Raw genomic sequence first — 112225 nt, forward strand, 5'->3', positions numbered from 1 at the left:
TGTTCGGCGTGTTCCTGGAGTGAGCGGACGCCGACGTCGCCGCGGTTGAGGGCGTCGATGCCCTGGACGGCCGCGGCGAGTGCCTGGACGGTGGTCAGGCAGGGGACGGAGCGGGCGACGGCGGCGGTACGGATCTCGTACCCGTCGAGCCGGCCGCCGGTGCCGTAGGGGGTGTTGACGATGAGGTCGACCTGCCCGTCATGGATGAGCTGGACGATCGTCCTCTCCCCGTTCGGCCCCTCCCCCTCGGACTGCTTCCGCACGATCGTGGCGTTGATCCCGTTCCGCTTCAGCACCTCCGCGGTACCCGAGGTGGCCATCAGCTCGAAACCGTGCGCGACCAGCTCACGGGCCGGGAAGATCATCGAGCGCTTGTCCCGGTTCGCGACCGAGATGAACGCCCGCCCCGAGGTGGGCAGCGGCCCGTACGCCCCGGCCTGCGACTTCGCGTACGCCGTCCCGAAGACGGAGTCGATGCCCATCACCTCACCCGTGGAGCGCATCTCCGGCCCCAGGACGGTGTCGACACCCCGGCCGTGGATGTCCCGGAACCGCGACCACGGCATGACCGCCTCCTTCACGGAGATCGGCGCGTCCAGCGGCAGAGTGCCACCGTCACCGGTCCTCGGCAGCAGCCCCTCGGCCCGGAGTCCGGCGACGGTCGCGCCGAGGGAGATCCGGGCGGCGGCCTTGGCCAGGGGCACGGCGGTCGCCTTCGAGGTGAAGGGGACCGTGCGGGAGGCACGGGGGTTGGCCTCCAGGACATAGAGGATGTCCCCGGACAGCGCGAACTGGATGTTGATCAGACCGCGCACCCCGACACCCTTGGCGATGGCCTCGGTCGAGGCCCGCAGCCGCTTGATGTCGAACCCGCCCAAGGTGATCGGGGGCAGCGCGCAGGCGGAGTCACCGGAGTGGATCCCCGCCTCCTCGATGTGCTCCATCACACCACCGAGGTAGAGCTCGGTGCCGTCGTACAACGCGTCGACGTCGATCTCGATCGCGTCGTCGAGAAACCGGTCGACCAGGACCGGGCGGGTGGGGCTGATCTCCGTCGACTCGGAGATGTAGGACTCCAGACGCGCCTCGTCGTAGACGATCTCCATGCCACGGCCGCCGAGGACGTAGCTCGGACGGACGAGGACGGGGTAGCCGATCTCGTCCGCGATCGCCTTCGCACCGTGGAAGGTGGTCGCCGTGCCGTGCTTCGGCGCCGGGAGTCCGGCCTCGGCCAGGACCTGACCGAACGCGCCACGGTCCTCAGCGGCGTGGATCGCCTCCGGCGGCGTCCCGACCACGGGCACGCCGTTGTCCTTCAACGCCTGGGCCAGGCCGAGGGGGGTCTGGCCGCCGAGCTGCACGATGACCCCGGCGATCGGCCCGGCCAGGGACTCGGCGTGGACGATCTCCAGGACGTCCTCCAGGGTGAGCGGCTCGAAGTACAGCCGGTCGGAGGTGTCGTAGTCGGTGGAGACCGTCTCGGGGTTGCAGTTGACCATCACGGTCTCGTAACCCGCCTCGGACAGGGCGAAGGAGGCGTGGACACAGGAGTAGTCGAACTCGATGCCCTGCCCGATCCGGTTCGGACCCGACCCCAGAATGATCACCGCCGGCTTCGTGCGCGACGCGACTTCGGACTCCTCGTCGTAGGAGGAGTAGAAGTACGGGGTCTTCGCCGCGAACTCCGCCGCACACGTGTCAACCGTCTTGTAGACCGGGCGGATACCGAGCGCGTGCCGGACCTCGCGGACGACGTCCTCGCGCAGTCCGCGGATCTCACCGATCTGCACATCGGAGAACCCGTGCCGCTTCGCCTCGGCCAGCAGCCCAGGATCGAGCTTGTCCGCAGCCGCCAGCTCGTCCGCGTACTCCTTGATCAGGAACAGCTGGTCCACGAACCACGGATCGATCTTCGTCGCGTCGAAGACCTCCTCCTGCGTGGCACCAGCACGGATCGCCTGCATGACCGTGTTGATCCGCCCGTCCGTGGGCCTCACCGCTTCGGCCAGGAGTTCGGCCTTGTCGCCGATCGGGCCGGTGAAGGCGAACTGCGAGCCCTTCTTCTCCAAAGAGCGCAACGCTTTCTGGAGGGCCTCGGTGAAGTTCCGGCCGATCGCCATCGCCTCCCCCACCGACTTCATCGTCGTCGTCAGCGTCGAATCCGCGGACGGGAACTTCTCGAACGCGAACCTCGGAGCCTTCACCACCACATAGTCGAGGGTCGGCTCGAAGGAGGCCGGGGTCTTCTCCGTGATGTCGTTCGGAATCTCGTCCAGGGTGTAGCCGACAGCCAGCTTCGCGGCGATCTTGGCGATCGGGAAACCCGTCGCCTTCGACGCCAGCGCCGAGGAGCGGGAAACACGCGGGTTCATCTCGATCACGATCACCCGCCCGTCGACCGGATCGATGGCGAACTGGATGTTGCACCCACCGGTGTCGACACCCACCTCACGGATGATCGCGATACCCACATCCCGCAGCCGCTGGTACTCGCGGTCCGTCAGAGTCATCGCGGGAGCAACGGTGATCGAGTCACCGGTGTGGACACCCATCGGGTCGAAGTTCTCGATCGAACAGACGACCACCACGTTGTCGTTCTTGTCCCGCATCAACTCCAGCTCGTACTCCTTCCACCCCAGAATCGACTCCTCCAAAAGCACCTCCGTGGTCGGAGAAAGAGTCAGACCCTGGCCGGCGATACGGCGCAGCTCCTCCTCGTCGTGGGCGAAACCGGAGCCGGCGCCGCCCATGGTGAAGGAGGGGCGGACCACGACGGGGTAGCCGCCGAGGGTGTCGACCCCGGCGACGACGTCGTCCATGGAGTGGCAGATCACCGAGCGGGCCGACTCCCCGTAGCCGATCTTCTCCTTGACAGCCGCGACGACCCCCTTGAACAGGTCGCGGTCCTCACCCTTGTTGATCGCCTCCACATTCGCGCCGATCAGCTCGACCCCGTACTTCTCCAGCACCCCCTGCTCGTGCATCGAGATCGCCGTGTTCAACGCCGTCTGACCACCCAGAGTCGGCAGAAGCGCGTCAGGGCGTTCCTTCGCGATGATCTTCTCGACGAACTCCGGGGTGATCGGCTCCACATACGTGGCATCCGCGATCTCGGGGTCGGTCATGATCGTGGCCGGGTTGGAGTTCACCAGGATCACCCGCAACCCCTCCGCCTTCAGGACCCGGCAGGCCTGGGTGCCGGAGTAGTCGAACTCGGCGGCCTGACCGATAACGATCGGACCCGAGCCGATGACCAGGACGGACTGGATATCGGAGCGCTTAGGCACGCTGGCCCTCCATCAGAGAAACGAAACGATCGAACAGATACGCGGCGTCATGCGGACCGGCCGCCGCCTCCGGGTGGTACTGCACACTGAACGCCGGCCGGTCCAGCAGCTGAAGACCCTCCACCACCTGGTCGTTCAGACACACATGGGACACCTCCGCCCGCCCGAACCTGGTATCGGACACCTCGTCCAGCGGAGCATCCACGGCGAACCCGTGGTTATGGGCCGTGACCTCGACCTTGCCCGTCGTGCGGTCCTGCACCGGCTGGTTGATCCCCCGGTGCCCGTACTTCAACTTGTACGTCCCGAACCCCAGCGCCCGGCCGAGAATCTGGTTCCCGAAACAGATACCGAACAGCGGCGTCGAACGCTCCAGCACACCCCGCATCAGAGCGACCGGGTGATCAGCCGTCGACGGGTCGCCCGGACCGTTGGAGAAGAACACCCCGTCCGGCCCGACCGCGTACACCTCCTCCAGCGTCGCCGTGGCGGGCAGCACGTGCACCTCGATACCCCGCTCCGCCATCCGGTGCGGCGTCATCCCCTTGATCCCCAGATCGACCGCCGCGACCGTGAACCTCCTCGCCCCGATCGCCGGGACGACGTACGCCTCCTCGGTGGCGACCTCGGCCGACAGGTCCGCACCCCTCATCTCAGGCGCCTGGCGGACCTTCGCCAGCAGCGCCCCCTCATCCGCGACCGCGTCACCGGAGAAGATCCCCACCCGCATCGCACCCCGCTCCCGCAGATGCCGGGTCAGCGCACGCGTGTCCACACCACTGATCCCGACCACACCCTGCGCAACCAACTCCTCATCGAGCGACCGCCGCGAGCGCCAGTTCGACGGCTTACGCGCAGGATCACGGACCACATAACCCGACACCCAAATACGCGCCGACTCCGGATCCTCGTCGTTCACACCCGTGTTACCCACGTGCGGGGCCGTCATGACCACGACCTGACGGTGGTACGACGGATCGGTAAGGGTCTCCTGGTAACCGGTCATCCCGGTCGAGAACACCGCCTCACCGAAGGTCTCCCCCACGGCCCCGTAAGCACGACCGTGGAACGCACGGCCGTCCTCCAGAACGAGAACGGCGAGCAGCGGAGGTCCTCCCCTGTCCCTGCCCCTCATCGATCCAGCCCGCAGGCCACGCGCGCTCCCCGCTCCGGGACGCACTCCAACCGGAACTGGGCTGCCGTCCGGANACCCCGCTCCCGCAGATGCCGGGTCAGCGCACGCGTGTCCACACCACTGATCCCGACCACACCCTGCGCAACCAACTCCTCATCGAGCGACCGCCGCGAGCGCCAGTTCGACGGCTTACGCGCAGGATCACGGACCACATAACCCGACACCCAAATACGAGCCGACTCCGGATCCTCGTCGTTCACACCCGTGTTACCCACGTGCGGGGCCGTCATGACCACGACCTGACGGTGGTACGACGGATCGGTAAGGGTCTCCTGGTAACCGGTCATCCCGGTCGAGAACACCGCCTCGCCGAAGGTCTCCCCCACGGCCCCGTAAGCACGACCGTGGAACGCACGGCCGTCCTCCAGAACGAGAACGGCGGGAGCCTGTGCCCCCCGGGTGGAGATCGTCATCGTGCGGTGCCTTCCGTAGTGGTGCTGGTGAGGTGGTTGACGGCGTCGACCCAGGCCTGGTGCTCGGCCGCGCGGTCGGAGCGGAAGCCGGAGTCGATCTGGGTCTCGCCGTGCGCCCAGGTGATGATCAGCAGGCCGCCCTCGGGGAGGACCTTGCCTGCGAGCGCCTTGTCGAGACGGGCCTCGCGCAGGGCCTCGGCCGGGATGAAGAAGTCGCTGGCGCCGGGGCGTACGACGTCCAGGCCGCGTGCGGTGAGCGTGAGCTCGGTGCGGCTGCGGGTGCCGAGGCCGTGGGCGACGATCCGGTCGAGCCACTGCCCGGCGGTGGTGGAGGCGTGGTAGCGCCCGATGAGCGTCAGCAGCACCTCGTCGTCGGCGAAGCCCTCGGGGGTCGTCGCGAGCTCGGGCAGGTCGGACTGGAGGCTTCCGCGCCATTTCCAGCCCTGGCGCATCAGCCAGTAGACGAGGGCGATGAAGACCAGCAGGCCGATCACCCAGGCGATGCGGGCGGACCAGTCCGTCACTTCCGCCGACTTCTGCTCGGCGGCCAGGAGGTACAGGGGGGTCAGTGTTGTCACGCGAGCTTCCCGTCGACGACCGTGGCACGGCCCCGCAGGAAGGTATGGGTGACGCGGCCCGGCAGCTCACGCCCCTCGTAGGGGGTGTTTCGGCTGCGGGACGCGAAGCCCGCGGGGTCCACGGCTCCACGGTATGCCGGATCGACCAGCGTGAGGTTGGCGGGCTCACCCGCCGAGACGGGACGGCCGTGTCCTTCGAGACGGCCGATGGCCGCGGGGCGGAACGACATGCGGTCGGCGACGCCCGCCCAGTCGATCAGGCCGGTGTCCACCATCGTCTGCTGGACGACGGAGAGCGCGGTCTCCAGCCCCACCATGCCCATGGCGGCCGCCGCCCACTCGCAGTCCTTGTCCTCGTGCGGGTGCGGGGCGTGGTCGGTGGCCACGCAGTCGATCGTGCCGTCGGCGAGCGCCTCGCGCAGGGCCATGACGTCGGCCTCGGTGCGCAGCGGCGGGTTCACCTTGTAGACCGGGTTGTAGGAGCGGACCAGCTCGTCGGTGAGGAGGAGGTGGTGCGGGGTGACCTCCGCCGTGACGTTCCAGCCCTTGGACTTGGCCCAGCGGACGATCTCCACGGATCCGGCGGTGGAGAGGTGGCAGATGTGGACGCGGGAGCCGACGTGCGCGGCGAGGAGGACATCGCGGGCGATGATCGACTCCTCGGCGACGGCGGGCCAGCCGCCGAGTCCGAGTTCGGCGGAGACGATGCCCTCGTTCATCTGGGCGCCCTCGGTGAGGCGGGGCTCCTGGGCGTGCTGGGCGACGACGCCGTCGAAGGCCTTCACGTACTCCAGGGCTCGGCGCATGATCACCGCGTCGTCGACACACTTGCCGTCGTCGGAGAAGACCTTCACCCCGGCGGCCGAGTCGTGCATCGCGCCGAGCTCGGCGAGCTGCTTGCCCTCCAGGCCGACGGTGACGGCGCCGACGGGCTGGACGTCGCAGTAGCCGGACTCCTTGCCCAGCCGCCAGACCTGCTCGACGACGCCGGCGGTGTCGGCGACGGGGAAGGTGTTGGCCATGGCGTGCACGGCGGTGAAGCCGCCCGCCGCCGCCGCCCGGGTGCCGGTGAGGACGGTCTCGGAGTCCTCGCGGCCGGGCTCGCGCAGGTGGGTGTGGAGGTCGACGAGGCCGGGCAGCAGGATCTGGCCCGCCGCCTCGACGACGGTGGCGCCGTCGGGGGCTTCGATGCCGGTGCCCACCTCGGCGACGGTCTCGCCGTCGATCAGCACGTCCTGCGGCTCGCCGCCGAGGATGCGCGCACCGCGGATAAGGATCTTGCTCATGGTTACTTGGTCTCCTCGGTACGGGCGGGGGTTGACAGGGCGGTGTCGGAGCCGCCGAGCAGCAGGTAGAGGACGGCCATCCGGATGGAGACGCCGTTGGCGACCTGCTCGACGACCGTGCAGCGGTCGGAGTCGGCGACCTCGGCGGTGATCTCCATGCCGCGGACCATCGGGCCGGGGTGCATGACGATGGCGTGCTCGGGCATCTTCGCCATGCGCTGGCCGTCCAGGCCGTAGCGGCGGGAGTACTCGCGCTCGGTCGGGAAGTAGGCGGCGTTCATCCGTTCGCGCTGCACACGCAGCATCATCACCGCATCGGACTTCGCCAGCACGTCGTCGAGGCTGTAGCTGACGTCGCAGGGCCACTGTTCGACGCCCACGGGGACCAGGGTGGGCGGGGCCACCAGGGTGACGTGTGCACCCAGGGTGGTGAGCAGGTGGACGTTGGAGCGGGCGACACGGCTGTGCAGGATGTCGCCGACGATGGTGATCCGGCGGCCGTCCAGGTCCCGGCCGAGGCCGACGTCGGCTCCGACGAGCCGGCGCCGCATGGTGAAGGCGTCCAGCAATGCCTGGGTGGGGTGCTCGTGGGTGCCGTCGCCGGCGTTGACCACGGCTCCGTCGATCCAGCCGGAGGTGGCGAGCCGGTAGGGGGCACCGGAGGCTCCGTGCCGGATGACGACGGCGTCGGCGCCCATCGCCTCCAGGGTGAGCGCGGTGTCCTTCAGGGACTCGCCCTTGGAGACGGAGGAGCCCTTGGCTGAGAAGTTGATGACGTCGGCGGAGAGCCGCTTGGCGGCGGCCTCGAAGGAGATACGGGTCCGGGTCGAGTCCTCGAAGAAGAGGTTGACGACGGTACGACCGCGCAAGGTGGGGAGCTTCTTGATCGGCCGGTCCGCGACCCGGGCCATCTCCTCGGCGGTGTCGAGGATCAGGACGGCGTCGTCGCGGGTGAGGTCGGCGGCCGAGATGAGGTGGCGCTTCATCTGGGGTTCTCCGGTGGCTGGAGGAGGGTTGAAGGCATGCGGGCGCGCAGGAGCAAGCCGTACGTCCCCCGAAAGGCCGTACGGGAGGGCTCGGGCTACTGCGCGTCCGCGGGAACGGCCTGCTGGACACCGAGCAGCACGGCGTCGCGGCCGTCCTCCTCGGCGAGCTGGACCTTGACCGTCTCCCGCAGCGACGTGGGGAGGTTCTTGCCGACGTAGTCGGCACGGATCGGGAGTTCGCGGTGACCGCGGTCGACGAGGACCGCGAGCTGTACGGCGCGCGGGCGGCCGATGTCGCCGAGGGCGTCGAGTGCGGCGCGGATCGTGCGACCGGAGAAGAGCACGTCGTCGACCAGGACGACCAGCTTTCCCTCGATCCCCTCGCCGGGGATGTCCGTACGGGCCAGGGCGCGCGCGGGGCGCAGCCGCAGGTCGTCGCGGTACATGGTGATGTCGAGGGAGCCGACCGGCATCTTCCGGCCGGTGATCTCTTCGAGTTTGTCGGCGAGCCGGCGGGCGAGGAAGACGCCCCGCGTCGGAATGCCGAGCAGCACCACGTCGTCGGCGCCCTTGGCGCGTTCGACGATCTCGTGGGCGATACGGGTCAGAACACGGGCGATGTCGGGGGCCTCGAGAACGGGGCGTGCCGCGTTGCCGGTGTCGTCGTGCTGTGCGTCCATAAGAAACGGACCTCCTTCTCCGCCTCACGGGACGGACCTTAAAGGACGTCGAAATTACGTCATCCACGTTACCAGGGCTTGCGTAAGGCCTTGGCCCCGCCCCCTGGAGGTGCCGGTCCGGACCATCCGGCTTGACGCATCCAAGTAACGCTGCGTAACCTCACAGTGAGTTACCAGCCACGCGGCGGAGCCGCACACTGTTCCAGCGTCCGGGGAGCCATATGTCCAGCGAATACGCAAAACAGCTCGGGGCCAAACTCCGTGCCATCCGCACCCAGCAGGGCCTCTCCCTCCATGGCGTGGAGGAGAAGTCACAGGGTCGCTGGAAGGCCGTCGTGGTCGGTTCGTACGAGCGCGGCGACCGTGCCGTGACCGTACAGCGCCTCGCCGAGCTGGCGGATTTCTACGGGGTCCCGGTGCAGGAGCTGCTGCCCGGTACGACTCCGGGAGGGGCCGCCGAGCCGCCGCCGAAGCTCGTCCTGGACCTGGAGCGCCTCGCCCACGTCCCGCCGGAGAAGGCCGGTCCGCTGCAGCGCTACGCGGCGACCATCCAGAGCCAGCGCGGTGACTACAACGGCAAGGTGCTCTCGATCCGCCAGGACGACCTGCGCACCCTCGCCGTGATCTACGACCAGTCGCCTTCCGTGCTCACGGAGCAGCTGATCAGCTGGGGCGTGCTGGACGCGGACGCGCGCCGCGCGGTCTCCCACGACGAGAGCTGAGACCGAGAGGTCCGGGTCCGCCATCCACAGCGGGCCCCACAGCAGAAACGTGCCGCCGGGCCGGCGGGAGCCTTCGGGTTGCCGCCGGCCCGGTGTTTTTGTCCGTACCGGTGGCACGTATGCCGAAGGGCCCACGGTCGGCTGACCGTGGGCCCTTCGTGGCGTGCGTGGCCGGGCGGCCCCGAGGGGCCACCGCGCCGGGGGTCACTGCTCCCGGCGGAGGTTCGGCTTGAGATCCTTGAAACGGGCCAGCATGCCGTTCACGAAGGACGGCGACTCGTCGGTGGAGAACTCCTTGGCGAGCTGGACCGCCTCGTCGATCACCACGGCGTCCGGGGTCTCGTCCATCCAGATCAGCTCGTACGCGCCGAGCCGGATGATGCTGCGGTCGACGACCGGCATGCGGTCGATCTCCCAGTCCACGGCGTAGGTGACGATGAGGTCGTCGATCCGGTCCGCGTACTGCGCGTACCCCTCGACCAGCTCCATCGTGAATTCGCCGACCGGCGGCTGACGGTCGTCGGTCCGCGAGTGCCGGACCCAGTCCGCGAGGACGCTCTGCACGGACTCACCGCGCTGGTCGGCCTCGAAGAGGATCTGGAAGGCGCGCTTGCGGGCCTTGTTCCGGGCAGCCACGGTTAGCTGTTCACCCGGCCGAGGTAGTCGCCCGAGCGGGTGTCGACCTTGATCTTCTCGCCGGTGGAGATGAAGAGCGGCACGCCGATCTCGTAGCCGGTCTCCAGGGTGGCGGGCTTGGTGCCACCCGTGGAGCGGTCACCCTGGACGCCCGGGTCGGTGTGCTGGATGGTCAGCTCGACCGCCGCGGGCAGCTCGACGTAGAGCACCTCGCCCTCGTGCTGGGCGACGGAGGCGGTGAAGCCCTCGATCAGGAAGTTGGCGGCGTCGCCGACGGCCTTGCGGTCGACCATGAGCTGGTCGTACGTGTCCATGTCCATGAAGACGAAGTACTCGCCGTCCATGTACGAGAACTGCATGTCGCGGCGGTCGATGGTGGCCGTCTCGACCTTCACGCCGGCGTTGAACGTCTTGTCGACGACCTTGCCGGAGAGCACGTTCTTGAGCTTGGTGCGCACGAAGGCGGGGCCCTTGCCGGGCTTGACGTGCTGGAACTCGACGACGGACCAGAGCTGGCCTCCGTCGAGCTTGAGCACCAGGCCGTTCTTGAGGTCGTTCGTGGAAGCCACGGTTGCGGAATCTCCTGGACTGAAGCTGGTGGAACGACCGGGGATGCGCGCTAGAGCGCGAGCAGTTCCTTGGTCGTCATGGTGAGTAGCTCGGGTCCGCCGTCCGCCTCGGGGCGCACGACGAGCGTGTCATCGATCCGGACACCGCCCCGGCCCGGGAGGTGGACCCCCGGTCCGACGGTGACCGGCACACAAGCGTCCAGTTTACCCATGGCTGTCGGTGCCAATTGCGGGTCCTCCTCGATTTCGAGCCCCACACCGTGCCCGGTCCTCGGCTGGAGGCCCTCTCCGTACCCCGCCGACTCCAGCGGATGCCGGGCCGCGCGGTCCACGTCCCGGTAGGCGGCGCCCGGCGCCAGCGCCTCCCTGCCTGCCCGCTGAGCGGCGAAAACGAGGTCGTAGAGCTCGATCTGCCACTGGGCGGGGGCGGTGCCGATGACGAAGGTCCGGCCGATCTCGCAGCGGTAGCCGTGGTAGTTCGCGCCCAGCCGGACGGAGAGGAAATCCCCCTCCTCGACCCGGCGGTCGGAGGGCCGGTGGCGTCCCTGGCCGGAGTTGGGGCCGGTGGCGACGGAGGTGGCGAAGGCGGGGCCGTCCGCCCCGTGGTCGACCAGGCGGCGCTCCAGCTCCAGCGCGAGATGGCGCTCGGTGCGGCCGACCAGGATCGATTCGAGGAGCTCTCCGAGGGCCTGGTCGGTGATCTCCGCGGCGATGCGCAGACAGCCGATCTCCTCCTCGTCCTTGACGATCCGCTGCTGCTCCACGGTGAAGCCCAGATCGGCCAGCCTGAGGCGCGGTGCGGCCTTCCCCATGGCGCGGTGCCGGGCCACGGTCAGGTCGTGCTCCTCCACGGCGAGCGAGTCCGCGCCCGAGGCGGCGGCGAGGCCCGCGGCCTCCACGACCGGGTCCCCGTCGGGGACGGGCAGGACATCGACCCGCAGCGCCTCGTCGGGCCGCCCGTGGCCGGGTTCACCGGCCGGGGGGCGAGGGCAGAGCAGAACGTCCTCGCCGGGGCCGAGCAGCAGCACCGCACCGGGCGGCGCTCCGCCCGCGAGATAGCGGACGTTGGCGGGGCGGGAGACCAGGGCGGCCGCGGACCCCGCGGCGGCGCACCGGTCGCGGAGCAGCCCGCGTCGGACGGCGTGCACCTCAGACATGCTCCGAGCGTACGAGTGGGGGCGGCTCCCCGCCCGGCCAGCGCATCCGACCGGGGGGACGGCCGCCGGGGCGCCGCCAGGGAGGCGCTACCAGGCGGGCGGGGAGGCGATGGAGCGGGCGAGCACGTCGTCCAGGACCCGGGCGGTGGTCTCCACGTCGTAGGTGGAGTTGTCGATGATCGGGAGCCCGGAGCCGTACCAGCCGGCCATCCGGCCGTGGATACGGGCGACCTCCTCGTCGGAGAGCCTGCGGTTGCCGCTGCGGGCGGCGTTGCGCTCCAGGACGATCTCCAGGCCGGGCAGCAGCACGACGGGGAGCAGTCCGGGGCCCACATGGCGCTTCCAGCCGCCGAGGCCGACGACCGGGCGGTCGGGGAAGACGGCGTCGTCGAGGATGCAGGAGATGCCGTTGGCGAGGAAGTTGCGGGCGGCGAAGCCGCAGGTGCGGCGGGCCAGGCGGTACTGGGCCTCGGAGTGGTCGTTCCAGCCGGCCTGGGGGTCGGCGAAGCCGGAGCAGACCCATTCGCGGACGTCGTCCAGGGAGACGTGGGCGGTGGGGACCCGGCGGCGGGCCGCCCAGAGCCGGGCCACGGTGGTCTTGCCCGCGCCGGCGGGGCCGATCAGCAGCACGGCGAGCGTGGCGCCGCCGGTGCCGGGCTCGGCGGGGGGTGCGGGCAGCGCCACGGGCCCGCCGGGGGGCAGCTGGACGTGTCCGGTGGCCTGGCCGCCGGAGGGCGGCGGGATGGGTCCGGTGCCGCTCCAGCCGTGCTGGGGGGCCTGGCCGGGGGCGGGAGGCTGCGGCGCGTGACCCGGGGCCGGAGGCGGGGGTGCCTGTCCGTGCGCGGGAGGCTGGGGTGCCTGTCCGTGCGCGAGGGGCGGCGGGGGTATCGGGGGCGGGCCCGGCGGTCCGGGGTGACCGGGGTGCTGGGCCTGGTGCGACCAGCCGGCAGGCCCGTTACCGGGTCCTTGGGGCGGCGGCAGCGGGGCCCCCACTGCGTGCTGCATCCGGTGCCACTCCGTCTCGTAACTGCAACTGACGCTGATGGGACGGCTACCGTACCTTCCCGGGCCGTCTCAGGGTGAACGGCCCGGGGGGCGCGGAGTGCCCGTCGGCCACGCGGGCCGGTGCGGGTGTCAGTCCGTCAGTTCGTCGGCGAGGGCCCGCAGGGCGAGCCGGTAGGAGCCGATGCCGAACCCTGCGACGGTGCCGGTGGCCACCGGGGCGACCACGGAGGTGTGCCGGAACTCCTCGCGGGCGTACGGGTTGGAGATGTGCACCTCGATCAGCGGGGCGGTGCGCTGGGCGGCCGCGTCGCGCATCCCGTACGAGTAGTGCGTGAAGGCGCCCGGGTTGAGGACGACCGGAATCGAACCGTCCGCCGCCTCGTGGAGCCAGCGGATCAGTTCGCCCTCGTCGTTCGTCTCGCGCACGTCGACGTCGAAGCCGAGCTCCTCGCCGAGCGCGGTGCAGGTCTCGACGAGTCCGGCGTAGGAGGTGGCCCCGTAGACGTCGGGTTCGCGGGAGCCGAGCCGGCCGAGGTTGGGGCCGTTGAGCACGAAGACCCTCCGGGTCACGCGGAGACCTCCCCGTAGGCGGCGAGCAGCACGGCCGGGTCGGGGCCCTCCAGGACGGTGGGCTTGCCGAGGGCGTCCAGGACGATGAAGCGCAGCAGGTCGCCGCGCGACTTCTTGTCGACCTTCATGTTCTCCAGGAGCTTGGGCCACTGGTCGCCGCGGTAGGTGAGCGGCAGGCCCACGGATTCCAGGATGGTGCGGTGCCGATCGGCGGTGGCGTCGTCGAGGCGTCCGGCGAGCCGGCCCAGCTCGGCGGCGAAGACCATGCCGATGGAGACGGCGGCTCCGTGGCGCCACTTGTAGCGCTCGTTCTTCTCGATGGCGTGGCCGAGCGTGTGGCCGTAGTTGAGGATCTCGCGGAGCCCGGACTCCTTGAGGTCGCTGGAGACGACCTCGGCCTTGACCCGGATCGACCGCTCGATCAGCTCGGCGGTGTGCGGCCCGGCGGGCGTACGGGCGCCCTCGGGGTCGGCCTCGATCAGGTTGAGGATGACCGGGTCGGCGATGAAGCCGGCCTTGATGATCTCGGCCATGCCGGAGACGTAGTCGTGGACCGGCAGCGAGTCCAGCGCGGCGAGGTCGCAGAGGACCCCGGCGGGCGGGTGGAAGGCGCCGACGAGGTTCTTGCCCTCGGCGGTGTTGATGCCGGTCTTGCCGCCGACGGCCGCGTCGACCATGCCGAGCACGGTGGTGGGGATGGCGACCCAGCGCACCCCGCGCAGCCAGGTGGCCGCGACGAACCCGGCGACGTCCGTGGTGGCGCCGCCGCCGATGCCGACGATGACGTCGGTGCGGGTGAAGCCGGTCTGGCCGAGCGCCTTCCAGCAGTAGGCGGCGACCTCGACGGTCTTGGCCTCCTCCGCGTTCGGCAGCTGGATCGCGACGGCCTCGTACCCCTGGTCGGCGAGGTCCTGACGGACCGCATCACCGGTCTCGGCGAGCGCCTCGGGGTGCAGGACGGCGACCCGCTTCGCGCGGTCGCCGATGAGCTGGGGCAGCTCGCCGAGGAGCTGGTGGCCGACGAGGACCTCGTACGGGTCGGAGCCCGCCGAGCCTGCGACCTGGATACGGGTGGGGCTCTGCTGCGTCATGCCGGTGCTCTCCACGCCGGGGGCGGCTTGGCCCTCCGGCAGTTCCAGTGCGTCGATGATCGCCTGGGCGACCTCTTCGGGGGTGCGCTCGTCGGTGGCGACGACCGCGGTGGCGACCTCTTCGTAGAGCGGGCGGCGGGCGTCCATCAGCTCGCGCCACTGCCGGCGCGGGTTGACCGCGAGCAGCGGGCGGGCGGCGCCCAGGCCGACGCGGCGGACGGCCTCGTCCACGTCCATGGAGAGGTAGACGACCGGGCGGTCCGCCAGCAGCTCCCTGGTCGCCTCGTCCAGGACGGCTCCGCCGCCGAGGGAGAGGACACCCGCGTGTCCGGCGAGGGCCGCGGCGACGGCCCGGCGCTCCAGGGCGCGGAAGTGCTCCTCGCCCTCGTCGTAGAAGATCTCCGCGATCGGTTTGCCCGCCTCGGCGACGACGTCCGCGTCGGTGTCCCGGTAGGTGGTGCCGAGCCGGGCGGCGAGCAGTTCGCCGACGGTGGACTTGCCGACGCCCATGGGGCCGACGAGGACGACCAGGGGGCCGCTCATCGGATCTGGAGGTGGTCGAGGTAGGACCGGACGTTGCGGGAGGTCTCGGGAACGCTGTCGCCGCCGAACTTCTCCGCGACCGCGTCGGCCAGGACCAGGGCGACCATCGCCTCCGCCACGATGCCCGCGGCCGGGACGGCGCAGACGTCGGAGCGCTGGTGGTGGGCCTTGGTGGCCTCGCCTGTGGTGACGTCCACGGTGGCCAGGGCGCGCGGCACGGTGGCGATGGGCTTCATCGCGGCGCGGACCCGCAGCAGCTCGCCGGTGGTGAGCCCGCCCTCGGTGCCGCCGGAGCGGCCGGAGGTGCGCTTGATGCCGGCCTCGGTGGCGACGATCTCGTCGTGCGCCTTCGAGCCGGGGACCCGGGCCAGCTCGAAGCCGTCGCCGACCTCGACGCCCTTGATGGCCTGGATGCCCATGAGCGCGGCGGCGAGCCGGGCGTCCAGGCGGCGGTCCCAGTGCACGTGCGAGCCGAGCCCGACGGGCACGCCGTACGCCAGCACCTCGACGACCCCGCCGAGGGTGTCGCCGTCCTTGTGGGCCTGGTCGATCTCGGCCACCATCGCCTTGGAGGCGTCGGCGTCCAGGCAGCGGACCGGGTCGGCGTCCAGCCTGTCCACGTCGGCGGGGACCGGGTAGACGCCGTACGGCGCCTTCGCGGCGGCCAGCTCCACGACGTGGCTGACGATCTCGATGCCCGCGGTCTCCTTGAGGTAGGAGCGGGCGACGGCCCCGAGGGCGACGCGCGCGGCGGTCTCCCGGGCGCTGGCGCGCTCCAGGACCGGCCGGGCCTCGTCGAAGCCGTACTTCTGCATCCCCGCCAGGTCGGCGTGGCCGGGGCGGGGCCGGGTCAGCGGCGCGTTACGGGCCAGCTGGGCCAGCTCGTCCGGGTCGACCGGGTCCGCCGACATGACCTGCTCCCACTTGGGCCACTCGGTGTTGCCGACCATGACGGCGACCGGGGAGCCCATGGTGAGGCCGTGCCGTACGCCGCCGAGGAAGGTGACCTCGTCCTGCTCGAACTTCATCCGGGCACCGCGGCCGTAGCCGAGCCGTCGCCGGGCGAGCGCCTCCGCCACCATCTCCGTCGTGACCGGGACACCGGCGGGAAGTCCCTCCAGCGTCGCCACCAGTGCGGGCCCGTGCGACTCGCCCGCGGTCAGCCAGCGCAACCTGCTCAAAGGTGCTCCCTCATGCTCGCGCCTGAAAAAATCCGACGGCACGACCGGGTGCGCGGCCCCGGCCCGCCGCCTTTGATCCTCCCACGACTGTGCTCGGTGTCCGGCCGCCGGTCCAGGAACCGGACGCCTCTTCATCAGGTCGAACGTGTCAGCGCGCCGCGATCGCGGCTTCCCCGGCCTGCCGCATGGCTGCCAGCGGGGCGGGGCGTCCAGTCATCTGCTCGACCTGGAGCAGCGCCTGGTGCACGAGGAGGTCGAGTCCGCCGACGACAACGCCGCCGCGTGCCGACCAGACTGCGGCCAGCGCCGTCGGCCACGGCTCGTACAGCACGTCGAAGAGGATGCCCGGGTTCTGCGGTACGTCGGCGGCCACGGAGTCCGTGGTGCCCGCCGGGGTCGTGGCGATGACGAGCGGCGCGCTGAGCGCCTGAGCCCCCTCGGCCCAGTCCGCGACCCGGACGTCCACGCCGAGGCGCTGTCCCCAGCCCCGCATCTCGTCGCCGCGTTCCCGGCTGCGGACGTAGGCCGTGACCGGTCCGGCGCAGATCACCGCGAGCGCGGCGAGGGCGGAGGAGGCGGTGGCGCCGGCGCCGAGGATCGCGGCGGACTCGACCTTCTCCACCCCGCGTTCCCGCAGGGCGGCGATCATGCCGGGGACGTCCGTGTTGTCGCCGACCCGTCGGCCGTCCTCGGTGAACACGACCGTGTTGACGGCCTCCACCGAGGCGGCCGTCGGGCTGATCTCATCCAGCAGCGGGATGACCGCCCGCTTGAGCGGCATGGTCAGGGAGAGCCCTGCCCAGGAGGAGTCCAGCCCCTCGACGAACCCGGGCAGCGCCGCCTCGTCGACCTCGAACCGGTCGTAGGACCAGTCGTCGAGGCCGAGCTCGGCGTAGGCGGCGCGGTGCAGTACCGGGGAGAGCGAGTGGGCGATGGGCGAGCCGAGGACGGCGGCTCTGCGAGTAGGGGTCACTGGCCCGACTTCTTCCGTTCCGCTTCGTACTTCGCCCGGTTGCGGTTGTGCTCATCGTTGGTGACCGAGAAGATCGTCTTGTCCTCGTTGATCGAGACGAAGTAGTACCAAGGGCCAGGGGTGGGATTCAGCGCCGAGTGCAGGGCATCGGCACCCGGGTTGCTGATCGGGCCGGCAGGCAGGCCGACGATCCTGTACGTGTTGTAGGGGTCGTCGATTTGCCGCAGAGTGTCGACAGCCCCGACGTCCAGGGTGCTCTGACCCTTTATGTAGTTGATCGTGGAGTCGAACTCCAGTCGGCCGACCGTCTCCATATTGCCCGGCTTGAGCCGGTTGTAGACGACCCGTGACACCTTGTCGAAGTCGTGCTTGTACTTGCCCTCGACCTGCACGAGGCTCGCCACGGTGACGAGCTGCCACGGGTTCTCGAGACCGAGCTTCTTCGCGCTGCCTTCCAGGCCGAGTTTCCCGTACTCCTTGTTCGCCCGCGTGACCATCCGCTTGAGCGCGTCCTCCGGCTTCGACCCCTTGGCGACCGGGTAGGCCGCCGGGTACAGGAAGCCTTCCAGAGGGTCCTTCACGTCCGGATTGTCATCGGCCCAGTCGGGCAGGCCCAGCGATTCCGCCTTGGTCTTGGCGATCTTCGCCGTGGTGCCCTTCTCGAGTTCGAGGCGCTTGTCGATGTTCGCGTAGATCGTGCTGTTCCTGGTGCCCTCAGGGATCACCAGGAGGTTCTGGCTCTTCGTGTCGAGCATCAGCTCGATCGCGCTGGCCGCCGACATCTCCTTGTTCAGGAGGTAGACGCCCGCCTGGAGCGACTTGCCCTTGGGGTTGTCGTTCTGCGCTGCCACGAAGGCGTCGGAGGACTTGATGACGCCCTTCTTGCGCAGGATGTTGGCGATGTCGTAGCCGTACGAGCCTTCGGGGATCTCGACCTCGACCTGCTCGTCGGTGCCCGACCCCGCGAAGTCGGCCGGGGCGCCGAACTGCTTCTTCCAGTACGTGTAGCCGACGTACGACACTCCCCCGAGGCCGCCGACCAGGACGAGCGAGACGACCAGGCAGGCACAGCCGTTGCGGCTTTTCTTCTTCTTGCCCTTGCCGCCCCTGCGCTCACTGCCGCCTCGGTCCCGGCGCGAGGAGCGTGAGGAGTCGTCGTCCGGGTCATCGTCGTCGTCGCGGGGCTCGCGGGCGGCCGGTTCGTCGGCGCCGGTGAAGAAAGGATGCGTCTCTTCCTGCGGCTGGTCCGGGTCCCAGTCCGTCGACGGCTTCTGCTGCTGCTCGGGCGCCTCGCGGCGGCCCGGCGGCTGCGGCGGCGGGTAGGCCTCGGGCGTGCCGTAGTAGTCGTGCGATTCGCCGTAGCCGGGCTGCTGCTGGGCGTACGGGTCCTGGGGCTCGGCCCCGTACGGTACGGCGGCCCGCTGCCCGGAGTCCCAACCGCCGTCGTACTGCGGCTGGGCCGGGGGCTGCTGACCGTACGGGTCCTGCTGCTGCGCGCCGTACTGCTGCTGGTGCTGGTGCGGCTGCTCGTACTGCTGCTGCGCGTCGTACTGCTGGTGCTGGTCGTACGACTGCTGCTGCGGGTACTGCTGGTGATGGTGCTGCTGGGCGTACGGGTCCTGCGGATAGGACTGCTGCTGGTCGCCGTACTGGCCCTGGCCGTGGTCGGCCTGGCGGCCTCCCCATCCCTGGTCCCCGTACAAGGGGTCCTCGGGATGCCACGGTTCGGAGCCGGGGCCCCGGCCATACTCAGTCATCGATCCCCTAGAGCCGCGAGACGACGTTCCGCCTCTTCGCTTCGCTGTGCGGTGTTTGTTCGAACCACCGACGCATCGCGCGGAACGTTACCGTATCGCGATCAGACAACCACTTCGACGCCCTCGCCCGGGGGATTGCCAGACGCCCGTTCGGACTCCAGAGCGTTCTGAAGGATCACCACAGCGGCAGCCTGGTCGATGACAGACCGGCCCTTCTTGGACTTCACGCCCGAGGCGCGCATGCCCTGAGCGGCCGTCACTGTGGTCATCCTCTCGTCCACCAGGCGCACCGGAACGGGTGCGATCGAACGGGCGAACGCCTGGGCGAAGTCGCGGACCTTGGCTGCCGCCGGGCCCTCGCCGCCGCCGAGGGAGCGCGGCAACCCGCAGATGACCTCGATCGGCTCGTACTCCTCGACGAGTCGGCGGAGCCGCCGGTGGGCGGCCGGGACATCGCGTCCCGGCACGGTCTCCACCGGCGTGGCCAGGATCCCGTCGGGGTCGCACGAGGCGACCCCGATCCGGGCGTCCCCGACGTCGACCGCGAGCCGTCGGCCCCGGCGCATCCGCGTCATGCCGCTCGTCACGCCGTCTCGGTGACGAGGCGTTCGACAGCGGCGACGGCGTCGCCGATGGCGGCCGGGTTGGTGCCGCCGCCCTGGGCGACGTCCGGCTTGCCGCCGCCACCGCCGCCGAGCGTCTTGGCGGCCGTACGCACCAGGTCACCGGCCTTGAGACCGCGCTCGCGGGCGGCCTCGTTGGTGGCGATGACCGTGAGCGGGCGGCCGTTGGCCGTGGTGAACAGGGCCACGACGGCCGGGCGGCCGCCCTGGATCCGGCCGCGCACGTCCAGGACCAGCTTGCGCAGGTCGTCGGCGGAGGTGCCGTCGGGGACCTGGCCGGTGACCAGGGCGACGCCCCGGACGTCCTTGGCGGACTCGACGAGTCCGGCGGCGGCCGCCAGGACCTTCTCCGCGCGGAACTTCTCGATCTCCTTCTCGGCGTCCTTCAACTTGCCGAGCATGCCCGCGATCTTCTCCGGGAGCTCCTCGGGACGGCCCTTGACCAGCTCCTGGAGCTGGGCGACGACCGTGTGCTCCCGGGCGAGGAAGTTGTACGCGTCCACGCCGACGAGGGCCTCGATACGGCGCACGCCGGAGCCGATGGAGGACTCGCCGAGCAGCTTGACCAGGCCGAGCTGGGCGGTGTTGTGGACGTGGGTACCGCCGCACAGCTCCTTGGAGAAGTCGCCGATGGTGACGACCCGGACCCGCTCGCCGTACTTCTCGCCGAACTCGGCGATGGCGCCCTGCTTCTTGGCCTCGTCGATCGACATGACCTCGGCCTGGACGTCGAGTTCGCGCGAGAGGACCTCGTTGATCTTCTGCTCGACGTCGGTGAGGACCGCGCCGGGAACGGCGGCGGGCGAACCGAAGTCGAAGCGGAAGCGGCCCGGGGAGTTCTCCGAGCCGGCCTGGGCGGCCGTCGGGCCGAGCGCGTCGCGCAGCGCCTGGTGGGTGAGGTGGGTGGCGCTGTGGGCGCGGGCGATGGCCCGGCGGCGGGCGGAGTCGATGGAGGCGAAGACCGGAGCCCCGACCGTCACCTCGCCCACCTGGACGACGCCCTTGTGGACGTGGACGCCGGGGACCGGCTTCTGTACGTCGCGGATCTCGATCACGGCGCCGGTGTCGAGCCGGATCCGGCCGGTGTCGGCGAGCTGACCGCCGCCCTCGGCGTAGAAGGGGGTGCGGTCGAGGACGACCTCGACCTCGTCGCCCTCGGTGGCGGCGGGCGAGGGCACGCCGTCGACCAGCAGGCCGACGATGGTGGACTCGCCGGCCACGCTGGTGTAGCCGGTGAACTCGGTGGCGCCGGAGGTGTCGGCGACCTCGCGGTAGGCGGACAGGTCGGCGTGACCGGTCTTCTTGGCGCGGGCGTCGGCCTTGGCCTTGTCGCGCTGCTCCTGCATGAGGCGGCGGAAGCCGTCCTCGTCCACGGAGAGCCCCTGTTCGGCGGCCATCTCCAGGGTCAGGTCGATCGGGAAGCCCCAGGTGTCGTGGAGCAGGAACGCCTTGTCGCCGGCGAGGACCTGGCCGCCGGCGGCCTTGGTCTCGGTGACGGCGGTCTCCAGGATGTTGGTGCCGCCCTTGAGGGCCTTGAGGAAGGCGGCCTCCTCGGCGAGCGCGACCGTCTCGATGCGCTTGCGGTCGGTGATCAGCTCCGGGTACTGGAGCCCCATCGTGTCGATCACGACGTCGACCAGATCCTTGACGACCGAGCCGGTGGCGCCCATGAGGCGCATGTTGCGGATGGCGCGGCGCATGATGCGGCGCAGGACGTAGCCGCGGCCCTCGTTGCCGGGGGTGACGCCGTCGCCGATGAGCATCACCGACGTACGGATGTGGTCGGCGACGACGCGGAGCGAGACGTCCGTGCCCTTCTCGGCGCCGTAGCGGACGCCGGTCAGCTCGGTGGCCTTGTCCATGACGACGCGCAGGGTGTCGGTCTCGTACATGTTCTGTACGCCCTGAAGGATCATGGCGAGGCGTTCGAGGCCGAGACCGGTGTCGATGTTCTTCGAGGGCAGGTCCCCGAGGATCGGGAAGTCCTCCTTGCCGTCGCCGGCGCCGCGCTCGTACTGCATGAAGACCAGGTTCCAGATCTCCACGTAGCGCTCGTCGTTGACGGCGGGGCCGCCCTCGACGCCGAACTCGGGGCCGCGGTCGTAGTTGATCTCGGAGCACGGGCCGCAGGGTCCGGGCACGCCCATGGACCAGAAGTTGTCCTTCTTGCCCAGGCGCTGGATGCGCTCGGCGGGGACGCCGATCTTGTCGCGCCAGATGGCCTCGGCCTCGTCGTCGTCGAGGTAGACCGTGATCCAGAGCTTCTCGGGGTCGAGACCGTAACCGCCGTCCTCGACGGAGTTGGTCAGCGCCTCCCAGGCGAGCTGGATGGCGCCTTCCTTGAAGTAGTCCCCGAAGGAGAAGTTGCCGCACATCTGGAAGAAGGTGCCGTGGCGGGTGGTCTTGCCGACCTCCTCGATGTCCGGCGTACGCACGCACTTCTGCACGCTGGTGACGCGGGGGGCGGGCGGCTTGACCTCGCCGAGGAAGTACGGCTTGAAGGGGACCATGCCCGCGGGTACCAGCAGCAGAGTCGGGTCGTCCGCGATGAGCGACGCCGAAGGCACGGCGGTGTGACCGCGCTCCTCGAAGAAGCTCAGCCAGCGGCGGCGGATTTCAGCCGACTCCATCAGTGGTCCTCTTTCCGGTTGTTCGAGTTGTAGGGGAGCTTGCGGTACGTGTACGGGTGCGCGGCGGGCTCGGCCGCCTCGACGGCGTAGTGCCGCTGCACGGGGAGGTCGGGGTCGACCGGTGCCTCCAGGCCCAGGGCGCCGCCCAGTTCGGCTTCGCGCCGGACCATGCCCTCACGGACGTCGAGTGCGAAGTCCTTGAGCTTGTGGCCGGTCTCGATCGCCTTGTCCGCGGCCTGCGCCGCGAGGCTCTCGGGCGTCAGCTGCTTGAGCTTGCGGTTGACCTTGGTGGTGGCCCAGACACCGGCGGCTGCGCCGGCGGTGAACCAGAACGTGCGGCGGAACATCGCTGGATCAGTCCTTCTGTCCGCGGGTGTTTCGGCGTTCGCGCTTGCGTCCGCGCGCCGAAGGTACGGTCCGGCCGACGATCACCGTGCGGCGGGAGGAGCGGCTCCGCGCCGGTTCCGGCTCGGGCTCGGGGGCGGTGCGGCGGCCAAGGGCCTGCCGGACGCCGTAGCCGAACGCGGCGACCTTGACGAGCGGTCCGCCGAAGGTGGAGGCGACGGTGGTGGAGAGCGCGGAGGCGTTGGAGGTGACCTCCTGGACGTCGCTCGCGATGGCGTCGACCTTGTCCAGCTGGGTCTGGGCGGAACGCACCGTCGCCGAGGCGTCGGCCAGCAGCGGAACGGCCTGTTCCGTCACGTCAGCCACCAGCTTGGTGGTCGCCCTGAGTGTCTGGGCCAGCCTCACCAGCACAACGGCGAGGAACGAGACCAGGATCGCCCAGAAGACGGCCACGAGGATCCCGGCCACCTCTCCACCGGACACTGTGCACCGCTCTCTGCTCGTCGCTTGTAGCTTCTGCCTGTCGCCCGGCCCCGGCGGGGGCCTGCCTCGTCGGTGCGGCGGGCTCCTGCCCGTGCGCCCGATCGTCGTCCCACGAGCCTATCGCGCCGCACATCTCCTCCCGTACCGCATTCCCGGCGGGCCCCGCGGCATTCTCCGGCCTCGGGGACGGGGCCCGGCGGCAAGCTCGTACGGAGAGCATGCGGGCCAGCACCCTGCGTGTTTCATGCGACGCCTGCAGCACCCCTTCACCGGCCCGGATGATCCGGACTCCTCGCGTTCCACCCCGGCCGGGAACGTCCCGGCGGAGTTGGACCGGTTCGTGGGCCGCGAGACCGAACTGGCGGCGCTGGGCGGGCTGCTGGAGGAGTCCAGACTCGTCACCGTCGTCGGAGTGGCGGGCGCGGGCAAGACCCGGTGTGCCGGCAGGGTCGCCGCACTGACGGAGAAACGGTACTGCGACGGGGTCTGGCTCGCCGAGCTGTCCCCGGTCCGCGAGGCCAGCCTGCTGGAGCACGCCGTGGTCGAGGCGCTCGGGCTGACCGACCACACGGGCGGACCGCCGCGCACCGTGCTCGTCGAGAACCTCCGCGAGCTCCGGTGCTGCTGGTGCTGGACGGTTTCGAGCACCTCGTCGACGCCTGCGCCGACCTGGTACGGGAACTGCTGCGCCGGGCGCCGGGGCTCCGGGTACTCGCGGCCGGGCGCCGCCCTCTTCTGGTGCACGGTGAAGTGACGTTCACCCTCGCCCCCCATGTGCGACGAGGACGCGGTGGAGCTCTTCTCGGAGCGGGCCCGCTCGGTACGGCCGGACCGGGAGCCGACCGCCGCGGACCGGGCGGCCGCGCTGGAGCTCTGCCACCGCCTCGACGGGATTCCGCTGGCGCTGGAACTGGCGGCGGGGCGGCTGCGCGCCCTCTCGGTCGCTCAGGTGCTGCTGCGCCTGGACGACCGGTTCCGGCTGGCGACCGGCGGCAGTCGCGGCGTTCCGCCCCGCCACCGGGCGCTAAGCGCGCGGCGGATGCTCGGGGAGCGCCTGTCGATCGGCCGGACCTTCGACGACCTGCTGGCCACCGCGCTCTCGCTGGAGCTGCAGGTGCGGCAGGAGCTGGGGGACGCGGCGTACGAGGCGGGGCTGCGGGCCGGGAAGCGGCTGGATCTCGCCACCGCGATCGAGCGGGCGCTGGGTGGGGCGGTGCCCGGGAGCGCCGCGAAACGCCCGGGGCGGAGGGTGGTCCCGCTGCCGGGGGAACGCGAAGGCCCGCCGCCTCCCGGATGACAGGGAGGGGCGGGCCGGAGCGCTGGTGAGAGCGGCTACGCCTGGATCAGCGGGCGTAGTACTCGACGACGAGCTGCTCGTCGCAGATCACCGGGATCTCCTTGCGGTTCGGGTCCCGGTCCAGGCGGAAGGCCAGGGCCTTCAGGTTCACCTGGAGGTAGCGCGGGGTCTCACCGTCGGTGTCGTAGCCACCCTCGCGGGCCACCTGGAAGGGGACCTTGGTGCGGCTGCGCTCGCGGACCTGGACGACGTCGTCGGGGCGCACGCGGAAGGACGGCTTGTCGACCTTGCCACCGTTGACCTCGATGTGGCCGTGGACGACCATCTGACGGGCCTGGTAGATGGTGCGGGCGATGCCCGAACGCAGGACCAGGGCGTCGAGACGGCGCTCGAGCTCGACGACCAGCGCCTCGCCCGTCTTGCCTTCGGCCTTCTTGGCACGGTCGTAGGCGCGCGCCATCTGGCGCTCGCTGATGTCGTACTGCGCACGCAGGCGCTGCTTCTCCAGCAGACGGACCTTGTAGTCCGAGTTCTGCTTGCGGCCACGGCCGTGCTCGCCCGGCGGGTACGGACGAGCTTCGAAGTACTTGACAGCCTTGGGCGTCAGAGCGATGCCGAGGGCACGCGACTTCTTGACCTTGGGACGCGACTGGTTAGGCACGTTCTCCAGACCTCCGTTGTAGGTTAGGTTAGGCTTACCTTACTCAAGGAGATCGCATGTCTCGCCCTGGGAACACCACTCACGTCACGGACAGCACAGACAGCGGCAGCACACCTGAAGGTGCTGCTACGACGGAAGGCCGATCTGATCGTGGTCAGCCGCGTCCCAGCGGGCTTGAAAACACTCGGATGCCGTCAGCAGCCGAGCGCACACGAACTCTCGTACAGAGTACCTGTTCCGCGCTGCTCGTCGTACCGGGGCTCGATCTGGCCCGCGTCGAACCTCTGGTCCCGGACAGCAGGAGCGTGGGTCCGGAGGGTGACCTGTTCCTCGAATTCCCCGCGGATTCCCCGGCTGTGCGGGCCGCGACACACGCGCAGGGCGACGAGCTGCCGGCCGTGCTGGAGATCACGGACGTCGCCCCGGTCTCCGTGCCCCACCGCATCCGCGGCCGCGCATGGGTCTCCGGCTGGCTCACCCCCGTACCCGGCCTCGCGGAACCGGGCCGCATGATGCTGCGCCTCGAATTCGGAGAGGCGTACGTGGACGACCTCTGGGGCGCCGAGGACATCGAGGCGGAGGACTTCCGGGACGCCGCCCCCGATCCGCTGGCCGGTCACGAGGTGGAACTGCTCCAGCACCTGCACTCGGCCCACGACGACCGGATGCGCACCCTGTGCGGGCTGCTGGGCGAGCGCACGGCGCGGGCCTGCTCCTCCCGCCGGCCCACCGCCGTGCCCGTGGCGCTGGACCGCTTCGGGCTGCGGGTGCGCTTCGTGGAGGACAAGAGGTCGTGCTTCGACGCCCGCTTCGAGTTTCCGGAGCCGGTACGGGACGTCACCGAGCTGCGCCGGGCGATGCACACCCTCTTCGAGGCGGCCGCGTCCTGATCCCTGACCCGCCACCGGGCGGGTCAGGACGGGTCAGCGCCTCCATGAGTACGGCCCAGGCGCTCGCGGACCCGCTCGACCACGTCCGCGTACCGCGCCTCGGCGCCGTGCCGGGTGGGGGTGTAGTACTGCCGGTCGCGGACCGCGTCCGGGGCGTACTGCTGGGCGGCGATGCCGCCCTGGACGTCGTGCGGATAGACATAGCCCTGGGCGTGGCCGAGCTTGGCGGCGCCCTTGTAGTGGCCGTCGCGCAGGTGGGCCGGGACGGGTCCCGCGAGCCCCTTGCGCACATCCTCCTGCGCGGCGGAGATCGCGAGGGTCGCCGCGTTGGACTTGGGCGCGAGCGCGAGGGCGATCGTGGCGTGGCTGAGGGTCAGCGCCGCCTCCGGGAAGCCGATCATCGCGACGGCCTGGGCGGCCGCCACCGCCGTCGACAGGGCGGTGTGGTCGGCGAGGCCGATGTCCTCGCTGGCGGAGATCATCAGCCGCCGAGCGATGAACCGGGGGTCCTCCCCCGCCTCGATCATCCGGGCCAGGTAGTGCAGGGCGGCGTCCACGTCGGAGCCGCGGATGGACTTGATGAGCGCGCTGGCCACGTCGTAATGCTGGTCGCCGTCGCGGTCGTACTTCACGGCGGCCCGGTCGACGGTCGCCTCGACCGTCTCCAGCGTGATCTCCGCCTCGTGCGTGGCGAGCGCCGCACCGGCCGCCGCCTCCAGGGCCGTGAGCGCCCGGCGCGCGTCGCCGCCCGCGATGCGCAGGAGATGCGCCTCCGCGTCCTCGGGCAGGGTGACGGCTCCGCCGAGCCCGCGCTCGTCGGTCAGCGCCCGGCGCAGCAGATCGCGCAGGTCGTCGTCGGTGAGCGGCTCCAGGGTGAGCAGCAGGGAGCGCGAGAGCAGCGGGGAGATGATCGAGAAGTACGGATTCTCCGTGGTGGCGGCGATCAGGGTCACCCAGCGGTTCTCCACGGCGGGGAGCAGGGAGTCCTGCTGGGCCTTGGAGAAGCGGTGGATCTCGTCGAGGAAGAGGACGGTCTCCTTGCCGAAGCCACCGGTGGCGCGGCGCGCGCTCTCGATGACGGCCCGGACCTCCTTGACGCCCGCGGTGATCGCGGAGAGCTCCACGAACCGCTTGTTGGTGGCCTTGCTGACCACGTACGCCAGGGTCGTCTTCCCGGTGCCGGGCGGGCCCCACAGGATCACCGACGACGCACCGGCCGGGCCGCCGCTCCCCTCGACTAGCCGGCGCAGCGGCGAGCCCGGCTTCAGCAGATGCTGCTGGCCGACGACCTCGTCGAGGATGCGCGGACGCATCCGGACAGCGAGGGGGCTGCTGGACGGGTCCTTCTCCTGGCGGTCTTCGGCGGCTGCGGTAAAGAGGTCGGGCTCCACGCCATGAAGCCTATGCGACCCCACTGACAGTGCCCCGATCGGCGGGTGCCGTTCAGCTGGTCCAGAAGTCCCACCAGCGCGTCAGGATCAGCATCCCGATGATCCCGATCCACAGCACCGGCGGCACCCAGGGGAACTCGGTCAGCCCGCTGCGCAGCCACGCGGGCGCGGGAAGGATGCGGTGCTTGATGTTGTGCGTGGTCACGTAGCAGAACATGATGATCGTCGCGACCCAGGCCAGGCAGCACCACAGGCAGAGCGAGTTGATGTTGTACAGCGACTGGTACTGGAGCCAGGTGCAGAAGCCGACGCCGAACAGGGTGCCCGCGTTGAGGCCGAGCCAGAACCAGCTGCGGTAGCGGGCGCCGGCCAGCAGGCCCACCCCGATGGCGATGACCATGCCGTACGTGACCAGGCCGAGCATCGGGTTGGGGAACCCGAACGCCGAGGCCTGCTCGCTCTTCATGATGTTGCCGCACGCGACGACCGGGTTGAGGCTGCAGCCCGGCGTGAAGGAGGGGTCCTCCAGCAGCTTGAACTTGTCGATGGTGATGACCCAGGAGGCCAGCAGACCGGCCGCGCCGGTGATCACCAGGAGCAGGGCGAGCCCCCGTCCGGCCCCGAAGGTGCGCTTGCCGCCGTCCTCGTCCTGGTCGGACGGGGAGAGGTGGTCTACCGCTGCAGTCGTCATATCGCCGTTCCATCACTGAGTGGTCAGCCGGGCACGGTCATTGTGCCGCACCTCCGGACGGGTCAGCCGTTCGGTGGACATAAAGGTGTACGGCCGGCGTCCGGTAAATCGCGGCCACCACAGGATGCTCGGGCCCATGACCGAACACACGGTGGTTGTACATGAGGATGAATCGGCACCCGCCGGGTTGACGGCAGGGGAATCGGCCACCCGCGAGGCCCCCCGCCCTTCCCGCACCGGTCCGGGCGTCGGAGGAGGGCCGTTGTGTCCGCCGGCGCGTTCGCACGATGAGCCCTCGGCGCCTGAGGAGCGCGGGACCCCGATGCATGGGCCCGACCGCTGCGCCCCTGGGACGGGTACTTCGGCGCGGTCTGGGCGGAGGCGGGCGCCGTGCAGAGCACTCCCGGCTCGGGCACGACGGTGACCGTACGCCGGGTCCGCGGGCCGAGGCGCTCCGTGCTGACCTGCTGCCGGACATCGTGCTGATGGACCTGCGGATGCCGGGCGGCGGAGGCGTGCAGTCTATCCGCCGGATCCGGGCGGCGGGGCTGCCGTGCCGGGTGGTCGTGCTGACGACGTACGAGGGCGACAGCGACAACCCGCGGGACCTGAAGGCGGGGCGTCCGGCTATCTGCTCAAGGACCTGGGGCGGGCGGAGCTGGCGGAGGCCGTGCGGGCGGCGGCTGTTCATCGAAAAGTCGACGGTGAAGACCCGTCTGCTGCGGGCCTTTGCTGCGGGCCTTCGGGAAACTGGGCGTGAACGACCGGACGACGGAGGTGACAGGGGCGATGCGGCAGGGGCTGCTGTGAACGGCCGGACGCGGGCGGGGAGGCGTGAAAGCCCTCCCGCCCGCGCTCCGTTCCGCCGTGTCTCAGCCCAGCCGTTTCGTCAGCTCCGCCACGACCTCGGCGAGCGGCACCGCGCTCTGCTCGCCGGACTCCATGTCCTTCAGCTGAACGGCTCCCTCGGCCAGATCGCGCTCGCCGGCCACCAGGGTGTAGCGCGCGCCCGAGCGGTTGGCGCTCTTCATCGCGCCCTTCAGACCGCGGCCGCCGAAGGCGAAGTCGGCGGCGATGCCCGCACGGCGCAGCTCGGTGACGACGGCGAACAGAGCCCGGCGGGCCTCCTCGCCGAGCGGGACCGCGTAGACGCTGGTGGTGACGGGCAGGTCGAGCTCGACGCCCTCGGCCTCCAGCGCGAGGACCGTGCGGTCCACGCCGAGGGCCCAGCCGACCGACGGCAGCGCGGGGCCGCCGATCATCTCGGAGAGGCCGTCGTAGCGGCCGCCGCCGCCCACCGCGGACTGGGAGCCCAGGCCGTCGTGGACGAACTCGAAGGTGGTGCGGGTGTAGTAGTCGAGGCCGCGGACGAGCTTCTCGTCGTCCTCGTACACGACTCCGGCCGCCGTCAGCAGCGCGCGGACCTCCTCGTGGTACGCCTTGCAGGCGTCGCAGAGGTGGTCGCGGAGCTTGGGCGCGTCGGTGAGCTGCTTCTGTACGTCGGCCCGCTTGTCGTCCAGGACGCGCAGCGGGTTGATCTCGATGCGGCGGCGGGTCTCCTCGTCGAGGTCGAGGTCGCGCAGGAAGGTCTGGAGCGCTTCCCGGTAGACGGGGCGGCACTCCTTGTCGCCGAGCGAGTTCAGCAGGATGCGGAACTGGCGCAGGCCCAGCGAGCGGTACGCCTGGTCGGCCAGGATGATCAGCTCGGCGTCCAGGACCGGGTCCTCGGTGCCGATGGCCTCGGCGCCGACCTGCGAGAAGTGGCGGTAGCGGCCCTTCTGCGGGCGCTCGTAGCGGTAGTACGAGCCGGAGTACCAGAGCTTGACGGGGAGGTTGCCCGCCTTGTGCAGGTTGGCCTGCAGAGCCGCGCGCAGGACGGACGCGGTGCCCTCGGGGCGCAGCGCCAGCTGGGAGCCGCCCTTGGTGGTGAGGGTGTACATCTCCTTGGTGACGATGTCGGTGGACTCACCGACACCGCGCGCGAAGAGCTCGACGTCCTCGAATCCGGGTGTCTCGATGTAGCCGTAGCCGGAGTCGCGCAGGGGCGCGGAGATGGCCTCGCGCACCGCCAGGAACTTCGCGGAGTCCGGCGGGGTCAGGTCGTACGTGCCCTTGGGGGCCTGGAAGGTGCTCACGGATACGTCTCTCGTCTACATTCCGCGGCGCGGCGCCGCGTCCAGACCGTTCAGGAACGGGTTGGAGGCGCGCTCGCGGCCGATGGTCGTCTGGGGGCCGTGGCCGGACAGCACCACGGTCGAGTCGTCGAGGGGCAGGCACACTCGGGCCAGCGACTCGAGCAGCTCGGCGTGGTCGCCGCCGGGCAGGTCGGTACGTCCGACGGAGCCGGCGAAGAGCAGGTCGCCCGAGAAGAGGACCGGCGGAATGTCCGCGGCCTCGGGCATCCCGAACGTCACCGACCCCTTGGTATGGCCGGGCGCGTGCGAGACGCCGAACTCCAGCCCGGCCAGGGTCAGCTTCGAGCCGTCGGCCAGCTCCTTGACGTCGTCCGGCTCCCCCACGGTCAGCTCGCCCATGAGCGGCATCCCGATGGAGCGGCCGAGCGCCTTCTCCGGGTCGCTCATCATGTAGCGGTCCTCGGGGTGGATCCAGGCGGGGACGTCATGGGCGCCGCAGACGGGGACGACCGAGGCGACATGGTCGATGTGGCCGTGGGTGAGCACGACGGCGACGGGCTTGAGCCGATGCTTCTTCAGCGCTTCCTCGACGCCCTGGGCGGCCTGGTGGCCCGGGTCGATGATCACGCACTCCTCACCGGCGGCGGGGGCGACCAGGTAGCAATTGGTCCCCCAGGCCCCGGCGGGGAACCCGGCAATGAGCACGATCGTCCTTAATGTTCGTCCGGAGGATGCGGCAGCGGTGAAGGATGCAGCAGATCAGAGCCTACCGGCGCTCCTCATGACACAGGTAACCCATATACGGTACGGGCAGCCCAGCCCCGATCTCACGACGTCACAAGGAGCCCAACCGGTGTCCAGCAGCGAACAGCGGCGGCGGCAGCTCGCCCGGGAGAAGTTCGAGCGCCAGCAGAAGCGCCGGGAGGAAGCCCGTCGCAGGACGAGGCGCATCACCGCGATCGTCGCGGCCTCGGTGGCCGTGGTCGCCGTCGTGGGTGTGAGCGCGTTCGTCGTGGCGGGCAAGGACGACGGCAAGAGCGACAAGAAGGCCGACGCGGCGGCGAGCCCAAGCCCGGAGCCGACGCCCTCGGAGAGCGAGAGCAAGGCTCCCCAGCCGCCGATGACGATCGACAAGAAGGCGACGTACACGATGTCGCTGGGGACGAGTCAGGGCGACATAGCGTTCGCCATGGACGCGGCGAAGACCCCGCACACCGCGAACTCCTTCAAGGCGCTCGCCGACAAGGGCTACTTCGACGGGACGAAGTGCCACCGCCTCACCACGCAGGGCATCTTCGTCCTCCAGTGCGGCGACCCGAAGGGTGACGGCACCGGCGGTCCCGGCTACAACATCCCGGACGAGAACCTCACGGCGCTCGGCAAGGCAGGGGACGACGGCACGGTGACGTTCCCCGCGGGCACGGTGGCGATGGCCAACACCGGCCAGCCGGGCACCGGCGGCAGCCAGTTCTTCCTGGTCTACAAGGACACCAAGCTGCCCCCCACGTACACCCCGTTCGGCAAGCTCGACAAGGCCTCGCTGAAGAACGTGGAGGAGGTCGGAGCCGCGGGTGTCGAGGGCGGCGCGGGCGACGGTGCGCCGAAGAAGGCCGTGGAGATCGAGAAGGCGACCGTGAAGAAGAGCTGATCCGGCCGCACGCCCCCTCACCCCGGGCCGCGGGCGGGAGCGGATAATTTCAGCCGCGCTGAGTGCGGACAGCCGGGCGGCCGGTCGCCTAGATTGGCGTTGTGCAGGGCGGGCGAGGCCCGCCCGAGGAAACTGTGGACGATGCCCGGGGGGCGAACCCCCTCGCAGGCATCAGGTGGAGGAGGCGCTGTGAGCAGCGACCCGTGGGGCCGCGTCGACGAGACGGGCACCGTGTACGTGCGTACAGCCGACGGCGAGCAGGTCGTCGGATCGTGGCAGGCCGGTTCCCCTGAGGAGGCCCTGGCCTATTTCGAGCGCAAGTACGACGGCATTGTGGTCGAGATCGGCCTCCTCGAACGGCGGGTGAAGACCACCGATCTGTCGGCGAAGGACGCGACGACCGCCATCGACCAACTGCGCCGGCAGGTGGACGAGCACCACGCGGTGGGCGACCTGGACGCACTGCGCAAGCGGTTGGACGCGCTCGTGGCGACGGTCGAGGCGCGGCGCGAGGAGCGCAAGCTCCTCAAGGCCAAGCAGACCGACGAGGCCAAGCACGCCAAGGAGGCGCTGGTCGCCGAGGCGGAGGAGCTGGCGCAGAGCGAGCAGTGGCGGTCGGCCGGTGAGCGGCTGCGGGCGCTGGTGGACACCTGGAAGGGTCTCCCCCGCCTGGACCGTAAGTCGGACGACGAGCTGTGGCACCGCTTCTCGCACGCCCGCTCGGCGTTCTCCAAGCGGCGCAAGGCCCACTTCGCCGCGCTGGACGCCCAGCGCGAGGACGCCCGTAAGGCCAAGGAGAAGCTGGTCACCGAGGCCGAGGCGCTGTCCGGCTCCACGGACTGGGCGACCACGGCCGCGCGCTACCGGGACCTGATGACCGAGTGGAAGGCGGCGGGGCGCGCCCAGCGCGAGGCCGAGGACGACCTCTGGAACCGCTTCCGCGGCGCCCAGGACGTCTTCTTCGCCGCCCGCAGTGAGGTCTTCGCGGAGCGGGACGCCGAGCAGGGCGAGAACCTCAAGCTCAAGGAGGAGCTCGCCGCAGAGGCCGAGAAGCTGGTGCCGGTGAAGGAGCTGAAGGCGGCCCGGGCCGCTTTCCGGGGGATCAACGAGCGCTGGGAGGCCATCGGCCACGTACCGCGTGACGCCCGGCCCAAGGTCGAGGGCCGGATGCAGGCGGTGGAGCGGGCACTCCAGGAGTCCGAGGAGTCCGAGTGGCGCCGGACGAACCCGGAGGCGCGGGCCCGCGCCGAGGGTCTGACCGGTCAGCTCCAGACGGCCGTGGACAAGCTGCGGGGCCAGATCGACACCGCGCGCGCCTCGGGGAACAACGCCCGCGCGGACAAGCTGGCCAAGGAGCTGGAGGGCCGGCAGGCGCTGCTGGACCAGGCTCTGAAGGGCCTGGAGGAGTTCGGCGGCTGACGCCGTCTGCAAAAGGAGGGGCCCCGGTACGCGATGCGTACCGGGGCCCCTCCCCCGTATGTGCTGTTACGGCCTGCGGGCCGAGGTTACCCGGTAGACGTCGTAGACGCCCTCCACGCCGCGTACGGCCTTCAGGACGTGGCCCAGGTGCTTCGGGTCGCCCATCTCGAAGGTGAAGCGCGAGGTGGCCACCCGGTCGCGGGAGGTCTGGACCGCCGCCGAGAGGATGTTCACGTGCTGGTCGGAGAGGATCCGGGTGACGTCGGACAGCAGTCGGGAACGGTCCAGCGCCTCGACCTGGATGGCGACCAGGAAGACCGAGGACTGGGTGGGGGCCCACTCGACCTCGAGGATCCGCTCGGGCTGCTGCGAGAGCGACTCCACGTTGACGCAGTCGGCGCGGTGCACCGAGACGCCGCTGCCCCGGGTGACGAAGCCGATGATCGGGTCGCCGGGGACGGGCGTACAGCAGCGGGCGAGCTTGACCCAGACGTCCTCGACGCCCTTGACGACGACGCCGGGGTCGGCGTTGGCGCGGCGTTTGCTGCGGCCGTGCGAGGGCGGGGTCGACTCGGCGAGGTCCTCGTTGGCCTCGTCGTGGCCGCCGAGGGCCTGCACCAGCTTCTGCACGACGCCGGCCGCCGCGACATGGCCCTCGCCGATCGCCGCGTACAGCGAGGAGATGTCGGGATAGCGCATCTCGTGGGCGAGGGTGACCAGGGAGTCGCCGGTCAGGATGCGCTGGATCGGCAGGTTCTGCTTGCGCATGGCCCGCGCGATGGCGTCCTTGCCCTGCTCGATGGCCTCGTCGCGGCGCTCCTTGGAGAACCAGGCCCGGATCTTGTTGCGGGCGCGCGGCGACTTGACGAAGCCGAGCCAGTCCCGGGAGGGTCCGGCGCCGGCCGCCTTGGAGGTGAAGACCTCGACCAGGTCACCGTTGTCGAGGGTCGATTCGAGCGGGACGAGCCGCCCGTTGACGCGTGCTCCTATGGTCCGGTGGCCGACCTCGGTGTGGACGGCGTACGCGAAGTCGACGGGGGTCGCGCCGGCGGGCAGCGCTATCACGTCGCCCTTCGGCGTGAAGACGAAGACCTCGTTGCGCGAGAGGTCGAAGCGCAGGGACTCCAGGAACTCGCTGGGGTCCTCGGTCTCCTTCTGCCAGTCCAGGAGCTGGCGCAGCCACGCCATGTCGTTGACGGTGTCCTGGCCACGGCCGGTGTTCTTGGGGATGTCGGTGCGCACCTTGGAGGCGCCCGCGACGGCCTCCTGCTTGTACTTCCAGTGCGCGGCGATGCCGTACTCGGCGCGGCGGTGCATGTCGAACGTACGGATCTGGAGCTCGACGGGCTTGCCGCTGGGGCCGATCACCGTGGTGTGCAGCGACTGGTACATGTTGAACTTGGGCATCGCGATGTAGTCCTTGAACCGCCCGGGCACCGGGTTCCACCGGGCGTGGACGGTGCCGAGCGCCGCGTAGCAGTCGCGGACGGTGTCGACGAGGACGCGGATGCCGACCAGGTCGTAGATCTCGGCGAAGTCGCGGCCTCGCACGATCATCTTCTGGTAGACGCTGTAGTAGTGCTTGGGGCGGCCGGTGACGGTGGCCTTGATGCGGGCGGCGCGCAGGTCGGACTGGACCTCGTCGGTCACTATGGCGAGGTATTCGTCGCGCTTGGGGGCCCGCTCGGCGACGAGGCGGACGATCTCGTCGTACATCTTGGGGTAGAGGATCGCGAAGGCGAGGTCCTCCAGCTCCCACTTGATGGTGTTCATGCCCAGCCGGTGCGCCAGCGGGGCGTAGATCTCCAGCGTCTCGCGGGCCTTCTTCTCCTGCTTCTCCCGCTTGAGGTAGCGCATGGTGCGCATGTTGTGCAGCCGGTCGGCGAGCTTGATGACCAGGACCCGGGGGTCCTTGGCCATGGCGACGACCATCTTGCGTACGGTCTCGGCCTGCGCGGCCTCGCCGAACTTGACCTTGTCCAGCTTGGTGACGCCGTCGACGAGGAGGGCGACCTGGTCGCCGAACTCACGCTTGAGGGTGTCCAGGCCGTACTCGGTGTCCTCGACGGTGTCGTGCAGCAGCCCGGCCATCAGGGTGGCCGGATCCATGCCCAGCTCGGCGAGGATGGTGGTGACGGCGAGCGGGTGCGTGATGTATGGATCGCCGCTCTTGCGCTTCTGGCCGCGGTGCCAGCGCTCGGCCACCTGGTAGGCACGCTCGATCTGGCGGAGGGTGGCCGTCTCGATCTTGGGGTCGTTGCCCCGGACCGTGCGCAGGAGGGGTTCGAGAACCGGGTTGTACGGGCTGGAGCGCTGTACGCCCAGTCGGGCGAGGCGGGCCCGCACCCGGTTGGAGGAACCGCCGGAGCGGGGGGCGGATCCGGCCGGGACGACGGGCTTCACAGAAGGCGGGGGCGTGGGGGCCGGAGGCTTTTGCTGCGGTGTGGCGGCCGGTCCGGCGGGGGGCTGGGCCTTCGGCTCCGGGCGCCCGGGCGTGGCCGGTTTCGTCGGTCCGGCGGGCTTGGGGGAATCCTGGGGGCTCGTGGGGCGTGCCTCGGGCTCCGGGGGCGCGGGCTTCGGCGCGTTCGAGGGCGCGGCCTTCCCGGGCGTGGCGGGGGACGCCACGGGCTTGTCGGGCTGCGGGGCGGCGGCTGACTGGGCCTCGTCTGGCAAGAGCGCTCCTCGTGCGGATCCGGGGTACCCGGAGAGCCCATGGTATCGATCCCCCGGCGGGACCTCGCCCGGGGACGGTGAGAGCTTGGAGAACGAAGGGCGGGCACCCGGATGTTCCCGGGTGCCCGCCCTTCCCGCTCGGTGGTTCTCAGACCGTGATCAGCGCTTCCAGCGGAGCGCCGCGCAGCCCCGGCTCCAGCCGGGCCCGGCCCGCGAGGAAGCCGAGCTCCATGAGGACCGAGACGCCCGCGATCTGGGCGCCGGCCCGCCGGATGAGCTCCAGCGAGGCCTCGGCGGTGCCGCCGGTGGCCAGGACGTCGTCGATGACCATGATCCGGTCCTCGGCTTCGAGGTCCTCGGCGTGGATCTCGATCTCGGCGCTGCCGTACTCCAGCTCGTAGGCCTGGGCGAGCGTGGCTCCGGGCAGTTTCCCGGCCTTGCGGACCGGGACGAAGCCGATGCCCGCCCGGATCGCGACGGGCGCGGCCAGGATGAAGCCGCGCGCCTCCAGACCGACGATCTTCGTGGCGCCGTGCCGTACGCACAGCTCCGCGAGGGCGTCGGTGAGCGCCGTGAAGGCCACCGGGTCCGCCAGCAGCGGGGTGATGTCCTTGAACACCACACCCGGCTTCGGATAGTCCGCGACATCGCGGATCCGGCTGAGCAGCAGCTCCCTGGTGGATTCGGTGGTGCTGGTCATCAGCGCTTCCCCGGCATGCGGCCGTGGCCGCGGGGCTGCTGCCGCTGGCCCACCACGGCGCCCGCGGTCTCGGCGTCCTCGGTGGTCACCTCGTTCCGGTACGCGGGGCCGTCGTCCTCGGGGGACTCGCCCCGGGCGGCGGCGGCCGCGCGCTTGGCGAGGACCCGCTTCTTCAGCGCCTTCATCTGCGGCTCGCGTTCCTTGAGGTCGGCGACGAGCGGCGTGGCGATGAAGATCGAGGAGTACGCACCGGCGGCGAGGCCGACGAACAGCGACAGCGAGATGTCGTTCAGCATGCCGGCGCCGAGGACACCGCCACCGATGAACAGCAGGCCGGCCACCGGGAGCAGCGCCACCACGGTGGTGTTGATGGAGCGGACCAGTGTGCTGTTGATCGACCGGTTGGCGATCTCGCTGTACGTGAAGCGAGTCTGCTTGGTGATGTCCTTCTGGCCCTCCTTGAGGCTGTCGAAGACCACCACCGTGTCGTACAGGGAGTATCCGAGAATGGTCAGCAGACCGATCACCGTGCCCGGGGTGACCTCGAAGCCGACCAGCGCGTAGACACCGACCGTGATGGTGATGTCGTGGATCAGCGCGATCAGGGCGGCGACGGCCATCCGCCACTCGAAGGCGATCGCCAGATAGATCACCACCAGGACCATGAAGACCCCGAGACCCGTCCAGGCCTTGTTGGCGATCTGCTCACCCCAGCTGGGGCCGACCAGGTCCGCGTTGATCTGCTCGGCCGGGATACCGAGCTCTTCGGAGAGGGTCTCCTTGATCTCGTTGGCCTTGGCCGTGCCGACCTCGGTGATCTGGATGCGCAGACCGCCGTTGCCGAGTTCCTGGACGATGGCCAGGTGGCCGGAGGCGTCGGTCGCCACCTCCGTGGCCTCGGCGGTGGAGATCTTGGCCCGGGTGTCGGTCGTGAAGACCGCGCCGCCCTTGAACTCGATGCCCATGTTCAGGCCGCCGACCGCCACGCCGATGATGGCCGTGATGGTGATCAGTATCGAGACGCCGTACCAGATCTTGCGGTTGCGGATGAAGTCGTAACCGACCTCGCCTCGGTAGAGCCGGGCGCCGAGATTGCCGAGTCGCGACATCTCACGCCTCCTTCGGTTCGGTGGAAGCGCTGACACGGCGCGAGCGGCGCAGCGGCGGCTGGGCGCCGAGCCGCTTCGGGTCCAGACCGGACCAGGGACCGCCGTGGGAGAAGAACTTGGTCCGGCCCATCAGCGTCATCAGGGGCTTGGTGAAGAGGAACACCACGACGACGTCCAGCAGCGTGGTCAGGCCGAGCGTGAACGCGAAGCCCTGGACCTTGCCGACGGTGACGAGGAAGAGCACCGCGGCCGCCAGGAACGACACGAAGTCGGAGACCAGGATGGTGCGCCGGGCCCGAGGCCAGGCGCGCTCGATGGCGGGGCGCAGGGTGCGGCCTTCGCGGATCTCGTCTCTCACGCGTTCGAAGTACACGATGAAGGAGTCCGCGGTGATACCGATGGCGACGATAGCGCCACAGACCGCCGGGAGGTTCAGCGCGAAGCCGATGGCCGGGCCCAGCAGGGACATGATCGTATACGTCAGTACGCCGGAGACAAGCAGGCTGAGCAGGGCGATGAACGCCAGCCCGCGGTAGTAGGCGACCAGGTAGATCACGACCAGCGCCAGACCGATGGCGCCGGCGATCAGACCGCCCTTGAGCTGCTCGCTGCCGAGTGCGGCGGTCACGGTGGTGACGCTGACCTCCTCGAAGGTCAGCGGGAGCGCACCGTAGGACAGGATGTTGCCGAGGTCCGCGGCGGACTCCTGGTCGAAGCTGCCGGAGATCTGGGCGTTCTTGCTGAGTGCTGTCCGCACGGAGGGGGCGGAGACGACCTCGCCGTCCAGGACGATCGCGAACTGGTTCATCGGCGGCTGCTGCTGCGAGAGCCGGCTGGTGATCGTCTGGAACTTCTTGGCGCCGGCGGAGGTGAACTCCATCGACACGATCCACTCGCCGGTCTGCTGGTCGATGGCGCCCTCGGCGTCGTCGACGTCGCTGCCGGAGACCTCGGCGGGGCCGAGCACGTACTTCTCGTAGCTGCCGGGGACGTTCGAGCCACAGGCGACGATGGAGTCGGTGGGCAGGGCGTTCTTGCCCGCGTTCGTGCGCTGCTCGGGATCCGTGCAGTCGAGCTTGGCGAACTCCTCCTGGAGCTTGGCCGTCGCCGGGTCCGCCGAGGGCGAGGCCTCTGGTGTGCCGGACGGCTTGGGCTCGCCGGAGTCCGTGGGGGTCGGGGTGGGGGCCTTCTTCAGGCCCCCGGTGACCGCGCGGCCCTGAGTGGTGGCGCTCGCGGAGGGGGTGGCCTCCGAACCGGTGGCCTCCTCGCCCTTGTCGTCAGGCTTCGGGGACGACGCCTCGCCGCTCGGCGTCGCACTGCCCGACGGGGTCGGTGTCGCGGTGCCGGTGGGCGCCGGCTGCTCGGGGCCGCTCGCCGCCACCGTCAGAACGGGCCGGAAGTAGAGCTGGGCGGTGGTACCGACCTGCTCCTGGGCCTGCTTGGAGTTCGTCCCCTTGGGGATGTTGACGATGATGTTGCGATCGCCCTGGGTCTGGACCTCGGCCTCGGAGACACCCAGCCCGTTGACACGCCGCTCGATGATGCCGACCGCGGTGTCCATGTTGGTCGGGTTGATCGCGTTCGGCTTGCCGGGCTGGTTCTGTGCCTCCAGCGTGATCGACGTCCCGCCGGCGAGGTCGATGCCCAGCCGCGGCGTGGTGTGCCCGGACAGGAACATCCCGCCGGTGAGCGCGACCATGGCGATGAGGATCAAAGCCAGGGCACGCCCCGGCCTCCCCTGACCGCCGGACGGCCCTCGGCCCTTCTTGGGTGCTGCCACCTTCTCGTTTCTCCCTGTCCAACCGCCCCGCGCCGGGTACGCGCCCGAGCGGCCACGAAGTGTTGTGGGGACCCGCCCCCGCAGACGACCTGCACGGTCCCGGGGACGCCGCGCACCCATCGGCGCGCGGCGTCCCCGGGACCGTGAGAACTACTTGGCGTCGGCCTCGCCGTCGCCCTTGGCGTCCTTCACGTCCTTGGCGGCCGCGTCCCCGGTCCCGTCCTCGGCGTCCTTGTCGGCCGCCTCGTCCTTGCCCAGGTTGATCTTGGCGACGTCCGCCTTGTCCGCGTCGGGCTCACCGGTCAGCGAGGAGGCGTCGTCGGGAACGACCGTGCCGTCCGCGTCCAGTTCCTCGTCGTCGCCGTGCACGATGCGGTTGTACTCCGCGTCGTCCAGAACGGCACCGATCGAGTTCTTCGCGTAGATGGCGTGCACACCGGGGGCGACCTCGAGGAGCACCGTGTCGTCGTGGACTTCCTTGACGGTCGCGTACATGCCCCCGATCGTCCGGACGCCGGTACCCGGCTGCATGGCGTTGCGCATCTGCGCGGCCGCCGCCTGCTTCTTCTTGGCGGAGCGGGTCATCAGGAACATGGCCCCGATGAGCACGATGAAGGGGAGGAGAGTCAAGATATCCACGGGACGGGAATTCCTTCGCACGACCGCGTTGGAATGCGGCCTGTATATACGGGGGTGGGTACACCGACCTTTAAGGGCGGCATCGGCGGAGTCTAAGCGAGTCCGCATCGTTGGAACAACGCCCAGCATGGCACCGTGGTTCCTGTGCGCGCGAACCTGTGACGCGTCAAGCCCCGAACAGGCCCTGTTGTCCCTTTACGCCGTGCTGCGGCGGAACGAGCCCCAGGTGCGCCCAGGCAGCCGGGGTCGCCACCCGCCCGCGCGGGGTCCTGGCCAGCAGTCCTTCCCGTACGAGGAAGGGTTCCGCGACCTCCTCGACGGTCTCGCGCTCCTCTCCCACGGCGACCGCGAGGGTGGACAGGCCGACGGGCCCGCCGCCGAAGAGTTTCAGCAGGGCGCCGAGGACCGCACGGTCCAGCCGATCGAGTCCGCGCGCGTCAACCTCGTACACCTTCAGGGCCGCGGCGGCGATCTCCCGGTCGATGGTGCCCTCGGCCTTCACCTGGGCGTAGTCCCGGACGCGGCGCAGCAGGCGGTTGGCGATACGGGGGGTGCCCCGGGAGCGACCGGCGATCTCGGCAGCGCCCTCGACGTCGATCTCGACGTCCAGGAGGCGGGCGGAGCGGTGGATGACGCGCTCCAGCTCGGTGGGGGCGTAGAACTCCATGTGGCCGGTGAAGCCGAAGCGGTCGCGCAGCGGGGGCGGCAGGAGGCCGGCCCGGGTGGTGGCGCCGACCAGGGTGAACGGCGGCAGTTCGAGGGGGATGGCGGTGGCGCCGGGGCCCTTGCCGACGATGACGTCGACGCGGAAGTCCTCCATCGCCATGTAGAGCATCTCCTCGGCGGGCCGCGACATGCGGTGGATCTCGTCGAGGAAGAGGACCTCGCCCTCCTGGAGGGAGGAGAGGATCGCCGCGAGGTCGCCGGCGTGCTGGATGGCGGGGCCCGAGGTGATCCGGATCGGGGCGTTCATCTCTGCCGCGATGATCATCGAGAGCGTGGTCTTGCCCAGGCCGGGGGCGCCGGAGAGCAGTACGTGGTCGGCGGTGGCGCCACGGGCGCGGGCCGCTTTGAGGACCAGGTCGAGCTGTTCGCGGACCTTCTCCTGGCCGACGAACTCGTCCAGGTCCTTGGGGCGCAGGGCCGCCTCGACCGCGGTGTCCTCGCCGTCCGCGTCCGCGTCGACCAGCCGGTCGTCGAAGACGGGCCCGGTCGGCTCGTCGGTCTCGGGTCCGGTCTCGTCCCAGTTCATCAAGGGCCTCTTCGGTGGTTCGGTGCCGGTCAGCGTGCGCGGTTGAGAGTCTGCAGGGCGGCCCGCAGCAACTGCGGCACGGGGGGTGCGACGCCCTCGGCGACGGCCGCCTCGGCCTGCGGGGCCACAGCGCTGACGGCCTCGTCCGCCTCGCGGCTCGCGTAGCCGAGGCCGATGAGCGCGGCCTGGAGCTGGTCGCGCCATCCCGAGGTGACGGGAGCGCCGACGCCCTGCTGGCCGATGTGCGCGCCGACCGGTGCGCCGAGCCGGTCCTTGAGCTCCAGCAGCAGCTTCTGGGCGCCTTTCTTCCCGATGCCGGAGACGGCCGTGAGGGCCTTCTCGTCGCCGGTGGAGACGGCCAGGCGCAGGGCATCGGGGCTGTGGGTGGCGAGCATGGCCTGGGCCAGCCGGGGGCCGACGCCGCTGGCGGTCTGGAGCAGCTCGAAGACCTGGCGCTCGTCGTCGTCCGCGAAGCCGTACAGGGTGAGGGAGTCCTCACGGACGACGAGGGAGGTGGCGAGCCTGGCCTCCTGGCCGAGGCGCAGGCCGGCCAGGGTCTGCGGGGTGCACTGGAGGGCCATGCCGATGCCGCCGACCTCGATGACGGCCGTGGTCGGGGCGAGGGCGGCCACCGGGCCGGAGACGAAGGCGATCATGCGGTGCGGCCTTTCATCGTGCGGGACGTGCGGGGGGCGGCGGGCGTACGGGAGATGCCGGGCGTGGGCTGCGGACGGGACGCGCCCGGGGTGCGGTGGGCGGCGACCGCCTGCTGGAGGCGGTTCTGTGCGGGCGCGCGCCAGATGTGGCAGATCGCGAGTGCCAGGGCGTCGGCGGCGTCGGCGGGCTTGGGGGGCGCGTCCAGCCTGAGGAGCCGGGTCACCATTGCGCCGACCTGCGTCTTCTCCGCGCGGCCCGACCCGGTGACGGCGGCCTTGACCTCGCTGGGCGTGTGCAGGGCGACCGGGATTCCCCGCCGGGCGGCGCAGAGCATGGCCACCGCGCTGGCCTGGGCCGTGCCCATCACCGTACGGACGTTGTGCTGGGCGAAGACCCGCTCCACGGCCACGTGACCCGGGGAGTGCTCGTCCAGCCACTGCTCTATGCCCTGCTCGATGGCGACGAGCCGGTCGCCGAGCTCCGCGTCGGCGGAGGTACGCACGACACCGACGCCGATCATGGTCAGCGGACGGCCCGCGACCCCTTCGACCACGCCGACACCGCACCGGGTCAACCCCGGGTCAACCCCCAGAACCCGCATGGAGCCCCCTGTCCTCGACGCTCGCCCTGCCCACTCGTTCATCTGTTCCCGCAGGCTATCGGCTCGCGCTGACAATCCGTCGCATCCGACAAGACGACGGGCCGACGGGGTGTCCCCGTCGGCCCGTCGCGCCGAGCTGCGCCGGTCGCGCCTCAGGCGTCGACCTTCTCCATGACCTCGTCGGACACGTCGAAGTTGGCGAAGACGTTCTGCACGTCGTCGCTGTCCTCCAGCGCGTCGATGAGCTTGAAGATCTTGCGTGCGCCCTCTTCGTCCAGCTCGACCTGCATGGTCGGCAGGAAGTTGGCCTCGGCGGAGTCGTAGTCGATGCCCGCCTCCTGGAGCGCGGTGCGCACCGCGACCATGTCGGTGGCCTCGCTGACCACCTCGAAGGTCTCACCGAGGTCGTTGACCTCCTCGGCACCCGCGTCGAGGACGGCGCCGAGGACGTCGTCCTCGCCCAGCTCGCCCTTGGGGACGATCACGACGCCCTTGCGGTTGAAGAGGTACGAGACGGAGCCCGGGTCGGCCATCGAGCCGCCGTTCCGGGTCATCGCGACACGTACGTCGGATGCGGCGCGGTTGCGGTTGTCGGTGAGGCACTCGATGAGCACCGCGACACCGTTGGGGCCGTAACCCTCGTACATGATCGTCTCGTAGTCGGCGCCGCCCGCTTCGAGACCACCGCCGCGCTTGACCGCGGAGTCGATGTTCTTGTTCGGGACGGAGCTCTTCTTCGCCTTCTGGATGGCGTCGACGAGGGTCGGGTTGCCATCGGGGTCGACGCCGCCGGAGCGCGCCGCGACCTCGATGTTCTTGATCAGCTTCGCGAAGAGCTTGCCGCGCTTGGCGTCAATCACGGCCTTCTTGTGCTTCGTCGTAGCCCATTTAGAGTGGCCGGACATCTGCCTTCTCCTTCGCGTCACCAAAATCGAGTCGAACCCGAGAGATCCTACCGGGGTTCGCTCACTTCACTGCGCGCACCATCTCCACGAACAGAGCGTGCACGCGGTGGTCGCCGGTCAGTTCGGGATGGAACGACGTGGCGAGGACGTTTCGCTGCCGTACGGCCACGATGTGGCCGCCGTGCTCGGCGATGACCTCGGCCTCCGCCCCGACGGACTCCACCCAGGGGGCCCGGATGAAGACACCCTCCACCGGGCCGCCGTCGATGCCGTCGACCTCGACCGCGGCCTCGAAGGACTCGTTCTGCCGGCCGAAGGCGTTGCGCCGCACGATCATGTCGATGCCGCCGAAGGTCTCCTGGCCCGAACGCGGGTCCAGGATCTTCTCGGCCAGCAGGATCATCCCGGCGCAGGTGCCGTAGACCGGCATCCCGGCGCGGACCCGCTCACGCAGCGGCTCCATCATGCCGAAGAGGACCGCCAGCTTGGACATGGTCGTGGACTCGCCGCCCGGGATGACCAGGCCGTCGACCTCGGCGAGCTCCTCGGGGCGCCGGACCGGCCTGGCCTGGGCATCCGCCGAGGCCAGGGCGATCAGGTGTTCCCGTACGTCGCCCTGAAGTGCGAGGACGCCGATCACAGGGGTGTCGCTCATCAGTGGTTACCAGCCGCGGTTGGCGTAGCGCTCGGACTCGGGCAGGGTGTCGCAGTTGATGCCGACCATGGCTTCGCCCAGGTTGCGGGAGGCGTCCGCGATGACCTTCGGGTCGTCGTAGAAGGTGGTGGCCTTCACGATGGCGGCGGCACGCTTGGCCGGGTCGCCGGACTTGAAGATGCCGGAGCCGACGAAGACGCCCTCGGCACCGAGCTGGCGCATCAGCGCGGCGTCGGCCGGGGTGGCAACGCCACCGGCGGAGAACAGCACGACCGGCAGCTTGCCGAGCTCGGCGACCTCCTTGACCAGCTCGTAGGGGGCGCGGAGGTCCTTGGCGGCGGCGTACAGCTCGTTGTTGTCGAAGCCGCGCAGGCGGGCGATCTCGTTCTTGATCTGGCGCAGGTGGCGGACGGCCTCGACGACGTTGCCGGTGCCGGCCTCGCCCTTCGAGCGGATCATGGCCGCGCCCTCGGCGATGCGGCGCAGGGCCTCGCCGAGGTTGGTGGCGCCACAGACGAAGGGGGTGGTGAACGCGAACTTGTCGCTGTGGTTGACCTCGTCGGCCGGGGTCAGGACCTCGGACTCGTCGATGTAGTCGACGCCGAGGGACTGGAGCACCTGGGCCTCGACGAAGTGGCCGATGCGGGACTTGGCCATGACGGGGATGGAGACGGCCCCGATGATCTCCTCGATCATGTTGGGGTCGGACATCCGGGCCACGCCGCCGTCCTTGCGGATGTCGGCCGGGACCCGCTCCAGGGCCATGACGGCCACGGCGCCCGCGTCCTCGGCGATCTTCGCCTGCTCGGCGTCGACGACGTCCATGATCACGCCGCCCTTGAGCTGCTCGGCCATGCCGCGCTTGACGCGGGCGGTGCCGATGGCGGGGGACTCGGCGGACTGCGGGGTGCTGGGAAGCGTGGACACGGGACCTCACTCGGTGAAAGACGCTGGATACTGCATCGCCGAGCAAACGCTGCGGGACCGGTCCACAGCAAGGGCCAATGGAGAGGCCGTGGATCGTTTTGCGGTGGGCCCCGGTCCCCGGGCGGTCCGGTCTCAGGTCCCCGGGCGGTCCGCCAGAGCAACCGGAGGGGCGTCGTCCATCTCGAAGGCGAGCGGGAACGGCGCGTGCCCGGCCAGCCGGAACAGCCGCACGGTGCGGTGCCGGCGCAGGGCGCGGGCGGCGCGCACGGAGTCGTTGTGGAAGCGCCGGGCCATCGGTACGCGGCGTACGGCGGCGGCCAGCTCGGTGGCCGCTTCCTCCCCGCCGGGGACCTCCTTCACCGCCTCCACCTGGGCCGGTTCGCCGAAGACGGCGCGCAGGGCGGTGCTCAGCTCGCTCTCGGCGACCTCGCGGTGGTCCTCCTCGGCCTGCCGGGCGGCGTGCGCGGCCTCGTACAGCACGATGGAGGCGGCCGGGTCCAGGACGCCGGAGGTGGCCAGCTCCTGGGTGACCGAGGCGCGGCGCAGCAGCTGGGCGTCGAGTGCGGCGCGGGCGGCGTCGATCCGGGAGTGCAGGCGGTCCAGGCGGCCGGCGGTCCAGCTGAGGTAGACACCGATCGCGATGAGGGCGACGACGATCCAGACGAAGAGGGTTACGGTCACGGTCGCACACGCTACCGTCGCGGGGGCCTGGTCTTCTCGACGGGCGGCCCCGGCACCCTTCGGCAGAAGGCCCTGGGGCTCAGTCCCGTGCCAGCCCGAACCGGGCCCGCAGCCCCGACCGCTCGTCCTCGGCCACGGAGGCGGCCCCGTCCGTCACCGTCTCGTACACCGAGAGGATGTCGGCCCCGACCGTCGCCCAGTCGAAGCGCCGTACGTGGGCCTCGCCCCGCTCCCGCAGTCCGGCCCGGCGCTCCGGGTCGCCCAGCAGCCGGATGGCGGCGGCGGCCAGCGCGTCGGCGTCCTCGTTGGCGAAGAGGTCGCCCGCCGCCCCCTGGTCCAGCACCTGCGCGAAGGCGTCCAGGTCGCTCGCGAGCACCGGCGCACCCGCCGACAGCGCCTCGACCAGGATGATGCCGAAGCTCTCGCCGCCGGTGTTCGGGGCCACGTACACATCGACGCTGCGCAGCAGCCGGGCCTTGTCCTCGTCGCTGACCATGCCGAGGAACTCGACGCGCTCGCGCAGCTCCTTCGGCAGCGAGGCCACCGCCTCCTCCTCGTCGCCGCGTCCGGCGACCAGCAGCCGGGCTTCGGGGTGGGCGGCGAGGATGGCGGGCAGCGCATTCATCAGGACGGGCAGCCCCTTGCGGGGTTCGTCGATGCGGCCGATGAATCCGAGGGTCCGGCCCTGCCACTCGGCCTTCGGCTCGGCCTCGGCGAAGAAGCCGACGTCCACGCCGTTCGGGATGACCACGGCGTCCCCGCCGAGGTGCTCCACCAGGGTGCGCCGCGCGTACTCGCTCACCGCGATCCGTGCGCTGATCTTCTCCAGGGCGGGCTGGAGGATCGGATACGCGGCGATCATCGCCCGGGAGCGCGGGTTGGAGGTGTGGAAGGTGGCCACGATCGGGCCCTGCGCCGACCAGCAGGCGAGCAGGCCGAGCGACGGGGAGGTCGGCTCGTGGATGTGGATCACGTCGAAGGTGCCGTCGTGCAGCCAGCGGCGGACTCGGGCCGCCGAGAGGAAGCCGAAGTTCAGCCGGGCGACGGAGCCGTTGTACGGGACGGGGACGGCCCGGCCCGCCGAGACGACGTAGGGCGGCAGCGGGGTCTCGTCGTCGGCCGGGGCCAGGACGGAGACGGTGTGACCGAGCCCGATGAGGTGCTCGGCCAGATCCCGGATGTGGAACTGCACGCCGCCCGGTACGTCCCAGGAGTACGGGCAGACGATGCCGATCTTCACGTGGGTTCCCCCCGGGGGTCCAGGTCGTCCAGCCAGAGCCTCTGGAGCATGTGCCAGTCCTCCGGGTGTTCGGCGATGCCGCCGGCGAAGGTGTCGGCCAGCCCCTGCGTCATGGCGGCGGTCTTCTCGGCGCGGGTTCCTTCCTCCGGCACCTCGATCGCCGGGTGGATGCGCGCTCGCATCACCGGCGTCCCGTCGTACCAGAGGGTCACCGGCAGGAGCAGCGCGCCCGTGTGCTGGGCGAGCAGGGCCGGTCCGGCGGGCATCCGGGCGGTGGCGCCGAAGAAGGACACCTCCACCCCGGAGGCGGAGAGGTCCCGGTCCGCGACCAGGCAGACCAGGCCGCCCGCGCGCAGCCGCCGGGCCAGCATGCCGAAGGCCGCGCCGCCGCTGTGCGGCAGGACCTCCATGCCCAGGCCCTCGCGGTAGGCGACGAACCGGTCGTAGAGGGTCGCGGGCTCCAGCCGTTCGGCGACGGTGGTGAAGGGGACCTTCAGGTCGGTGGTGACCCAGGCTCCGGCGAGGTCCCAGTTGCCGAGGTGCGGCAGGGCGACGACTACGCCCTTCCCGGCATCCAGGCCCTCGGTGACCAGATGGACGTCCTTGACGTCGATGCTCGCCCTGATGCGCTCCGGGGTCCAGGTCGGCAGCCGGAACGACTCCATCCAGTACCGCATGTACGAACGCATCCCGGCCTTCGACAGCTCGGCCAGCCGCTCAGGGCTCGCGTCCGGGACGACGCGCGCCAGGTTCGACTCCAGGCGCAGGACACTCTTGCCGCGCCGCTTCCAGCTCCGGTCGGCGATGGTGCGGAAGAGGGCGGCCGCGGCGGGCTCGGGCAGCTTCTTCACGGCGCCCCAGCCGAGTCCGTACAGACCGTCGGTGATCCGGCCCTTGAGCGCGCTCACCGGTCGGCCCCGCTCCCCTGCTCGGCCGACCCCTCGGCGGCGGAGACGGCGGCGGCCGCGTCGGCCTCCGCGGACTCCCGGCGCACGGTCACCACGCGCTGGATCAGCGTCACCAGGCTGCCCGCGGCGACGATCCACAGGGCGATCGGGAGCAGGATGTCGATGTGCGGGACGCCGAAGGCGTGGAGTCCGGCGAGACCGGCGGCGACCAGCGAGATGACCAGGCGCTCGGCGCGCTCCACCAGCCCGTTCACCGCGACCGGCAGGCCGATCGACTCGCCGCGCGCCTTGGTGTACGAGACCACCTGGCCGCTGGCCAGGCAGAAGATGGCGACGGCGCACAGGACGTTGTCGTCACCGCTGCCCGCGTACCAGAGGGCGAAGCCGGCGAAGATCGCCCCGTCGGCGACCCGGTCCAGCGTCGAGTCGAGGAACGCGCCCCAGCGGCTGGAGATCCCGGCCTGCCGGGCCATGTTGCCGTCGACGAGGTCGGAGAAGACGAAGAGCGTGATGACGATGGTGCCCCAGAAGAACTCCCCCATCGGGAAAAAGACCAGCGCACCTGCCATCACTCCGGCCGTGCCGATGAGAGTGACCGCGTCGGGGCTGACCCCGAGGCGGAGCAGCAGGGCGGCGAACGGTGTGAGGACACGCGTGAAAAATGCACGCGCGTACTTGTTCAGCATGGCTTTCCCGAGGGTTCGGTTGGCCGAGCGGCCCCTTCGGCCACCGGCTGGCCCATCGTAGTCACGACCGGTGCCCTCCACCGGACGGGCACCCTTCGGCAGAGGTGTCGCGGGAATGCCCGGTCGACAGAAGGGTCGCGGGAAGACCCGGGCCCGCGCCCGACGTATGGACGCGTCGGCGCCCGGGTGCCAAGCTCGAAGGACCGAGGCCGCCTCGGCGGCTCTCCCCGTATCCGCCATCCAGCGCGGTCGGCTGCTCCTCCTCCCGTACCGCGTCATCCACCGGGAGGCACACCATGGGCGAGAAGACGCACGCACACCCCGGGGCCGCCGGAGGCGTACCGGCGGCCGGCCACCCCTCCGCCGTACGGAACGTGGTGCTGGTCGGCCACAGCGGATCGGGCAAGACCACGCTGGTCGAGGCCCTGGCCCTGACCGCGGGGGCGCTCAACCGGGCGGGCCGGGTCGAGGACGGGGCGACCGTCTCCGACCACGACGAGATCGAGCGGCGCCGGCACCGCTCCGTCCACCTCTCGGCGGTCCCGGTGGCGTGGGACGGCTGCAAGGTCAATCTGCTGGACACCCCCGGGTACGCCGACTTCGTCGGGGAGCTGCGGGCCGGTCTGCGGGCGGCGGACGCGGCCCTCTTCGTCGTCTCGGCGGCCCAGGAGGCCGAGTCCGTGGCCGCGACCACCCGGGCCGTGTGGGAGGAGTGCGCGCTCGTCGGGATGCCCCGGGCGATCGTCGTCACCCATCTCGACACCGCGCGCACCTCCTTCGAGGAGATGACCCGGATCTGCGCGGAGACGTATCGGGGGAACGACCCCGACGCCGTACTCCCCCTCTATCTGCCGGTGCTCGGTGCCGAGGGCCCCGACGGGCACGCCCCGCTCACCGGGCTGACCGGGCTGCTCACTCAGCGGATCCTGGACCACTCCTCCGGGGAGGGGGCCGAGCTGCCGCCCGCACCCGACCAGGGGGCACCGCTGAAGGAGGCCCGCGACCGGCTGATCGAGGGGATCATCGCCGAGAGCGAGGACGAGTCGCTGATGGACCGCTACCTCGACGGCGGAGGCGACGGCATCGACATGGCGACACTGGTCGCGGACCTGGAGCGGGCCGTCGCCCGGGGTGTCTTCTTTCCCGTGCTGGCCGCCGCCCCCGCGGCCGAGGGCGCCCGGCAGGGCATCGGCACCGTGGAGCTGCTGGAACTGATCACGCGCGGCTTCCCGACCCCGCTGGAGCGCACCCCGCCCGCCGTCACCACACCCTCCGGCGGGCCCAGGACCGCCCCGGCCTGCGATCCGGAGGGCCCGCTGCTGGCGGAGGTCGTCAAGACGTCGTCCGACCCGTACGCGGGCCGGGTCTCCCTGGTCCGGGTCTTCTCCGGCACCCTGCGGCCCGACGACTCCGTGCACCTGTGCGGCCACGGCTTGGAATCCGCGGGTCAGGAGCCGCGCCCCGGTCACGAGGCGGAGGTCCGGGTGACGGCCCTGACCTCGCCGTTCGGCCGGCAGCAGCACCCGGTGGACCGGTGCGTCGCGGGCGATCTGGTCTGCGTGGCCCGCCTCGGCGAGGCGGAGACCGGCGACACCCTCTCCGCCTCCGGCGACCCGGTCCTCATCGAGCCGTGGTCGACCCCGGACCCGCTGCTCCCGACAGCCGTACGGGCGCGTGGGAAGGCGGACGAGGACAAGCTCTCCCACGCTCTGGCACGGCTGGTCGCGGAGGACCCCACCCTGCGCCTGGAACAGAACCCGGACACCCACCAGGTCGTTCTGTGGTGCCTGGGCGAGGCTCACCAGGAGGCCGCCCTGGACCGGCTGCGCAGCCGCTACGGCGTCCAGGTTGACGCCGAACCGCACCGGGTCGCGCTGCGCGAGACGTTCGGCGGGCGGGGAGCCGGGCGCGGGCGGCATGTCAAACAGTCCGGCGGACACGGTCAGTTCGCGATCTGCGAGATCGAGGTGGATCCGCTGCCGGCGGGCAGCGGCATCGAGTTCGTGGACAAGGTCGTCGGCGGGTCGGTGCCGCGCCAGTTCATCCCGTCGGTGGAGAAGGGCGTACGGGCCCAGGCCGCCCGGGGCCTGTCCGCCGGGCACCCGCTCGTCGACGTACGCGTCACCCTCCTAGACGGCAAGGCGCACTCGGTGGACTCCTCCGACGCCGCCTTCCAGACCGCGGGCGCGCTCGCCCTGCGCGAGGCCGCGGCGGACGCCCGTATCCAGCTCCTGGAACCGGTCTGCGAGGTCACCGCGCTGGTCCCGGACGACTATGTGGGCCCGGTGATGAGCGACCTGTCGGGGCGGCGCGGCCGGGTGGTGGGCACCGAGCAGAGGCAGGGCGGGCGCACCCTCGTACGGGCCGAGGTGCCGGAGACGGAGATCGGCCGGTACGCGCTCGACCTGCGCTCCCTGACCCACGGCACCGGCCGGTTCGACCGTACGCACGCCCGGTTCGAGGCGATGCCGCCGCAGCTCGCCGACCGGATCCGCGCGGAGCAGGGGGACGGGTCACCCGGCGCGTGAACGGCGCACTGTCGCAAACACTCCCGGCGTCCCTTTGGGTGACGGACGGTGCGGGGGTCCGGACGATACGCTGTGGGCGCAGCTCAGAAGGTATGCCGCGTACGGTAGTTGGGCACACCGCAGGAGCAGACCGTGCGGCGAGTGGGGGCGACAGACAGTGGCCAACGACGTATTCGACTTCTCACCCGGGGCCCAGATCCCGATCCAGGGGTCCGGCGGCCAGTCGGTGGCGACCAACGCCCTGGCCTCCGCCGCCTACCGGGACAGCCCGGTGGACGTGATCCTCGACGCCAACAGCGAGTGGCACAAATCCACCGTGAAGCCGGGGGCCTCCAAGCTCTTCAAGTCCGACTACTTCAAGCCGAATCTCGGCGAGGCCTTCTCCCGCGCCGTCCAGGAGCGCATGCTGGGCGGCTCCCGCAAGGCGCTCATCCAGTCCTTCGGCACCGATCCGCAGACGGTGGTGGAGCACTGCCTGTCGGCGACCAACCTCCGTAAGGCGCGCGACACCCGGCTCACGATGGTGACCGCGGTGTTCGGCTTCCTGTTCCTGCCGGGGATGATCGCCTGGGTCGTCGCCTTCCGCATCAAGGACGCTCTCGCCAAGTCGAAGGACGGCGCGTTCCGGGCGGTCGGCACGGTGCTGCTCGCCGCGTTCGGGGTCGGCGCGCTGATCCTGCTGTGGAAGCTGCCGACGGACGGGTTCTGGACCCTCTACGTCCGGGGGGCGATCGTCGCCCCGCTGATCGGCTGGTTCCTCGCCAAGCGGACCGCGGAGACCTCCGCCAGGGATCTGCGGGCCCGCTGGGACGGGCTGCTGTCGGGCACCGGAGTGATCGCCAAGATCCCGGAGGCGGTGCCGAAGAACCCCAACGAGACCGCGCGCGAGGCGCTGCGCCAAGGGCTGGAGAAGCTCTCCGCCGAGCAGCAGTCCAACGCCGTCTTCTACGCCGGCCCCAAGGGCATCCTGGGCATGGGCACCCGCTGGGGCAGCTGGCAGCTGGCCGAGGAGCTGACGCCCAAGGACCCGACGAAGGAGATCCACCAGTTCCGCAGCTGGGACCTGATCCGGATCATCCACGACCAGCTGAAGATGCTGGAGCGCGGCCCGCTGAACACCGGCGGCTTCCCCAAGCCGTCCGTGAAGCACTGGGTCGTCTCCCCCATCGGTGAGAACGCCGACTCCGTCTCCCGACCCGACGGGGAGGACGTCGCGACCTTCCAGGTGAAGCCCCATGAGATACAGCGGATCTGCAACCACCAGCAGTTCGGCAGCGGCGACCGGCACTACCTGGGCGTGCAGTTCACCCTGTGGGACGGCCAGCTCGTCATCACGATGATGATCACGGTGACCGTGCTCCACGAGACGCTGCGCATCGAGGTCACCGGACACGCGCTGGGCCCGGTGCACGGGCTGTTCTTCGCCAAGCCCGCCGCCCGGACCAAGACGGTCAACAAGACCGTGAGGTTCTGGGAGACCCGGGACATCCAGCTGCCGGTGGTGGAGGCGAGGGAGGTCGTCCGGCTCGCCCTGCGGGCGCCCTTCACCTGGTATCCGCCGCTGCTGGACTACCTGGGAGGGAAGATAGTGCTTCCGGAGCCCTTCGGGCTGCGGCACGCCTGGGCCGCCAAGCCGTGGAACCACCGCTTCATGGCGGACGACGCGATGCGGGCGGCCACGCCGGTGCTGCGCGTGGTCCACTCGGCGGCGATGCGGGTCCTCGCGGAGAACGGCGTGGACACCGAGCGCTTCGACAGCCGCTCGATGATACTGAGCGGCCTCGTCCAGGACCCGTCCCCGCGCAAGGCCGACGTCTACGACGCGTGACCGTACGGACGGAAGAGGGCCCCACGGCAGGATCGGACACTGTCGGCCCGGTGTCGGCAGAATCGGCGGGGTCCCTCTTCCGTACCGCCCGGATACTCAGCCGGTCGGCCAGGCACCGGCCAACATCGCCCGGGTGTCGCCCAGCAGCTGCGGCAGCACCTTGGTGTGGCCTATGACCGGCATGAAGTTGGTGTCCCCGCCCCAGCGCGGCACCAGGTGCTGGTGCAGATGGGCGGCGATTCCGGCGCCGGCGACCGAGCCCTGGTTCATCCCGATGTTGAAGCCGTGCGCTCCGGAGGCGGCGCGCAGGGCCACCATCGCCCGCTTGGTGAAGTCCGCCAGCTCCGCCGTCTCCGGACCGTCCAGCTCCGTGTAGTCGGCGACGTGCCGGTAGGGGACGACCATGAGGTGGCCGCCGTTGTACGGGTAGAGGTTCAGCACCGCGTAGACGTGCTCGCCGCGTGCCACCACGAGCCCGTCCTCGTCGGATTTCGCCGGAATCGAACAGAACGGGCAGCCGTCCTCGGCGCCCGGGCCGCTCGGCTTGTCCTGACCCTGGATGTACGCCATCCGATGGGGCGTCCACAGACGCTGAAACGCGTCCGGCGTCCCCACGCCGATCTGCTGCTCCGGCTCACTCGTCATGCCGGTCAGCATATTGCGTCACCCGCGCGGAGCGTGTCGCCGGGGCCGTGCCCGAGCCCGCCCCGCGATGCTGAGGCGATGAGCCAGCGACCCGCCCCGGAGGCCCCCGCCCCGCCGACCCGCTGGGAGCAGCGCACGGAGCTTCCACTCTTCGCCGCCTCGCTTCTCTTCCTCGCCGGGTACGCGGTCCGGGTCCTCGCCCCGCACGACGCGCAGCCGTGGCACGACATCGCCCTGATCCTGGTCTGGTCGACGTGGCTGATCTTCCTGGCGGACTACGCGGTCCGGCTGCGCCTCAGCGGCCAGGGAGCACGCTTCGTCCGCACCCATGGGCTGGACACCCTGGTCCTGCTGCTGCCGCTGCTGCGCCCGCTGCAGATGGTCAAGGTCTACACGGCGGTGCAGAAGCGCCGCGACCGGCCGCGGCTGAACCTGTACGCCCGGGTGATGTCGTACGCGAGCCTGAGCGCCGTCCTGCTCGGCTTCTCCGCCTCGCTCGCGGTGTACCACTTCGAGCACCTGGCCCCCGATGCCTCGATCCGCACGTTCGGGGACGCGGTGTGGTGGGCGTGCGCGACGCTCTCGACGGTCGGTTACGGGGACGCCGCGCCGGTCACGTTCTGGGGGCGGACGGTGGCGGCGGGGCTGATGGCGTGCGGTCTCGCGCTGCTGGGGGCGGTGACGGGGTCGTTCTCGTCGTGGCTGATCCAGGTGTTCACGCGGGAGGACGAGAAACGGCCCCAGGAGCGGAGTTAGCGCTCCGGGGGCCGTTCCTGTCCGTACGGATCAGACCTGCACGCGGTCCTCGACGGCCTTCGCGATCTTGGCGATGGCCTCGTCGACCGGGATGCCGTTCTCCTGCGAACCATCGCGGTAGCGGAAGGAGACGGCGCCGTTGGCCATGTCCTCGTCGCCAGCGATGATCATGAAGGGCACCTTGGCCTTCTGCTGGTTCCGGATCTTCTTCTGCATCCGGTCGGAGGAGGCGTCCACGTCCACCCGCAGCCCCTTCTTGCGCGCCTTGGCGGCGAACTCCTGGAGGTAGGGGATGTGGGCGTCGCCGATCGGGATGCCGACCGCCTGGACCGGGGCGAGCCAGACCGGGAAGGCGCCCGCGTAGTGCTCCAGGAGCACGGCGAAGAATCGCTCGATGGAGCCGAACAGGGCACGGTGGATCATGACCGGACGCTGCTTGGAGCCGTCCGGGCCGGTGTACTCCAGGTCGAAGCGCTCCGGCAGGTTGAAGTCGAGCTGCACGGTCGACATCTGCCAGGTGCGGCCGATGGCGTCCTTGCACTGCACGGAGATCTTCGGGCCGTAGAACGCGGCGCCGCCCGGGTCCGGGACCAGGGGCAGGCCCTGCTTCTCGGCGACCTGGCGGAGCGTCTCCGTGGCCTCTTCCCACGTGTCGTCCGAGCCGACGTACTTCTCCGGGTCCTTGGTGGAGAGCTCCAGGTAGAAGTCGGTGAGCCCGTAGTCGCGGAGCAGGTTCAGCACGAAGGTGAGCGTGCGGTCGAGCTCCTCCGCCATCTGCTCCTTGGTGCAGTAGATGTGCGCGTCGTCCTGCGTGAAGCCGCGCGAGCGGGTCAGGCCGTGCACGACGCCCGACTTCTCGTACCGGTACACGGTGCCGAACTCGAAGAGGCGCAGGGGGAGTTCGCGGTAGGAGCGGCCACGCGCGTCGAAGATCAGGTTGTGCATCGGGCAGTTCATCGGCTTGAGGTAGTAGTCCACCCCGTCGTCGAGCTGCATGGGCGGGTACATGCCGTCGGCGTACCAGTCCAGGTGGCCGGACTTCTCGAAGAGCTTGCCCTTGGTGGCGTGCGGGCTGTAGACGAACTCGTAGCCCTCCTCCTCGTGACGGCGGCGCGAGTAGTCCTCCATGGCCCGGCGGATGACGCCACCCTTGGGGTGGAAGACCGCGAGGCCCGGGCCGATCTCGTCGGGGAAGGAGAAGAGGTCCAGCTCGTTGCCGAGCTTGCGGTGGTCGCGCTTGGCGGCCTCCTCCAGGAACTCCAGGTGCGCCTTCAGCTCGTCCTTGGTCGGCCAGGCGGTCCCGTAGATGCGCTGGAGCATCGGGTTCTTCTCGCTGCCGCGCCAGTACGCGGCGGCGTTGCGCATCAGCTTGAACGCCGGGATGAACCGGGTGGTCGGCAGGTGCGGACCACGGCAGAGGTCCTTCCAGCACAGGTCACCGGTCTTGGGGTCCAGGTTGTCGTAGATGGTCAGCTCGCCGCTGCCCACCTCGACATCCGCGCCGTCGTCCGAGGAGGCGGAGCCCTTGATGCCGATGAGCTCCAGCTTGTACGGCTCGCCGGCGAGCTCCTCGCGGGCGTCCTGGTCGGAGACCACGCGGCGGGAGAACTTCTGGCCCCGCTTCTGGATCTCCTGCATCTTCTTCTCGATGGCCTTGAGGTCCTCGGGTGTGAACGGCTTCTCGACGTCGAAGTCGTAGTAGAAGCCGTCCTTGACCGGCGGGCCGATCCCGAGCTTGGCCTCGGGGAAGAGCTCCTGCACGGCCTGGGCCATGACGTGCGCGGTGGAGTGGCGCAGGATGTTGAGGCCGTCCTCGGAGGAGATCTCCACCGGCTCGACGCTCTCGCCGTCCTGGAGCTCGTAGGAGAGGTCCTTCAGCTCGCCGCCGATGCGCGCGGCGACGACGGTGCGCTGACCGGGGAAGAGCTCGCCGGCCGTCGTGCCCGCCGTCACCACGTGCTCTTCCCGCTCGGAATCGCGTTGGATGATCACACGGACGTCTGACACCGGTCTCTCCTGACTGAGGGGGTCGCTTGCCTTCGTATGGCCAAGCAACACGAATCGTACCGAGCCCCACACCCCCGATGCGAACGCCTTCCCCCTCGCTACAAGGGCTCCTCCCCCGCGCACGCCTCCTCGAAGAAGTCCACGTTCTCCTGGAGCGACTTCATCAGCCGGTCCCGCTCGGCCTCGTCGACCTGGACGGGCGCCACCTGCGACGCCCCGGTGAGCCGCCGGAAGCCGCCCCGCCGCTCCAGCCGCCCCTCCACCCGCAGCGGCAGCCCGACGAGGTGCGCGTGGCCCGCGATCCGGTACGCCTCCTCGTCCAGCTCCACCCGTACGTGCGCGACCTCCGCCCCCGCCAGCACCCGCAGCCGTACGATCCCGGCGCCACGCGGCCCCGAGCGGCGCAGCCGGACCACCGCGCCGGTGATCCGGACCGGGACGGCGGGCTCCTCGCGGAGGTAGCGGGCCCCGGCGGAGCGCAGGGCGGGCAGGTCGCCCGGGGAGAACTCGACCGGTGCCGGGCGGGCCGGGCAGCCGTCCGGAGTACCGGCGGCGGGCGCCCACCGCAGGTCGACCCCGGCCCCCTCCGTACCGCGCACCAGGGTCACCAGCGCCTCGGTCAGCTCCCGGCTGACGCCCGCCGCCACCGCGCTGTCGAAGGCCTCCATGCCTCCGGTGGCCCGCTGGTAGTCGACGGCCTCCCGGGTGGCGTGCAGGGCGTGGCAGAGCTGGACGGCGACGGCGCGCCCCGAGGCGACGGGGACGAACGCCGTGAGCCGGCGCCCGCCCGGCGCGGGCCCGATGAGAGTGCCCTCCAGCGCCACCCGGGCCTTCCTGCGGTGCCGGGCCCCGTGGTAGCCGGCCCGACCTCGGGCCGCGAGCGCCCCGGCGAGGAGGATCTGGCGGGCCGCCGACCGCAGCTCATCCGCCTCGGCCCATCCCGAGGCGCCCGCCGCTCCGGCCGCCGATTCGGGGACCTCGCGCCACCAGCGGACCTCGTCGCTGGGCACGGCGAGCGAGACCAGGACGTCCCGGGCGGACGGGGCCGCGCTGCGGGAGAGCGCGGTGAGCGCCTCGGCCAGCAGGTCCTCGGCGTCGGGGAAGGCGGCGTTCTCCGGCACCAGGAGACTGGCGTCGGCGGAGGGGCCGGGCGGGGACCAGCGGCTGTAGCGCCCGGCCGCTCCCCCGCGCCGCTGCCAGCCGTACCGGTGCAGGAGCGCGGTGAGCACCGCCGGGTCGGGCAGCGGGGTGCCGTTGCCGTCCAGGGCGGCGTACTCCCTGCTCACGGCGGGGTGCGAGCGGGCACCGAACAGCTCCGCCGGGCCCGTCGGTTCGTCCATCGACCGGTGCATCAGGGTCTCCCTCCGGCCCCGACCCGGGCCATGATGTCGCAGAGTGCGCGGTCGTCGAAGATCCGTGAGGTCGGGATGCGCACGGTGGTCCGGTACCGGCCCGTCACCGCGTGGCCGGCCAGGTTGGTCCAGTAGCAGCAGTGCCGCAGATCGAGGCTGCCGGGCCCGGCGCTCAGCCACTCGTCCTGACTGCGGGGCACGATCATCACCACCAGGATCTTGTGCACCGAGACCGGGGTGCGGGCGAGCTTGACGAGATGGGCGTTGTCGAGCGTGAAGGAGAACGCCCCGCCCGCCGGGTGGGGCGGTATCTGGTAGGTGCATTTGAGCTGCACCTTGATGGTCACTTCGTCGTCGACGGTGTGGGCGGCGGCGCCGTGGCTGACGTGCCAGTCGATGCCGTTGTCGGGGAAGGGCTGGGACAGCGAACATCCCGCCGCCGCCGCGACCGCGTGCAGATAGCCCACCTGGAGGGTCTCCATGCAGGCGGTGGTGGCGAGGGAGCCGCGCAGCGGTACGTCGTTCCGCTGCTGCACCGGCCCGAACCCTTCGGCGTGGGCGGGCGGCCCCCCGGGGTCGGGCTGCGCGAGCGCCATGGCTCCGTATGCCTTCCGGACGTGCCGTCAGATCTGACGTCAGAGGTGATCTAGGAGCAACTTCCCTGACTCTCAACTGTGTTGTCACCGCAGGAGAACGCCCGCAAACGGCGTATCAGGCAAACAGCACGGGTATCACCGATATCGGGCAGAGGAATCACTCCATCTGCCGTGCAGGTGCGAGGAGTTCGGGGATGATGCACTGGTTCGAAGGGCCGCTGGCCGCTTTTGACACGGAGACGACAGGCGTGGACGTCGAGCAGGACCGGATCGTTTCGGCCGCCCTCGTCGCGCAGGACACGACGGGCGGACGCGTCCGCGTCACCCGCTGGCTGGTCAACCCGGGGATCCCGGTGCCCGCGGGCGCGACCGAGATCCACGGTCTGACCGACGATCACCTTCAGCGCAACGGCCGCTGGCCCGCGCCGGTGATGGACGAGATCGCCCGTTCGCTGGCCGAGAGTTGCGCGACGGGCCGCCCGCTGGTCGTGATGAACGCACCGTTCGACCTGACCCTGCTGGACCGCGAATTGAAGCGGCACAGGGCCTCGTCACTGGCCGGGTACATGACGGACGTGCCGCTGCGGGTGGTGGACCCCCGGGTGCTGGACAAACACCTGGACCGCTACCGCAAGGGCCGCCGCACGCTGACCGATCTGTGCCGGCTGTACGAGGTGCCGCTCGGCGGCGCCCACGACGCGGCGGCGGACGCCTCGGCCTCGCTGGAGCTGGTGCGCGCGATATGCCGGCGCTTCTCGTCCCGGCTGGAGCGGCTCTCCCCCGCCGAGCTGCACACCCTCCAGGCCACCTGGCACGCGGCACAGGCGCGCGGCCTGGAGGCGTGGTTCGCGAGGAGCGGGACACCGGAGCCGGTGGATCCGGCGTGGCCGCTGCGCCCGGAGCTGCCTGCGGCGGCGTAGGGTTCTCCAGAGCCCGGACATGCGAAAGCCGGTCCGCCGTGATGCTGACGGACCGGCTTTCCCCGGTGGGCGATACTGGGTTCGAACCAGTGACCTCTTCGGTGTGAACGAAGCGCTCTCCCACTGAGCTAATCGCCCGGGAACGGGTTGAACCATACAGGGATCGGCGGGCTTCGTTCAAACCGCTTCCGGCGCGGGCGACGGCCGGACAGACGCGGAACGTACACAGACGCGGAAACGCGGGATCTGAGTATCCGAGCGCATGTACGGGGCGGAGGGCCGGGGTCACACTCCCGTACATGGAACATGTGCCGCCGCCCGCCGAGGAACTGGCGCTCCTCGACCGAGAACTATCTCAGCTGGACGCCCGCAGGGCCCACCTGCTGACCCGTCGCGCCTGGCTGGTCGGCGCGTTGGAGCCGCAGGCGCCGAACGCGGCCCGCTGGAGTACGCCGCCCGTCGGCCACGGCTGGGCGCCGGGGCAGCCGTGGGGGTCCACGCCGCGCGCCGCGAAGCCTTCCACGCCGCACAGCGCGCAGAACGTGCTGCTGGCGCTGGGCGGCCTGCTGCTGACGGTCGCGGCCGTCGCGTTCACCCTCGTCAGCTGGGGCTCCATGGGCATCGGCGGCCGGTCCGCCGTCCTGGCGCTGGTGACCCTGGCCGCCCTCGCGGCCCCGGTGGTCCTGCTGCGCCGGAAGCTCGCGGCCACGGCGGAGGCGCTGGCGGCGCTCGCCCTGGTCCTCACGCTGCTGGACGTCTACGCGGTCCACGCGGTCGCGGCGCCGGACGCGGACGGGCTCACGTTCACGGCGGTGGCCTCGGCGGTGCTCGCCGCACTCTGGGCGGCCTACGGCCTGGCCCTGGACAAGCTGCGCCTGCCGCTGCCCGCGGCCGTGTTCTTCGTCCAGTGGCCGCTGCTGCTGGGGGCCTGGGCAGCCGGTGCTCCGGCGATCGTGGTCGGCTGGGCGGTGCTGGTGACGGCCGTGGTGGACGGCGCGATCGCGCTGTGGGGCAAGGGCCTCGGCGTACGGGTCACGGCGGGCATCGGTATGGCGGTGATGGGGTCCGCCTCGCTGCTGACGGGGCTCGGGGAGTCCCTGACGGCCGATGGACCGCTCGGGGCCGTGCTGCCGGGGACGCTGCTGCTGACGGCGGCCGTGGCGGCGCTGGCCGGGGCGTGGCGCGCTCCGAACGGCTATGCGCAGGCGGGCGGTGTGGTGGCCGGCCTGGCGGCGGTGACTGCGGTCGGCGGCGTGCTGCGGACGGCGGTGCCCGGCACCTGGAACGTTCCGGTGTATCTGCTCTGCGGCCTCGCCCTGCTGCCCGTCGTACGGGCCCGGCTGCCGCGGAGCGCGGGGCGCGGCGTGCTGGCGGCGGCGGGCGTGGTGGTGGCCGGTGCGCTGCTGTGGGCGCTGCCTCCGGTCGCCGCGGTGCTGCTGGGGCCGGTCGAGCTGGTCGCCGAGGTGTGGGCGGGGGCGCCGGACGGGTTCCGGGGCGCGCTCGGGGAGTCGATGCGGTGGTCGGGGACGGCCGCTGCTCCGGTGGTGCTCGCGGTGGTGGCGGGGCTGCTCGGGGCGGCCTACCGCTGGTGGCCGTCGCTGGTGCGGGTCGCCGCTCCGCTGGTCACGCCGGGTGCGAAGGCGCGCGGTGCGGCGGGCGCGGGGGCGCTGGCCCTCGGCTGGGGGACGCCGCTGCTGGCGTTGGCGACGCTGGGTGCGCCGTACCAGGTCGCGGTGGCCGTGGAGACCGTGCTGGTGGCGGGGCTGCTGCTGGTGGCGGTCCGGGGTGCGGAGCGGGGCACCGGGGACGCGGGCACGGCCGAGGGTGATGGGGCCGAGGCTGGGGCTGCGGGCGGCGGGCGGTCCGCCGTGACGGTGACCGCGCTCGTGGGCGCCGTCGGCGGGGCGGTGAGCGTGGGGTTGCTGTCTCTCGCTTCGGAAGCGGCGACGTACGCGGTGTTCGGGGCGCTGACGGTCCTGTTCGCGGGGGCGGCGCTGCGGGCGCGCGCGGTGGTGGAGCAGGCGGTGTTCGCGGTGGCCGCGGTGGTGTGGGGCACGGTCCTGACCGGGTGTGCGGCCCGCTCCCTGGAGCTCGCCCCGCATCAGGCCGCGCCGCTGCTGCTCGTGGTGCCCGCGGTGACGGTGCTGCTGGGTGCGCGGCTGCGGCTGCACCCGGTGGCGTCGCCCGTGGAGCTGACCGGGGCGCTGGGTGCGCTGGTGGCCGTCGGGCTCGCGGTGCCGCAGGCACCGTTCCTGGCCCTGGTGCTCGCCCTGTGCGGGGTGCTGGCGGCGGGGGCTGCGGTGCGCCCGGAGCGGCGGCCGGCGGCGGGGTACGTGGCGGCGGTGCTGTTCGTGGCGGCGACCTGGGTCCGGCTGGCGGCGTCGGAGGTGTCGGCCCCGGAGGCGTACACCCTGCCGGTGACGGTGCCCGCGCTGGTGGTCGGCGTACTGCGGCGGCGCAAGGACCCCGAGGCGTCCTCCTGGACGGCGTACGGGCCGGGACTCGCGGCGACGCTGCTGCCGAGCCTGGCCGTGGCCTGGACCGACCCCGACTGGTTGCGGCCGCTGCTGCTGGGCGTGGCGGCGCTGGTGATCACTCTGCTGGGGGCGAGGTACCGGCTCCAGGCGCTGCTGCTGCTCGGCGGCGCGGTGCTGGCCCTGGACACCCTGCACGAGCTGGCGCCGTACGTCGTCCAGGTGGCCGGCGCACTGCCGCGCTGGCTGCCGCCGGCGCTGGCCGGGCTGCTGTTGCTGGCCGTGGGGGCCACGTACGAGCAGCGGCTGCGCGACGCACGCAGGCTGAAGGACCTGCTGGGCCGGATGCGGTGAGCGGTCCCCGGCGCCGGGATCCCGGGGGGCCCTGGTGCCGGGAACGCAGAGGGCCCTGGGACCGGGAACGCAGAGGCCCCGAGACTCGGAAGTCTCGGGGCCTCTGTTCCGGGTGGGCGATACTGGGTTCGAACCAGTGACCTCTTCGGTGTGAACGAAGCGCTCTCCCACTGAGCTAATCGCCCGGGCGCACCGCAAACATTACCCCATGTCAGCGGTGCCCCCGGACCGTCCCCGGCACTGTTCGCCGGCCGTCCGCGGCCCTACTCGCCGACCGTCCACGGCAGGGCGAGGCCGAACTTCCAGATGTAGATCCCGACCAGCACCGCCATGATCACGAGCCCCACCGTGGTGAGGATGATGTTGCGCCGCCGGACCTTGGGATCCAGCGCCCGCTGGGCGGCCTCGGTGACCTTGCGCTTCGTCCAGCGCAGCACCAGCTGGGCCCAGACGAACTCGGTCGCCCAGATCGCCATGCCGCCGAAGATCACCAGCCAGCCGGGCCCCGGCAGCACCAGCATCAGCACACCGGCCACCACCACGCCCAGGCCGACGACGAAGACGCCGACCTGCCAGCTCAGGTGCAGCGGTTTGGACGCCTTGATGAACCCCGGCGCCCGCGATCCCAGCTCGCGTTCCACCTTGGTCGTGCCCCCCGTAGCGGACTCCGGGGCCGCCTTCCCGGCGGCCTCGATCCGCTCGTCACTCTCCGCATTCATGGAGCTCAACCTACCCGACCCGTCATCGTCACTTGAATGGGCGCATGACTCAAAGTTACACACCGCTGGGCGAGGGACCCGAAACATCACAAATGGGTCAGAGGGGTTTACAACACCACCGTAGGTGGCATGTCGATTTCGCCGACGTGCGAATCCCCGAGCGCACACTGAGCGAAAGGCCCTGGCGCTTATGAACACCACGGTCAGCTGCGAGCTGCACCTGCGCCTCGTTGTGTCGAGCGAGTCCTCACTGCCTGTACCCGCGGGCCTGCGGTATGACACGGCCGATCCCTATGCCGTGCACGCCACCTTCCACACCGGAGCGGAGGAGACGGTCGAGTGGGTCTTCGCCCGTGACCTCCTTGCCGAAGGGCTGCACCGGCCCACCGGCACCGGAGACGTCCGCGTCTGGCCATCTCGTAGTCACGGTCAAGGCGTCGTATGCATCGCCCTGAGCTCTCCAGAGGGAGAAGCCCTGCTCGAAGCTCCGGCGCGAGCCCTGGAGTCGTTCCTGAAAAGGACCGACGCCGCGGTTCCGCCCGGCACCGAGCATCGTCACTTCGATCTCGACACGGAGCTCTCCCACATCCTGGCCGAGAGCTGAGCCAGGCCGAGAGCTGCCCGGCGCCGTCCGACTCGGGGAGACGGCGTCGCGTGGACAACCACATAAGGCAGACACCGGCGCCGGCGCCGCGGAATCCACCGCGGTGACGGCGCCTGTGCGTGCACCACGTCCCCAGGAGCGGGCCGGTGGCCGTGGAGTGCCTCCGCTCCCGCAGGCCCGCACCGGGCCGGGGAGCGGCCGGGTGAGCCAGTAGAGTCAGCCGCCATCGGCGGGCGCCCGCCCGCCGGAGGCCAGGGAGCGAAGCGTGCTGATCCCTCACGACACCCGGATCGCCCTCGACACGGTGGTGGATCTGGTGAACACCGCACCGGAGAGCGAGCCGCCCGAGGACGGCCCGACGGACGGACTCGTGGACGGGCCGGAGGACGGGCTCGCCGATCTCCCGGCGCTGTACGCCTTCGCCGAGCGCCACCACATCAGCGGCGTCGGCACCCTCGGCGAGAAGGACCTCGAAGCCGTACGGGCCGTCCGGAGCCGCTTCGCCGAGGTCTTCGCCGCGCCCGACGCCCGCAGCGCGGCCGACCTCGTCAACCGGCTCGTCGCCGCGGCCGGGACCACACCCCAGCTCACCGACCACGACGGCTACGACTGGCACGTGCACTACTTCGCCCCGGACGCATCCCTCTCCGACCACCTCGCGGCCGACTGCGGCATGGCGCTGGCCTTCATCATCGTGGCCGGCGAACAGGAGCGGCTGCGGCGCTGCGAGGCGCCCGACTGCGGGCGCGCCTTCGTCGACCTCTCGCGCAACCGCTCCCGGCGCTACTGCTCCAGCCGCACCTGCGGCAACCGGCTCCATGTCGCCGCGTACCGGGCCCGGCGCCGGGAGGCCGGGTCATAACAGGAACAGGTCGTGCAGTGCCGCCATCAGCAGCAGGCTCCCGACGACCGTCAGGAAGATCATCAGGGGTGGCTGGGAAAGCGCGAAGAGGCAGCCACGGGGCTCTTCGGCAGGGGGTGCGGGGGCTTCGCCCCGGGATGTGTCCAGCATCTCGGGGTGATCATGACTCACCCGCGACCCGTTGGCGGTCAACCTGACCCATCGCCCCGGGAGTTCACCGTCCCGTGGCCCTCTGGAATCGCTCCGGCGTCCGAGATGCCGTCAGGCATTCGGAACGCTGGGCGCGCCGGTCATGCTCCTTCGGATGCCGTCGCTTCCTCGGATGCCGCGCCCTTCGTCAGATGCCGTGCTTCTTGAGGATCGCCTCGATGTCGCTGAAGTCGTCGCCGGGCGCCGCCGCCTCCTGCTTCTTCTTCGGCTTCGCGGCCGCAGACGACGCCGAGGACGGCCGGGCCTGGCTGCCGGCGCCGAGCGAGGGCGCGGAGGCGCCCGGGGCCACGGCCTCGTTGCGCTCGGCGGCCCGCGCGGCCTTGCGCTCCGCACGCGTGGTGCCGCTGCGGCGCTCGACGGCCCGGGTGGTCATGAAGAGCGCCCAGGCGAGGCCGAGCACGCCGAAACCGATCCAGACACTCGGCTTGAACGCGATGCCCGAGAGCCACTCGACGACGCCGGTCAGGACGAGGCCGACGGGTACGAGGGAGTAGGCGGCGATCCTGGTCGCGGTGAGGAACCGCTTGCGGTACGCGGTGATCGCGGCGATGCCCAGGCCCGCCGCCGACGCCGCGGAACAGATGGTCTCGGCAAGCATCGTGGCCTCCAGGCGCAGGGGGAACGTCCCCTCCATCCTGCACCGACGACCGGCACAGGGGCCACGGCGCCGGTCCACTTCAGGGACATTTCAGGGCCGGGCTCCTCCGCAGGTGCCGGTCACCGCCATGGGCCGCGGGTGCCGATTGGGAGCTGCCGGTACGTCCTGAAAGACTGGCCCCATGAGCGAATCCACCCCTGCGGCACCGGTCGTCCTCGACATCTGGTGCGATCTCGAATGCCCCGACTGCCACCAGGCCCTCAGCGATGTACGCGCCGTGCGTGCCCGGTACGGCGACCGCGTCGAGATCCGGCTGCGGCACTTCCCGCTGGAGAAGCACAAGCACGCCTACGCCGCCGCGCAGGCCGCCGAGGAGGCCGCCGTCCAGGGCAAGGACTGGCCGTACATCGAGGCTCTCCTCGCCAGGACCGAGGAGCTCGGGAAGGCCGGTGAGCCGGTGCTGCTCGACGTGGCCCGTGAACTCCATCTGGACGCGGAGGAGTTCGACACCGCGCTGATCGACGGCCGCCATCTGCTGATCGTCGACGCCGACCAGGCGGAGGGCAAGGCGATCGGGGTCACCGGCACTCCCACCTATGTCATCGGCGACGAGCGGCTGGACGGCGGCAAGAGTCAGGAAGGGCTGCGCGAGCGGATCGAGGAGATCATCGACCGCCGCCTGGCCGCACAGGGCTGAGGCAGGTGCACGGACGACCGAGGCCGCCTACAGCGCCTTGGCCAGGTTGAACAGCGTCGTCGCGTAGCCGAGCGACTCGTACAGCCGCAGTGCCGGGGTGTTGGCCGCGAAGACGTGCAGGCCGAGCCGGTCCTGGCCCCAGGAACGGGTCTCGTCCTCGGCGAGGAGCATGAGGGCCCGCCCGAAGCCCCGGCCACGGTGCTCCTCGCGCACCTCGACGTCGAAGACGAAGCCGGCGGTCCGGCCGGGCTCCAGCTCCCGCAGGGCCAGCCAGACATGGCCGACCACCTCACCGCCGTGGACCAGCACCCGGAACCGCACGCCCTCGGTCGCCAGCCCCTCCGGGAGGTTCCCGGCGTGGTCGGCCTCGGACTTGAGCCGGGCCTGCTCGGGCGGCACGCCCCGGTCGGTCCACTCCTGCGCGTACGACCGCACCGCCTCGCGCAGCCAGTCCGCGTACTCCCGCTCGCTCATCGGGCGCGAGGTGAGGCCCTCGGGGAGGGGGACGGTGTCCGGGCCGAGGGTCTTGACCATGTTGCGGCTGCGTTCGGTGTAGCCGAGCGCGGCCGCAAGGCGTCGGGCGGGATCGTTGTCCGCCGGGACCTCGGTCCGTACGTGGGTGCAGCCCCACCCCCGCAGCACCTCCTCGGCGGCGAGCGCGGCGATGGTGCCCCGGCCGCGCCTTCGCCTCGCCTTGTCGACGCTGAGGGAGCGCACCACCCCGGCCGAGGCGCCGAACGCGTCGTCGGTGCTGATCGATACGGCGCCGACGGGACGGCCGTTGTCGCACACGTCGTAACTGCGCGCCCGCGCACCGTCGGCGCCTTGCTGAAGCGGCCCGGATGGCCGGAGTGTCGTGGTCATCAACGGTTTGTATCCCCTGGACGGTCCCACGTCACGCGCTTTTCCGGCCCCGCCGGAAAGGGCTTACGGGTCCAGGTCGTTCCCGGCCCGCTCGTCGAAGATCCGCATGGCCTTCGACGTCACCGGTCCGGGCCCGGGCGCCAGCTCCCGGTCGTCCACGCGGTGAACGGCCTGGATGTCGCGGAGCGTGGAGGTCAGGAAGACCTCGTCGGCCTCGGCGAGCACCTCCATCGGCAGGTCGCTCTCCTCCGCCCCGGTCCACTCCACGGCCAGTGCTCGGGTGATCCCCGCGAGGCACCCGGAGGCGACCGGCGGGGTGTGGATGCGGCCGTCGAGCACGACGAACACGTTGGACCCGGTCCCTTCGCAGAGCCGGCCGGCCGTGTTCGGGAACAGCGCCTCGGAGGCGCCCCGCTCACGGGCCCGGGCGAGGGCGACGACGTTCTCGGCGTACGACGTGGTCTTGAGCCCGGTGAGCGCGCCGCGCTCGTTACGGGTCCAGGGGACCGTGATCACCGCGGTGGTGTCCGGGCGCCGGCTCACCCCGTCCAGCGCGACGACGAGGCTGGGCCCGGCGGTGCCGCGGTCCGAACCGAGTGGGGAGAGCCCGCCGGTGTACGTGATCCGCAGCCGCCCCAGCGGAACGGGGTTGGCGTCGATGACCGCAGTCACGGCGCGCCGGACCTCGTCCAGGTCCGGGTCGGGCAGGCCGAGGCCGCGCGCGGAGCGGGTGAGGCGGTCGAGGTGGCGGGTGAGGGCGAAGGGGCGGCCCTCGCTGGTACGGACCGTCTCGAAGATGCCGTCGCCCACAGTCAGCCCGTGGTCCAGCACCGACAGCCGGGCATCATCGGCGTCCCGCAGTCCGCCGTTGACCCAAATCCTCATGAATCGGTCCTTCCTGTCTGCTCGAACCCTGTCTGCTCGAACGTGCCCGACGCTACAGCGAGCAGCCGCGACGCCTTCAGTTCGGTCTCGTCCCATTCACGCTCCGGGTCGGAGCCCCAGGTGATGCCGGCGCCGGTGCCGAAGCGCAGGAGCGGCGAGGGGCCGGTCCGGTCGATCCAGAACGTCCGTATGCCCACGGCCAGCGAGGCCGTTCCCCGGTCGGCGTCGACCCAGCCGACCGCGCCGCAGTACGGCCCGCGCGGTGACCGCTCCAGCTCCTCGATGATCCGCAGCGCGCTGGACTTCGGGGCCCCGGTGACGGAGCCGGGCGGGAACGCCGCCGCGAGCAGTTCCGGCCAACCCGCCCCCTCGGCCAGCTCGCCCCGCACGGTGGAGACGAGGTGGACGAGGCCCGGGTGCTTCTCCACGACGCAGAGGTCCGGGACGGTGACGCTGCCGGTCGCGCAGACGCGGCCGAGGTCGTTGCGGACCAGGTCCACGATCATCACGTTCTCCGCGTGGTCCTTTTCCAGCAGATCGCCCTCGGTGCGCCCGGTCCCCTTGATCGGTCCCGATTCGACGGTCCGCCCGTCCCGGCGGAGGAACAGCTCGGGGGACGCGGTGGCGACCTCCACCCCGTGGCCGGGCAGGCGAATCGTTCCTGCGTACGGTGCCGGGTTGCCGCGCGCGAGCAGGGCGGCCAGGGCGTCGACATCGGCCCGGAGGGGGTCGGGCAGCGGCGCGGAGAGGACGCGGCAGAGGTTGGCCTGGTAGACCTCGCCCGCGGCGATGTACGCACGGATCCGCCGTACGCCCGCCGTGTAGGCGTCACGGTCCAGTGAGGTCGTCCACTCCGCGGCGGCGGGCCCGCGCCAGGCTCCGGGCACGGGGGCGGGCACCTCCTCCCGGCGCACGGAGGAGAAGCGGGCACAGACAGCACGACCCTCGAAGTCGGCACATACCGCCCAGAAACCGGACGAGTCCAGAGCCGAGGGATCGTGGGTCACATCCTGGAGACCGGAGGCGACGAGGCCGCCGAAGCGGGCCATGGGAGCGAGGGGGAACACCCTGCTGAGTCTAGAACCGCCCGCGATGACCTGCGTCGGGGCGGCGGTACGGCGGCGCTACGGCGACCATCTGCGCAAACGCGTTTTTGTACTGGCCCGGGAATCCGCTAGAGTTCAACACGTCGCCGGGATGCGCAAGCGGTCCGGGAAAGACAAGCGGACGTAGCTCAGTTGGTAGAGCGCAACCTTGCCAAGGTTGAGGTCGCCAGTTCGAACCTGGTCGTCCGCTCGCAGAAGGTGGGGGATCTTCCCGAACCCCCACCCCTGGTGGAGTGGCCGAGAGGCGAGGCAACGGCCTGCAAAGCCGTCTACACGGGTTCAAATCCCGTCTCCACCTCCAAGGACGATTAGCTCAGCGGGAGAGCGCTTCCCTGACACGGAAGAGGTCACTGGTTCAATCCCAGTATCGTCCACTGATCCGCAAGGATCCCCGCGCGATTAGCTCAGCGGGAGAGCGCTTCCCTGACACGGAAGAGGTCACTGGTTCAATCCCAGTATCGCGCACGCGGTAAAAGCACGGTCGTCCCGCGCGATTAGCTCAGCGGGAGAGCGCTTCCCTGACACGGAAGAGGTCACTGGTTCAATCCCAGTATCGCGCACCACCGAGAACCCCCGGTCGTATCGACGACCGGGGGTTCTTTCGTGCCTGTGCCCTGTCAGGAGGAGAAGAGCATCCTCCCGAAGCCCTTCTGGCGGCGGTGGCCGTAGTGCCCGCCGTGCTGCTGGCCGTACTGCGGAGCGCCCCAGGCCGGGGCGTGGGCCGGCGGAGCCGCCTGCGGGTAGGCCTGGGGGGCGGGCGGCGGGGGCGGGGCCTGCTGGGCCCACTGCGACTCCAGGCGGGTCAGCGACTCCAGCTCGCCGTAGTCCAGGAATATCCCCCGGCAGCCGCTGCACTGCTCGATCTGGACACCGTTGCGGTTGTACGTCTGCATCTGCGCGTGACACTTGGGACACTGCATCATTCGGCTCGGCTCCTCGCCCTCGTTGTGCCGCCGCCGGAAAGCCTGTCCGGCGGCGGTCCGTTCAGCCTACGACGCGGACCCGGCCGCCAACTCGGGTGGGAACGTAGCGATTCGGGCACAGGAATCGATCATCAGCTGCTCCATCTCGTCCGGCTCCCGGCCCTCCGCCGCGCACTTGGCCAGGGCGACGGCCGCCGTCTGGACGGTCAGCGCACGGGCGGGGACGTCCAGTTGCGGCCAGGGGTCCCCTTCGGGTGGCACGGCGGGCCCCCCGGCCGACCGGTAGGCGTCCAGGAACAGCAGCCAGTCCTCCGGGGCCAGCACCCCGGCCGCGTACCAGGCGGCGGGCCGGGCGAGGTCCCAAGCGGGGTCCCCCCGCCCAGCGTCGTCCACATCGATGAGCAACCAGGGCCCGTCCGGAGCGGGATGGCGGACGAGCTGCCCCAGGTGCAGGTCCCCGTGGCAGAGGAAGCCCGACCGTGCGGCGGGGGACGCGGCCTCGCCCCGCGCCCAGGCCGGCAGGGCGTGCCAGGCGGCCTGTACGGGGAGGACCGCGGCGTCGCCGGGGAGGGCGGCGATCATCCGGTCGACCGCGCGGGCCGCCTTGACCGGGCCGCGCATCGGCGGGGCCGGGAGCGGGAGCGGAGAAGCGGTTCGGTGGAGGCGGGCGAGCAGGACGGCGGCGTCTGCCCAGGGGGCCGCGTCGGGGTCCCTGGGGTCGACGGGGGTGCCGTACGGCCAGAAGGTGACGGGGCGGGGGACGGCTCCCGCCGTATCGGGCGGGCCCGGGGCGGTGAGCGGCGCGAGGAGGATGCCGGACAGCTGCGGCGCCGAGGCCAGGGCGAGGCGGGCCGCCAGGGCGTCGCGGTCGATGTCGGCGGCGTGCGCCTTGGCCACGACCGGGCCGCTGCGGACCACGGTGCCGTCCGGCCGGTCGGCCAGGAGTTGAGGCGGCTCGCAGGTGCAGGGAGTTTCGGGCGGGTGGTGGAGGCGGAGGCGGTGGGCCAGGGTGCCCAGCTCACGGATGACCGGCTCGCGGGAGGCGGACGCGGGAGTGGGTGGCTCACGGTCGACTGAGGTTGAGGTCATACGCAACGTCTCCCCGGCAACGGTCGGTCCCGGCCCTGCCACCGGTCCCCGCTGAGCGTACGCCGCAGCCGGGGGCGGAAGGCGGTGGAGTCCGCCGGGCGGGGCGCCCGCGCGGGCCTCGCCTGGTTCGTACCGGCGTGTCCCCGTCCCCGTCCCGGGGCATGCGGACACGTGAAACCGGCCCGGACAGCGCGATGCCCGGTCAGCTCCCCAGCTGACCGGACAAACGCTGCCGTCCGCCGCACCCCCGTCCCCACGGGGCTGTTGGCCCGATACCTGGCTCCGGACCGCTCTTCCGGACCCCTGGCGCCGCTCAGCGCCCCAGCATCACAGCCACGGACGACGCCTGTGTGACCACCGCGTCCCAGCCGCCGAAGGCGACTGCGAGCAGGGCCGCCAGGGGGAGAACCATGGCCGTCGCCACCAAGGGGTGACGGGTGCCGGACGGGCGGGCGCCGAACGAGGCGTAGGCCTTGCGTCCCTGCGTGCGGATCATGGTCCGCGTTGCCGTGTCCGACATGGTTCCTCTCCTGACCTGATGTGGAGCGACGGGCGTGTGACCTCGGGGGACGAGTGCTGCGCCCGCCGCTTGATCTCAACATTAGGCAACCGGTGAGCACGGGGCGTCATGCCCGCGTACCGAATCCCGGGCCTCCCGGAGGATGAGCCACCGGTGGTCGGCGTACTCCCCTGGGTGGAGACGGCCCACGCGGTCCTGGGGTCATCCCGGAGGGGCCCAGGGGGCCACCACCCCCGGGAAGGGTCGCGGCGGGTGACTTCACTCACTCCCCCCACTCTCCGAAGGAGGGTGCATCGGCCTCCGCGGCAGCCTCTCAGGGCCATCGCCGTGTACGTCCGGGTGGTATCGACACCCTCTCCGACCGACTCGTCCCGGCCACCATGGCCGGATCCAACACCTCTTGTTCGAAAGCCCTTTGCCGCCTCACGGCGGCCGACGGGCCCGGAAGTAGCGCCCGCTGACCGCCCTTCACTTCTCCCGTCGCGCACGGACAATCGAATCCCCGGTGAGGGCGCGGCCTCTGAGCGCACCGGGCGCGGGGTACGTAAGCTGTGCCTCGTCAGGCGGACCAGGCAGCGGGGATGGGCAGACGATGGCGATGATGCGGCTCCGGCGCGAGGACCCGCGTCTCGTCGGCTCGTTCCGGCTGCACCGGCGGCTCGGCGCGGGCGGCATGGGCGTGGTCTACCTCGGCTCCGACCGGCGCGGTCAGCGGGTGGCGCTCAAGGTGATCCGGCCCGACCTGGCGGAGGACCAGGAGTTCCGTTCGCGGTTCGCGCGCGAGGTGTCCGCCGCGCGGCGGATCCGGGGCGGCTGCACGGCCCGGCTCGTCGCCGCCGATCTGGAGGCGGACCGCCCGTGGTTCGCGACGCAGTACGTCCCCGGCCCCTCGCTGCACGACAAGGTCGCCGAGGAAGGCCCCCTGGCCGCCGCCGAGGTGGCCTCGATCGGCGCGGCGCTCTCCGAGGGCCTGGTCGCGGTGCACGAAGCGGGCGTGGTCCACCGGGATCTGAAGCCGTCGAACATCCTGCTCTCCCCCAAGGGCCCCCGCATCATCGACTTCGGCATCGCCTGGGCGACCGGGGCCAGCACGCTGACCCACGTCGGTACGGCGGTGGGGTCGCCCGGCTTCCTCGCGCCCGAGCAGGTCCGGGGCGCGGCGGTGACCCCCGCGACGGACGTCTTCTCGCTCGGCGCGACCCTGGCGTACGCGGCGATGGCCGACTCCCCCTTCGGGCACGGCAGTTCCGAGGTCATGCTCTACCGCGTGGTGCACGAGGAGGCGCAGCTCCACGGGGTGCACGACGCTCTGGCCCCCCTGATCCGCGCCTGCCTGGCGAAGAATCCGGAGGAGCGGCCGAGCACGCTCCAACTGTCCATGCGGCTCAAGGAGATCGCGGCGCGCGAGGCGCAGGGCCTGCACGAGAGCAGGCCGCCCGCCCAGCGTTCGGCCCAGGACGCGGACCGGCCCACCGGCCGGCTCGACGGCCCGTACACCGAACAGCACACCCGCCGCGCGGAAGGCCCTTCCTCCGCGTCCCGCCCGCAGCAGGGCCGGCGTCCGGCGTCCTCGCGTTCGGGGGCCGGGGGCGCGCCGCGCACAGGTGGGTCCCGGCCGCAGCGGGCGCCGCGCGGCACCACGGGTTCCGGGAAGCGGCCGGGCACGACGCACGGCAGGCCGGGGACCCGTTCCGGGGCCCGGACGACCTCGGCGGGACGGCGTCCGGCCAATCCCCGGCTGCTGCGCCAGCGGCTGGTGGTGTTCGTGGTGGTCACGCTGCTGGTGGCGCTGGGGATCGCGGCCGCGCAGGGGTGTCAGGGACCGGCGCGCGGGCTGGGCGGGGGCGAGCAGCCGAACAGGCCGAGCACGGTGTCGCAGGAGCAGCGGGCGCACGTGCCGGGGCAGGTGCGGCCCGAGCTGCTCTGAGGCCTCGCCTCAGCCCGTCTCAGCTCTCCGGGCGGCCCGTCGCCACCGCGTAGAACGCGACCGCGGCCGCCGCGCCGACGTTCAGCGAGTCGACGCCGTGCGCCATCGGGATGCGGACCCACTCGTCGGCGGCCATCAGCGCCTTCGTGGACAGCCCCTCCCCCTCCGCGCCGAGCATCAGCGCGACCCGCTCCAGCCGGTGCGGGGCCGCCTCGTCGATGCTGGTGGCCTTGGGGTCGGGGGTGAGGGCGAGGAGCCGGAAGCCCGCTCCCCGCACGGTCTCCAGCCCCTTGGGCCAGGCTTCGAGGCGCGCGTAGGGGACGGAGAAGACCGCGCCCATCGACACCTTGACCGAGCGGCGGTAGAGCGGGTCCGCGCAGTCCGGGGAGAGCAGGACGGCGTCCATGCCGAGAGCGGCGGCGCTGCGGAAGATCGCACCGATGTTGGTGTGGTCGTTGACCGACTCCATGACCACCACCCGGCGGGCGGTGGTGAGGAGTTCGTCGGCGGTGGGCAGCGGCTTGCGCTGCATGGAGGCGAGCGCCCCGCGGTGGACGTGGTAGCCGGTGACCCGTTCGGCGAGCTCGGGGGCGACGGCATACACCGGGGCCGGGACCTCGTCGATGACGTCGCGCATGACGTCGACCCACTTGGCGGAGAGCAGCATCGACCGCATCTCGTAGCCGGCGTGCCGGGCGCGCCGGATGACCTTCTCGCCCTCGGCGATGAAGAGGCCCTCGGCGGGCTCGCGCCGTCTCCGCAGTTCGACGTCGGTCAGGCCGATGTAGTCGCTCAGGCGCGGGTCGTCGGGGTCGTCGAGGGTGATGAGATCTGCCACAGGGTGATACTGCCTTGTCCGGTGTGCGGTGCCAACGCCTGGGAGGAGATGTGTAACCGCGGGTTACCTGGTGGGGTCCGACTTCATTCGGCCGACGGGTCGGCCTGTTGCGGTGCGGAGTCCGGGCCGACCGCGACGACATCGCCGACGACGATCACCGCGGGCGGGCGCACGTCCTCGGCGACCGCGCGTTCGCCGACGTCCGCGAGGGTCGCGTCGACCCGGCGCTGGGCGGCGGTGGTGCCCTCCTGGACGAGGGCGACCGGGGTGGCCGGGTCCTTGCCGTGGGCTATCAGGGCGGCGGCGATGGCACCGATCTTGTCGACGGCCATCAGCAGGACGAGGGTGCCGCGCAGCCGGGCGATGGCCTCCCAGTCGACCAGCGATCGCGGGTCCTCGGGCGCGACATGGCCGCTGACCACGGTGAACTCGTGGGCCACGCCCCGGTGGGTGACCGGGATACCGGCCGCCCCGGGGACGGAGATGGTGCTGGAGATGCCGGGGACGACGGTGCACGGGATGCCTTCGGCGGCCAGCGCCTGGGCCTCCTCCATGCCCCGGCCGAAGACGAACGGGTCGCCGCCCTTGAGCCGGACCACGGCCTTGCCCGCCTTGGCGTGCTCGATCAGCGCCTGGTTGATCGCCTCCTGGGCCATGAACCGGCCGTACGGGATCTTCGCCGCGTCGATCACCTCGACGTGCGGCGGCAGTTCGTCGAGCAGGTCGCGGGGGCCGAGGCGGTCGGCGATGACCACGTCGGCCTCGGCGAGGAGGCGGCGGCCGCGCACCGTGATCAGGTCCGGGTCGCCGGGGCCGCCGCCGACCAGGGCGACGCCGGGGGCGCGGGTGCGGTGGTGCGGGGCGGCGAGGGTGCCGTCGCGCAGGCCCTCGACGATGGCGTCGCGGAGGGCGGCGGAGTGGCGGGGGTCGCGGCCCTGTGGGGTGGTGTTGAGGACGGCGACGGTGATGTTGCCGATGCGGCCGGTGGCCGGGGTCCAGGCGGTCGCGGCCTCGGCGTTGTCGGCCCGTACGCACCAGGTGCGGGTGCGCTCGGCCTCGGCGGAGGCGGCATCGTTGGCGGCGGTGTCGGAGGAGGCGACCAGGGCGTACCAGGTGTCGGCGAGGTCGCCGTCCTGGTAGCGGCGGCGCTCCCAGCGGATCTCCCCCGCGTCCGCCATGGCCTCGACGGAAGGCGTCGCGGACGGGGAGATGAGGGTGATGACAGCACCGGTGGCGATGAGCTGCGGCAGCCTGCGCTGCGCGACCTGGCCGCCGCCGATGACGACGGTGCGGCGGCCGTGCAGGCGCAGTCCGACGGGGTACGCGGGGTGATCGGCGTGGTCGGTGCGACCAGCGCTCTCGGCGTGACCTGCGTGGTCTGCGTGCTCGGCCATGGCGGTGCGGGCTCCTCGTGCGGGGTGCTGCGTAGGGGCCGCTGCGGCGGTGGAGCGGCTGTGACGTGCGGAAGTGGGGGGGTGCTGGGTGGGGAACACGATACGGGGTGGTGGGGGGTGGGGGCGGTGGGGGCGCCTGCGGCGGGCCTGCCCCCCACCCCGCCCCTTCCCGGAACCAGGGCTCCGCCCCGGACCCGCTCCTCAAACGCCGAAGGGGCTGGGACGGCGAGCCCCGGAGGGGCTGGAAGGGCAAGCCCTCGAAGAGCTGGGGCCGCCACCCCCCGGCGGGCCGAGGGACTACTTCTCCGTCACTCCCGCCGCGTCGAACGTCGCCACCTCGTGCATCGCCCGTGCCGCGCTCTGCACGATCGGCAGCGCCAGCAGCGCGCCCGTGCCCTCGCCCAGGCGGAGGTCGAGGTCGACCAGGGGGCGCAGGCCCAGTTTGTTCAGGGCTGCCACGTGGCCGGGCTCCGCGCTGCGGTGGCCGGCGATGCAGGCGGCCAGGGCCTCGGGGGCGATGGCCCGGGCGACCAGGGCCGCCGCGCCCGCGCTCACGCCGTCCAGGATCACCGGCGTACGCAAGGAGGCGCCGCCGAGGAGGAAGCCCGCCATCGCGGCGTGCTCCAGGCCGCCGACCGCCGCGAGCACGCCGATCGGGTCGGACGCGTCCGGCTGGTGGAGGTCGAGGGCTCGGCGTACGACGTCGACCTTGCGGGCGTGCATCTCGTCGTTGATGCCGGTCCCCCGGCCGGTCACCTCGGAGGCGTCGCTCCCCGTGTAGACGCAGATCAGCGCGGCGGACGCGGTGGTGTTGGCGATGCCCATCTCACCGGTGAGCAGCGCCTTGTTGCCCGCCGCCACCAGGTCGCGGGCGGTCTCGATGCCGACCTCTATGGCGGCGAGGACCTCTTCCCGGCTGAGGGCGGGGCCGGTGGTGAAGTCCGCGGTGCCCTTGCGCACCTTGCGGGGCAGCAGGCCCGGGGTCGCGGGCAGGTCCGCCGCGACGCCGACGTCGACGACGCAGACCTCCGCGCCGACCTGCGCGGCGAACGCGTTGCAGACGGCTCCGCCACCCAGGAAGTTCGCCACCATCTGCGCGGTGACCTCCTGCGGCCAGGCCGTGACGCCCTGGGCGTGCACTCCGTGGTCACCGGCGAAGATCGCGACGGCCGCGGGCTCCGGGATCGGCGGCGGGCACATCCGGGAGAGGCCGGACAGCTGCGCGGAGATGATCTCCAGCATGCCGAGCGCCCCGGCCGGCTTGGTCATCCGCTTCTGCCGCTCCCACGCCTCGCCGAGCGCCTTCGCGTCGAGCGGGCGGATGGCGGAGACGGTCTCCTGGAGCAGGTCGTGCGGCTCCTCGCCGGGCAGCGCGCGCCGGCCGTACGTCTCCTCGTGGACGACCCAGGAGAGCGGGCGGCGCTTGGACCAGCCCGCCTGCAGCAGCTCGGGCTCCTCGGGGAACTCGTCGACATAACCGACGCAGAGGTACGCCACGACTTCGAGGTGTTCCGGCAGACCGAGGGCACGGACCATCTCACGCTCGTCGAAGAAGCTGACCCAGCCGACGCCGAGGCCCTCGGCACGGGCCGCCAGCCACAGGTTCTCCACGGCGAGCGCCGAGGAGTAGGGAGCCATCTGCGGCTGTGTGTGGCGGCCGAGGGTGTGGCGGCCGCCCCGGGTGGGATCGGCGGTGACGACGATGTTCACCGGGGTGTCGAGGATCGCCTCGATCTTCAGTTCCTTGAACTGCTTCGCCCGGCCCTTGGGCAGCGACTCGGCGTACGCCTCACGCTGGCGCTGGGCCAGTTCGTGCATGGAACGGCGCGTCTCGGCGGACCGGATGACGACGAAGTCCCACGGCTGCGAGTGGCCGACGCTCGGCGCGGTGTGCGCGGCCTCAAGCACCCGGAGCAGGACCTCGTGCGGGATCGGGTCGCTGCGGAAGCCGTTGCGGATGTCCCGGCGCTCGCGCATGACCCGGAGCACCGCCTCGCGCTCGGCGTCGTCGTAGCCGGGTGCGGGCGGGGTGAAGGGCTCCTGGGGTGCCGCCGCCTCCGCGGCGGGCTGCTCGACCGGCTGCTCTTCGAGCTCCGGGGTCTCGATGACCTCGGGGCCGGTGCCGTCCTCGGCGTCGGCTGCGGCTGCGGCTGCGGCCACCGGCTCCGGGTCGACGGTGGGGGCAGGGGCGGGTTGCACGGGCTCCGCCTCCGCGGCGGGTTCGGGGGCCGGCCGCGGCGCCGCCTGTTCGGGCTCGGGCTGCACCTCGGCGGGCACGAGGGTAACGGCGGCGGGCTCGGGGGCCTCCACGGCCTCCTCGACCGCCGGGGCCGGTTCTGCGGCCTCCACCGGCTGTGCGGGGTCGGCGGCAAGCTCCTGCTGCTGTACGGGAGCCTGGGGCTCCGGAACGGCGGCGTCCACCGGGACGGACTGCGCTTCGGGCTCGGCCGGAACATCAGCGGGCGCGGCGGGCACCTCCACCGGCACCTCCGCAGGCGCCTCTGCGGGCAGCTCCGTCGGGGCCACCGCTTCCGCCGGAGCCTGAGGCTGCTCGGCGACGGCCGGCTCCGGGACGACCGCTTCTGCCGGGACCACCTGCTCCACCGGCTCGGGCTGCACGACGACGGGCTCGGGGACCTGCGCGGGCTCGACCACAGCCTCGGGCTCGACCGGCTGCTCCACCTGAACCGGAGCCACCGCCTCGGCTTGCACCTGCTGCTCCGGCTGCACCGGCTGCTCGGGCTCGGCAGGAGCGACCGCCTCGGGCTGCACCGGCTCTTCGGGCTCGGCAGGAACGACCGCCTCGGGCTGCACCGGCTCTTCGGGCTCGGCAGGAACGACCGCCTCGGGCTGCACCGGCTGCGGCACGACCTGCTCGGGCGGGGCCACGCCCTCCGGCGCGACCGGCTGCTCGGCCTCGACCGGTGCCGCCGGCGCTGCGGTCTCGGGCACCGCGACCGGCTCGGCAGGAGCCTCGGCCTCGACAACGGCCTCGGCCGCCGCTTCAGGCTCCACCACCGGCGCCGGGCCGGCAGAGGTCTCCACCGACACCGCCGGCTGCTCGGCCTCGACCGCGGCCGTCACCGGCGCCTCCGGCTCGGTCTGCGGCTGCTGCGGCGGCGGCCCCCACGGCGACGCGCCCTGCGGCGGGATCTCGCCCAGCTGCGGGCCCGGCAGCAGCGAGGCCTGGGCTTCGAAATACTCGGGGCCGGGCACCGGCGGGCTCGCGTGGCGGACGGGAGGAGCCGTCCTCACCGCTCCGGCCGGGCCCCGGTCGGCCAGCGAGCGGACCACGCCGCCACCCTGCGTACCGCCGCCGTACGACGGGGCCTCGGCCGATGCCGGGCCCCGCTGCAGGGGGCGGCGGGCGGGGGCCTGCGCGTGCGCGCCGACCGGCGTCGGGGTCTGCACGGGCGCGGGGGCCGGAGCCGGGATCCGTACACCGCTGACGTCGACGGAGCCGGTGTCACGGCCGCCGGACTCGTGCGTGCCGTGCACCGCCTCGGCGGGCGCCTGCCCCTCCTGGCCCTGCGCGGGGACCTGCGGCTGCGTCGCGTACTGCGGCTCCTGCCGCTGGGCCTGGAACTGCTGTGCCGTCTCCTCCGGAGCCGGAGCGGCAGGGGCCTGGGCTGCGGGGGGCTGGGGAGCCGGCGCCGGAGCGGCCTGAGCCTGCGGGGCCGCCGGGGTCTGGACCGTCTGCGGGTCGCTCCACGCGCCCTGGGAGGCCGGCATCAGCAGGAGGTCGTCGTCCTCGGGTGCGTGCTCGGAGGGGTCGAGGAAGGTGTACGCGTCCGGGGCGGGGATGCCCGGCTGCTCCACCATGCCTGCGTTCTCCGGCAGTCCCTCGCCCGGGATCTGGCCGGTGTCAGTCATGCGTACCCCTCGCCCATCGTCAGTGCTCCTTCGGCCCTTCGCCCGGGACGCCGAACCACGGCACGCCGGTGCTCGTCATGCGAACGAGCGGGCTCGCCGCGCGGCACGAAACGCCCGCGGACCTCTTCTTATTCTCGCGGCCGTTCGCCGCCGTGGCAGGAAGTTCCGCCACGGCTCGCTGTGGACTGCGCCACGTCGCGCGTCCCCCGGTTGGTGCCGTACCACAGAGCGGAACAAAACAGTCCACTTTTCCGGACATTGACGAACGAAGCGACGAACGTCCGGGCGCGGTACAACAATCGGCCAGCCTACCTCCCGTACCGGGCGGAGAGGTCAGGGGGCGACGTCCGAACGCCGTGCGGAGAGAAGGAACACGACGGACCGTTCGCGCTCGGTCCACACCTCGGTGTCCAGGTCGACGGACTGGAGCAGCGAGCACGCGACGGTGTAGCCGTTGCCGGTCAGCGCCGCGCCGAGGGCCTCGGCCTCGTCCCGGGTGGAGGCGTGCGTGACGATGCGCTCCGGGCGCCGGTCCACGACGGCCCGGACCACCGGGACGCCGCCGCCCCCGACCCGTACGACATCGGGTTCGGGCAGCCGTTCCAGGACGTGCGGGGCCCGGCCGCAGACGATCTGGAGCGGTACGCCGAAGGCGCGGGCCGCGGCGTCCGTACGGGAGCAGGCTCCCGGGTCGGCGTCCACCGCCAGCACGGCCGCGCCGAAGCGGGCCGCCTCCACGGCCAGGGCACCGCTGCCGCAGCCGATGTCCCAGACCAGGTCGCCGGTGCGGGGGCCGAGGATGGCCAGCTGGGCGGCGCGCAGATTCGGGGACTCCCCCTCGCCGGACTCCTGCATGCGTGTCGCTCCGGCCTCCCGGTAGGCGTCGGCGGGCAAAGCCCAGCCCCGGACACCCTGGGGGTAGGCGGGCTCGCGGCCGGCGAACCAGGCGCCGGTGGCAGTGGTCTCGGGGCCGCCGCCGATGACGATGACGACGTTGGGGTCGCGCCAGGTGTGGTCGGCGGCCTTGTCGGAGGTGAGGACGGTGACGCGTTCGCGGTCGGTGCCGAGCTCCTCGCAGATCACGAAGGTGCGGTGGACGCCTTCGAGGAGGAGGGCCAGTTCGGCGGGGCCCGCGCCCGGTGAGGTGAGGACGGCGACCTTGTGGTGGGCCCGGCAGACGTTGACGGCGCGGCGCAGGGTGCGGGGGTGGGCGACGACGACCTGGGCGTCGTCCCAGGCCATCCCGGCCCGGGCGAAGGCGGTGGCCACGGCCGAGACGGCGGGGACGACCTCGACTTCGAGCCCGTGCTCGGGGGCGCGCAGGGTGCGGACGACACCGAAGAAGCCGGGGTCGCCGTCGGCGAGGACGACGGCGCTGCCGCGGTGGCCGGCGATGCGGCGGGCGGCCAGGTCGACGCTGCCGAGCCGGATGCGCTCGGCGCCCTTGGGCACTTCGGGCAGGACGAGGTGGTGGGCGGCGCCCGCGACGAGCGTGGCGGCCGAGAGCGCGGCCGTGGCCGCTCTGGTCAGTGGCGAGCCGTCCCAGCCGATCACCGTGACCCGGTCGGCCATCGTCGTCTGTCTCCTGGGGGTGTCGGAGGGGGCGGGACTGCCCGGCGGTGGCGGGCAGGGGTGAGAGTACCTGGTCGGGCTCGGGGTCCGGCCGGTGGCCTCGGCCCGGCACCGCCCGGCCCGTGCGGGGTCACTTCCAGTCGTTGTACGTGCCGTAGCCGCCGGCGTCGGCCAGCTGCTCGGCGACGCCTTCGAGGTCCTCGGGGAGGAGACCCCAGACGATCAGGTCGGTACGGATATCGGTCCAGCCGCCGTCGGTGCCGTTCTCGGTCCGGGTCCGAGCGATCCGGGCGTTGCGCAGGACGCCCTCGCTGATGCAGCCGAGCTTCTGCGCGACCTGCTGGGAGGCGGTGTTGTCGGCGGGCGTGCGCAGCTCGATGCGTTCGAAGCCCTGGTCGCGGAAGAGCCATTCGGCGACCGCCAGCACGGATTCGGTGGCGTACCCTTCGCCGCGCGCCCAGGGGGCGGTGATGTAGCGGACCTCGGTGGCCAGGGTGCGCCAGTCGGTGTTGAGGAGGCGGACGCTGCCGACGAGCCGCTGGGTGAGGAACTCGGTGACGGCGAGGGCGATGCCGTGGCCCGAGGTGCGTTCCCCGGGGGCGATTCTGCGGACCCAGCGTTCGGCGTCGACCTGGGTGTACGGGTGCGGTCCGTCGGTCCAGGCGGTGACCATCTCGTCGTTCATCATCTCGATGTACGCGGGGATGTCGGCCATCTCGAAGGGGCGCATCACCAACCTGTCCGTGCTGATGGAGATGGACGGAAAGGTGGTAGTCATGCGCAGCTCCATGCAGAAGACCGGGTAAAAGCGAAGACCGGGTAAAAGCACAGCATGCAGCATCGCATCCGCGGTGTGCAGGGGCGGGTCCGCACGACGGAGCCCCGCGCCTTCCCGGGGGAAGGGGCGGGGCTCCGATGAGCAAGTGCCTGATGGAGGTCAGGACTTGGCGGGGGTCAGGACGTGGCCGGGGCGCCGAAGGAGGCGATGACCGAGCCCTGGTAGGTGTCCTCGATGAACTTCTTCACCTCGTCGGAGTTGAGGAGCCGCGCGAGCTTCTCGACCCGCGGGTCCTTCTCGTTGCCGTCCTTGACCGCCAGGAAGTTGGCGTACGGGTTGCCCTCGGCCTTCTCCAGGGCGAGGGAGTCCTCGGCCGGGGAGAGCTTGGCCTCCAGGGCGTAGTTGCCGTTGATGACGGCGGCGTCCACGTCGTTCAGGGCGCGGGGCACGGTGGCGGCCTCCAGCTCCTTGAACTCCAGGCCCTTCTTGTCGGTGATGTCGCTCAGCTTGGCGGTGGTGCCGACGCCGTCCTTGAGCGTGATCAGGCCGTTCTCGGCGAGCAGCTGGAGCGCGCGGCCGCCGTTGGTGGTGTCGTTGGGGACGGCGACGGTCTGGCCGGCCTTGATGTCCTTGAGGTCCTTGATCTTCTTGGAGTAGAGACCGAGGGGCTCCAGGTGCACGTTGACGGCCGGGACGATGGTGGTCTTGTTCTTCGCGTTGAAGTCGTCCAGGTACGGCTTGTGCTGGAAGAAGTTGGCGTCGACCTGGCCGGACTGGGTGGCGGTGTTCGGCAGGACGTAGTCCGTGAACTCCTTGACCTCCAGCTTGAGGCCCTCCTTCTCCGCCAGGTTCTTCTTGACGAAGTTCAGGATGTCGGCGTGCGGCGTCGGGGACGCGGCGACGACCAGGGCCTTGGAGGTGTCGGCCTTGGCGCCGCTCTCGCTCCTGGCGGCCGGGTCGGAGTCCGTACCGCAGGCGCTGAGGCCCAGGGCGAGGGCGGCGGCGGAAGCGACGGCTGCGGTGATCTTGATGTTCTTGCGCACGAAAAGTGCCTCTTTCTCAACTTGGTGGTGCGCCCGGACAAGGAGTTCGGGCTTGATGGGGACGGAAAGTTCAGGAGGCGGTGCGTCCGCGGCGGGCCAGCAGCCGGACGGTGATGTCGCCGATCAGCTGGATCACGCTGACGAGCACGATGAGAAGTGCGACGGTGATCAGCATGAACTGGTTGTCGAAGCGCTGGAATCCGTAGGTCACGGCCTTGGAGCCGAGTCCTTCGCCGCCGACCGCACCGGCCATCGCGGAGTAGCCGATGAGCACGATGAGAGTGGTGGTGACACCCGAGACGAGCGAGGGCAGCGCCTGCGGCAGGAGCACCTTGCGGACGATGGTGGGGATGGAGCCGCCCATCGACTGCACGGCTTCGACGAGCCCGTGGTCGACCTCCCGGATCGCCGTCTCGACGAGCCGGGCGAAGAACGGGATGGCGCCGACGGCGAGCGGGACGATCATCGCGGTGGGGCCGATGAAGGTGCCGACGACCCAGGTGGTGAAGGGGATCAGGGCGATCAACAGGATGATGAACGGCAGCGAGCGGCCGATGTTCACGATCACGCCGATGACCTTGTTCACCGCGGTGTTCTGGAGCAGTCCGCCCTTGTCGGTGAGGACGAGCAGGACGCCGAGCGGCAGTCCGCCGAGGACGGTGACCAGCGCCGACCACAGCACCATGTAGAGGGTGTCGAAGGTGCCCTGGGTCAGCAGGGGCTGCATTTCGGACCAGGTCACTTGACGACCTCCTTGGTGATCGCGGCGGGGGTCTGCTCCGGCACGACGGCCGCGGTGGTCGCGCCGTGGGCCCGGGGGCCGTTCTCGCCCTCGACGACCTCGGCCTGGAGGCCCTGTTCGCGCAGGAAGCCGATGGGGACGACGTTCTCCTCGAACCGGCCGGGCAGCTCGATGCGCATCCGGCCGATCTGCTTGCCGCCGACGGTGTCCATCGCGGCGCCGAGGATCGAGATGTCGATGTTGTACGTACGGGAGAGCTGGGAGATCACCGGCTGGGTGGCGGATTCCCCGTGGAAGGTGACGTCCACGACCGTACGGTCGGGCCCGGAGGCGGTCCCTCCGACCGGGAACAGTTCGCCGGCCAGCTCGGAGCCGGGGGTGGCGAGCAGTCCGCCGACCGTGCCGGACTCCACGATCCGGCCGCGCCGCATGAGGGCGGCGGAGTCACAGATCGTCTTGACGACGTCCATCTCGTGGGTGATCAGCAGGATGGTCAGACCGAGCTGCTGGTTGAGGTCGCGCAGCAGCTGAAGGATGGAACGGGTGGTCTCGGGGTCGAGGGCGGAGGTCGCCTCGTCCGAGAGCAGCACCTTGGGGTCGCCCGCCAGGGCGCGGGCTATGCCCACGCGCTGTTTCTGGCCGCCGGAGAGCTGCTTGGGGTAGGACTTCGCCTTGTCGGCGAGGCCGACCAGGTCGAGGAGTTCCTTGGCCTTGCGGGTGCGCTCCTGGCCGGAGACTCCGAGGATCTCCAGCGGGAGCTCCACGTTGTCCAGGACGGTGCGCGAGTCCAGCAGGTTGAAGTGCTGGAAGACCATGCCGATGCGGGTACGGGCCGCGCGCAGCTCCGCGCTCGCCCGGCGGCCGCGCCCGGCGAGGGCGGTGAGGTCCTGGCCGGCCACGGTCACCGTGCCGGAGGTGGGGCGCTCCAGCAGGTTGACGCAGCGGATGAGGGAGGACTTCCCGGCGCCGCTCTGCCCGATGACGCCGTATATCTCGCCCTCGCGGACGTGGAGGTCGACTCCGTCGATCGCGGTGACCTCACGGTCGCGCGACTGGTAGACCTTCGTGAGGCCCGTCGTGGTGATCACAGGGGTTTCCGTCACTGTCGAGTGCGCGGCGCGGGTGTCCGCCGGGCACGGGGCAAACGTCTGAAGAGACTGACTTCGGGCTGGTCGGCCGGTTACGTCTCAGCACGGCTGTGTGCGGCGGTCGGCCGGGGACAGCGCATGCTCGGGCGGCTCGTTCCACGGGGGGCGAACGGCGCAGGCTCGCTCTCGCTTCGGGGCGCGAGGCTCAGGCGGGGGCCCTCAGAAGGCGCGCATTCGACACATACAACGAGCACCGGGCGTACTGATCGCCTCGGTCGCAGGGGTGCGGCTGCTCGTCGTGGTCATGCGCCCCAGTAAAACAGACGTACGCCTGGGCACGAACCCGGCTGTCCGCATTCCGGACAGACGTGGATGGTCGGTGGCGGCGTTTCGGGACGACCCGACGACGTCCGACCGCAAGGCTCTGACCTGCACGTACAGGGGTGGGCGGGGAGGCTGTCCGACCCTGGGGGCGGTCGGCCGCGTGGGTGGTGCAGATGGTCGTTGTGGTCAAGGCCACGGGCAGCGGCACCACGGCGCCGCCGGACCGGGGGCCGGGCGGGGCCGCACGCGGGCGGGCGGTGCGGCCGTAATACCCTCGCTACATGCTTGACGCCCTGACGGTCGCGGTCGCCGTGACCGCGCTCGCCCTCGCCGCCTGGTGCGGACACGCCGCCTACAAGGACCAGCCGACGAAGGACTGGCACTTCATCGGGATGGCCGTCGTGACCTTGCTGGCCTTCGCCCAGCTGGTGGTGGGCATCGTGCAGCTGGCACGCGGGGAGCGGCCGGAGCAGGGGATGGCGGTGTTCATCGCCTATCTGATCGGCTCGTTCGCGGCCGTGCCGGCGGCAGGTGTCCTGTCGCTGTCCGAACGGACCCGCTGGGGTTCGGTGACGGTGGCGGCGGGCGCTCTCGTGCTGGCGGTCCTCGAAGTACGGCTCTACGACATCTGGGGTAACTGACGTGAGTGACACCGAACGCCCCGAGGTGGATGTGGCGCCGAAGCCGTCCTTCGAGCTGGGCACGGGTCCCGGGCGGGTGCTCGTCTGGTTCTACGGGGTGTTCACGGTCGCGGCGGCCTCGCGCTCCATCGTCGAGGTGATCCGGGGCTTCGACCGGGCGCCGCTCGCCTACTCGCTCTCGGCCGTCGCCGCCGTCGTGTACGGGTTCATCACGTACTCGCTGGTGCGCGGGGGCGAGAGGGCCCGCCGGGCGGCGCTGGTGTGCTGCGCCGCCGAGCTGCTGGGCGTCCTCGTCGTCGGCGCCTGGACGCTGGCCGAGCCGTCCGCCTTCCCCGACTCCACCGTCTGGTCGGACTTCGGGATGGGGTATCTGTTCATCCCGGTGATCCTGCCGGTCACCGGGATGATCTGGCTGCGGCGCGCCAAGACGGCCTGACACGGAACCGGGTCAGGCACGGCCCTGTCAGGCGCTGGCCACGAACTCCTGGGCCGCCGCTTCCTTCTCCAGCAGGATGAGCCGGACGCCGTCCGTCCCCGTGGCGTCGCCGACCTGGGCATATCCGGCCCGCCGGTAGAGCCGGAGGTTGCTCTCGCTGCGGTGTCCGGTGTGCAGCCGGAAGCGGGTCGCGGCGCGGTCGGCCGCCAGGGCCGCCTCCGCCGCGTTCAGCAGCCGGGTGCCGAGCCCGTGCCCCTGGAGCCGGGGGTGGACGCAGAGCTTGCCGATCTGGCCCGTACCGTCCGGGTCGGTGAATCCGCGTACCGAGCCCACGACTTCGTCGCCGAGGCGGGCCACGAAGACCAGGTCGTCGGCGACTTCGCCGCGTACCGTGTCGAGGGTCTGGACGAGCGGGTCGATCCGGTAGTTGTCGTACAGCTCGGCCTCGCGCTGGAAACAGAGGTACTGGAGCCGGAAGATCTGCTCCACGTCCTGTGCCGTCGCCGCCGAGATGATCACGCTCATGCCCATGTGTGCACGCCTCCCGCTCACCTGTCCGCCCGGTTGCCTACCGCCCTCTTCCCCGCAGTTCAGGGGCGACAACCTCCGCCGCCAGCATTCTGCGCAGACATCCAAGGCAACGGGAACGGATCGGACCCAAACTCCCCTGTGACATACCCAACTCCCCTGCGATTTCGCGGTAGGTCGGGTCGGTGGGCGCCAGCATCGCGTCCAGCAGCCGGGCGCAACGCCCGGGCAGCCGGGCCATCGCGGCGCGCAGGGCCCGGCGTTCGGCGGCCCCGAGCGCGGCTCCCTCCGGGCTGCCGGCGGCCGGGGCGGCGGGTTCCGTTCCGGCGTACGGGCGTTCCCGCCGGACCGTGCGGCGCCCCTTGCGGGCCTCCGCGCGGACCGTGTCGCGCACCCAGCGGACCGGGTCGCGGGGCGGCACGGCGGCGGTGGGGCGCTCCAGCAGCCGCAGCCATACGGTCTGTTCGAGGTCGGCGGGGTCGAGACCGGCGGCGGGTGCCTCGGCTCTCGCCTCCGCCCGCACCAGGGGCTGTAAGGCGCGGACGACGAGCACGGTGGCGGCGGTCCGGTCGGGTTCATGATCGAGAAGCGTCATGCCCCGGCGGACGTGGTGGTGGCCCGGCCGGTTGCCCCGCGCGCACGGCACCACCCGACCGGGGCAGGTACGGGCCCGGCGCTGACGCCGGGCCCGTACGCGTGTCAGCACCGGGAGGAGCTCAGCGCCCGACGAAGTCCGCCGCGGCGAGCAGGGCGGTGTCCGGGTGGTCGGAGAAGACGCCGTCGATGCCGGTGGCGAAGTACGCGGCGGCGGCGCCGAAGACGTCACCGTAGGCGTTGGGGTCGCTCCCGCGCCGGAAGTCGGCGGGCAGGAAGCTGTTCTCGTTGCGCAGGGTGTAGGGGTGCAGGAGCAGGCCACGCGCGTGCGCGTCCTTCACCAATGTGGTCGGCGTGGTGAGCCGGCCCGCGGCGTCCTTGGGGATGACCAGGTCGAGCGTGGGGCCGATGCCCTGGGCGTAGGAGGCGATCCACTTCAGCCCGGCGGGCTTCACGAGGTCGGCCACCGTGCGCGGGTCACCCGACTCGACGAAGTCCCAGGGGCGTGTCGCCGGGCCGGAGAGCAGCACGATGCGCGGGGTGTCGACCAGCCGGGCGAGGCGCTGGACGGAGCTCGGCTCGAAGGACTGGAGGATGAGCGGGGAGTTCTTGCGGTCCCGGCCGTAGCGGCGCAGCAGCCGGGCCAGCGGCTCCTCCAGGCCGAGGCCCAGGCTCCGGAAGTAGGTGGGGTGCTTGGTCTCCACGTACAGCCAGACGGGCTTTCCGCGCTTGCGGCCCTCCTGGTCGGCCCAGCGCAGGACCTCTTCGAAGGTGGGGACCGTCCAGCGGCCGTCGTAGAGGGTGTTGTCGGGGCGGTTGCCGGGGATGCGCTCCGTGGCCCGCAGGGTCTTGAGCTCGGCGAGGGTGAAGTCCTCGGTGAACCAGCCGGTGTAGCTGACGCCGTCGATTCTCTTGGTGGCCTTGCGACCGGCGAACTCGGGGTGGTCGGCGACGTCCGTGGTGGCGGTGATGTCGTTCTCGTGCCGGCAGACGAGGTGGCCGTCCTTGGTGGGCACGAGGTCCTGCTCCACGATGTGCGCGCCCAGGTCCAGTGCCAGCTGGTAGGAGCCGAGGGTGTGCTCGGGCCGGTAGCCGCTGGCCCCGCGATGGCCGATCACCGTCGGTACGGGCAGGTCCCGCAGCGAGCCGTGGCCGCCCCCGTGGCCGCCGCGTCCCCGGTCGGCGGCCTGTGCCTGTGCCGTACCGGCGAGGCCCAGGGCCGCCGTGGAGAGGACCGCGGCGCCCAGAAGGGCCCGCCGTCCGGGGGTGCCGGACACACGCTCCGTCATGAATGCTCCTCGCTCGGTACTGGCCTGAAATCTGTCGGGCGGGCCCGATCGTAGGCAGCCGGGCGGGTCCGCGGGGCGGATCAGGGGCGAACATGGCGGAAACACACGTCAACATCGCGTATCCACTCCGTGAACCCGATGTGCGATCAGTGCATACCCGCGAGTATCGTCCTCACCTGCACAGTCCAACACTTCGCACCACCGGACACCACCGCGCGCCACACCCCGCACCACCTCACTCGCCCCGGCCGGCCCGGCCACGACACCGGAGGAACCGTTGTCCCGTCTCACGGTCATCAAGGCAGTGCTCGGACCGATTCTGCGCCTGATGTTCCGCCCACAGGTGGAGGGCGCGGAGAACATTCCCGGGACCGGGCCGGTGATCCTCGCGGGCAACCACCTCACCTTCATCGACTCGATGATCATGCCGATCTGCTGCGACCGGCCGGTGTTCTACATCGGCAAGGACGAGTACGTGACCGGCAAGGGGCTCAAGGGCCGCCTGATGGCCTGGTTCTTCACCGGCTGCGGCATGATCCCGGTGGACCGTGACGGCGGCCGGGGCGGGGTCGCGGCGCTGATGACCGGGCGCCGGGTGCTGGAGGAGGGCCAGGCCTTCGCGATCTACCCGGAGGGCACCCGCTCCCCCGACGGCCGGCTCTACCGGGGCCGTACGGGGATCGCGCGGCTGACGCTGATGACGGGCGCCCCGGTGGTCCCGTTCGCCATGATCGGCACCGACAAGCTCCAGCCGGGCGGCGCCGGGCTGCCGCGGCCGGGCAAGGTCACGGTGCGCTTCGGCGAGCCGATGGAGTTCTCCAGGTACGAGGGCATGGACCGCGACCGCTATGTGCTGCGGGCGGTGACCGATTCGGTGATGTCCGAGGTGATGCGGCTCTCCGGCCAGGAGTACGTGGACATGTACGCGACGAAGGCCAAGGCGGCCTGATTTCGTCGGGCCTTTTACGCGGGAGGGCCCGCACCCTCGCCGGGGTGCGGGCCCTCCCGTATGCGGGAACTACGGGTGCTCGACGCCGTCCTCCAGCTTCTGGCCCCGCAGCAGGAACCAGGCGGCGACGGCTGCCGCGAGGAGCACCGCCGACCCGACGCCGGCGGCGGACCGCATCCCGTCGACGAACGCCTCCTGGGCCGCCGAGACCAGCGGACCCGCCTGGGCGGCGGGCAGGGCGGTCGCCGCTTCGACGGCCCCGCCCAGCGACTCGTGGGCCGCCGACTCGACATCGGCGGGGATGCCCGCCGGGGTCGGGAAGCCCCGGTAGACGCCGGTGACGATGGAGCCGAGCAGGGCGATGCCGAGGGCGGCCCCGAGCTCGTACGCCGTCTCCGAGACGGCGGAGGCCGAACCGGCCTGCTCCTGCGGAACGCTGGAGAGGATGACGTCGGCGGTGACGGTGAAGGAGAACCCGGCGCCGACGCCGACGACCAGCAGCATGGAGCCGAGCAGCGGGTAGCCGGTGTGCTGGTCGAGGAGGGTCACCGTGCCCAGCGCGAGACCGACCGCGCCGAGTCCCCCCGCCACGACCGAGCGCACCGAGAACCGGCGGGCGGCGAATCCGGCCAGCAGGCCGGCGGTCACCGCACCGATGGCGGCGGGCAGTTCGGCCAGGCCGGCCTCCAGCGGCCCCCGGCCCTGGACCAGTTGCAGGAACTGGGAGAGGAAGAAGACCAGGCCCGACAGGCCGAGGATGGTCAGCAGGTCGGCGAGGACAGCGCCGGAGAAGCCCCGGTGGTGGAAGAGCCGCATGTCCAGCAGGGGTGAGGGCAGGTGGAGCTGCCTGCGGACGAACCAGGTGAGCGCGGCCGCGCCGAGTACGGCCGCCGCGGCCGGCCCCCAGCCCAGCCCGTGCGAGGCCGTCTCCTTGATGGCGTACACGATGCCGATCATGCCGACCAGGGAGAGCGCGACGCTGGGCATGTCCCACGGGCCCGGGGCCGGGTTCTTGGACTCCGGGATCAGCTTGATGCCGACGGCGACGAGCACGGCCATCACCGGCAGGTTGATCAGGAAGACCGAACCCCACCAGAAGTGTTCGAGCAGGAACCCGCCGACGACCGGCCCGACCGCCGCACCCGCCGAGGCCATCGCCCCCCAGATCCCGATGGCGAGGCTGCGCTCGCGCGGGTCGTGGAAGAGGTTGCGGATCAGGGCGAGGGTGGACGGCATCAGGGTGGCGCCCGCGACACCGAGCAGCGCCCGGGCCACGATCATCATTTCGGGCGTGGTCGCGTACGCGTTGAGCACGGAGACCGCGCCGAACGCCACGGCGCCGATCAGCAGCAGTTTCTTGCGGCCGATGCGGTCGCCGAGGGAGCCCATCGAGACGAGAAGACCGGCGATGACGAAGGAGTAGACGTCGCCGATCCAGAGGAGCTGGTTGCCGGTGGGGGCGAGGTCCTCGCTGAGGAACGGGGTGGCGAGGCCGAGGACGGTCGCGTCGACGGCCACCAGCAGCACGGCGAGGACGAGCACGGCGAGCGCGATCCACCGCCCGGGGCGGCGCACGTCGTCCGTCATCTTCGGGTGCTGGTCGATGCTGGTCACTGCTCCACGCTCCGGCGGGCTCCGCCGAGCAGCAGCTCGACGATCATGTACTGGAAGTCCTGTGCGGCGACCCGTCCCACCTGGACGGCCCAGGCCCCGGTGCCGATGAGCCCGTAGAGGGCCTCGGTCAGCCAGGCGGGGGTGAGGTCGATGCGGAATTCGCCGCGTTCCTGGCCGCGGCGGAAGAAGGCGGAGACCCGGGCGTCGGCCCGGTTCCAGCCCTCGTTGACCTGGTCGCCCTCGAAGAGCTGGTTCTCCGTGACGAGGAACGAGAGCAGGCCGGCGCTGGGCTCGACGGCCGCGATGAGGCGGCGCAGCACCTCCTCGGAGGTGCCTTCGTCGAGCCGGGCGGCGTCCAGGGCCGCCTCGAACTCCTGGATACCGAGATCCTCCAGCGCCTTCACCAGTGCGTCGCGTCCGGCGAAGTGACGGTGGAGGGTGGCGCGGCCGATACCGGCAGCTCTGGCGACCTCGTCCATGGTGGCGGTCGATTTGTGGGTCAACAGGGCGGCGGCGCTGCGCAGCACCTGCTCACGGTCGAGAGTCATGAGACGAGCTTAACCCATGTGAGACACGATTGTCTCACTGAAGAGATGCGGAGATCAACGGGCCTGTACTGGTGGGGAAGGGGTTCACGGCGTCCGTTCAGTCGTGGGATGTCTGGGAACCGGGCGAGCGGGAAGGGCCCGGGGGGAACTCCGGCCGTCGATTCTGCGGTCTGTGGGGGGGGCTTGCGGCAAGACCCCCCATGGAGCGCCTCCCACCTCCCCGACCGTCTCTCCCCCAAGGCCGACCCGGCGCTGATCGCCGCCGGGCATGCCGCGCTCGACGACCGGTCCGCTTTCGTCGCGAGCCTCGGCACCACCCGCCTCGGAGCGGATGCGTGACGTGCTGGGCACCATCCAGGCCGATCAGGACGCCGTCATCCGCGCGAGCTCCCGGGGCGCCCTCGTCGTGGACTGCGGACGCTCGCCGCACACGATGAGGGGATCGCGTGTGTCATCGGCGCTCCCACGTTCCGGGCGACGTCCCGCGTGCGGTCGCTGACGCCGGAGTTGTCGAAGGGCCTCGAATTCGACCTGGTGGTGCTCGTCGACCCGGAAGCGTTCGGTGAGGGTGTCGAGGGGGCGGTCGACCGGTATGTGGCGATGACCCGGGTGACCCAGGAGCTCGTCGTCCTCACGAGCTCCTGAGCGGCGCGGTTCCTCAGTGCCAGGGAAGGGCCGCGCGGTGGCGCCAGTACGACTCCGGCTCCTCCACCAGCGCGTCCAGCCGGTCCCGCTGCTCCTCGTCGAGGTCGACGACGGCTGCGTGCAGGTTCCCGGCGAGCTGGGTGACGGTGGCGGCGCCCGAGAGGACGACCCCGGCCCAGGGCTGGTGCAGGACGAGCGCCAGGGCGACCGCGTCGCCGCCCACCCCCGCGTCGGCGGCGATCTCGCGGAACACGGCGGGCGCCTCGTCGCCGGCCAGGCGCCCGTTGGCCACGCCCTCCTTGACGATCACGGTGATCCCGGCGTCGTGGGCCTCGGCGAGGGCGGGGGCGGCCGAGGTCTCCAGGGCGTTGTAGGTGGCCTGGACCGTACGGAAGAGGGGGTTGCCGTCGACCGTGAGGGCGAGCGCGGCCCGGATGGCGTCGGCCTGGTTGGGGCCGCTGGTGGAGAAGCCGACGGCGACCCCCTCGGCGGCGAGGGCGGCCAGGCGCTCGTGGAGTTCCTTGTCGGCGAGGGCCGGGCTGTCCGGGGTGAGCGAGTGGATCTGGTAGAGGTCGAGCCGGTCGCCGAGGAGTTCGCGGGTCTCGGCGCGCTGGCGCTCGAAGGTGGCGAGGCTGTGGTCCTTGACCTCGTGCGCCTCGGCCTCGGTGCTCCAGTCGGCGGTGTAGGTGTACCCCCACTTGGAGCCGACGACGAGGTCGGCGAACGAGGGCCGGGCGTCCAGCCACTCGCCCAGGAACTCCTCCGCGCGGCCGTAGGAGCGGGCCGCGTCGACGTACCGGACGCCCTGCGCGTACGCCGCGTCCAGCAGCTCGTGCGTACGGGCACGCAGGGTCTCCGCGTCCCGGCCGTCGGGAAAGTCCTGGTCGCGGTGGAGGTTGATGTATCCGGGCCTGCCGACGGCTGCCAGGCCCAGTCCGATATGGGCGGTCGGGGTCGTCGCGGTGGCCAGGGCGGTGAAGGGCATCGCGGGCTCCTCGGGGTCGGTTGCGGATACTCCTACCCCGGTCAACGTAGCCCGCGACACCTTCCGTACACCTGCGACGACACCGTACGTACACCGCCCGGGCGCAACCGTACGCACGTGACGCGGTACGGCTACCGGCGCGCGGTCGCCCAGGCGTTCTGCGCCTCCAGGTCCTTCTTCACCTCGGCGAGCTGTACGGCGACGGCGGAGGGGGCCGTTCCGCCCCGACCGTTACGGGAGGCGAGGGCGCCCCGCACGTTGAGGACCGTGCGGACCTCCGGGGTGAGGTGCTCGGAGATCGTGGCGAACTGCTCGTCGGTGAGCTCGTCGAGCTCGATGCCGTGCCGCTCGCACTCCTTGACACAGGCGCCGGCGACCTCGTGCGCGACCCGGAACGGAACGCCCTGCCGGACCAGCCACTCCGCGATGTCGGTGGCGAGCGAGAAGCCGGCCGGGGCCAGCTCCTCCATGCGCTCGCGGTTGACGGTGAGGGTGGCCATCATGCCGGTGAATGCGGGGAGCAGGACTTCGAGCTGGTCGCAGGAGTCGAAGACGGGCTCCTTGTCCTCCTGGAGGTCCCGGTTGTACGCGAGCGGCAGGGCCTTCAGCGTGGCGAGGAGGCCGGTCAGGTTGCCGATGAGGCGGCCGGACTTGCCCCGGGCCAGCTCCGCGATGTCCGGGTTCTTCTTCTGCGGCATGATCGAGGAGCCGGTGGAGAAGGCGTCGTGGAGGGTGACGAAGGAGAACTCCTTCGTGTTCCAGATGATGACCTCCTCCGCGATCCGGGAGAGGTTGACGCCGATCATCGCGGTGATGAAGGCGAACTCGGCGACGAAGTCCCGCGAGGCGGTGCCGTCGATGGAGTTGGCGACCGAACCGTGCTCGAAGCCGAGGTCGGCGGCGACCGCCTCCGGGTCGAGCCCGAGCGAGGAGCCGGCGAGCGCCCCGGAGCCGTACGGGGAGACGGCCGTGCGCTCGTCCCACTGGCGCAGCCGCTCGGCGTCCCGGGACAGCGACTGCACATGGGCGAGCACATGGTGGGCGAAGAGCACCGGCTGGGCGTGCTGGAGGTGGGTGCGGCCGGGCATCGCCACGTCCGGGTGGGCCTCGGCGAGGCCGACCAACGCACCCTGGAGGTCGGCGATGAGGCCGCCGATGATCCGGGCGTGGTCGCGCAGGTACATCCGGAAGAGGGTGGCGATCTGGTCGTTGCGCGACCGGCCGGCCCGCAGTTTGCCGCCGAGGTCGGGGCCGAGACGCTCAAGGAGTCCCCGCTCCAGGGCGGTGTGGACGTCCTCGTCGGCGATGGTGCCGGTGAACGAGCCGTCCGCGACATCGGCTTCGAGGTGGTCGAGGCCTTCCTGCATCCGGTTCAGCTCGTCCTCGGTGAGCAGGCCCGCCTTGTTGAGGACGCGTGCGTGGGCGCGGGAGCCGGCGATGTCGTACGGCGCGAGCCGCCAGTCGAAGTGGACGGAGGCCGACAGCTTGGCCAGCGCCTCGGCCGGTCCGTCGGCGAAACGCGCGCCCCAGAGCCGGACGTCACCGTTGTTGCTGCTCACTGCGTGCTCCTCAAAAAGCAAAGGCCAAGACCAAGGCAAAGACGAAAGCGAAGGCAAGGTGCGGATATGCGGCCGCCTCCCTGCCGCGTGCGGACGGGGAGGCGGCTGTACAACGAGGGAGGGTCAGGCGAGGTCGCGCTTCGCGGCGATCTTCGACGAGAGACCGAAGAGCTCGATGAAGCCCTGCGCCTTGGACTGGTCGAAGGTGTCGCCCGAGTCGTAGGTGGCGAGGTTGAAGTCGTACAGCGACTCGTCGGACTTCCGGCCGGTGACAACGGCGCGGCCCGCGTGCAGGGTCATCCGGATATCGCCGGTGACGTGCTGGTTGGCCTCGTTGATGAAGCCGTCCAGGGCCCGCTTCAGCGGGGAGAACCACAGGCCGTCGTAGACCATCTCGCCCCAGCGCTGCTCGACCTGCCGCTTGTAGCGGGCCAGCTCGCGCTCGACGGTGACGTTCTCCAGCTCCTGGTGGGCGGTGATCAGCGCGATCGCGCCGGGCGCCTCGTACACCTCACGGGACTTGATGCCCACGAGCCGGTCCTCGACCATGTCGATCCGGCCGATGCCCTGGGCGCCGGCCCGCTCGTTGAGCTGCTGGATCGCCTGGAGGACGGTGACGGGACGGCCGTCGATGGCGACCGGCACACCCTCCTTGAAGGAGATGACGACCTCGTCGGCCTCGCGCGGGGTGGCGGGGTTGGAGGTGTACTCGTAGATGTCCTCGATCGGCGCGTTCCAGATGTCCTCCAGGAAGCCCGTCTCGACGGCCCGTCCGAAGACGTTCTGGTCGATGGAGTACGGGGACTTCTTGGTGGTCGCGATCGGGAGGTTCTTGTCCTCGCAGAAGGCGATCGCCTTGTCCCGGGTCATCGCGTAGTCACGGACCGGGGCGATGCACTTCAGGTCGGGGCCGAGCGCGGAGATGCCGGCCTCGAAGCGGACCTGGTCGTTACCCTTGCCGGTGCAGCCGTGGGCGACGATCCCGGCGTTGTGCTTCTTGGCGGCGGCGACGAGGTGCTTGACGATCGTCGGCCGGGAGAGGGCCGAAACCAGCGGATAGCGGTCCATGTAGAGGGCGTTGGCCTTGATCGCCGGGAGGCAGTACGCCTCGGCGAACTCGTCCTTGGCGTCCGCGACCTCGGCTTCGACGGCACCGCAGGCGAGCGCGCGCTTGCGGATGACGTCCAGGTCCTCGCCGCCCTGGCCGACGTCCACGGCAACGGCGATGACCTCGGCGCCCGTCTCCTCGGCGATCCAGCCGATGGCGACGGAGGTGTCCAGGCCGCCCGAGTAGGCGAGTACGACGCGCTCGGTCACGGGTTTCTCCTTACGGTGCAATCACTGATGGGTATAACTATGCAGTGGTCCGTATGTTTTGTCAAAACGGCAGGTCAGGTGCGGCAGGGACGGCCGCGCGGACCGGCCGGGCTCACTTGCCGGCGACGCTCCACGCACCGCCACCGGCCGCGGCGGCGTCACCGAGGGCGGCCCACGCGGCGTCGTCGAGCCTGAAGGCGTCGAGGAGGTAGGCGGAGACCGCGTCGGCGACCAGGGCGACGCGGGCGGGGTCCTCGTCGGTGGTCTCGGCGGCCATCTCGCCGGCGACGCCACCCAGGGTGTGCTCGCCCTCGGCGATGATGAGCAGGCCCTTCGGGGCCGGGCTGAGGTGGTAGGCGTCGGTGAACCACTCCGGCCCCCGGGTGGAGAGCTGCGACCGGTCCTTGCCGCCCGCGACGACCAGGGCCGGGGTGGTCATGGTCGAGTAGTCCGGCCGCATGAACGGAAGGTGCTCGGCGGCGAACGGGGTGAGCGTGTCGCCGGTTCCGGTCGCGGCGATCAGCGCGCCGGCCGAGACCGCGGGATGGGAGAAGTCCTCGCCGGGGACGCCGTCGGCGTCGAGCACCCGCGCGCCGAGGATCGCGCCGGCGGTCTGGGCGCCCCAGGAGTGGCCGACGACCGCGACGCGCTCACGGTCGACGCGGGCCTCCAGGCCGCCGGCCTGGCACAGGATGTCGCCGAGGCCGTCGAGGACCGCGTGGAGATCGGCGATGCGGACGCGCCAGATGGTGGCGAAGCGGGGATCCTCCCACCCGATGCCGTTGCGGCGGGAGTCCAGGTGGGTGGGCTGCACCACGACGAACCCGGCGGCCGCCCACCGGTCGGCGAGGGGCCCATATCCGTCCAGGGACCACGCGTTGCCGTGGGAGAACACGATGACGGGCAGGTCCCTGCCCGACTGCGGGGCGGTGACTTTCACCTGAAGTCCCACACCGCGACCGGGCGCGGGAACGGCGATGGGCTTGACCGCGACGATCGGCCGGCCGAGGGGGCTGGATGACATGGGGGGACCTGCGCTTTCTCCATGGTGCCGCTCTGCCATACTTTGGCGGAGCGTCGTTCCGCCAACTTAGCGGAACATTGTTCCGCGAGCAATGGAGGATCCCGTGCCGGAACCGGTAGGAGTACGCCGAGCCCAGGCGCAGCGCACCCGCGACGGCGTGCTGGCAGCCGCGTCGGCGGTCTTCGTGGAGCAGGGAGTCCAGGCCCCCGTCCGCGACATCGCCGAACGCGCCGGCGTGGGCGTGGGCACGATCTACCGGAACTTCCCGACCCGGGCGGACCTCGTCACCGCCGTCTACCGGCACCAGATCGACACCTGCACCGCACTCGCGCCCCAGCTTCTGGCGGAATCGGCCTCCCCGTTCACCGCCCTCACCCGCTGGGTGGACGCGTTCGTGGAGTTCCTGGTGACCAAGCACGGCCTCGGTGCCGCCCTGGGGTCCGGCGATCCGGGGCTGGAGAACCTCCACGCCCTCATGCTCGACACCCTGGTCCCGGCCTGCGCGACGCTGCTCGACGCCTGCGCGGCCGACGACGAGATCCGCCCCGGCATCACCGCCTACACGCTCATGCGCGCCATCGGGAACCTCTGCATCACCGGCCCCGACTACGACCAGGCCGACGCCCAGCGCATGGTCGCGACCCTCCTCGCCGGATGCCGTCGCCCGGCGTAGCGGCAGAACCCGGCGGCCCAGCAGGCCGAGCCCCGGGCGCAGCCCTTCCGGCCGGTGACTCCCATGAGTCGCGCGGCTTGCGGTGACACTCGCGGAGGGGGCCGCTGGGCCGTACGGAGCAGGTCCGGTGGGCCGTCGGCCCCGGCAGCCGTACGGTCCGGAGCATGCGCCGACCTCTGCTGACCTTCGCCGTACTCCTCACCCTGTCGCTCGGCTCCCTCGGGGCCGGGCCCTGCGACGCCCCTCCCCTGCCGGACCGGCTGGCGGACACGGGCGGCGGCTCGCAGCTCATCACCGCCGAGGCCCCGGACACCGCCTCCACGACGGGCACGGTGACCTGGTGGGAGCGGCGCGGGGGCAGGTGGGTGGCGGCGGGGTCCACGCCCGCGCGGTTCGGGGCGAACGGGCTGGCCGACGGCGCGACCCGCGAGCAGGGCACCAGCACCACCCCGACCGGGCTGTACGACCTGCCGTACGCCTTCGGCGTCGAGGATGCCCCGGCCGGGACGCGGTACGCGTACCGCGAGGTGAACGAGGACTCCTGGTGGTGCCAGGACAACGCCTCGGCGTCGTACAACCGTTGGGTGGAACCGCGCCCCGCCGACTGCCGGGCGGACGAGGCCGAGCACCTGGTCTCGTACGGCACGCAGTACGCCCACGCGCTGGTGATCGGTTTCAACTACGAGAAGCCGGTACGCAACCGGGGCGCCGGAATCTTCCTGCACGTCAACGGGCGTGGGGCGACCGCCGGGTGCGTCTCCGTACCGGCGGACGCCATGGCGGAGATCCTGGCCTGGGCGGACCCGGCGCGCGAACCGCACATCGCGGTCGGGACCAGCTCGGGCCCGACCGCGATCACGCGCTACTGAACAGAACGGCTCAGCGGTCGTTCTGAGCGAGCCTCAGCAGGTGGTCGGCGAGCGCCTGACCGCCGTTCGGGTCGCGGCTGATGAGCATGAGCGTGTCGTCGCCGGCGATGGTGCCGAGGATGTCGTGCAGTTCGGCCTGGTCGATGGCCGAGGCGAGGAACTGGGCGGCACCCGGCGGCGTACGCAGCACCACCAGGTTGGCCGAAGCCTCCGCCGAGATCAGCAGTTCGGCCGAGAGCCTGCGCATCCGCTCCTCCTTGGCCGATCCGCCCAGCGGCGCCTGCGGGGTGCGGAATCCGCCCTCGCTCGGCACCGCGTAGATCAGCTCGCCGCCGGTGTTGCGGATCTTGACCGCGCCCAGCTCGTCGAGGTCGCGGGAGAGCGTCGCCTGGGTGACGCTCAGCCCGTCGTCGGCGAGGAGCTTGGCCAGCTGGCTCTGCGAGCGGACCGGCTGCCGGTTCAGGATGTCCACGATCCGGCGGTGGCGGGCGGTGCGGGTCTGCGGCACGGACGGTCCGCCGTGCTCGGTCTCCTGCGCCTCGGTCATCGTCGTCGCCTCATTCTCCGGAGGGTCATGCTCCGGATCGTCCGTCCCCGTGTGCCGCGTCGAGAGCGCTCGGCAGGATCCCCAGGAACGCGTCCACCTCCGCGTCACCGATGATCAGCGGCGGCATGAGCCGTACGACATCGGGGGCGGGCGCGTTCACCAGGAGGCCGGCTCCCTGGGCCGCCTGCTGCACCTGCGGTGCGAGGGGTCCGGTGAGCACGATACCCAGCAGCAGGCCACTGCCGCGGACGTGGGAGACCAGCGGATGTCCCAGCGCCTCCACGCCGTCGCGGATCTTCTCGCCGAGCCGCTTGACCTCGTCGAGCGCGCCGTCGGCCGCGAGGGTGTCCAGGACGGCGAGCCCGGCGGCGCAGGCGACCGGGTTGCCGCCGAACGTCGTGCCGTGGTGACCCGGCTTCAGCAGGTCGGCCGCCGGGCCGAAGGCGACCGTCGCGCCGATCGGCAGTCCGCCGCCGAGCCCCTTGGCAAGGGTGACGAGGTCGGGCTCCACGCCTTGGTGGGCCTGGTGCTCGAACCACTGGCCGCAACGGCCGATCCCGGTCTGGACCTCGTCCAGGACGAGCAGGGTGCCGGTCGCCCGGGTGATCTCCCTGGCGGCCTCCAGATAGCCCTTGGGCGGGACGACGACGCCGTTCTCGCCCTGGATCGGCTCGATGATGACCAGGGCGGTGTCGTCGGTCACCGCTGCGCGCAGGGCGTCGACGTCCCCGTACGGAACGTGCGTGACGTCACCGGGCAGCGGGCGGAAGGGCTCCTGCTTCCCCGGCTGGCCGGTGAGGGCGAGCGCGCCCATCGTCCGGCCGTGGAAGCCGCCGTCGGTGGCGACCATGTGGGTGCGTCCGGTGAGCCGACCGATCTTGAAGGCGGCCTCGTTGGCCTCGGCGCCGGAGTTGGCGAAGAAGACCCGGCCCGGGCGGCCGGAGAGCTGGAGCAGCCGCTCGGCGAGGGCGACCGGCGGTTCGGCGATGAAGAGGTTCGATACGTGGCCGAGGGAGGCGACCTGGGTGGAGACGGCCTCGACGACGGCCGGGTGGGCGTGGCCGAGGGCGTTGACCGCGATGCCGCCGACGAAGTCGAGGTAGCGGGTGCCGTCCTCGGCCCAGACGTACGCGCCTTCGCCGCGGACGAGCGGCAGGCGGGGCGTGCCGTAGTTGTCCATCAGCGCGCCCTGCCAGCGCGAAGTGAGTCCAGCGGCCTCTGCGCCGGTCATGATTCCCCCTGTTCAGGTACTCCGTGTACATCGATGGGGGCGTCCGGCACGACCATCGTGCCGATGCCCTCGTCGGTGAAGATCTCCAGCAGGATCGAGTGCTGGACCCGGCCGTCGATGACCCGGGCCGTCTCGACGCCGTTGCGCACGGCGTGCAGACAGCCCTGCATCTTGGGGACCATGCCGCTGGACAGCTCGGGCAGCAGCTTCTCCAACTGACTGGCGGTCAGCCGGCTGATCACGTCGTCGCTGTTGGGCCAGTCCTCGTACAGCCCCTCGACATCGGTGAGGACCATCAGCGTCTCGGCGTTCAGGGCGGCGGCGAGCGCGGCGGCCGCGGTGTCGGCGTTGACGTTGTAGACGTGGTGGTCGTCGGCGGAGCGGGCGATGGAGGAGACGACCGGGATGCGGCCGTCGTCGAGCAGCGCCTGGATCGCCCCGGTGTCGATGGCGGTGATCTCGCCGACCCGTCCGATGTCGACGGACTCGCCGTCGATGGTGGGCCGGTGCTGGGTGGCGGTGATGGTGTGGGCGTCCTCGCCGGTCATGCCGACGGCGAGGGGGCCGTGCTGGTTGAGGAGGCCGACCAGTTCGCGCTGGACCTGTCCGGCGAGCACCATCCGTACGACGTCCATGGCCTCGGGGGTGGTGACCCGGAGCCCGGCCTTGAACTCGCTGACCAGGCCCTGTTTGTCGAGCTGGGCGCTGATCTGCGGGCCGCCGCCGTGCACGACGACGGGCTTGAGCCCGGCGTGCCGCAGGAAGACCACGTCCTGGGCGAAGGCGGCCTTCAGCTCCTCGTCGATCATGGCGTTGCCGCCGAACTTGATGACGACGGTCCTGCCGTTGTGCCGGGTCAGCCAGGGCAGCGCCTCGATGAGGATCTGCGCCTTCGGGAGTGCGGTGTGCTTCCGCGCGGCGCTCATGAGCTGTACGCGCTGTTCTCGTGGACGTAGTCCGCGGTGAGGTCGTTGGCCCAGATGACGGCCGACTCGGTGCCCGCGGCGAGGTCGGCGGTGACCTTGACCTCCCGGTAGCGCATGTCGACGAGGTCGCGGTCCTCCCCCACTCCCCCGTTCCGGCAGACCCAGACGTCGTTGATGGCGACGTTGAGCTGGTCCGGTTCGAAGGCGGCCTTCGTGGTGCCGATGGCGGAGAGGACACGGCCCCAGTTGGGGTCTTCGCCGTGGATCGCGCACTTGAGGAGGTTGTTCCGTGCGATGGACCGGCCGACCTCGACGGCGTCGTCCTCGGTGGCCGCGTTGATCACCTCGATCCGGATGTCCTTGGAGGCGCCCTCGGCGTCGCCGATGAGCTGCCGGGCGAGGTCGGCGCAGACGGCCTGTACGGCCTCGGCGAAGTCGCCCTGCTCCGGGGTGATGCCGCTGGCGCCGGAGGCGAGCAGCAGCACGGTGTCGTTGGTGGACATGCAGCCGTCGGAGTCGACCCGGTCGAAGGTGGTCCGGGTGGCCTCGCGCAGGGCGGCGTCCAGCGCGGGGGCTTCGACATCGGCGTCGGTGGTCAGGACGACGAGCATGGTGGCGAGGCCGGGGGCGAGCATGCCCGCACCCTTGGCCATGCCACCGACGGTCCAGCCCTCGCCGCCCGCGACGGCCGTCTTGTGCACGGTGTCGGTGGTCTTGATGGCGATGGCGGCCTTCTCACCGCCGTGCTCGCTGAGGGCGGCGGCGGCCTGCTCGATGCCGGGGAGCAGCTTGTCCATGGGGAGCAGGATGCCGATGAGCCCGGTGGAGGCGACGGCGACCTCGCCGGCGCTGTGACCCTCCAGCACCTCGGCGACCTTCTCGGCGGTGGCGTGCGTGTCCTGGAACCCCTTGGGGCCCGTACAGGCGTTGGCGCCACCGGAGTTGAGGACGACGGCGGTGACCTCGCCGCCCTTGAGGACCTGCTCGGACCAGAGCACCGGGGCGGCCTTGACGCGGTTGGAGGTGAAGACGCCCGCGGCGGCGCGACGCGGCCCGTGGTTGACCACGAGGGCCAGGTCCGGGTTACCGCTCTCCTTGATCCCCGCGGCGATGCCCGCCGCCGAGAATCCCTGTGCTGCCGTGACGCTCACTGCATCTCCTTCTTCGCTTCTCCGACCGCGCAGCGGGGCGGCGCGGCTTTCGTGGCCCTCCGCAGCCCGACGGCTGCGCGCTCGTCGCTCACGGTGCCACTCCGATCGTGGTCAGACCTGTGTCCTCGGGAAGCCCGAGGGCGATGTTCATGCTCTGGAGGGCACCGCCCGCGGTGCCCTTGGCGAGGTTGTCGAGGGCGCAGATGACCACGATCCGTCCGGCGGCCGGGTCGTGGGCGACCTGGACCTGTACGGCGTTGGAGCCGTACACCGCGGCGGTGGCGGGCCACTGCCCCTCGGGCAGGAGGTCCACGAACGGCTCGTACGCGAACGCCTTCTCGTACACCGCGCGCAGGGACTCCGCGCTCACTCCCGGCTTGGCCTTCGCGCTGCACGTGGCGAGGATGCCGCGCGGCATGGGCGCGAGGGTGGGCGTGAAGGAGACGGTGACCGGCCCGTCGGCGGCGGCGCTGAGGTTCTGGATCATCTCGGGGGTGTGGCGGTGCCCGCCGCCGACGCCGTACGGGGTCATGTTGCCCATGACCTCGGAGCCGAGCAGATGCGGCTTGACCGCCTTGCCCGCCCCGGAGGTGCCGGACGCGGCGACGATCACGGCCTCCGGTTCGGCGAGGCCCGCTTCGTACGCCGGGAAGAGCGCGAGGGACACGGCGGTCGGGTAGCACCCCGGCACGGCGATCCGCTTCGCCCCGGCGAGCGCGGCCCGCCCGCCCGGCAGCTCGGGCAGCCCGTAGGGCCAGGTCCCGGCGTGCGGGGACCCGTAGAACCTCTCCCAGTCACCGGCGTCCTTGAGCCGGAAGTCGGCCCCCATGTCGACCACGAGGACCTCGTCCCCGAGCTGCTCGGCGACGGCGGCGGACTGCCCGTGCGGCAGCGCCAGGAAGACGACGTCGTGCCCGGCGAGGACCTCGGCGGTGGTGGGCTCCAGCACCCGGTCCGCCAGGGGCCGCAGGTGCGGCTGGAGCGAGCCGAGCGTCTGCCCGGCGTTGGAGTGTCCGGTGAGGGCACCGATCTCGACGCCGGGGTGCGCCAGCAGGAGTCGGAGCAGCTCACCGCCGGCGTATCCGCTCGCCCCTGCCACCGCTGCGCGTGCCACCATCGGAACCCTCCTCGTCGATGGCATGACTATACGCAGCGCTGCACTTTTATGCAATCAGCGGCCGACGCCCGGGAAGCGGGGCCGACTGAGGGCGCTCAGGCGCCGGAGGTCCAGCGCGAGTGGGGGCTTACGCGACACACAGCGTCGCGTCATGGCTGACGTGGGGTCCCTCGTTTCACGACCAGACCAGTCGCCCTTCGGCGACCTCACGGACCGGATGGTTTCCATCGGCGATCTTCGTCAGCGTCTCCGCCACGGAGTCGAGATAGTGACCCAGTGATGCGTACTCGCCCGTGATCGTGATCTCGCCCACGAACCACCTGCCGATACGCCCGTCCCGCACGTCGATGAACTTTCCCGTCCAGCCGTCCCGGTCCGACAGGAACGGGATCCACTCGCTACCACCGGGCATGAAGCGGTTCGCGTAGAGCTTCTCCACTGCTCGGATGCCCAGGAGCGCGTCCAACCACGCGGCCCGGCGGCTCGTCGCGGCCCCCTACCGGAGCGGCGGTCAGGCGCAGTACGTGCCGCGCAGCGTGCCCGAGCCGCTCGGCGAGCGGTTCGCCGCCACTCGGGAGTGGCCCCTTCGTCGGCTCGGCGAGCCCCTCGCCCTCGACGTACTGGCGCGGCTGGCGGGGGGTTCGCCGCGCACGTTCTCCAGGCGCTTCGTCGAGGAGACCGGCGGCACCCCGATGCGGTGGGTGATGCGCGCCCGCATCGACGTGGCCCGCGAACTGCTGGAGCGTTCGGAGCGGAGCGTCGAGCAGATCGCCGCCGGCATCGGGCTCGGCACCGGCGCCAATCTGCGGCTGCACTTCCCGCGCATCCTCGGCACCACACCGAGCGAGTACCGGCGCACCCTCACGCGCGGCGGCAAGCCCGCCCGGCACCGCATGGCGCGATCCTTTGAACCGTGGCGATCTCGCCACTGTCAGTGGTGTCGCGCGAGCGAGCCTGGTGGGGAACGGAAGGGACACCACTCGCGGTCGTACGGGGGTGGGGAGAGCGGCTTCAGCGGCCGCGCGGCTTTCCGCGCTTGCCGCCCGACTGGCCGGCCCTGCCTCCCTTGGGGGCGCCCGCGCGGCGGCCGGTGCCGGTCTGCTTCCCGCCGGGTGCGGGCTTGCGCCCGGAGCCGGCGGCCGTGCCGGCCCGCTTGGCCTTCGCCTTCTCCTTCGCCGACGGCTGCGGCGGGGTGGCGGCGCGGCCCCGGGTGCTGTTGACCGTGCGCCCCCGGACGATGCCGATGAACTCCTCCACCAGATCGGGGGTGGGCTCCTCCTGCGGCCACGACAGGGCCACGCGGGACTCGGGGGCCTCCAGGACCGGCCGGTAGGTGAGGTCCTTGCGGTGGTGCAGGCGTGCCAGGGACTGCGGGACGAGGAGCACGCCCACGCCCGCCGCCACCAGCTCGATCGCGTCCGCCGTGGTGGCCGGGCGCTCGATCGCGGGGCGGCCGGGGAGCGCCTCCCAGTCGAGGAGGTCGTCGAGCGGGTGCAGGACGATCTCGTCCGCCAGATCGGGGAGCGTGACCTCCTCCGCGGCCGTGGCGGCGTGATCCTTGGGGATCACCACGACCGTCGTCTCGGTGTACAGGGGGATCGCGCTGAGCACGTCCCGGTCGACCGGCAGCCGTACGAGCCCGGCCTCCGCTCCCCCGTCCGCCAGCAGCCGCGGGGCCTCGGCCGCGGAGACCTGGACGAGCTCCAGGGGGGTGCCGGGCAGCCGCTCGTGCCAGACCCTCACCCACTTGGTCGGCGTCACGCCGGGTACGTACGCGAGCCTGAAGGATGAGGGGGTGTCCGAGCCTGTCACGGATCCAGGCTACCGGCCGCCCCGCCGGTGGTCGGCCACCGGTCGGCGGTCAGTGGTCGGAGGTGTGTCCCATGGTCGATACCCTGGACCCATGACGTCGCACAAGACCGCCCAGACCATGAAGCCCGCCACCGCGGCGAAGAAGCTGGGTGTGTACCTCCAGGCCACGCCCGCCGAGTTCCAGGAGGGTGCCGTCTCGCGCACCGAGCTCAACGCCCTCCAGACCGACCCGCCCGCGTGGCTGGTCGAGCTGCGCCGTAACGGACCGCACCCCCGTCCGGTGGTCGCGGCGAAGCTCGGCATCTCCATCGCGGGGCTCGCCCGCGGCGGGGTCACCGACGCCCTCACCACCGAGCAGGTCGACGCCCTGAAGGACGAGATGCCCGAGTGGCTCCAGAAGGAGCGGGCCACCCAGGCGGAGGTCCGCAAGGAGGCCGCCCGCATCAAGGAGCGCAACGCGGAGCGCGCCGCCCAGTCGCACTGACCGCGGACGACGCAGACGACGCAAAGACCAGGAAGCCCGGCCGACGCGGTGCGTCGGCCGGGCTTCCTGCCTGCCGGGAGGCCGGGGTGCCGGGATACGGCATCCCGGGCCCGAAGGCCCCGTTCCGGTCAGAGAACGCCGGACTCGGCGATGGTGACCTTGGCGCGGGTGCGGCCGCTGGAGGAGCCGAGCGCCTCGATCTTGCGAACCAGCTTCATGCTGTCGTCGTCGGCGACCTCACCGAAGACCACGTGCTTGCCGTCCAGCCACGGGGTGAGCACCGTGGTGATGAAGAACTGCGAGCCGTTGGTGTTCGGGCCGGCGTTGGCCATGGAGAGCAGGCCGACGCGGTCGTGCTTGAGCTTGAAGTTCTCGTCGGCGAACTTCTCGCCGTAGATGCTCTTGCCGCCGGTGCCGTCGCCGCGGGTGAAGTCCCCGCCCTGGAGCATGAAGTCGGTGATGACGCGGTGGAAGGACGAGCCGGCGTAGCCGAAGCCCTTCTCGCCGGTGGCGAGCGCGCGGAAGTTCTCCGTCGTCTTGGGGACGACGTCGTCGAACAGGTTGAACGTGATCCGCCCTGCGGGCGCGTCGTCGATGGTGATGTCGAAGTAGACCTTGGTTGTCATGGTGACATCCTCACATTCCTGGCAACCGCAGGCGAAACCCGGGTTGGGTCGGTGGTGTGGAATGTCGCCTTCCGCTCACTCCCGGCCGGCGTCCCCGAGGGCCGCGTAGACCGCGTCGACCAGGGCCGTCTTGCGGGGGTCGTCGGCCACGCCGGAGCCCATCCGGTTCATGACGTACCCGAGGGCGATTCCCGCATCCGGGTCGGCCAGACCGCAGGAACCGCCCGCCCCGTCGTGGCCCATCGCCCGGGGGTCGGGGCCGTAGGAGCGGTTGCGGCCGCTCAGCCAGAGGCCGAGGGCGATTTCCGTCTCGTGGGCGAAGGCGTCGCCCAGGACCAGGTCGCGGCAGGCGCCCTGGCTCTCGCGGACCCGTTCGGCGGACCGCTCGGAGAGGATCCGGTGGCCGCCGAGGCTGCCGCGTCCGGCGAGGATCCCGTAGAGCGCGGCGACCGCGCGGGCGGTGCCGTGGCCGTTGGCGGCGGGGATCTCGGCGGCGCGCCACCCGGGGGTGTTGGCTGCGGCCCGGCCGGTGGGCGGGTTGAGCAGGGAGGCGACGGCCACCGGTGCCATCCGGGCCAGCAGGGCGGCCTGGGCGTCGCGGTCGGCGCGCTCCTGGACGAGTTCGGCGAGCCGGTGGGTCTCCTTCTCGGGGAGGCCGAAGGTGAAGTCGATGCCCAGCGGTCCGGTGATCTCCTGCCGCAGGAACTCCCCGGGCAGCAGCCCGCTGACCCGGCGGACCACCTCACCGACGAGGAAGCCGTACGAGATCGCGTGGTAGCCGGACCGGGTCCCGGGCTCCCACATGGGCGCGGTGGCGGCGAGCCGGGCGCAGGTCAGCTCCCAGTCGTACAGCTCGTCCAGGGTGTGCGGCGTGCCGACCCCGGCGACCCCGGAACGGTGCGAGAGGAGGTGGCGGACGAGGACGGCTTCCTTTCCGTTGGCCGCGAACTCCGGCCAGTACGTGGCTACCGGCGCGTCCAGGTCGAGGAGGCCACGGTCCGCGAGGATGTGGGCGCAGAGCGCGGTGGGGCCCTTGCTCGTGGACCAGACGTTGACCAGGGTGTCCCGCTCCCAGGGGCGGGTGCGGGCCTCGTCCGCCCAGCCGCCCCAGAGGTCCACCACGGGGATCCCGTCGGCGAGGACGGTGACCGCCGCGCCCAGTTCGCCGCGGGCGGTGAAGTTCTCCTCGAAGGCGTGCCGGACGCCGGCGAAACGGTCGTCGCAGTGGCCGTGGATCTGCGGCACCTGGGCTCCTTCTGTACGTTACGGGACCGATACCCCTGCAACGTACCGACCGGTCGGACTGGAAGGAAGAGCGCGTGCCCGACGGGGTCAGCGGACGCCGGACTCCAGGCTCAGGCTCCAGCGGCCGGGCGCGCCGGCGAGCGTGATCGTGGAGAGCGGGCGGACGTCCACGTTCCAGTACGCCGTCGGCGGCACGTTCAGCGCGTAGACCAGGGCCGCGCGGATCACGGCGGGTTCGGCGACCGCGACGATGAACCCGTCGCAGGCCGGGCGGGTGTCCAGCCAGCCTCCGATCCGCCGGATGAAGGCGAGGAGGGACTCGCCGCCGTGCGGGGAGCCGCCCGGGTCGGCGAGCCAGGCGTCGACGGCGGCCGGTTCGCGGGCGGCGACCTCGGCCAGGGCCATACCGCGCCAGCGGCCCATGTCGCAGTCGCGGAGGGCGGGCTGGGCCATCGGGGCGTAGCCGAGCGCGTCGCCGGTGGCACGGCTGCGGGGGGTGGGCGAGCAGTACCGCAGTTCGGCGGCCCCGAGCGGGATCAGGGTGTGGGCGACCAGCCGTACCTCGTGCCAGCCGGCCCGGTCGAGCGGCCGGTCGTCGTCGAAGCGCTCGGCCAGGCGGGGCGACGTGCGCGCCGCCGCGACCAGGGTGACCCGATGCGTCATGGCCGGATGCGTCATGGCCGGATCGTGGTGCCGAACGCCTGTCCGGTCAAGAGGGCGCCAAGAGGGCCCTGACCGCGTCCGGTCAGCCGCCGGACGGCGCCGGCGCCCGGAGCCCGTCGTATGCCGTGCGGAGCCGGCGCACGCCCTCCGCGATCTCGGCCGCTCCGGAGACCGCGGCGAAGCTCAGCCGGACGTGTCCCGCCGGGGGTTCGGCGCAGAAGTACGGGCCGCCCGGGGCGATGGCGACCGAGGCGCGCAGGGCGGCGGAGGCGACGGCCGCCTCGTCGGGGCCCGTTCCCGCGCCGGTCGCCGGGATCCGCGCCCAGAGGCTGCCGCCGCCCGCCGGCACGTGGGGCAGGGCGAACTCCGGCAGTTCGGAGTGGAGGGCGGCGGCCATCACCGTACGGCGGCTCCCCAGCTCCGCCGCCACCGCCGCCAGGTGGCGGCCCCATGACGGGGAGCCGACGAGTTCGAGCGCGGCCTCCTGGAGCGGCCTCGGTACGAAGAAGCTGTCGACGACCTGAATGGCGCGCAGGCGCTCCAGCACCGGGCCCCGGGCGGCCAGCGCGCCGACCCGGAGGCTGGGCGAGGTGACCTTGGTGAGCGAGCAGACGTGGACGACCACCCCGTCGGGGTCGTCGGCGGCCAGCGGCGCCGGGAGCGGTCCGGCGCCCTCGTGGACGAGCCGCCGGGCGAAGTCGTCCTCGACGACGAACGCCCCGGCCGCCCGGGCGATCGCCAGGATCTCGGGCCTGCGGGCGGGGGCGAGGGTGGCTCCGGTGGGGTTCTGGAAGAGCGGCTGGGTGACGAAGACCCGGGCCCCGGTGGCGCGGAAGGCGTCGGCGAGCAGCTCGGGCCGGACCCCGTCCGCGTCCATCGGGACGGGGACCGGGCGCAGCCCCGTGGCGCGGGCGACCGCGAGCATGCCGGGGTAGGTGGGCGACTCGACCAGGACCGGGGCGCCGGGCGGGGCGAGGGCGCGCAGGGCGGTGGCCAGGGCGCTCTGGCCGCCCGCGGTGATCAGGACGTCGGCGCCGGAGACGGCCGGGCCGATCTCGCGGGCGAACCAGGACCGCAGCTCGGGCAGCCCGTCCGTGGGCGGGCGGCCCCAGGCACCCGGGCGGCGGCCGGCCCGTGCGAGGGCGGCGGCCAGGGCCCGCTCCGGCTGGAGGGAGGCGTGGAGGTAGCCGCCGTTGAACTCGATGGTGCCGGGCGGTGGTGCGGCGAGGGTGGCCAGGACCCCGGAGGCGTCGACGGTACGGGGCACGACCTCGGGTCCGCCGTCGCCGCTCAGCGACACCTCCTGCCAGGACGTGTCGCCGGGGGCGGGGATCTCGGCGCGGGGCTCGGCCCGGAAGGCGCCGGACCCGGGGCGGGTGGTGACGAGCCCTTCGGCGGCGAGCTGGGCGATGGCGCGGGAGACGGTGACCGGGCTGACCCGGAAGCGTTCGACGAGCGCGCGGCTGGACGGCAGCTTCCCACCGGGCGAGTAGCGGTTGAGCTCGGCTCGCAGGGAAGTGACCAGTTCGGCGACGCTGCTACGCTCTTGCATGAGAGCACAGGATAGCGCTACCGGTTCCGGAACGATAGCGGTCGATGCCGGTACGGAGACCTCCCCGACGCCCGGTCCCGGCGCGCCGCAGCACACTGCCAAGGCCCTCGCCCCGGACGCGCCGCCGCACACCGCGCAGGCCCCCGCCCGCCGTGGCACGCTCCTCGCCGCGCTCGGCGTCGTGGCGTTCTCGCTCACCTTCCCCTCCACCGCCTGGGGCCTGGAGAGCTTCGGCCCCTGGTCCCTCGTCGCTCTGCGCTCCACGCTCGCCGCCCTGATCGCGGGTGGCTTCCTGCTGGCGGTCCGGGCACCGGTGCCCGCGCGCCGCCACTGGGGCGGGCTCGCGGTGGTGGCGGGCGGTGTGGTGATCGGGTTTCCACTGCTGACGACCCTCGCCCTCCAGACCTCCACCACCTCGCACGCGGCCGTGGTCGTGGGGCTGCTGCCGCTGACGACCGCGGTGCTGGGATCCCTCCGTACCGGCGAACGCCCTTCCCGTACGTTCTGGGTCGCGGCCCTCGCCGGGGCGGCCGTCGTCATCGGCTTCACCGTGCAGCAGAGCGGCGGCGCCCTGACCTCGGGCGACCTGTATCTGTTCGGCGCGCTGCTGGTGTGCGCGGCCGGGTACACCGAGGGCGGCCGGCTGGCCCGGGTGATGCCGGGGTGGCAGGTGATCGGCTGGGCGCTGATCCTCTGCCTGCCGCTCGCGGTCGCGGGCAGCGCGGTGGCCCTGCCGCTGGAGCCGGTCCACCTCACCGCGCACGGCGTCCTCGGCCTGGTATGGGTGGCCGCCGGGTCGACGTTCTTCGGGCTGTACGTCTGGTACAAGGGCATGGCCGCGATCGGTGTCCCCCGGGCCAGTCAACTCCAGCTCGCGCAGCCGCTGCTGACGCTGGCGTGGTCGTTCCTGCTGCTCGGCGAGGAGGTGTCGGCGGCGGCTCCCCTAGCGGCGGTGGCGGTGCTGGTCTGCATCGCCGCCACCCAGCGGACGGGCCGCCGGGGCCGGGCGGCGCCGCGTTCAGCAGGGGAAACCGAGCCCGTACGGTCATAGACTTGGCCGTACGGACAGGCGGACCGTCACCGTGAGGAGGTCACTCCCGATGGAGGCACACGCGGGCGACCGGCTGCTGATGCACGGCAGGACCGTGGGACAGCACGACCGGGTCGCAGAGATCATCGAAGTGCTCGGGGACGGGGGCGCCCCTCCGTACCGGCTCCGTTTTCCCGACGGCCACGAACACCTGATGTCCCCCGGCCCCGACAGCGTCGTCCAGCACATCGAGGCGCCCCAGGGCCGGCAGCCGCAGTAGGAGGGACCGGGGCCGGGGTCCGAGCGGACCCCGGCCCCTCACACCACCGGGTCAGCGCGGCGCGCGGGCCACGTCCTGGTAGTGGTCGGCGACCACTTGGGCCATCGCGCCGATCCGGTCTGTCGCCACATGCTTGGCGGAGAAGAAGACGTGCCCGCCCACCTCCTCGTGGTCCCGGGCGAGGGTGAGGTGCCGGGAGAGCTCCGCCGGGTCCTGCCAGGGCACGGGCTGGGCCGGGTCACCCGCCTTGTACAGCGCCTCCCCCACGTACAGGCCCACGCCCGTGCCCCGCACGGTCGCGGCCCACCAGGCGAGGACCTTGGCGTAGTCGGCGGTGGCGAGGCCGATGTGCCAGTAGATCTGCGGGCAGATGTAGTCGATCCACCCTTCCTCGACCCACTTCCGGGTGTCGGCGTGCAGGTCGTCGTACGTCTCCACGCCCGCCCGGGTGTCGGAGCCCAGCGGGTCGGTGGCCTTGTTCCGCCAGACCGCGAAGGGGCTGATGCCGAAGCGGACCCCCTGCCGGGTCTCCCGGATCCGCTCGCCCATCTCACGTACCAGCCGGTCCACGTTGTCGCGGCGCCAGGCGGCCCTGTCCGGGAAGCCGGCGCCGTACCGCTCGTAGGCGGCGTCGTCCTTGAACGCCTGGCCCGCCACCGGATACGGGTAGAAGTAGTCGTCCCAGTGCACCGCGTCGATCTCGTAGCGGCGCACGGCGTCCAGCATGGCGTCCTGGACGAAGCGGCGGACCTCCGGCAGGCCCGGGTTGTAGTAGAGCTTCCCGCCGTAAGGCAGGACCCAGCCGGGGTTGCGCCGGGCCGGGTGGGAGGCGGTGAGGCGGGAGGGGTCCGTGTGGTTCGCCACCCGGTACGGGTTGAACCAGGCGTGCAGCTCCAGACCCCGGTCGTGCGCCTCCCGGACGGCGGTGGCCAGCGGGTCCCAGCCCGGGTCCTGGCCCTGGACGCCGGTGAGGCAGTCGGCCCACGGTTCGTACGGTGAGGGCCACAGGGCGTCCGCGGTGGGGCGGACCTGGAGGACCACCGCGTTGAGCCGCAGCCGGACCGCCCGGTCCAGGTGGGCGATGAGCTCGGCCTCCTGCGCGGCCGCCGTCAGGCCCTTCCGGGAAGGCCAGTCCAGGTTGGCGACCGTGGCGACCCACACGCCGCGCAGCTCACCCCGCGCGAACCGGTTTTCGCCGCCGCCTCCTCCCCGTACCGCCCGGGCCGTCCGCGCGGCCACCGCGTCACCGCCCGTCGTCATCGCCGCCACCAGTCCGGCCGCACCCGCCACGAGCGATCTCCGGGTCATTCCTGTACGTCGCATGCGCCACACTCGTCCCTTCACGTCGAACACCACCCCCCTCGCTGTACGTAACAGGATCATGCCCGTCCGTAGCCGGACGACCCGCAGGTCACGGGGGTGGGCTCGCGGAGTAACGTCGTGGCGTCGAAGCGGGCACCGGAATCGCACGGGACCCTGCAATGCGGAGAACATCGAAAGGCACGAGGTGACGGACACT

The 112225-nt window shown here is 71.6% G+C and carries 103 protein-coding genes, 7 tRNA genes and 4 pseudogenes; 30 read left to right on the forward strand and 84 right to left on the reverse strand.

Annotated elements, in window-relative coordinates; translation table 11 throughout:
* From carB to pyrR, 7 genes and pseudogenes are all read right to left on the reverse strand, one after another.
* Positions 1–3287: carbamoyl-phosphate synthase large subunit (gene carB, locus AMK21_RS26875; RefSeq protein WP_073881788.1), on the reverse strand; the 3287-nt coding region annotated here is incomplete at its 3' end.
* A complete protein-coding gene (carA, locus tag AMK21_RS26880) occupies positions 3280–4422 on the reverse strand; it encodes a glutamine-hydrolyzing carbamoyl-phosphate synthase small subunit (protein ID WP_073881789.1) in 1143 nt (380 codons plus the stop codon). The genes carA and carB, both read right to left, overlap by 8 nt.
* Before the next feature lie 74 nt (positions 4423–4496).
* Positions 4497–4895, reverse strand: a pseudogene (locus AMK21_RS26885) (carbamoyl-phosphate synthase domain-containing protein); the annotation flags it as partial.
* Entirely contained in the window at positions 4892–5473 is a 582-nt protein-coding gene (locus AMK21_RS26890) for a hypothetical protein (protein ID WP_073881790.1), read from the reverse strand. The gene AMK21_RS26890 and the pseudogene AMK21_RS26885, both read right to left, overlap by 4 nt.
* Positions 5470–6759 (reverse strand): dihydroorotase, encoded by a 1290-nt coding sequence (locus AMK21_RS26895; protein WP_073881791.1) that lies wholly within the window; start codon positions 6757–6759, stop codon positions 5470–5472. Before AMK21_RS26895 ends, AMK21_RS26890 begins: the two co-directional genes overlap by 4 nt.
* A 2-nt stretch (positions 6760–6761) precedes the next feature.
* Complete coding sequence (locus AMK21_RS26900; RefSeq protein ID WP_073881792.1) at positions 6762–7745, reverse strand: aspartate carbamoyltransferase catalytic subunit; 984 nt, start codon at positions 7743–7745, stop codon at positions 6762–6764.
* Positions 7746–7840: 95 nt separating this feature from the next.
* Positions 7841–8425, reverse strand: a complete 585-nt coding sequence (gene pyrR / locus AMK21_RS26905) for a bifunctional pyr operon transcriptional regulator/uracil phosphoribosyltransferase PyrR (RefSeq protein WP_073881793.1) — start codon at positions 8423–8425, stop codon at positions 7841–7843.
* A gap of 221 nt (positions 8426–8646) precedes the next feature.
* Between pyrR and bldD the strand changes: the two genes are divergently transcribed.
* Entirely contained in the window at positions 8647–9147 is a 501-nt protein-coding gene (gene bldD / locus AMK21_RS26910; protein ID WP_006123181.1) for a transcriptional regulator BldD, read from the forward strand.
* A gap of 204 nt (positions 9148–9351) precedes the next feature.
* Here bldD and nusB read toward each other — a convergent pair whose 3' ends face one another.
* From nusB to AMK21_RS26975, 13 genes are all read right to left on the reverse strand, one after another.
* Entirely contained in the window at positions 9352–9783 is a 432-nt protein-coding gene (nusB, locus tag AMK21_RS26915; protein ID WP_030574107.1) for a transcription antitermination factor NusB, read from the reverse strand.
* 2 nt (positions 9784–9785) lie between these two features.
* A complete protein-coding gene (gene efp / locus AMK21_RS26920) occupies positions 9786–10352 on the reverse strand; it encodes an elongation factor P (RefSeq protein WP_007453234.1) in 567 nt (188 codons plus the stop codon).
* A gap of 50 nt (positions 10353–10402) precedes the next feature.
* On the reverse strand, positions 10403–11509 hold the full coding sequence (locus tag AMK21_RS26925; protein WP_073881794.1) for a M24 family metallopeptidase: 1107 nt from the start codon (positions 11507–11509) through the stop codon (positions 10403–10405).
* 87 nt (positions 11510–11596) lie between these two features.
* Positions 11597–12514, reverse strand: coding sequence for a Pro-rich N-terminal domain-containing protein (locus AMK21_RS26930; RefSeq protein WP_073881795.1), 918 nt, complete (start codon positions 12512–12514; stop codon positions 11597–11599).
* Positions 12515–12643: 129 nt separating this feature from the next.
* Entirely contained in the window at positions 12644–13084 is a 441-nt protein-coding gene (gene aroQ / locus AMK21_RS26935; protein WP_073881796.1) for a type II 3-dehydroquinate dehydratase, read from the reverse strand.
* Complete coding sequence (gene aroB, locus AMK21_RS26940; protein WP_073881797.1) at positions 13081–14718, reverse strand: 3-dehydroquinate synthase; 1638 nt, start codon at positions 14716–14718, stop codon at positions 13081–13083. Before aroB ends, aroQ begins: the two co-directional genes overlap by 4 nt.
* Positions 14715–15899 (reverse strand): chorismate synthase, encoded by a 1185-nt coding sequence (gene aroC / locus AMK21_RS26945; RefSeq protein WP_073881798.1) that lies wholly within the window; start codon positions 15897–15899, stop codon positions 14715–14717. The genes aroB and aroC overlap by 4 nt, the downstream gene beginning before the upstream one ends.
* Before the next feature lie 148 nt (positions 15900–16047).
* A complete protein-coding gene (locus AMK21_RS26950; RefSeq protein WP_073881799.1) occupies positions 16048–16872 on the reverse strand; it encodes a shikimate dehydrogenase in 825 nt (274 codons plus the stop codon).
* The gene (gene mltG, locus AMK21_RS26955) at positions 16869–18629 is read right to left on the reverse strand and encodes an endolytic transglycosylase MltG (protein ID WP_073881800.1); all 1761 of its coding nucleotides are present in this window, start codon (positions 18627–18629) and stop codon (positions 16869–16871) included. Before mltG ends, AMK21_RS26950 begins: the two co-directional genes overlap by 4 nt.
* 101 nt (positions 18630–18730) lie before the next feature.
* Positions 18731–19204: a Holliday junction resolvase RuvX gene (gene ruvX, locus AMK21_RS26960; protein WP_199863304.1), complete on the reverse strand. Its 474-nt coding sequence runs from the start codon at positions 19202–19204 to the stop codon at positions 18731–18733.
* Positions 19205–19212: 8 nt separating this feature from the next.
* Positions 19213–21882: an alanine--tRNA ligase gene (alaS, locus tag AMK21_RS26965; RefSeq protein WP_073881802.1), complete on the reverse strand. Its 2670-nt coding sequence runs from the start codon at positions 21880–21882 to the stop codon at positions 19213–19215.
* Positions 21882–22229, reverse strand: coding sequence for a DUF6167 family protein (locus AMK21_RS26970; protein WP_073881803.1), 348 nt, complete (start codon positions 22227–22229; stop codon positions 21882–21884). Before AMK21_RS26970 ends, alaS begins: the two co-directional genes overlap by 1 nt.
* A 7-nt stretch (positions 22230–22236) precedes the next feature.
* A complete protein-coding gene (locus AMK21_RS26975; protein WP_073881804.1) occupies positions 22237–22695 on the reverse strand; it encodes a DUF948 domain-containing protein in 459 nt (152 codons plus the stop codon).
* 259 nt (positions 22696–22954) lie between these two features.
* On the opposite strand from AMK21_RS26975, the pseudogene AMK21_RS26980 reads away from it, so the two are divergent.
* A pseudogene (locus AMK21_RS26980) lies at positions 22955–23773 on the forward strand (ATP-binding protein); the annotation flags it as partial.
* A gap of 280 nt (positions 23774–24053) precedes the next feature.
* Here AMK21_RS26980 and rpsD read toward each other — a convergent pair.
* Positions 24054–24668, reverse strand: a complete 615-nt coding sequence (gene rpsD / locus AMK21_RS26985; RefSeq protein ID WP_015607373.1) for a 30S ribosomal protein S4 — start codon at positions 24666–24668, stop codon at positions 24054–24056.
* A gap of 188 nt (positions 24669–24856) precedes the next feature.
* Here rpsD and AMK21_RS26990 point away from each other — a divergent pair, with 188 nt between their 5' ends.
* The gene (locus AMK21_RS26990; RefSeq protein ID WP_073881805.1) at positions 24857–25558 is read left to right on the forward strand and encodes a DUF2470 domain-containing protein; all 702 of its coding nucleotides are present in this window, start codon (positions 24857–24859) and stop codon (positions 25556–25558) included.
* Between the two features lie 23 nt (positions 25559–25581).
* Here the strand turns inward: AMK21_RS26990 and AMK21_RS26995 are convergent, their stop codons facing one another.
* From AMK21_RS26995 to AMK21_RS27015, 4 genes are all read right to left on the reverse strand, one after another.
* Positions 25582–26949 (reverse strand): replication-associated recombination protein A, encoded by a 1368-nt coding sequence (locus AMK21_RS26995; RefSeq protein WP_073881806.1) that lies wholly within the window; start codon positions 26947–26949, stop codon positions 25582–25584.
* Positions 26950–27001: 52 nt separating this feature from the next.
* The gene (locus AMK21_RS27000) at positions 27002–27640 is read right to left on the reverse strand and encodes a vitamin K epoxide reductase family protein (protein WP_073881807.1); all 639 of its coding nucleotides are present in this window, start codon (positions 27638–27640) and stop codon (positions 27002–27004) included.
* Positions 27641–28512: 872 nt separating this feature from the next.
* Positions 28513–29775, reverse strand: coding sequence for a histidine--tRNA ligase (hisS, locus tag AMK21_RS27010; protein ID WP_073881808.1), 1263 nt, complete (start codon positions 29773–29775; stop codon positions 28513–28515).
* 15 nt (positions 29776–29790) lie between these two features.
* Positions 29791–30480 (reverse strand): MBL fold metallo-hydrolase, encoded by a 690-nt coding sequence (locus tag AMK21_RS27015; protein ID WP_073881809.1) that lies wholly within the window; start codon positions 30478–30480, stop codon positions 29791–29793.
* A 148-nt stretch (positions 30481–30628) separates the two neighbouring features.
* Here AMK21_RS27015 and AMK21_RS27020 point away from each other — a divergent pair, with 148 nt between their 5' ends.
* Complete coding sequence (locus tag AMK21_RS27020; protein ID WP_073881810.1) at positions 30629–31423, forward strand: peptidylprolyl isomerase; 795 nt, start codon at positions 30629–30631, stop codon at positions 31421–31423.
* 189 nt (positions 31424–31612) lie between these two features.
* The gene (locus AMK21_RS27025; RefSeq protein ID WP_073881811.1) at positions 31613–32842 is read left to right on the forward strand and encodes a DUF349 domain-containing protein; all 1230 of its coding nucleotides are present in this window, start codon (positions 31613–31615) and stop codon (positions 32840–32842) included.
* Between the two features lie 66 nt (positions 32843–32908).
* On the opposite strand, the gene AMK21_RS27030 is transcribed toward AMK21_RS27025, so the two are convergent.
* From AMK21_RS27030 to pgsA, 15 genes are all read right to left on the reverse strand, one after another.
* The gene (locus AMK21_RS27030) at positions 32909–35515 is read right to left on the reverse strand and encodes a RelA/SpoT family protein (protein WP_073881812.1); all 2607 of its coding nucleotides are present in this window, start codon (positions 35513–35515) and stop codon (positions 32909–32911) included.
* A gap of 148 nt (positions 35516–35663) precedes the next feature.
* Positions 35664–36215: an adenine phosphoribosyltransferase gene (locus AMK21_RS27035; protein ID WP_073881813.1), complete on the reverse strand. Its 552-nt coding sequence runs from the start codon at positions 36213–36215 to the stop codon at positions 35664–35666.
* Positions 36215–37324, reverse strand: a complete 1110-nt coding sequence (secF, locus tag AMK21_RS27040) for a protein translocase subunit SecF (RefSeq protein ID WP_073881814.1) — start codon at positions 37322–37324, stop codon at positions 36215–36217. The genes AMK21_RS27035 and secF overlap by 1 nt, the downstream gene beginning before the upstream one ends.
* A 1-nt stretch (position 37325) precedes the next feature.
* Positions 37326–39104 carry a protein translocase subunit SecD gene (secD, locus tag AMK21_RS27045; RefSeq protein ID WP_073881815.1) on the reverse strand — a complete coding sequence of 593 codons (1779 nt, stop codon included), beginning with the start codon at positions 39102–39104 and terminating at the stop codon, positions 37326–37328.
* Positions 39105–39254: 150 nt separating this feature from the next.
* The gene (yajC, locus tag AMK21_RS27050; RefSeq protein WP_073881816.1) at positions 39255–39743 is read right to left on the reverse strand and encodes a preprotein translocase subunit YajC; all 489 of its coding nucleotides are present in this window, start codon (positions 39741–39743) and stop codon (positions 39255–39257) included.
* A gap of 166 nt (positions 39744–39909) precedes the next feature.
* Positions 39910–40995, reverse strand: a complete 1086-nt coding sequence (gene ruvB, locus AMK21_RS27055) for a Holliday junction branch migration DNA helicase RuvB (protein ID WP_073881817.1) — start codon at positions 40993–40995, stop codon at positions 39910–39912.
* 29 nt (positions 40996–41024) lie between these two features.
* On the reverse strand, positions 41025–41651 hold the full coding sequence (gene ruvA, locus AMK21_RS27060) for a Holliday junction branch migration protein RuvA (RefSeq protein WP_073881818.1): 627 nt from the start codon (positions 41649–41651) through the stop codon (positions 41025–41027).
* Positions 41648–42253: a crossover junction endodeoxyribonuclease RuvC gene (gene ruvC, locus AMK21_RS27065; protein ID WP_073881819.1), complete on the reverse strand. Its 606-nt coding sequence runs from the start codon at positions 42251–42253 to the stop codon at positions 41648–41650. Before ruvC ends, ruvA begins: the two co-directional genes overlap by 4 nt.
* A 152-nt stretch (positions 42254–42405) precedes the next feature.
* A complete protein-coding gene (locus AMK21_RS27070) occupies positions 42406–43158 on the reverse strand; it encodes a YebC/PmpR family DNA-binding transcriptional regulator (protein ID WP_026242063.1) in 753 nt (250 codons plus the stop codon).
* 61 nt (positions 43159–43219) lie between these two features.
* The gene (pdxT, locus tag AMK21_RS27075) at positions 43220–43813 is read right to left on the reverse strand and encodes a pyridoxal 5'-phosphate synthase glutaminase subunit PdxT (protein ID WP_073881820.1); all 594 of its coding nucleotides are present in this window, start codon (positions 43811–43813) and stop codon (positions 43220–43222) included.
* A 6-nt stretch (positions 43814–43819) separates the two neighbouring features.
* Positions 43820–44740: a pyridoxal 5'-phosphate synthase lyase subunit PdxS gene (pdxS, locus tag AMK21_RS27080; RefSeq protein ID WP_030574184.1), complete on the reverse strand. Its 921-nt coding sequence runs from the start codon at positions 44738–44740 to the stop codon at positions 43820–43822.
* A gap of 132 nt (positions 44741–44872) precedes the next feature.
* Entirely contained in the window at positions 44873–45421 is a 549-nt protein-coding gene (locus tag AMK21_RS27085) for a hypothetical protein (RefSeq protein ID WP_073881821.1), read from the reverse strand.
* A 79-nt stretch (positions 45422–45500) separates the two neighbouring features.
* Entirely contained in the window at positions 45501–46661 is a 1161-nt protein-coding gene (locus tag AMK21_RS27090; RefSeq protein ID WP_073881822.1) for a glycosyltransferase family 4 protein, read from the reverse strand.
* Complete coding sequence (locus AMK21_RS27095) at positions 46658–47569, reverse strand: phosphatidylinositol mannoside acyltransferase (RefSeq protein WP_073881823.1); 912 nt, start codon at positions 47567–47569, stop codon at positions 46658–46660. The genes AMK21_RS27090 and AMK21_RS27095 overlap by 4 nt, the downstream gene beginning before the upstream one ends.
* Positions 47566–48255 (reverse strand): phosphatidylinositol phosphate synthase, encoded by a 690-nt coding sequence (gene pgsA / locus AMK21_RS27100; protein WP_073881824.1) that lies wholly within the window; start codon positions 48253–48255, stop codon positions 47566–47568. Before pgsA ends, AMK21_RS27095 begins: the two co-directional genes overlap by 4 nt.
* Before the next feature lie 296 nt (positions 48256–48551).
* On the opposite strand from pgsA, the gene AMK21_RS27105 reads away from it, so the two are divergent.
* On the forward strand, positions 48552–50783 hold the full coding sequence (locus AMK21_RS27105; protein ID WP_073881825.1) for an elongation factor G-like protein EF-G2: 2232 nt from the start codon (positions 48552–48554) through the stop codon (positions 50781–50783).
* A gap of 157 nt (positions 50784–50940) precedes the next feature.
* A complete protein-coding gene (locus AMK21_RS27110) occupies positions 50941–52611 on the forward strand; it encodes a hypothetical protein (protein WP_073881826.1) in 1671 nt (556 codons plus the stop codon).
* A gap of 96 nt (positions 52612–52707) precedes the next feature.
* Here AMK21_RS27110 and AMK21_RS27115 read toward each other — a convergent pair whose 3' ends face one another.
* Positions 52708–53268, reverse strand: a complete 561-nt coding sequence (locus tag AMK21_RS27115; RefSeq protein WP_073881827.1) for an HIT family protein — start codon at positions 53266–53268, stop codon at positions 52708–52710.
* A 66-nt stretch (positions 53269–53334) separates the two neighbouring features.
* Here AMK21_RS27115 and AMK21_RS27120 point away from each other — a divergent pair, with 66 nt between their 5' ends.
* Positions 53335–54012, forward strand: coding sequence for a potassium channel family protein (locus AMK21_RS27120; RefSeq protein ID WP_073881828.1), 678 nt, complete (start codon positions 53335–53337; stop codon positions 54010–54012).
* A 30-nt stretch (positions 54013–54042) separates the two neighbouring features.
* Here the strand turns inward: AMK21_RS27120 and thrS are convergent, their stop codons facing one another.
* The 3 genes from thrS to AMK21_RS27135 all read right to left on the reverse strand — a co-directional run bounded on the left by thrS (position 54043) and on the right by AMK21_RS27135 (position 57967).
* Positions 54043–56019 carry a threonine--tRNA ligase gene (thrS, locus tag AMK21_RS27125; RefSeq protein WP_073881829.1) on the reverse strand — a complete coding sequence of 659 codons (1977 nt, stop codon included), beginning with the start codon at positions 56017–56019 and terminating at the stop codon, positions 54043–54045.
* Positions 56020–56117: 98 nt separating this feature from the next.
* Entirely contained in the window at positions 56118–57371 is a 1254-nt protein-coding gene (locus AMK21_RS27130; protein ID WP_073881830.1) for a hypothetical protein, read from the reverse strand.
* Positions 57371–57967 carry a DUF4365 domain-containing protein gene (locus tag AMK21_RS27135; RefSeq protein WP_073881831.1) on the reverse strand — a complete coding sequence of 199 codons (597 nt, stop codon included), beginning with the start codon at positions 57965–57967 and terminating at the stop codon, positions 57371–57373. Before AMK21_RS27135 ends, AMK21_RS27130 begins: the two co-directional genes overlap by 1 nt.
* Positions 57968–58161: 194 nt before the next feature.
* Here AMK21_RS27135 and AMK21_RS27140 point away from each other — a divergent pair, with 194 nt between their 5' ends.
* On the forward strand, positions 58162–58887 hold the full coding sequence (locus AMK21_RS27140) for a 3'-5' exonuclease (protein WP_073881832.1): 726 nt from the start codon (positions 58162–58164) through the stop codon (positions 58885–58887).
* Positions 58888–58953: 66 nt separating this feature from the next.
* On the opposite strand, the gene AMK21_RS27145 is transcribed toward AMK21_RS27140, so the two are convergent.
* Positions 58954–59025, reverse strand: a tRNA-Val gene (locus AMK21_RS27145).
* A gap of 161 nt (positions 59026–59186) precedes the next feature.
* On the opposite strand from AMK21_RS27145, the gene AMK21_RS27150 reads away from it, so the two are divergent.
* Entirely contained in the window at positions 59187–61715 is a 2529-nt protein-coding gene (locus tag AMK21_RS27150; RefSeq protein WP_073881833.1) for an SCO7613 C-terminal domain-containing membrane protein, read from the forward strand.
* 113 nt (positions 61716–61828) lie between these two features.
* Here the strand turns inward: AMK21_RS27150 and AMK21_RS27155 are convergent.
* Together AMK21_RS27155 and AMK21_RS27160 are read right to left on the reverse strand one after the other, a co-directional pair.
* Positions 61829–61900 (reverse strand) — tRNA-Val (locus AMK21_RS27155).
* A gap of 78 nt (positions 61901–61978) precedes the next feature.
* Positions 61979–62434, reverse strand: coding sequence for a TIGR02611 family protein (locus AMK21_RS27160; protein WP_073881834.1), 456 nt, complete (start codon positions 62432–62434; stop codon positions 61979–61981).
* Positions 62435–62624: 190 nt separating this feature from the next.
* On the opposite strand from AMK21_RS27160, the gene AMK21_RS27165 reads away from it, so the two are divergent.
* Together AMK21_RS27165 and AMK21_RS27170 are read left to right on the forward strand one after the other, a co-directional pair.
* Complete coding sequence (locus tag AMK21_RS27165) at positions 62625–63038, forward strand: SsgA family sporulation/cell division regulator (RefSeq protein ID WP_003959770.1); 414 nt, start codon at positions 62625–62627, stop codon at positions 63036–63038.
* 265 nt (positions 63039–63303) lie between these two features.
* Positions 63304–63900, forward strand: a complete 597-nt coding sequence (locus tag AMK21_RS27170) for a CGNR zinc finger domain-containing protein (protein WP_073881835.1) — start codon at positions 63304–63306, stop codon at positions 63898–63900.
* Here AMK21_RS27170 and AMK21_RS35560 read toward each other — a convergent pair.
* Positions 63895–64050, reverse strand: a complete 156-nt coding sequence (locus AMK21_RS35560; RefSeq protein WP_199863297.1) for a hypothetical protein — start codon at positions 64048–64050, stop codon at positions 63895–63897. The two genes, AMK21_RS27170 and AMK21_RS35560, sit on opposite strands and share 6 nt — an antisense overlap.
* Before the next feature lie 187 nt (positions 64051–64237).
* Positions 64238–64708 carry a hypothetical protein gene (locus AMK21_RS27175; protein ID WP_073882102.1) on the reverse strand — a complete coding sequence of 157 codons (471 nt, stop codon included), beginning with the start codon at positions 64706–64708 and terminating at the stop codon, positions 64238–64240.
* Positions 64709–64889: 181 nt separating this feature from the next.
* Between AMK21_RS27175 and AMK21_RS27180 the strand changes: the two genes are divergently transcribed.
* Complete coding sequence (locus tag AMK21_RS27180) at positions 64890–65405, forward strand: DsbA family protein (protein ID WP_073881836.1); 516 nt, start codon at positions 64890–64892, stop codon at positions 65403–65405.
* Positions 65406–65432: 27 nt separating this feature from the next.
* Here AMK21_RS27180 and AMK21_RS27185 read toward each other — a convergent pair whose 3' ends face one another.
* The 3 genes from AMK21_RS27185 to AMK21_RS27195 all read right to left on the reverse strand — a co-directional run bounded on the left by AMK21_RS27185 (position 65433) and on the right by AMK21_RS27195 (position 68203).
* The gene (locus AMK21_RS27185) at positions 65433–66269 is read right to left on the reverse strand and encodes a GNAT family N-acetyltransferase (RefSeq protein WP_073881837.1); all 837 of its coding nucleotides are present in this window, start codon (positions 66267–66269) and stop codon (positions 65433–65435) included.
* A 63-nt stretch (positions 66270–66332) separates the two neighbouring features.
* On the reverse strand, positions 66333–67154 hold the full coding sequence (locus AMK21_RS27190) for an aminotransferase class IV (protein ID WP_073881838.1): 822 nt from the start codon (positions 67152–67154) through the stop codon (positions 66333–66335).
* Complete coding sequence (locus AMK21_RS27195; RefSeq protein ID WP_073881839.1) at positions 67151–68203, reverse strand: chorismate-binding protein; 1053 nt, start codon at positions 68201–68203, stop codon at positions 67151–67153. Before AMK21_RS27195 ends, AMK21_RS27190 begins: the two co-directional genes overlap by 4 nt.
* Before the next feature lie 174 nt (positions 68204–68377).
* Here AMK21_RS27195 and AMK21_RS27200 point away from each other — a divergent pair.
* The 5 genes from AMK21_RS27200 to AMK21_RS27220 all read left to right on the forward strand — a co-directional run bounded on the left by AMK21_RS27200 (position 68378) and on the right by AMK21_RS27220 (position 68823).
* Positions 68378–68450: transfer RNA gene (locus tag AMK21_RS27200), tRNA-Gly, on the forward strand.
* Between the two features lie 37 nt (positions 68451–68487).
* A tRNA-Cys gene (locus tag AMK21_RS27205) sits at positions 68488–68561 on the forward strand.
* Position 68562: 1 nt separating this feature from the next.
* Positions 68563–68634, forward strand: a tRNA-Val gene (locus AMK21_RS27210).
* A gap of 19 nt (positions 68635–68653) precedes the next feature.
* Positions 68654–68725, forward strand: a tRNA-Val gene (locus tag AMK21_RS27215).
* A gap of 23 nt (positions 68726–68748) precedes the next feature.
* A tRNA-Val gene (locus tag AMK21_RS27220) sits at positions 68749–68823 on the forward strand.
* Positions 68824–68877: 54 nt separating this feature from the next.
* Here the strand turns inward: AMK21_RS27220 and AMK21_RS27225 are convergent.
* The 3 genes from AMK21_RS27225 to AMK21_RS27235 all read right to left on the reverse strand — a co-directional run bounded on the left by AMK21_RS27225 (position 68878) and on the right by AMK21_RS27235 (position 70792).
* On the reverse strand, positions 68878–69183 hold the full coding sequence (locus AMK21_RS27225) for a zf-TFIIB domain-containing protein (protein ID WP_030574246.1): 306 nt from the start codon (positions 69181–69183) through the stop codon (positions 68878–68880).
* A gap of 66 nt (positions 69184–69249) precedes the next feature.
* Positions 69250–70272, reverse strand: a complete 1023-nt coding sequence (locus AMK21_RS27230; protein ID WP_073881840.1) for an aminoglycoside phosphotransferase family protein — start codon at positions 70270–70272, stop codon at positions 69250–69252.
* 313 nt (positions 70273–70585) lie between these two features.
* A complete protein-coding gene (locus AMK21_RS27235) occupies positions 70586–70792 on the reverse strand; it encodes a hypothetical protein (protein ID WP_015607417.1) in 207 nt (68 codons plus the stop codon).
* Positions 70793–71384: 592 nt separating this feature from the next.
* On the opposite strand from AMK21_RS27235, the gene AMK21_RS27240 reads away from it, so the two are divergent.
* Complete coding sequence (locus tag AMK21_RS27240) at positions 71385–72719, forward strand: protein kinase domain-containing protein (protein WP_073881841.1); 1335 nt, start codon at positions 71385–71387, stop codon at positions 72717–72719.
* Between the two features lie 19 nt (positions 72720–72738).
* On the opposite strand, the gene AMK21_RS27245 is transcribed toward AMK21_RS27240, so the two are convergent.
* From AMK21_RS27245 to AMK21_RS27280, 8 genes are all read right to left on the reverse strand, one after another.
* Positions 72739–73557 (reverse strand): TrmH family RNA methyltransferase, encoded by an 819-nt coding sequence (locus AMK21_RS27245; protein WP_073881842.1) that lies wholly within the window; start codon positions 73555–73557, stop codon positions 72739–72741.
* Between the two features lie 83 nt (positions 73558–73640).
* Positions 73641–74951, reverse strand: a complete 1311-nt coding sequence (gene cobA / locus AMK21_RS27250) for a uroporphyrinogen-III C-methyltransferase (RefSeq protein ID WP_073881843.1) — start codon at positions 74949–74951, stop codon at positions 73641–73643.
* A 297-nt stretch (positions 74952–75248) separates the two neighbouring features.
* Positions 75249–78824 carry a nicotinate-nucleotide--dimethylbenzimidazole phosphoribosyltransferase gene (gene cobT / locus AMK21_RS27255; protein ID WP_073881844.1) on the reverse strand — a complete coding sequence of 1192 codons (3576 nt, stop codon included), beginning with the start codon at positions 78822–78824 and terminating at the stop codon, positions 75249–75251.
* Positions 78825–79157: 333 nt separating this feature from the next.
* Positions 79158–80396: a precorrin-6y C5,15-methyltransferase (decarboxylating) subunit CbiE gene (gene cbiE / locus AMK21_RS27260; protein WP_073881845.1), complete on the reverse strand. Its 1239-nt coding sequence runs from the start codon at positions 80394–80396 to the stop codon at positions 79158–79160.
* A 130-nt stretch (positions 80397–80526) separates the two neighbouring features.
* Entirely contained in the window at positions 80527–81174 is a 648-nt protein-coding gene (locus tag AMK21_RS27265; protein ID WP_073881846.1) for a GNAT family N-acetyltransferase, read from the reverse strand.
* 176 nt (positions 81175–81350) lie between these two features.
* Positions 81351–82217, reverse strand: coding sequence for a MetQ/NlpA family ABC transporter substrate-binding protein (locus AMK21_RS27270; RefSeq protein ID WP_073881847.1), 867 nt, complete (start codon positions 82215–82217; stop codon positions 81351–81353).
* A 70-nt stretch (positions 82218–82287) separates the two neighbouring features.
* Positions 82288–82959, reverse strand: coding sequence for a methionine ABC transporter permease (locus AMK21_RS27275; protein ID WP_073881848.1), 672 nt, complete (start codon positions 82957–82959; stop codon positions 82288–82290).
* On the reverse strand, positions 82956–84047 hold the full coding sequence (locus AMK21_RS27280) for a methionine ABC transporter ATP-binding protein (RefSeq protein ID WP_073881849.1): 1092 nt from the start codon (positions 84045–84047) through the stop codon (positions 82956–82958). The genes AMK21_RS27275 and AMK21_RS27280 overlap by 4 nt, the downstream gene beginning before the upstream one ends.
* 605 nt (positions 84048–84652) lie before the next feature.
* On the opposite strand from AMK21_RS27280, the gene AMK21_RS27285 reads away from it, so the two are divergent.
* Both AMK21_RS27285 and AMK21_RS27290 read left to right on the forward strand, forming a co-directional pair.
* Positions 84653–85012, forward strand: a complete 360-nt coding sequence (locus tag AMK21_RS27285; protein ID WP_073881850.1) for a hypothetical protein — start codon at positions 84653–84655, stop codon at positions 85010–85012.
* Position 85013: 1 nt separating this feature from the next.
* Positions 85014–85448: a hypothetical protein gene (locus AMK21_RS27290; RefSeq protein WP_073881851.1), complete on the forward strand. Its 435-nt coding sequence runs from the start codon at positions 85014–85016 to the stop codon at positions 85446–85448.
* Positions 85449–85475: 27 nt separating this feature from the next.
* Here AMK21_RS27290 and AMK21_RS27295 read toward each other — a convergent pair whose 3' ends face one another.
* The 3 genes from AMK21_RS27295 to AMK21_RS27305 form a co-directional block, all read right to left on the reverse strand.
* Positions 85476–85979, reverse strand: a complete 504-nt coding sequence (locus AMK21_RS27295) for a GNAT family N-acetyltransferase (RefSeq protein WP_073881852.1) — start codon at positions 85977–85979, stop codon at positions 85476–85478.
* Between the two features lie 37 nt (positions 85980–86016).
* Positions 86017–86571 (reverse strand): RNA polymerase sigma factor, encoded by a 555-nt coding sequence (locus tag AMK21_RS27300; protein WP_073882103.1) that lies wholly within the window; start codon positions 86569–86571, stop codon positions 86017–86019.
* Between the two features lie 121 nt (positions 86572–86692).
* Positions 86693–87859 carry a glycerophosphodiester phosphodiesterase gene (locus tag AMK21_RS27305; RefSeq protein WP_073881853.1) on the reverse strand — a complete coding sequence of 389 codons (1167 nt, stop codon included), beginning with the start codon at positions 87857–87859 and terminating at the stop codon, positions 86693–86695.
* A 277-nt stretch (positions 87860–88136) separates the two neighbouring features.
* On the opposite strand from AMK21_RS27305, the gene AMK21_RS27310 reads away from it, so the two are divergent.
* A complete protein-coding gene (locus AMK21_RS27310) occupies positions 88137–88808 on the forward strand; it encodes a lysophospholipid acyltransferase family protein (protein WP_073881854.1) in 672 nt (223 codons plus the stop codon).
* A 69-nt stretch (positions 88809–88877) separates the two neighbouring features.
* On the opposite strand, the gene AMK21_RS27315 is transcribed toward AMK21_RS27310, so the two are convergent.
* Together AMK21_RS27315 and AMK21_RS27320 are read right to left on the reverse strand one after the other, a co-directional pair.
* The gene (locus AMK21_RS27315; protein WP_073882104.1) at positions 88878–90395 is read right to left on the reverse strand and encodes an MFS transporter; all 1518 of its coding nucleotides are present in this window, start codon (positions 90393–90395) and stop codon (positions 88878–88880) included.
* Positions 90396–90418: 23 nt separating this feature from the next.
* Entirely contained in the window at positions 90419–90970 is a 552-nt protein-coding gene (locus AMK21_RS27320) for a TetR/AcrR family transcriptional regulator (RefSeq protein WP_073881855.1), read from the reverse strand.
* A 183-nt stretch (positions 90971–91153) separates the two neighbouring features.
* Between AMK21_RS27320 and AMK21_RS34930 the strand changes: the two genes are divergently transcribed.
* Both AMK21_RS34930 and AMK21_RS27325 read left to right on the forward strand, forming a co-directional pair.
* The gene (locus AMK21_RS34930; RefSeq protein ID WP_143194885.1) at positions 91154–91309 is read left to right on the forward strand and encodes an N-succinylarginine dihydrolase; all 156 of its coding nucleotides are present in this window, start codon (positions 91154–91156) and stop codon (positions 91307–91309) included.
* A gap of 81 nt (positions 91310–91390) precedes the next feature.
* Positions 91391–91615, forward strand: a pseudogene (locus AMK21_RS27325) (AAA family ATPase); the annotation flags it as partial.
* Positions 91616–91628: 13 nt separating this feature from the next.
* Here the strand turns inward: AMK21_RS27325 and AMK21_RS27330 are convergent.
* The 4 genes from AMK21_RS27330 to AMK21_RS27345 all read right to left on the reverse strand — a co-directional run bounded on the left by AMK21_RS27330 (position 91629) and on the right by AMK21_RS27345 (position 96500).
* Positions 91629–92600, reverse strand: coding sequence for an aldo/keto reductase (locus AMK21_RS27330; RefSeq protein WP_073881856.1), 972 nt, complete (start codon positions 92598–92600; stop codon positions 91629–91631).
* Between the two features lie 131 nt (positions 92601–92731).
* Entirely contained in the window at positions 92732–94159 is a 1428-nt protein-coding gene (gene argH / locus AMK21_RS27335; RefSeq protein ID WP_073881857.1) for an argininosuccinate lyase, read from the reverse strand.
* Positions 94160–94282: 123 nt separating this feature from the next.
* Positions 94283–95476, reverse strand: coding sequence for an argininosuccinate synthase (locus AMK21_RS27340; protein WP_073881858.1), 1194 nt, complete (start codon positions 95474–95476; stop codon positions 94283–94285).
* A gap of 112 nt (positions 95477–95588) precedes the next feature.
* Positions 95589–96500, reverse strand: a complete 912-nt coding sequence (locus AMK21_RS27345) for an alpha/beta hydrolase family protein (RefSeq protein WP_073881859.1) — start codon at positions 96498–96500, stop codon at positions 95589–95591.
* A 103-nt stretch (positions 96501–96603) separates the two neighbouring features.
* Between AMK21_RS27345 and AMK21_RS27350 the strand changes: the two genes are divergently transcribed.
* Both AMK21_RS27350 and AMK21_RS27355 read left to right on the forward strand, forming a co-directional pair.
* On the forward strand, positions 96604–97173 hold the full coding sequence (locus AMK21_RS27350) for a TetR/AcrR family transcriptional regulator (RefSeq protein WP_199863298.1): 570 nt from the start codon (positions 96604–96606) through the stop codon (positions 97171–97173).
* A 164-nt stretch (positions 97174–97337) separates the two neighbouring features.
* Positions 97338–98042, forward strand: a complete 705-nt coding sequence (locus tag AMK21_RS27355) for a L,D-transpeptidase family protein (RefSeq protein ID WP_073881861.1) — start codon at positions 97338–97340, stop codon at positions 98040–98042.
* A 10-nt stretch (positions 98043–98052) separates the two neighbouring features.
* Here AMK21_RS27355 and AMK21_RS27360 read toward each other — a convergent pair whose 3' ends face one another.
* The 6 genes from AMK21_RS27360 to AMK21_RS27385 all read right to left on the reverse strand — a co-directional run bounded on the left by AMK21_RS27360 (position 98053) and on the right by AMK21_RS27385 (position 103453).
* The gene (locus AMK21_RS27360; RefSeq protein ID WP_019764598.1) at positions 98053–98589 is read right to left on the reverse strand and encodes an arginine repressor; all 537 of its coding nucleotides are present in this window, start codon (positions 98587–98589) and stop codon (positions 98053–98055) included.
* Between the two features lie 25 nt (positions 98590–98614).
* Positions 98615–99820 carry an acetylornithine transaminase gene (locus AMK21_RS27365; RefSeq protein WP_073881862.1) on the reverse strand — a complete coding sequence of 402 codons (1206 nt, stop codon included), beginning with the start codon at positions 99818–99820 and terminating at the stop codon, positions 98615–98617.
* Positions 99817–100746, reverse strand: a complete 930-nt coding sequence (gene argB, locus AMK21_RS27370) for an acetylglutamate kinase (protein ID WP_073881863.1) — start codon at positions 100744–100746, stop codon at positions 99817–99819. The genes AMK21_RS27365 and argB overlap by 4 nt, the downstream gene beginning before the upstream one ends.
* Positions 100743–101897, reverse strand: a complete 1155-nt coding sequence (gene argJ, locus AMK21_RS27375; protein WP_073881864.1) for a bifunctional glutamate N-acetyltransferase/amino-acid acetyltransferase ArgJ — start codon at positions 101895–101897, stop codon at positions 100743–100745. The genes argB and argJ overlap by 4 nt, the downstream gene beginning before the upstream one ends.
* 88 nt (positions 101898–101985) lie before the next feature.
* A complete protein-coding gene (argC, locus tag AMK21_RS27380) occupies positions 101986–103014 on the reverse strand; it encodes an N-acetyl-gamma-glutamyl-phosphate reductase (RefSeq protein WP_073881865.1) in 1029 nt (342 codons plus the stop codon).
* 175 nt (positions 103015–103189) lie between these two features.
* Positions 103190–103453: a hypothetical protein gene (locus tag AMK21_RS27385; protein ID WP_234422063.1), complete on the reverse strand. Its 264-nt coding sequence runs from the start codon at positions 103451–103453 to the stop codon at positions 103190–103192.
* A 16-nt stretch (positions 103454–103469) separates the two neighbouring features.
* Here AMK21_RS27385 and AMK21_RS27390 point away from each other — a divergent pair.
* A pseudogene (locus AMK21_RS27390) lies at positions 103470–103886 on the forward strand (helix-turn-helix domain-containing protein); the annotation flags it as partial.
* 139 nt (positions 103887–104025) lie between these two features.
* Here the strand turns inward: AMK21_RS27390 and AMK21_RS27395 are convergent.
* Positions 104026–104826 (reverse strand): LysR family transcriptional regulator substrate-binding protein, encoded by an 801-nt coding sequence (locus AMK21_RS27395; protein ID WP_073881866.1) that lies wholly within the window; start codon positions 104824–104826, stop codon positions 104026–104028.
* A gap of 91 nt (positions 104827–104917) precedes the next feature.
* Here AMK21_RS27395 and AMK21_RS27400 point away from each other — a divergent pair, with 91 nt between their 5' ends.
* Complete coding sequence (locus tag AMK21_RS27400; RefSeq protein ID WP_073881867.1) at positions 104918–105310, forward strand: DUF5997 family protein; 393 nt, start codon at positions 104918–104920, stop codon at positions 105308–105310.
* Positions 105311–105438: 128 nt separating this feature from the next.
* Here AMK21_RS27400 and AMK21_RS27405 read toward each other — a convergent pair whose 3' ends face one another.
* The 4 genes from AMK21_RS27405 to AMK21_RS27420 form a co-directional block, all read right to left on the reverse strand.
* Positions 105439–105936, reverse strand: a complete 498-nt coding sequence (locus AMK21_RS27405) for a peptidylprolyl isomerase (protein ID WP_073881868.1) — start codon at positions 105934–105936, stop codon at positions 105439–105441.
* Positions 105937–106011: 75 nt separating this feature from the next.
* Entirely contained in the window at positions 106012–107181 is a 1170-nt protein-coding gene (locus AMK21_RS27410) for a serine hydrolase domain-containing protein (protein ID WP_073881869.1), read from the reverse strand.
* An 87-nt stretch (positions 107182–107268) separates the two neighbouring features.
* On the reverse strand, positions 107269–107844 hold the full coding sequence (locus tag AMK21_RS27415; protein WP_073882105.1) for a histidine phosphatase family protein: 576 nt from the start codon (positions 107842–107844) through the stop codon (positions 107269–107271).
* 82 nt (positions 107845–107926) lie between these two features.
* The gene (locus AMK21_RS27420) at positions 107927–109396 is read right to left on the reverse strand and encodes a PLP-dependent aminotransferase family protein (protein ID WP_073881870.1); all 1470 of its coding nucleotides are present in this window, start codon (positions 109394–109396) and stop codon (positions 107927–107929) included.
* Between AMK21_RS27420 and AMK21_RS27425 the strand changes: the two genes are divergently transcribed.
* Together AMK21_RS27425 and AMK21_RS27430 are read left to right on the forward strand one after the other, a co-directional pair.
* Positions 109395–110447, forward strand: a complete 1053-nt coding sequence (locus tag AMK21_RS27425) for a DMT family transporter (RefSeq protein WP_073881871.1) — start codon at positions 109395–109397, stop codon at positions 110445–110447. The two genes, AMK21_RS27420 and AMK21_RS27425, sit on opposite strands and share 2 nt — an antisense overlap.
* Before the next feature lie 49 nt (positions 110448–110496).
* Complete coding sequence (locus AMK21_RS27430; protein ID WP_018515301.1) at positions 110497–110706, forward strand: DUF1918 domain-containing protein; 210 nt, start codon at positions 110497–110499, stop codon at positions 110704–110706.
* Positions 110707–110757: 51 nt separating this feature from the next.
* On the opposite strand, the gene AMK21_RS27435 is transcribed toward AMK21_RS27430, so the two are convergent.
* Positions 110758–111996 carry a glycoside hydrolase family 10 protein gene (locus AMK21_RS27435; RefSeq protein WP_107430001.1) on the reverse strand — a complete coding sequence of 413 codons (1239 nt, stop codon included), beginning with the start codon at positions 111994–111996 and terminating at the stop codon, positions 110758–110760.
* Between the last annotated feature and the right edge of the window lie 229 nt (positions 111997–112225).

This window comes from Streptomyces sp. CB00316, assembly GCF_001905595.1.
In the GTDB taxonomy this organism is placed as follows: domain Bacteria; phylum Actinomycetota; class Actinomycetes; order Streptomycetales; family Streptomycetaceae; genus Streptomyces.

Excerpts from the sequence above, each read along its gene's own strand:
- carA (WP_073881789.1), bottom strand. The coding sequence starts at position 4,422 with ATGAGGGGCAGGGACAGGGGAGGACCTCCGCTGCTCGCCGTTCTCGTT.
- AMK21_RS26895 (WP_073881791.1), bottom strand. The coding sequence starts at position 6,759 with ATGAGCAAGATCCTTATCCGCGGTGCGCGCATCCTCGGCGGCGAGCCG.
- AMK21_RS26900 (WP_073881792.1), bottom strand. The coding sequence starts at position 7,745 with ATGAAGCGCCACCTCATCTCGGCCGCCGACCTCACCCGCGACGACGCC.
- pyrR (WP_073881793.1), bottom strand. The coding sequence starts at position 8,425 with ATGGACGCACAGCACGACGACACCGGCAACGCGGCACGCCCCGTTCTC.
- bldD (WP_006123181.1), top strand. The coding sequence starts at position 8,647 with ATGTCCAGCGAATACGCAAAACAGCTCGGGGCCAAACTCCGTGCCATC.
- AMK21_RS26925 (WP_073881794.1), bottom strand. The coding sequence starts at position 11,509 with ATGTCTGAGGTGCACGCCGTCCGACGCGGGCTGCTCCGCGACCGGTGC.
- AMK21_RS26930 (WP_073881795.1), bottom strand. The coding sequence starts at position 12,514 with ATGCAGCACGCAGTGGGGGCCCCGCTGCCGCCGCCCCAAGGACCCGGT.
- aroB (WP_073881797.1), bottom strand. The coding sequence starts at position 14,718 with ATGAGCGGCCCCCTGGTCGTCCTCGTCGGCCCCATGGGCGTCGGCAAG.
- mltG (WP_073881800.1), bottom strand. The coding sequence starts at position 18,629 with ATGACTGAGTATGGCCGGGGCCCCGGCTCCGAACCGTGGCATCCCGAG.
- ruvX (WP_199863304.1), bottom strand. The coding sequence starts at position 19,204 with ATGACGCGGATGCGCCGGGGCCGACGGCTCGCGGTCGACGTCGGGGAC.
- alaS (WP_073881802.1), bottom strand. The coding sequence starts at position 21,882 with ATGGAGTCGGCTGAAATCCGCCGCCGCTGGCTGAGCTTCTTCGAGGAG.
- AMK21_RS26970 (WP_073881803.1), bottom strand. The coding sequence starts at position 22,229 with ATGTTCCGCCGCACGTTCTGGTTCACCGCCGGCGCAGCCGCCGGTGTC.
- AMK21_RS26990 (WP_073881805.1), top strand. The coding sequence starts at position 24,857 with ATGCCGTCAGCAGCCGAGCGCACACGAACTCTCGTACAGAGTACCTGT.
- AMK21_RS27000 (WP_073881807.1), bottom strand. The coding sequence starts at position 27,640 with ATGACGACTGCAGCGGTAGACCACCTCTCCCCGTCCGACCAGGACGAG.
- AMK21_RS27035 (WP_073881813.1), bottom strand. The coding sequence starts at position 36,215 with ATGACCAGCACCACCGAATCCACCAGGGAGCTGCTGCTCAGCCGGATC.
- secF (WP_073881814.1), bottom strand. The coding sequence starts at position 37,324 with ATGTCGCGACTCGGCAATCTCGGCGCCCGGCTCTACCGAGGCGAGGTC.
- ruvB (WP_073881817.1), bottom strand. The coding sequence starts at position 40,995 with ATGAACTGGGACGAGACCGGACCCGAGACCGACGAGCCGACCGGGCCC.
- ruvA (WP_073881818.1), bottom strand. The coding sequence starts at position 41,651 with ATGATCGCCTTCGTCTCCGGCCCGGTGGCCGCCCTCGCCCCGACCACG.
- ruvC (WP_073881819.1), bottom strand. The coding sequence starts at position 42,253 with ATGCGGGTTCTGGGGGTTGACCCGGGGTTGACCCGGTGCGGTGTCGGC.
- AMK21_RS27070 (WP_026242063.1), bottom strand. The coding sequence starts at position 43,158 with ATGTCCGGCCACTCTAAATGGGCTACGACGAAGCACAAGAAGGCCGTG.
- pdxT (WP_073881820.1), bottom strand. The coding sequence starts at position 43,813 with ATGAGCGACACCCCTGTGATCGGCGTCCTCGCACTTCAGGGCGACGTA.
- pgsA (WP_073881824.1), bottom strand. The coding sequence starts at position 48,255 with ATGCTGAACAAGTACGCGCGTGCATTTTTCACGCGTGTCCTCACACCG.
- AMK21_RS27105 (WP_073881825.1), top strand. The coding sequence starts at position 48,552 with ATGGGCGAGAAGACGCACGCACACCCCGGGGCCGCCGGAGGCGTACCG.
- AMK21_RS27115 (WP_073881827.1), bottom strand. The coding sequence starts at position 53,268 with ATGCTGACCGGCATGACGAGTGAGCCGGAGCAGCAGATCGGCGTGGGG.
- AMK21_RS27120 (WP_073881828.1), top strand. The coding sequence starts at position 53,335 with ATGAGCCAGCGACCCGCCCCGGAGGCCCCCGCCCCGCCGACCCGCTGG.
- AMK21_RS27130 (WP_073881830.1), bottom strand. The coding sequence starts at position 57,371 with ATGCACCGGTCGATGGACGAACCGACGGGCCCGGCGGAGCTGTTCGGT.
- AMK21_RS27135 (WP_073881831.1), bottom strand. The coding sequence starts at position 57,967 with ATGGCGCTCGCGCAGCCCGACCCCGGGGGGCCGCCCGCCCACGCCGAA.
- AMK21_RS27140 (WP_073881832.1), top strand. The coding sequence starts at position 58,162 with ATGATGCACTGGTTCGAAGGGCCGCTGGCCGCTTTTGACACGGAGACG.
- AMK21_RS27150 (WP_073881833.1), top strand. The coding sequence starts at position 59,187 with ATGGAACATGTGCCGCCGCCCGCCGAGGAACTGGCGCTCCTCGACCGA.
- AMK21_RS27160 (WP_073881834.1), bottom strand. The coding sequence starts at position 62,434 with ATGAATGCGGAGAGTGACGAGCGGATCGAGGCCGCCGGGAAGGCGGCC.
- AMK21_RS27165 (WP_003959770.1), top strand. The coding sequence starts at position 62,625 with ATGAACACCACGGTCAGCTGCGAGCTGCACCTGCGCCTCGTTGTGTCG.
- AMK21_RS35560 (WP_199863297.1), bottom strand. The coding sequence starts at position 64,050 with ATGCTGGACACATCCCGGGGCGAAGCCCCCGCACCCCCTGCCGAAGAG.
- AMK21_RS27175 (WP_073882102.1), bottom strand. The coding sequence starts at position 64,708 with ATGCTTGCCGAGACCATCTGTTCCGCGGCGTCGGCGGCGGGCCTGGGC.
- AMK21_RS27180 (WP_073881836.1), top strand. The coding sequence starts at position 64,890 with ATGAGCGAATCCACCCCTGCGGCACCGGTCGTCCTCGACATCTGGTGC.
- AMK21_RS27185 (WP_073881837.1), bottom strand. The coding sequence starts at position 66,269 with ATGACCACGACACTCCGGCCATCCGGGCCGCTTCAGCAAGGCGCCGAC.
- AMK21_RS27190 (WP_073881838.1), bottom strand. The coding sequence starts at position 67,154 with ATGAGGATTTGGGTCAACGGCGGACTGCGGGACGCCGATGATGCCCGG.
- AMK21_RS27195 (WP_073881839.1), bottom strand. The coding sequence starts at position 68,203 with ATGGCCCGCTTCGGCGGCCTCGTCGCCTCCGGTCTCCAGGATGTGACC.
- AMK21_RS27225 (WP_030574246.1), bottom strand. The coding sequence starts at position 69,183 with ATGATGCAGTGTCCCAAGTGTCACGCGCAGATGCAGACGTACAACCGC.
- AMK21_RS27230 (WP_073881840.1), bottom strand. The coding sequence starts at position 70,272 with ATGACCTCAACCTCAGTCGACCGTGAGCCACCCACTCCCGCGTCCGCC.
- AMK21_RS27235 (WP_015607417.1), bottom strand. The coding sequence starts at position 70,792 with ATGTCGGACACGGCAACGCGGACCATGATCCGCACGCAGGGACGCAAG.
- AMK21_RS27240 (WP_073881841.1), top strand. The coding sequence starts at position 71,385 with ATGGCGATGATGCGGCTCCGGCGCGAGGACCCGCGTCTCGTCGGCTCG.
- cobA (WP_073881843.1), bottom strand. The coding sequence starts at position 74,951 with ATGGCCGAGCACGCAGACCACGCAGGTCACGCCGAGAGCGCTGGTCGC.
- cobT (WP_073881844.1), bottom strand. The coding sequence starts at position 78,824 with ATGACTGACACCGGCCAGATCCCGGGCGAGGGACTGCCGGAGAACGCA.
- cbiE (WP_073881845.1), bottom strand. The coding sequence starts at position 80,396 with ATGGCCGACCGGGTCACGGTGATCGGCTGGGACGGCTCGCCACTGACC.
- AMK21_RS27265 (WP_073881846.1), bottom strand. The coding sequence starts at position 81,174 with ATGACTACCACCTTTCCGTCCATCTCCATCAGCACGGACAGGTTGGTG.
- AMK21_RS27285 (WP_073881850.1), top strand. The coding sequence starts at position 84,653 with ATGCTTGACGCCCTGACGGTCGCGGTCGCCGTGACCGCGCTCGCCCTC.
- AMK21_RS27295 (WP_073881852.1), bottom strand. The coding sequence starts at position 85,979 with ATGGGCATGAGCGTGATCATCTCGGCGGCGACGGCACAGGACGTGGAG.
- AMK21_RS27300 (WP_073882103.1), bottom strand. The coding sequence starts at position 86,571 with ATGACGCTTCTCGATCATGAACCCGACCGGACCGCCGCCACCGTGCTC.
- AMK21_RS27305 (WP_073881853.1), bottom strand. The coding sequence starts at position 87,859 with ATGACGGAGCGTGTGTCCGGCACCCCCGGACGGCGGGCCCTTCTGGGC.
- AMK21_RS27315 (WP_073882104.1), bottom strand. The coding sequence starts at position 90,395 with ATGACGGACGACGTGCGCCGCCCCGGGCGGTGGATCGCGCTCGCCGTG.
- AMK21_RS27320 (WP_073881855.1), bottom strand. The coding sequence starts at position 90,970 with ATGACTCTCGACCGTGAGCAGGTGCTGCGCAGCGCCGCCGCCCTGTTG.
- AMK21_RS27330 (WP_073881856.1), bottom strand. The coding sequence starts at position 92,600 with ATGCCCTTCACCGCCCTGGCCACCGCGACGACCCCGACCGCCCATATC.
- AMK21_RS27345 (WP_073881859.1), bottom strand. The coding sequence starts at position 96,500 with ATGTCATCCAGCCCCCTCGGCCGGCCGATCGTCGCGGTCAAGCCCATC.
- AMK21_RS27355 (WP_073881861.1), top strand. The coding sequence starts at position 97,338 with ATGCGCCGACCTCTGCTGACCTTCGCCGTACTCCTCACCCTGTCGCTC.
- AMK21_RS27360 (WP_019764598.1), bottom strand. The coding sequence starts at position 98,589 with ATGACCGAGGCGCAGGAGACCGAGCACGGCGGACCGTCCGTGCCGCAG.
- AMK21_RS27365 (WP_073881862.1), bottom strand. The coding sequence starts at position 99,820 with ATGACCGGCGCAGAGGCCGCTGGACTCACTTCGCGCTGGCAGGGCGCG.
- argB (WP_073881863.1), bottom strand. The coding sequence starts at position 100,746 with ATGAGCGCCGCGCGGAAGCACACCGCACTCCCGAAGGCGCAGATCCTC.
- argC (WP_073881865.1), bottom strand. The coding sequence starts at position 103,014 with ATGGTGGCACGCGCAGCGGTGGCAGGGGCGAGCGGATACGCCGGCGGT.
- AMK21_RS27400 (WP_073881867.1), top strand. The coding sequence starts at position 104,918 with ATGACGTCGCACAAGACCGCCCAGACCATGAAGCCCGCCACCGCGGCG.
- AMK21_RS27405 (WP_073881868.1), bottom strand. The coding sequence starts at position 105,936 with ATGACAACCAAGGTCTACTTCGACATCACCATCGACGACGCGCCCGCA.
- AMK21_RS27415 (WP_073882105.1), bottom strand. The coding sequence starts at position 107,844 with ATGACGCATCGGGTCACCCTGGTCGCGGCGGCGCGCACGTCGCCCCGC.
- AMK21_RS27425 (WP_073881871.1), top strand. The coding sequence starts at position 109,395 with ATGAGAGCACAGGATAGCGCTACCGGTTCCGGAACGATAGCGGTCGAT.
- AMK21_RS27420 (WP_073881870.1), bottom strand. The coding sequence starts at position 109,396 with ATGCAAGAGCGTAGCAGCGTCGCCGAACTGGTCACTTCCCTGCGAGCC.
- AMK21_RS27430 (WP_018515301.1), top strand. The coding sequence starts at position 110,497 with ATGGAGGCACACGCGGGCGACCGGCTGCTGATGCACGGCAGGACCGTG.